114 protein-coding genes, 1 tRNA gene and 2 pseudogenes are annotated in these 112,755 nt (G+C 62.3%); 72 read left to right on the plus strand and 45 right to left on the minus strand.

Annotated elements, in window-relative coordinates; translation table 11 throughout:
• Positions 1-16: 16 nt before the first annotated feature.
• From NCT04_RS01010 to NCT04_RS01040, 7 genes are all read left to right on the plus strand, one after another.
• Entirely contained in the window at positions 17-946 is a 930-nt protein-coding gene (locus NCT04_RS01010) for a CheR family methyltransferase (protein WP_244826818.1), read from the plus strand.
• Positions 943-1,710, plus strand: a complete 768-nt coding sequence (gene cheD / locus NCT04_RS01015; RefSeq protein WP_244826819.1) for a chemoreceptor glutamine deamidase CheD — start codon at positions 943-945, stop codon at positions 1,708-1,710. The genes NCT04_RS01010 and cheD overlap by 4 nt, the downstream gene beginning before the upstream one ends.
• Positions 1,707-2,831 carry a protein-glutamate methylesterase/protein-glutamine glutaminase gene (locus NCT04_RS01020; protein ID WP_244826820.1) on the plus strand — a complete coding sequence of 375 codons (1,125 nt, stop codon included), beginning with the start codon at positions 1,707-1,709 and terminating at the stop codon, positions 2,829-2,831. Before cheD ends, NCT04_RS01020 begins: the two co-directional genes overlap by 4 nt.
• A gap of 54 nt (positions 2,832-2,885) precedes the next feature.
• Positions 2,886-3,281: a chemotaxis response regulator CheY gene (gene cheY / locus NCT04_RS01025; protein ID WP_244826821.1), complete on the plus strand. Its 396-nt coding sequence runs from the start codon at positions 2,886-2,888 to the stop codon at positions 3,279-3,281.
• A gap of 38 nt (positions 3,282-3,319) precedes the next feature.
• The gene (gene cheZ, locus NCT04_RS01030) at positions 3,320-3,991 is read left to right on the plus strand and encodes a protein phosphatase CheZ (RefSeq protein ID WP_244827944.1); all 672 of its coding nucleotides are present in this window, start codon (positions 3,320-3,322) and stop codon (positions 3,989-3,991) included.
• Positions 3,992-4,312: 321 nt separating this feature from the next.
• Complete coding sequence (locus tag NCT04_RS01035) at positions 4,313-4,822, plus strand: DUF2844 domain-containing protein (protein ID WP_502799706.1); 510 nt, start codon at positions 4,313-4,315, stop codon at positions 4,820-4,822.
• Between the two features lie 18 nt (positions 4,823-4,840).
• On the plus strand, positions 4,841-6,151 hold the full coding sequence (locus NCT04_RS01040; protein ID WP_250462714.1) for a DUF3443 domain-containing protein: 1,311 nt from the start codon (positions 4,841-4,843) through the stop codon (positions 6,149-6,151).
• A 59-nt stretch (positions 6,152-6,210) separates the two neighbouring features.
• Here NCT04_RS01040 and NCT04_RS01045 read toward each other — a convergent pair whose 3' ends face one another.
• The 4 genes from NCT04_RS01045 to argS form a co-directional block, all read right to left on the minus strand.
• Complete coding sequence (locus NCT04_RS01045; protein WP_250462717.1) at positions 6,211-6,984, minus strand: SDR family oxidoreductase; 774 nt, start codon at positions 6,982-6,984, stop codon at positions 6,211-6,213.
• A gap of 15 nt (positions 6,985-6,999) precedes the next feature.
• Positions 7,000-7,647, minus strand: coding sequence for a thiol:disulfide interchange protein DsbA/DsbL (locus NCT04_RS01050; RefSeq protein ID WP_244826825.1), 648 nt, complete (start codon positions 7,645-7,647; stop codon positions 7,000-7,002).
• Between the two features lie 103 nt (positions 7,648-7,750).
• On the minus strand, positions 7,751-8,494 hold the full coding sequence (locus NCT04_RS01055) for an SPOR domain-containing protein (RefSeq protein ID WP_244826826.1): 744 nt from the start codon (positions 8,492-8,494) through the stop codon (positions 7,751-7,753).
• Between the two features lie 133 nt (positions 8,495-8,627).
• On the minus strand, positions 8,628-10,412 hold the full coding sequence (gene argS, locus NCT04_RS01060; protein ID WP_250462720.1) for an arginine--tRNA ligase: 1,785 nt from the start codon (positions 10,410-10,412) through the stop codon (positions 8,628-8,630).
• A 254-nt stretch (positions 10,413-10,666) separates the two neighbouring features.
• On the opposite strand from argS, the gene NCT04_RS01065 reads away from it, so the two are divergent.
• Positions 10,667-10,993: a DUF1840 domain-containing protein gene (locus NCT04_RS01065; protein WP_250462723.1), complete on the plus strand. Its 327-nt coding sequence runs from the start codon at positions 10,667-10,669 to the stop codon at positions 10,991-10,993.
• Positions 10,994-11,097: 104 nt separating this feature from the next.
• On the opposite strand, the gene NCT04_RS01070 is transcribed toward NCT04_RS01065, so the two are convergent.
• The 7 genes from NCT04_RS01070 to NCT04_RS01100 all read right to left on the minus strand — a co-directional run bounded on the left by NCT04_RS01070 (position 11,098) and on the right by NCT04_RS01100 (position 18,896).
• Complete coding sequence (locus NCT04_RS01070; RefSeq protein WP_250462726.1) at positions 11,098-11,304, minus strand: hypothetical protein; 207 nt, start codon at positions 11,302-11,304, stop codon at positions 11,098-11,100.
• Between the two features lie 143 nt (positions 11,305-11,447).
• Positions 11,448-14,165, minus strand: coding sequence for a methionine synthase (gene metH, locus NCT04_RS01075; protein WP_244827945.1), 2,718 nt, complete (start codon positions 14,163-14,165; stop codon positions 11,448-11,450).
• A 41-nt stretch (positions 14,166-14,206) separates the two neighbouring features.
• Complete coding sequence (locus NCT04_RS01080) at positions 14,207-15,268, minus strand: homocysteine S-methyltransferase family protein (RefSeq protein ID WP_250462729.1); 1,062 nt, start codon at positions 15,266-15,268, stop codon at positions 14,207-14,209.
• A 213-nt stretch (positions 15,269-15,481) separates the two neighbouring features.
• The gene (locus tag NCT04_RS01085) at positions 15,482-15,739 is read right to left on the minus strand and encodes a BTH_I0359 family protein (protein ID WP_244826831.1); all 258 of its coding nucleotides are present in this window, start codon (positions 15,737-15,739) and stop codon (positions 15,482-15,484) included.
• Between the two features lie 135 nt (positions 15,740-15,874).
• On the minus strand, positions 15,875-16,666 hold the full coding sequence (locus NCT04_RS01090; RefSeq protein WP_250462732.1) for an alpha/beta fold hydrolase: 792 nt from the start codon (positions 16,664-16,666) through the stop codon (positions 15,875-15,877).
• A 154-nt stretch (positions 16,667-16,820) separates the two neighbouring features.
• Positions 16,821-17,972 carry a DUF3108 domain-containing protein gene (locus NCT04_RS01095; protein ID WP_250462736.1) on the minus strand — a complete coding sequence of 384 codons (1,152 nt, stop codon included), beginning with the start codon at positions 17,970-17,972 and terminating at the stop codon, positions 16,821-16,823.
• Positions 17,973-18,086: 114 nt separating this feature from the next.
• Positions 18,087-18,896, minus strand: a complete 810-nt coding sequence (locus NCT04_RS01100; protein ID WP_250462739.1) for an IclR family transcriptional regulator — start codon at positions 18,894-18,896, stop codon at positions 18,087-18,089.
• Between the two features lie 106 nt (positions 18,897-19,002).
• Here NCT04_RS01100 and NCT04_RS01105 point away from each other — a divergent pair.
• The 7 genes and pseudogenes from NCT04_RS01105 (at position 19,003) to rfaE2 (ending at position 26,131) form a co-directional block, all read left to right on the plus strand.
• Positions 19,003-19,987, plus strand: a pseudogene (locus tag NCT04_RS01105) (fumarylacetoacetate hydrolase family protein).
• Positions 19,988-20,113: 126 nt separating this feature from the next.
• Complete coding sequence (locus tag NCT04_RS01110) at positions 20,114-21,286, plus strand: ABC transporter substrate-binding protein (protein ID WP_250462740.1); 1,173 nt, start codon at positions 20,114-20,116, stop codon at positions 21,284-21,286.
• 18 nt (positions 21,287-21,304) lie between these two features.
• A complete protein-coding gene (locus tag NCT04_RS01115; RefSeq protein WP_244826836.1) occupies positions 21,305-22,132 on the plus strand; it encodes an enoyl-CoA hydratase/isomerase family protein in 828 nt (275 codons plus the stop codon).
• 36 nt (positions 22,133-22,168) lie between these two features.
• Complete coding sequence (locus NCT04_RS01120) at positions 22,169-22,903, plus strand: PhaM family polyhydroxyalkanoate granule multifunctional regulatory protein (RefSeq protein ID WP_250462743.1); 735 nt, start codon at positions 22,169-22,171, stop codon at positions 22,901-22,903.
• 330 nt (positions 22,904-23,233) lie between these two features.
• On the plus strand, positions 23,234-24,232 hold the full coding sequence (locus tag NCT04_RS01125) for a MerR family transcriptional regulator (protein WP_250462746.1): 999 nt from the start codon (positions 23,234-23,236) through the stop codon (positions 24,230-24,232).
• Between the two features lie 393 nt (positions 24,233-24,625).
• Positions 24,626-25,501, plus strand: coding sequence for a ferritin family protein (locus NCT04_RS01130; protein WP_244826839.1), 876 nt, complete (start codon positions 24,626-24,628; stop codon positions 25,499-25,501).
• Positions 25,502-25,648: 147 nt separating this feature from the next.
• Positions 25,649-26,131: a D-glycero-beta-D-manno-heptose 1-phosphate adenylyltransferase gene (gene rfaE2, locus NCT04_RS01135; RefSeq protein ID WP_244826840.1), complete on the plus strand. Its 483-nt coding sequence runs from the start codon at positions 25,649-25,651 to the stop codon at positions 26,129-26,131.
• 322 nt (positions 26,132-26,453) lie between these two features.
• Here rfaE2 and NCT04_RS01140 read toward each other — a convergent pair whose 3' ends face one another.
• The 6 genes and pseudogenes from NCT04_RS01140 to NCT04_RS01165 form a co-directional block, all read right to left on the minus strand.
• Positions 26,454-26,693, minus strand: coding sequence for a hypothetical protein (locus tag NCT04_RS01140; RefSeq protein ID WP_244826841.1), 240 nt, complete (start codon positions 26,691-26,693; stop codon positions 26,454-26,456).
• A 16-nt stretch (positions 26,694-26,709) separates the two neighbouring features.
• Entirely contained in the window at positions 26,710-27,537 is an 828-nt protein-coding gene (locus NCT04_RS01145) for a type III pantothenate kinase (protein WP_250462901.1), read from the minus strand.
• A 153-nt stretch (positions 27,538-27,690) separates the two neighbouring features.
• Positions 27,691-27,804 (minus strand): annotated as a pseudogene (locus tag NCT04_RS01150) (type III pantothenate kinase); the annotation flags it as partial.
• On the minus strand, positions 27,801-28,703 hold the full coding sequence (locus tag NCT04_RS01155) for a biotin--[acetyl-CoA-carboxylase] ligase (RefSeq protein ID WP_250462749.1): 903 nt from the start codon (positions 28,701-28,703) through the stop codon (positions 27,801-27,803). The pseudogene NCT04_RS01150 and the gene NCT04_RS01155, both read right to left, overlap by 4 nt.
• 49 nt (positions 28,704-28,752) lie before the next feature.
• Positions 28,753-29,070: a helix-turn-helix domain-containing protein gene (locus tag NCT04_RS01160; protein WP_502800646.1), complete on the minus strand. Its 318-nt coding sequence runs from the start codon at positions 29,068-29,070 to the stop codon at positions 28,753-28,755.
• Between the two features lie 7 nt (positions 29,071-29,077).
• On the minus strand, positions 29,078-29,425 hold the full coding sequence (locus NCT04_RS01165) for a type II toxin-antitoxin system RelE/ParE family toxin (RefSeq protein ID WP_250462754.1): 348 nt from the start codon (positions 29,423-29,425) through the stop codon (positions 29,078-29,080).
• 178 nt (positions 29,426-29,603) lie between these two features.
• Here NCT04_RS01165 and NCT04_RS01170 point away from each other — a divergent pair, with 178 nt between their 5' ends.
• From NCT04_RS01170 to NCT04_RS01215, 10 genes are all read left to right on the plus strand, one after another.
• On the plus strand, positions 29,604-30,731 hold the full coding sequence (locus tag NCT04_RS01170) for an MlaE family ABC transporter permease (RefSeq protein WP_244826845.1): 1,128 nt from the start codon (positions 29,604-29,606) through the stop codon (positions 30,729-30,731).
• A 6-nt stretch (positions 30,732-30,737) separates the two neighbouring features.
• The gene (locus NCT04_RS01175; RefSeq protein ID WP_244826846.1) at positions 30,738-31,616 is read left to right on the plus strand and encodes an ABC transporter ATP-binding protein; all 879 of its coding nucleotides are present in this window, start codon (positions 30,738-30,740) and stop codon (positions 31,614-31,616) included.
• 64 nt (positions 31,617-31,680) lie between these two features.
• Positions 31,681-32,649 carry an MlaD family protein gene (locus tag NCT04_RS01180; protein WP_250462757.1) on the plus strand — a complete coding sequence of 323 codons (969 nt, stop codon included), beginning with the start codon at positions 31,681-31,683 and terminating at the stop codon, positions 32,647-32,649.
• 19 nt (positions 32,650-32,668) lie between these two features.
• Positions 32,669-33,304 (plus strand): ABC-type transport auxiliary lipoprotein family protein, encoded by a 636-nt coding sequence (locus tag NCT04_RS01185; RefSeq protein WP_250462762.1) that lies wholly within the window; start codon positions 32,669-32,671, stop codon positions 33,302-33,304.
• 16 nt (positions 33,305-33,320) lie between these two features.
• Positions 33,321-34,481 carry a VanZ family protein gene (locus tag NCT04_RS01190; RefSeq protein WP_250462765.1) on the plus strand — a complete coding sequence of 387 codons (1,161 nt, stop codon included), beginning with the start codon at positions 33,321-33,323 and terminating at the stop codon, positions 34,479-34,481.
• A gap of 52 nt (positions 34,482-34,533) precedes the next feature.
• Positions 34,534-34,863, plus strand: a complete 330-nt coding sequence (locus NCT04_RS01195; protein ID WP_244826850.1) for a (2Fe-2S) ferredoxin domain-containing protein — start codon at positions 34,534-34,536, stop codon at positions 34,861-34,863.
• 29 nt (positions 34,864-34,892) lie between these two features.
• Positions 34,893-35,528, plus strand: coding sequence for an alpha/beta hydrolase (locus NCT04_RS01200; RefSeq protein ID WP_250462768.1), 636 nt, complete (start codon positions 34,893-34,895; stop codon positions 35,526-35,528).
• Between the two features lie 535 nt (positions 35,529-36,063).
• Entirely contained in the window at positions 36,064-37,278 is a 1,215-nt protein-coding gene (locus tag NCT04_RS01205; RefSeq protein WP_370652117.1) for a D-alanyl-D-alanine carboxypeptidase family protein, read from the plus strand.
• Between the two features lie 12 nt (positions 37,279-37,290).
• On the plus strand, positions 37,291-38,184 hold the full coding sequence (locus tag NCT04_RS01210; RefSeq protein ID WP_250462771.1) for a D-amino acid aminotransferase: 894 nt from the start codon (positions 37,291-37,293) through the stop codon (positions 38,182-38,184).
• A gap of 29 nt (positions 38,185-38,213) precedes the next feature.
• Positions 38,214-38,510: a DUF493 family protein gene (locus NCT04_RS01215; protein WP_244826853.1), complete on the plus strand. Its 297-nt coding sequence runs from the start codon at positions 38,214-38,216 to the stop codon at positions 38,508-38,510.
• Here the strand turns inward: NCT04_RS01215 and NCT04_RS01220 are convergent.
• On the minus strand, positions 38,494-39,474 hold the full coding sequence (locus NCT04_RS01220) for a transcriptional regulator GcvA (RefSeq protein ID WP_250462774.1): 981 nt from the start codon (positions 39,472-39,474) through the stop codon (positions 38,494-38,496). The genes NCT04_RS01215 and NCT04_RS01220 overlap by 17 nt on opposite strands.
• A gap of 96 nt (positions 39,475-39,570) precedes the next feature.
• Here NCT04_RS01220 and NCT04_RS01225 point away from each other — a divergent pair, with 96 nt between their 5' ends.
• The 6 genes from NCT04_RS01225 to NCT04_RS01250 all read left to right on the plus strand — a co-directional run bounded on the left by NCT04_RS01225 (position 39,571) and on the right by NCT04_RS01250 (position 46,909).
• A complete protein-coding gene (locus tag NCT04_RS01225) occupies positions 39,571-39,897 on the plus strand; it encodes a DUF2917 domain-containing protein (protein ID WP_244826854.1) in 327 nt (108 codons plus the stop codon).
• 73 nt (positions 39,898-39,970) lie between these two features.
• On the plus strand, positions 39,971-40,789 hold the full coding sequence (gene lipB / locus NCT04_RS01230; protein WP_250462777.1) for a lipoyl(octanoyl) transferase LipB: 819 nt from the start codon (positions 39,971-39,973) through the stop codon (positions 40,787-40,789).
• Positions 40,786-41,790, plus strand: coding sequence for a lipoyl synthase (lipA, locus tag NCT04_RS01235; RefSeq protein WP_244826855.1), 1,005 nt, complete (start codon positions 40,786-40,788; stop codon positions 41,788-41,790). Before lipB ends, lipA begins: the two co-directional genes overlap by 4 nt.
• A 477-nt stretch (positions 41,791-42,267) precedes the next feature.
• Positions 42,268-43,551: a dicarboxylate/amino acid:cation symporter gene (locus NCT04_RS01240; protein WP_250462779.1), complete on the plus strand. Its 1,284-nt coding sequence runs from the start codon at positions 42,268-42,270 to the stop codon at positions 43,549-43,551.
• A gap of 21 nt (positions 43,552-43,572) precedes the next feature.
• On the plus strand, positions 43,573-45,543 hold the full coding sequence (locus tag NCT04_RS01245) for a sensor histidine kinase (protein ID WP_244826857.1): 1,971 nt from the start codon (positions 43,573-43,575) through the stop codon (positions 45,541-45,543).
• Between the two features lie 37 nt (positions 45,544-45,580).
• Positions 45,581-46,909 carry a sigma-54-dependent transcriptional regulator gene (locus tag NCT04_RS01250; protein ID WP_244826858.1) on the plus strand — a complete coding sequence of 443 codons (1,329 nt, stop codon included), beginning with the start codon at positions 45,581-45,583 and terminating at the stop codon, positions 46,907-46,909.
• Positions 46,910-47,138: 229 nt separating this feature from the next.
• On the opposite strand, the gene NCT04_RS01255 is transcribed toward NCT04_RS01250, so the two are convergent.
• Positions 47,139-47,675 (minus strand): peroxiredoxin family protein, encoded by a 537-nt coding sequence (locus tag NCT04_RS01255; protein ID WP_250462782.1) that lies wholly within the window; start codon positions 47,673-47,675, stop codon positions 47,139-47,141.
• Positions 47,676-47,921: 246 nt separating this feature from the next.
• Here NCT04_RS01255 and NCT04_RS01260 point away from each other — a divergent pair, with 246 nt between their 5' ends.
• Positions 47,922-48,464, plus strand: coding sequence for a hypothetical protein (locus NCT04_RS01260; protein ID WP_250462784.1), 543 nt, complete (start codon positions 47,922-47,924; stop codon positions 48,462-48,464).
• 362 nt (positions 48,465-48,826) lie between these two features.
• Here NCT04_RS01260 and NCT04_RS01265 read toward each other — a convergent pair whose 3' ends face one another.
• Both NCT04_RS01265 and NCT04_RS01270 read right to left on the minus strand, forming a co-directional pair.
• Positions 48,827-50,377 carry a YifB family Mg chelatase-like AAA ATPase gene (locus tag NCT04_RS01265; protein WP_250462787.1) on the minus strand — a complete coding sequence of 517 codons (1,551 nt, stop codon included), beginning with the start codon at positions 50,375-50,377 and terminating at the stop codon, positions 48,827-48,829.
• Positions 50,378-50,472: 95 nt separating this feature from the next.
• A complete protein-coding gene (locus tag NCT04_RS01270; RefSeq protein WP_244826861.1) occupies positions 50,473-50,733 on the minus strand; it encodes an accessory factor UbiK family protein in 261 nt (86 codons plus the stop codon).
• Positions 50,734-51,167: 434 nt separating this feature from the next.
• Here NCT04_RS01270 and NCT04_RS01275 point away from each other — a divergent pair, with 434 nt between their 5' ends.
• The 7 genes from NCT04_RS01275 to ptsP (NCT04_RS01305) all read left to right on the plus strand — a co-directional run bounded on the left by NCT04_RS01275 (position 51,168) and on the right by ptsP (NCT04_RS01305) (position 58,748).
• Positions 51,168-51,506, plus strand: a complete 339-nt coding sequence (locus NCT04_RS01275) for a P-II family nitrogen regulator (protein ID WP_014190273.1) — start codon at positions 51,168-51,170, stop codon at positions 51,504-51,506.
• A 33-nt stretch (positions 51,507-51,539) separates the two neighbouring features.
• Positions 51,540-53,012: an ammonium transporter gene (locus NCT04_RS01280; RefSeq protein ID WP_244826862.1), complete on the plus strand. Its 1,473-nt coding sequence runs from the start codon at positions 51,540-51,542 to the stop codon at positions 53,010-53,012.
• 352 nt (positions 53,013-53,364) lie between these two features.
• Positions 53,365-54,654, plus strand: coding sequence for a glutamate--cysteine ligase (gene gshA, locus NCT04_RS01285; protein ID WP_250462790.1), 1,290 nt, complete (start codon positions 53,365-53,367; stop codon positions 54,652-54,654).
• Positions 54,655-54,719: 65 nt separating this feature from the next.
• Positions 54,720-55,676, plus strand: coding sequence for a glutathione synthase (gene gshB / locus NCT04_RS01290; protein WP_244826864.1), 957 nt, complete (start codon positions 54,720-54,722; stop codon positions 55,674-55,676).
• A gap of 306 nt (positions 55,677-55,982) precedes the next feature.
• Positions 55,983-56,471 carry a PTS sugar transporter subunit IIA gene (locus NCT04_RS01295; RefSeq protein WP_244826865.1) on the plus strand — a complete coding sequence of 163 codons (489 nt, stop codon included), beginning with the start codon at positions 55,983-55,985 and terminating at the stop codon, positions 56,469-56,471.
• Between the two features lie 35 nt (positions 56,472-56,506).
• Positions 56,507-56,776 (plus strand): HPr family phosphocarrier protein, encoded by a 270-nt coding sequence (locus tag NCT04_RS01300; RefSeq protein WP_244826866.1) that lies wholly within the window; start codon positions 56,507-56,509, stop codon positions 56,774-56,776.
• A 211-nt stretch (positions 56,777-56,987) separates the two neighbouring features.
• Positions 56,988-58,748 (plus strand): phosphoenolpyruvate--protein phosphotransferase, encoded by a 1,761-nt coding sequence (gene ptsP, locus NCT04_RS01305; protein WP_244826867.1) that lies wholly within the window; start codon positions 56,988-56,990, stop codon positions 58,746-58,748.
• Between the two features lie 3 nt (positions 58,749-58,751).
• On the opposite strand, the gene NCT04_RS01310 is transcribed toward ptsP (NCT04_RS01305), so the two are convergent.
• From NCT04_RS01310 to gpmA, 3 genes are all read right to left on the minus strand, one after another.
• Entirely contained in the window at positions 58,752-59,516 is a 765-nt protein-coding gene (locus tag NCT04_RS01310) for a HesA/MoeB/ThiF family protein (protein WP_250462793.1), read from the minus strand.
• Positions 59,517-59,664: 148 nt separating this feature from the next.
• Positions 59,665-61,245 carry a S41 family peptidase gene (locus NCT04_RS01315; protein WP_244826869.1) on the minus strand — a complete coding sequence of 527 codons (1,581 nt, stop codon included), beginning with the start codon at positions 61,243-61,245 and terminating at the stop codon, positions 59,665-59,667.
• 222 nt (positions 61,246-61,467) lie between these two features.
• The gene (gpmA, locus tag NCT04_RS01320) at positions 61,468-62,214 is read right to left on the minus strand and encodes a 2,3-diphosphoglycerate-dependent phosphoglycerate mutase (RefSeq protein ID WP_244826870.1); all 747 of its coding nucleotides are present in this window, start codon (positions 62,212-62,214) and stop codon (positions 61,468-61,470) included.
• Between the two features lie 183 nt (positions 62,215-62,397).
• Between gpmA and NCT04_RS01325 the strand changes: the two genes are divergently transcribed.
• The 4 genes from NCT04_RS01325 (at position 62,398) to NCT04_RS01340 (ending at position 64,695) form a co-directional block, all read left to right on the plus strand.
• The gene (locus NCT04_RS01325) at positions 62,398-62,823 is read left to right on the plus strand and encodes a rhodanese-like domain-containing protein (protein ID WP_244826871.1); all 426 of its coding nucleotides are present in this window, start codon (positions 62,398-62,400) and stop codon (positions 62,821-62,823) included.
• Positions 62,820-63,080, plus strand: a complete 261-nt coding sequence (grxC, locus tag NCT04_RS01330; protein ID WP_244826872.1) for a glutaredoxin 3 — start codon at positions 62,820-62,822, stop codon at positions 63,078-63,080. The genes NCT04_RS01325 and grxC overlap by 4 nt, the downstream gene beginning before the upstream one ends.
• A gap of 94 nt (positions 63,081-63,174) precedes the next feature.
• Positions 63,175-63,645, plus strand: a complete 471-nt coding sequence (gene secB, locus NCT04_RS01335) for a protein-export chaperone SecB (protein WP_244826873.1) — start codon at positions 63,175-63,177, stop codon at positions 63,643-63,645.
• A gap of 51 nt (positions 63,646-63,696) precedes the next feature.
• Positions 63,697-64,695, plus strand: coding sequence for an NAD(P)H-dependent glycerol-3-phosphate dehydrogenase (locus NCT04_RS01340; protein ID WP_250462796.1), 999 nt, complete (start codon positions 63,697-63,699; stop codon positions 64,693-64,695).
• Positions 64,696-64,739: 44 nt separating this feature from the next.
• Here NCT04_RS01340 and trmL read toward each other — a convergent pair whose 3' ends face one another.
• Positions 64,740-65,210 (minus strand): tRNA (uridine(34)/cytosine(34)/5-carboxymethylaminomethyluridine(34)-2'-O)-methyltransferase TrmL, encoded by a 471-nt coding sequence (gene trmL / locus NCT04_RS01345; protein ID WP_244826875.1) that lies wholly within the window; start codon positions 65,208-65,210, stop codon positions 64,740-64,742.
• A gap of 20 nt (positions 65,211-65,230) precedes the next feature.
• Positions 65,231-66,004 (minus strand): phosphoribosyltransferase family protein, encoded by a 774-nt coding sequence (locus tag NCT04_RS01350; RefSeq protein WP_502800645.1) that lies wholly within the window; start codon positions 66,002-66,004, stop codon positions 65,231-65,233.
• 158 nt (positions 66,005-66,162) lie between these two features.
• On the opposite strand from NCT04_RS01350, the gene NCT04_RS01355 reads away from it, so the two are divergent.
• The 8 genes from NCT04_RS01355 (at position 66,163) to NCT04_RS01390 (ending at position 73,181) form a co-directional block, all read left to right on the plus strand.
• Positions 66,163-67,146: a methyltransferase domain-containing protein gene (locus tag NCT04_RS01355; RefSeq protein ID WP_250462799.1), complete on the plus strand. Its 984-nt coding sequence runs from the start codon at positions 66,163-66,165 to the stop codon at positions 67,144-67,146.
• A gap of 233 nt (positions 67,147-67,379) precedes the next feature.
• Positions 67,380-67,856 carry a DUF2244 domain-containing protein gene (locus NCT04_RS01360; RefSeq protein ID WP_244827953.1) on the plus strand — a complete coding sequence of 159 codons (477 nt, stop codon included), beginning with the start codon at positions 67,380-67,382 and terminating at the stop codon, positions 67,854-67,856.
• Positions 67,857-67,912: 56 nt separating this feature from the next.
• A complete protein-coding gene (gene coxB, locus NCT04_RS01365; RefSeq protein WP_244826877.1) occupies positions 67,913-69,511 on the plus strand; it encodes a cytochrome c oxidase subunit II in 1,599 nt (532 codons plus the stop codon).
• A 100-nt stretch (positions 69,512-69,611) separates the two neighbouring features.
• Complete coding sequence (gene ctaD / locus NCT04_RS01370) at positions 69,612-71,225, plus strand: cytochrome c oxidase subunit I (protein WP_244826878.1); 1,614 nt, start codon at positions 69,612-69,614, stop codon at positions 71,223-71,225.
• A 66-nt stretch (positions 71,226-71,291) separates the two neighbouring features.
• Positions 71,292-71,432, plus strand: a complete 141-nt coding sequence (locus NCT04_RS01375; RefSeq protein WP_244826879.1) for a cytochrome oxidase small assembly protein — start codon at positions 71,292-71,294, stop codon at positions 71,430-71,432.
• A 9-nt stretch (positions 71,433-71,441) separates the two neighbouring features.
• Positions 71,442-72,011 (plus strand): cytochrome c oxidase assembly protein, encoded by a 570-nt coding sequence (locus NCT04_RS01380; protein ID WP_244826880.1) that lies wholly within the window; start codon positions 71,442-71,444, stop codon positions 72,009-72,011.
• Positions 72,012-72,016: 5 nt separating this feature from the next.
• Positions 72,017-72,247 carry a DUF2970 domain-containing protein gene (locus tag NCT04_RS01385; protein WP_244826881.1) on the plus strand — a complete coding sequence of 77 codons (231 nt, stop codon included), beginning with the start codon at positions 72,017-72,019 and terminating at the stop codon, positions 72,245-72,247.
• Positions 72,248-72,323: 76 nt separating this feature from the next.
• On the plus strand, positions 72,324-73,181 hold the full coding sequence (locus NCT04_RS01390) for a cytochrome c oxidase subunit 3 (RefSeq protein ID WP_244826882.1): 858 nt from the start codon (positions 72,324-72,326) through the stop codon (positions 73,179-73,181).
• Positions 73,182-73,351: 170 nt separating this feature from the next.
• On the opposite strand, the gene NCT04_RS01395 is transcribed toward NCT04_RS01390, so the two are convergent.
• Positions 73,352-73,561, minus strand: a complete 210-nt coding sequence (locus NCT04_RS01395) for a twin transmembrane helix small protein (protein ID WP_244826883.1) — start codon at positions 73,559-73,561, stop codon at positions 73,352-73,354.
• Between the two features lie 123 nt (positions 73,562-73,684).
• Between NCT04_RS01395 and NCT04_RS01400 the strand changes: the two genes are divergently transcribed.
• The 5 genes from NCT04_RS01400 to NCT04_RS01420 are packed head-to-tail and all read left to right on the plus strand — an operon-like array spanning position 73,685 to position 77,784.
• The gene (locus NCT04_RS01400) at positions 73,685-74,440 is read left to right on the plus strand and encodes an SURF1 family protein (protein ID WP_250462801.1); all 756 of its coding nucleotides are present in this window, start codon (positions 73,685-73,687) and stop codon (positions 74,438-74,440) included.
• 50 nt (positions 74,441-74,490) lie between these two features.
• Entirely contained in the window at positions 74,491-75,123 is a 633-nt protein-coding gene (locus tag NCT04_RS01405; protein WP_250462804.1) for an SCO family protein, read from the plus strand.
• Between the two features lie 37 nt (positions 75,124-75,160).
• Positions 75,161-76,270 carry a COX15/CtaA family protein gene (locus NCT04_RS01410; protein ID WP_250462807.1) on the plus strand — a complete coding sequence of 370 codons (1,110 nt, stop codon included), beginning with the start codon at positions 75,161-75,163 and terminating at the stop codon, positions 76,268-76,270.
• A gap of 9 nt (positions 76,271-76,279) precedes the next feature.
• Positions 76,280-77,185 (plus strand): heme o synthase, encoded by a 906-nt coding sequence (gene cyoE / locus NCT04_RS01415; protein ID WP_244826887.1) that lies wholly within the window; start codon positions 76,280-76,282, stop codon positions 77,183-77,185.
• On the plus strand, positions 77,182-77,784 hold the full coding sequence (locus NCT04_RS01420; RefSeq protein ID WP_250462809.1) for an SCO family protein: 603 nt from the start codon (positions 77,182-77,184) through the stop codon (positions 77,782-77,784). Before cyoE ends, NCT04_RS01420 begins: the two co-directional genes overlap by 4 nt.
• 48 nt (positions 77,785-77,832) lie before the next feature.
• On the opposite strand, the gene NCT04_RS01425 is transcribed toward NCT04_RS01420, so the two are convergent.
• Positions 77,833-78,129, minus strand: a complete 297-nt coding sequence (locus NCT04_RS01425) for a YciI family protein (protein WP_244826889.1) — start codon at positions 78,127-78,129, stop codon at positions 77,833-77,835.
• Between the two features lie 201 nt (positions 78,130-78,330).
• On the opposite strand from NCT04_RS01425, the gene NCT04_RS01430 reads away from it, so the two are divergent.
• Positions 78,331-79,143, plus strand: a complete 813-nt coding sequence (locus NCT04_RS01430) for a MetQ/NlpA family ABC transporter substrate-binding protein (RefSeq protein WP_250462812.1) — start codon at positions 78,331-78,333, stop codon at positions 79,141-79,143.
• 224 nt (positions 79,144-79,367) lie between these two features.
• Here NCT04_RS01430 and NCT04_RS01435 read toward each other — a convergent pair whose 3' ends face one another.
• Positions 79,368-80,297 carry a bifunctional helix-turn-helix transcriptional regulator/GNAT family N-acetyltransferase gene (locus tag NCT04_RS01435; RefSeq protein WP_284502947.1) on the minus strand — a complete coding sequence of 310 codons (930 nt, stop codon included), beginning with the start codon at positions 80,295-80,297 and terminating at the stop codon, positions 79,368-79,370.
• A gap of 330 nt (positions 80,298-80,627) precedes the next feature.
• On the opposite strand from NCT04_RS01435, the gene NCT04_RS01440 reads away from it, so the two are divergent.
• From NCT04_RS01440 to nagE, 5 genes are all read left to right on the plus strand, one after another.
• The gene (locus NCT04_RS01440; protein WP_250462817.1) at positions 80,628-81,362 is read left to right on the plus strand and encodes a GntR family transcriptional regulator; all 735 of its coding nucleotides are present in this window, start codon (positions 80,628-80,630) and stop codon (positions 81,360-81,362) included.
• A 157-nt stretch (positions 81,363-81,519) separates the two neighbouring features.
• Positions 81,520-82,623 (plus strand): N-acetylglucosamine-6-phosphate deacetylase, encoded by a 1,104-nt coding sequence (gene nagA, locus NCT04_RS01445; protein ID WP_250462820.1) that lies wholly within the window; start codon positions 81,520-81,522, stop codon positions 82,621-82,623.
• A complete protein-coding gene (locus NCT04_RS01450; RefSeq protein WP_244827954.1) occupies positions 82,616-83,623 on the plus strand; it encodes an SIS domain-containing protein in 1,008 nt (335 codons plus the stop codon). The genes nagA and NCT04_RS01450 overlap by 8 nt, the downstream gene beginning before the upstream one ends.
• A gap of 12 nt (positions 83,624-83,635) precedes the next feature.
• Positions 83,636-86,224 (plus strand): phosphoenolpyruvate--protein phosphotransferase, encoded by a 2,589-nt coding sequence (ptsP, locus tag NCT04_RS01455; protein ID WP_250462823.1) that lies wholly within the window; start codon positions 83,636-83,638, stop codon positions 86,222-86,224.
• A 57-nt stretch (positions 86,225-86,281) separates the two neighbouring features.
• A complete protein-coding gene (gene nagE / locus NCT04_RS01460) occupies positions 86,282-88,066 on the plus strand; it encodes an N-acetylglucosamine-specific PTS transporter subunit IIBC (RefSeq protein WP_250462825.1) in 1,785 nt (594 codons plus the stop codon).
• Positions 88,067-88,533: 467 nt separating this feature from the next.
• Here the strand turns inward: nagE and rpoH are convergent, their stop codons facing one another.
• Positions 88,534-89,469 (minus strand): RNA polymerase sigma factor RpoH, encoded by a 936-nt coding sequence (gene rpoH / locus NCT04_RS01465; protein ID WP_244827955.1) that lies wholly within the window; start codon positions 89,467-89,469, stop codon positions 88,534-88,536.
• A 353-nt stretch (positions 89,470-89,822) separates the two neighbouring features.
• Between rpoH and NCT04_RS01470 the strand changes: the two genes are divergently transcribed.
• Together NCT04_RS01470 and NCT04_RS01475 are read left to right on the plus strand one after the other, a co-directional pair.
• The gene (locus tag NCT04_RS01470; protein WP_284502949.1) at positions 89,823-90,389 is read left to right on the plus strand and encodes an acyloxyacyl hydrolase; all 567 of its coding nucleotides are present in this window, start codon (positions 89,823-89,825) and stop codon (positions 90,387-90,389) included.
• A 45-nt stretch (positions 90,390-90,434) separates the two neighbouring features.
• A complete protein-coding gene (locus NCT04_RS01475; protein WP_250462827.1) occupies positions 90,435-90,818 on the plus strand; it encodes a nuclear transport factor 2 family protein in 384 nt (127 codons plus the stop codon).
• A 23-nt stretch (positions 90,819-90,841) separates the two neighbouring features.
• Here the strand turns inward: NCT04_RS01475 and leuA are convergent, their stop codons facing one another.
• The gene (leuA, locus tag NCT04_RS01480) at positions 90,842-92,497 is read right to left on the minus strand and encodes a 2-isopropylmalate synthase (RefSeq protein ID WP_250462830.1); all 1,656 of its coding nucleotides are present in this window, start codon (positions 92,495-92,497) and stop codon (positions 90,842-90,844) included.
• 467 nt (positions 92,498-92,964) lie between these two features.
• The gene (ybiB, locus tag NCT04_RS01485) at positions 92,965-93,942 is read right to left on the minus strand and encodes a DNA-binding protein YbiB (protein ID WP_244826899.1); all 978 of its coding nucleotides are present in this window, start codon (positions 93,940-93,942) and stop codon (positions 92,965-92,967) included.
• 297 nt (positions 93,943-94,239) lie between these two features.
• Here ybiB and NCT04_RS01490 point away from each other — a divergent pair, with 297 nt between their 5' ends.
• Genes NCT04_RS01490 through NCT04_RS01500 form a run of 3 tightly spaced genes read left to right on the plus strand, consistent with a single transcriptional unit; the run spans position 94,240 to position 96,221 of the window.
• Positions 94,240-94,938, plus strand: coding sequence for a fumarylacetoacetate hydrolase family protein (locus tag NCT04_RS01490; protein ID WP_250462832.1), 699 nt, complete (start codon positions 94,240-94,242; stop codon positions 94,936-94,938).
• A gap of 9 nt (positions 94,939-94,947) precedes the next feature.
• Positions 94,948-95,592 (plus strand): maleylacetoacetate isomerase, encoded by a 645-nt coding sequence (gene maiA, locus NCT04_RS01495; protein WP_250462834.1) that lies wholly within the window; start codon positions 94,948-94,950, stop codon positions 95,590-95,592.
• Positions 95,589-96,221 (plus strand): LysE/ArgO family amino acid transporter, encoded by a 633-nt coding sequence (locus NCT04_RS01500; RefSeq protein ID WP_250462836.1) that lies wholly within the window; start codon positions 95,589-95,591, stop codon positions 96,219-96,221. The genes maiA and NCT04_RS01500 overlap by 4 nt, the downstream gene beginning before the upstream one ends.
• 31 nt (positions 96,222-96,252) lie before the next feature.
• Here the strand turns inward: NCT04_RS01500 and NCT04_RS01505 are convergent, their stop codons facing one another.
• Both NCT04_RS01505 and ftsY read right to left on the minus strand, forming a co-directional pair.
• Entirely contained in the window at positions 96,253-97,620 is a 1,368-nt protein-coding gene (locus NCT04_RS01505; RefSeq protein WP_250462839.1) for a Fic family protein, read from the minus strand.
• A 97-nt stretch (positions 97,621-97,717) separates the two neighbouring features.
• On the minus strand, positions 97,718-99,007 hold the full coding sequence (gene ftsY / locus NCT04_RS01510; protein WP_250462841.1) for a signal recognition particle-docking protein FtsY: 1,290 nt from the start codon (positions 99,005-99,007) through the stop codon (positions 97,718-97,720).
• Between the two features lie 244 nt (positions 99,008-99,251).
• Between ftsY and rsmD the strand changes: the two genes are divergently transcribed.
• From rsmD to NCT04_RS01525, 3 genes are all read left to right on the plus strand, one after another.
• Entirely contained in the window at positions 99,252-99,899 is a 648-nt protein-coding gene (rsmD, locus tag NCT04_RS01515) for a 16S rRNA (guanine(966)-N(2))-methyltransferase RsmD (protein ID WP_250462844.1), read from the plus strand.
• A gap of 103 nt (positions 99,900-100,002) precedes the next feature.
• On the plus strand, positions 100,003-100,509 hold the full coding sequence (coaD, locus tag NCT04_RS01520) for a pantetheine-phosphate adenylyltransferase (RefSeq protein ID WP_244826906.1): 507 nt from the start codon (positions 100,003-100,005) through the stop codon (positions 100,507-100,509).
• A gap of 80 nt (positions 100,510-100,589) precedes the next feature.
• The gene (locus NCT04_RS01525) at positions 100,590-100,847 is read left to right on the plus strand and encodes a YfhL family 4Fe-4S dicluster ferredoxin (protein WP_250462846.1); all 258 of its coding nucleotides are present in this window, start codon (positions 100,590-100,592) and stop codon (positions 100,845-100,847) included.
• Positions 100,848-100,864: 17 nt separating this feature from the next.
• On the opposite strand, the gene hisC is transcribed toward NCT04_RS01525, so the two are convergent.
• From hisC to NCT04_RS01565, 8 genes are all read right to left on the minus strand, one after another.
• Positions 100,865-101,935 carry a histidinol-phosphate transaminase gene (hisC, locus tag NCT04_RS01530; RefSeq protein WP_250462849.1) on the minus strand — a complete coding sequence of 357 codons (1,071 nt, stop codon included), beginning with the start codon at positions 101,933-101,935 and terminating at the stop codon, positions 100,865-100,867.
• 18 nt (positions 101,936-101,953) lie between these two features.
• Positions 101,954-102,556: an aminoacyl-tRNA hydrolase gene (gene pth, locus NCT04_RS01535; RefSeq protein WP_244826909.1), complete on the minus strand. Its 603-nt coding sequence runs from the start codon at positions 102,554-102,556 to the stop codon at positions 101,954-101,956.
• 148 nt (positions 102,557-102,704) lie between these two features.
• Positions 102,705-103,322: a 50S ribosomal protein L25/general stress protein Ctc gene (locus NCT04_RS01540; protein ID WP_244826910.1), complete on the minus strand. Its 618-nt coding sequence runs from the start codon at positions 103,320-103,322 to the stop codon at positions 102,705-102,707.
• 152 nt (positions 103,323-103,474) lie between these two features.
• Positions 103,475-104,428, minus strand: coding sequence for a ribose-phosphate pyrophosphokinase (locus NCT04_RS01545; protein WP_244826911.1), 954 nt, complete (start codon positions 104,426-104,428; stop codon positions 103,475-103,477).
• 50 nt (positions 104,429-104,478) lie between these two features.
• Positions 104,479-104,555, minus strand: a tRNA-Gln gene (locus NCT04_RS01550).
• A gap of 53 nt (positions 104,556-104,608) precedes the next feature.
• Positions 104,609-105,490, minus strand: coding sequence for a 4-(cytidine 5'-diphospho)-2-C-methyl-D-erythritol kinase (gene ispE, locus NCT04_RS01555; RefSeq protein WP_250462851.1), 882 nt, complete (start codon positions 105,488-105,490; stop codon positions 104,609-104,611).
• A gap of 16 nt (positions 105,491-105,506) precedes the next feature.
• Positions 105,507-106,142, minus strand: coding sequence for a lipoprotein insertase outer membrane protein LolB (gene lolB, locus NCT04_RS01560; protein ID WP_250462854.1), 636 nt, complete (start codon positions 106,140-106,142; stop codon positions 105,507-105,509).
• Positions 106,142-108,010, minus strand: a complete 1,869-nt coding sequence (locus tag NCT04_RS01565) for a tetratricopeptide repeat protein (protein WP_250462856.1) — start codon at positions 108,008-108,010, stop codon at positions 106,142-106,144. The genes lolB and NCT04_RS01565 overlap by 1 nt, the downstream gene beginning before the upstream one ends.
• An 86-nt stretch (positions 108,011-108,096) precedes the next feature.
• On the opposite strand from NCT04_RS01565, the gene mutM reads away from it, so the two are divergent.
• A complete protein-coding gene (mutM, locus tag NCT04_RS01570; protein ID WP_250462858.1) occupies positions 108,097-108,927 on the plus strand; it encodes a bifunctional DNA-formamidopyrimidine glycosylase/DNA-(apurinic or apyrimidinic site) lyase in 831 nt (276 codons plus the stop codon).
• 5 nt (positions 108,928-108,932) lie between these two features.
• Positions 108,933-109,994 (plus strand): A/G-specific adenine glycosylase, encoded by a 1,062-nt coding sequence (gene mutY, locus NCT04_RS01575; RefSeq protein WP_250462860.1) that lies wholly within the window; start codon positions 108,933-108,935, stop codon positions 109,992-109,994.
• A gap of 4 nt (positions 109,995-109,998) precedes the next feature.
• Here mutY and NCT04_RS01580 read toward each other — a convergent pair whose 3' ends face one another.
• The 3 genes from NCT04_RS01580 to hprK all read right to left on the minus strand — a co-directional run bounded on the left by NCT04_RS01580 (position 109,999) and on the right by hprK (position 112,612).
• A complete protein-coding gene (locus tag NCT04_RS01580; protein ID WP_244826917.1) occupies positions 109,999-110,631 on the minus strand; it encodes an LON peptidase substrate-binding domain-containing protein in 633 nt (210 codons plus the stop codon).
• Positions 110,632-110,666: 35 nt separating this feature from the next.
• The gene (rapZ, locus tag NCT04_RS01585) at positions 110,667-111,563 is read right to left on the minus strand and encodes an RNase adapter RapZ (RefSeq protein WP_250462862.1); all 897 of its coding nucleotides are present in this window, start codon (positions 111,561-111,563) and stop codon (positions 110,667-110,669) included.
• An 80-nt stretch (positions 111,564-111,643) separates the two neighbouring features.
• Entirely contained in the window at positions 111,644-112,612 is a 969-nt protein-coding gene (hprK, locus tag NCT04_RS01590) for an HPr(Ser) kinase/phosphatase (RefSeq protein WP_061172712.1), read from the minus strand.
• Between the last annotated feature and the right edge of the window lie 143 nt (positions 112,613-112,755).

Here is a 112,755-nt window from a genome sequence, read left to right on the forward strand (position 1 = left end):
GGAAGCACGAAGCATCATGACGGCAACGCGCAACGCACGCATCGACCCGGCCGCCGGCACGCGCGGCTCCGAAGTCGAACGCGACTTCGAATTCACGGCAGCGGACTTCGCTCGCATTCGCGGACTGATCCATCGCCGCGCGGGCATTTCGCTCTCCGACCACAAGCGCGACATGGCGTACAGCCGTCTCGCCCGCCGTCTGCGCGCATGCGGCATCGACACGTTCAAGCTGTATCTGGACCGGCTGGAAGCCAACGAAGACAGCAACGAATGGGAAGCCTTCGTCAATGCGCTGACCACGAACCTCACCGCGTTTTTCCGGGAATCGCATCACTTTCCGATTCTCGCGGACTTCGCCAAGCGCCGGCAGCAACCGGTGTCGGTGTGGTGCTCGGCGGCATCGACGGGTGAAGAGCCTTACTCGATCGCGATGACGCTCGTCGAAGCGCTCGGCGATCACGCCGCGCGCCAGTGCACGGTGTTCGCAAGCGATATCGACAGCCAGGTGCTCGCCAAGGCCGACGCCGGCGTGTATTCGCTCGATCAGGTGAAGACGCTGCCGGCGGACCGCCTCAAGCGTTTCTTCCTGAAGGGCACAGGCGCGCATGCGGGCCTCGTGAAGGTTCGTCCCGAGCTGCGCGCGATGGTGAACTTCGGCCGCGTGAATCTGACGGATGCGCGCTACGACATCAAGGGTCCGTTCGACGCGATCTTCTGCCGCAACGTGATGATCTACTTCGACAAGCCGACGCAATCGCACGTGCTGTCGCGCTTCGATCCGCTGATGAAGCCGGGCGGCCTGCTGTTCGCGGGACACTCGGAAAACTTCACGTACGTGTCGCAGGCGTTCCGTCTGCGCGGCCAGACCGTGTATGAACTGACGCGCGACATGAAGAACGCGGGCGCGGCGAAACAGACGAAGGCGCTGGCGGGAGAAGTGGCATGAGCGGCCTGCCGATCGCGTCGAATCTGTATTTCGACAATCACTTTCAGAAGCCGGGCGTGAAGCTCCTGCCGAACGAGTTTTACATGACGAGCGAAGACATGGTGCTCGTGACCGTGCTCGGCTCGTGCGTGGCGGCGTGCATCAACGATCGCACGGCGGGCATTGGCGGGATGAATCATTTCATGTTGCCCGACGACGGTTCGGATGCGTCGGCGGCGGCGTCCGATTCGATGCGCTACGGCGCCTATGCAATGGAAGTGCTGATCAACGAACTCATCAAGCGCGGCGGACGGCGTGAGCGTTTCGAAGCAAAGGTGTTCGGCGGCGGCGCGGTGCTCGCGGGCATGACGACCATCAATATCGGCGATCGTAATTCGGAGTTCGTGCGGCGTTATCTCGCGCTGGAAAAGATTCGTATCGTCGCCGAGGATTTGCAGGGCATGCATCCGCGCAAGGTGGCGTTCATGCCGCGCTCGGGACAAGTGATGGTCAAGAAACTGAAGGCCGCGCACGAGCCGGTGGTGGTGGAACGCGAGCAGGCGCTCGTGCAACGCACGCCGGAAGAACGCGCGGAGCGGCTCGCAAAGGCACGCTCGCGGGTCGAGTTATTCAACACGAAGCCGGGTGCGGCGGGCGCCACGGGCAAGCCGCGCGTGGAACTGTTCGGCGCATCGAGTGCGGCGGGCGCAAAGCCCCGGGCCGAGCTTTTCAGCAGCGGCCTGGCGCGTGCGCCGCGCAGCACCAGAGCGGCGGAGGAAGCATGAGTATCGTCAACGCGAACAACAAGCCGGCGACGCCGAAGATCAACGTACTGTGCGTCGACGATTCGGCGCTGGTGCGCAGCCTGATGACCGAGATCATCAACTCGCAGCCCGACATGCACGTGTGCGCGACCGCGCCCGACCCGCTCGTCGCACGTGAGCTCATCAAGCTGCATAACCCGGACGTACTGACGCTGGATGTCGAAATGCCGCGCATGGACGGCCTCGACTTCCTGGAAAAGCTGATGCGCCTGCGGCCGATGCCGGTCGTGATGGTGTCGTCGCTGACCGAGCGCGGCAACGAAATCACGTTGCGCGCGCTGGAACTCGGCGCGGTGGATTTCGTGACGAAGCCGAAAGTCGGCATCCGCGACGGCATGCTCGATTACGCGGAGAAGCTCGCCGACAAGATTCGCGCGGCCTCGCGCGCTCGCGTGCGGCAGACGACGCATGCGGCGAGCGCGCCCGCCAGCGCGGGGTCGGCTGCGGCCGTGCGGCCCGCGCCGCATTTGAACAACCCGTTGGTATCGACGGAAAAGCTGGTGATCGTCGGGGCATCGACGGGCGGAACGGAAGCGATCCGCGAAGTGCTCGTGCCGCTGCCGCCCGATGCGCCCGCCGTGCTGATCGCGCAACACATGCCGCCCGGCTTCACGAAGTCGTTCGCGCAGCGTCTGAACGGACTGTGCCGTATCACGGTGAAGGAAGCCGAACACGGCGAGCGTGTCTTGCCGGGCCACGCGTATATCGCGCCGGGCCACGCGCATCTGGTGCTCGCGCGCAGCGGAGCGAACTACGTGGCGCATCTGTCGGACGCGCCGCCGGTCAACCGGCATCGTCCCTCGGTGGATGTGCTGTTCCGCTCGGCCGCGCAGCACGCGGGCAAGAACGCGATCGGCGTGATCCTGACCGGCATGGGCCGCGACGGCGCGGCCGGCCTGCTCGACATGCAGCAGGCGGGCGCTTACACGCTTGCGCAGGATGAAGCGAGTTGCGTGGTGTTCGGCATGCCGCGCGAAGCAATTGCAATGGGCGGTGCGAGCGAAATCGCGCCGCTCAACGAAATGAGCCGGCGCGTCATGGCGCGGCTTGCCTCGATGGGCGAACGCGTGCAGCGCGTCTGATTTTTCACTTTGGATTCGCGGCGTCGCGCCGCATTGAAACAACCGGGAGTAGTGATGGACAAGAACATGAAGATCCTCGTCGTCGACGATTTTCCGACGATGCGCCGTATCGTGCGCAATCTGCTGAAAGAACTCGGCTATTCGAACGTCGATGAAGCCGAAGATGGCGCCGCCGGTCTCGCGCGACTGCGCGGCGGCGGCTTCGACTTCGTCATCTCCGACTGGAACATGCCGAACCTCGACGGCCTCGCCATGCTGCAGCAGATTCGCGCGGACGCCAACCTCTCGCATTTGCCGGTACTCATGGTGACGGCGGAATCGAAGAAGGAAAACATCATCGCGGCGGCGCAAGCCGGTGCGAATGGTTACGTCGTTAAGCCGTTCACGGCCGCCACGCTCGACGAGAAGCTCAGCAAGATTCTCGAGAAGATGGCCAAAGCGGGGAGCTGATCGTGAACGATCTGACTACTGATTTTGCCGCCCCGCTCATGCAGGCGGAGATCGAGAACGATCAGTCCACTGACCGGATTCTCGCCCGCATCGGGCAACTGACGCGCACGCTGCGCGACTCGATGCGCGAACTCGGCCTCGATAAGCAGGTGGAAGCGGCAGCCGTTGCCGTTCCGGACGCACGCGATCGCCTGAAGTACGTCGCCACGATGACCGAGCAGGCTGCCGAGCGCGCGCTCAACGCGATCGAACTCGCGAAGCCGATGCAAGAAGCGATGCAGCACGAAGCACAGGCGCTCGATGCACGCTGGGAGCAATGGTACGGCGCGCCGCTCGGACAGGGCGAAGCGGGCGAATTGCTCGCGGATACGCGCACGTTTCTGCAAAGCGTTCCGGCGAAGACGCAGGCGACCAATGCGCAACTGCTCGAAATCATGCTCGCGCAGGATTTCCAGGATTTGACCGGACAGGTCATCAACAAGATCACGGATGTCGTGTATCTCATCGAACAGCAATTGCTTGGCGTGCTGCTCGAAAACATCGCACCGGAGCGGCGCGAGCAGTTCGCGGCATCGGCGGCGGCGCTCGTCTCTTCGAGCGGCAGCCCGGAAGCCTTGCTCAACGGTCCGCAGATCAATCCGCAAGGCCGCAGCGATGTCGTGCAGGATCAGTCGCAAGTGGACGACCTGCTGGCGAGCCTGGGTTTTTAAGCTCCTGCATCGGCGGCTTTCTCGCCCGCGAATGACGCGGCGCGCACGAAGAGTGCGCGTCGCGTTTTTTCGCGCGCGTCGTAAATTCGTGTGAATGAATCGCACTGTTTCCGGTCCAATTCGCCAAAACGCAAACGGCGCGTGCTGGCGAACGTTCGGACAATTCCGAGGACTTTGGCATACTGACGGTTGTGCGGCACCCTGGCGGTGCGCAAATCGGCGGTTCTTGCGTCACCGGAACGTCATGAGCCGGCCGCTTGCGAGTGCGCCGGCGGCGTCAAACATCATGGACAGCGAATATCAGGAGGCCCAGTGAAGGCACTGAAGCAACCCCGTCTTGGGCATCTGCAAAGACACTTCGTTCTGCTAGCGGGAGCGTTCGGCATCTGCGCCGCGGCACCGGCATTGGCCGCGCTTGGCGGCGATCCGCTCACCGCGCCACCGGGCGCCACGGCGACGAATGCGGTCGTGCGCGCAGCCGTGGGCGCCTCGGGCGCGTCGTCTGCCAGCGCTTCGAGTTATACGGTCCGGTCGACCACGCTTGCGAGCGGCACCATCGTCAACGAGTATTTGTCCACGGAAGGCACGGTGTTCGGCATCGCCTGGCGCGGACCGCGTGTGCCCGACCTGGCCACGCTGCTCGGCAGCTATTTCCCGCAGTATCAGCAAGGCCTGCTCGCGCAACGCGTCGAGCGCGGCGCACGCGGTCAGGTGAGCGTGCAGGATTCGGGTCTCGTCGTGCGCTCGGGCGGACACATGGGTGCATTTGCCGGCAGCGCCTATCTGCCGCAATCCTTGCCCGCCGGCGTATCCGCCAGCGACATTCAGTAAGCGACGGGAGAACCCAGTATGCGTAGAACTACACTCGGCCTCGGCGCTTCCTCTTCTTCGAGCGCACGCAACTGCGTGCGCTGGCTCGGCGCGCTGTTCCTCGCGTTCGCGCTCGCCGCATGCGGCGGTGGCGGCGACGACAACAAATCCAGCTCGAACGGCGGTTCGAGCGGCGGTTCATCCGGCGGCTCGGTTGGCGGCGGCGGTTCCACCAGCACGGCGAACGCGCAGCCCGTTGCGGCCAACGGCACCAATGCCGTGCCGATCAGCGTCAACGCGGGTGTGGCGGGCTTCGTCAATATTCCGAACGTGTCGGTGACGGTATGCGCGCCGGGCACGAACGTATGTCAGACCATCGACAACATTCAGCTCGATACCGCTTCCTACGGCCTGCGTATCCTGAACACGGCGGCGCAGTCGGTACTGGGCAGCCTGCCTGTCACGAGCGCGGGGAACGGCGGTCAGCTCGCCGAATGCGCCGGTTTCGCGGATGGCTATACGTGGGGCACGGTGCGTCAGGCGGATGTGCGTATCGGTACCGAAGTCGCGAGCAACGTGCCGTTGCAGATCATCGGCGATCTGGCTTCGACCTCGGCGCCGTCCGGCATGAACGGCTGCCCGTCCGGCAATGACGAAGCGACGACCGCTGATATCGGCGCGAACGGCATTCTCGGCGTCGGTCCCGCGACCTACGACTGCGGCACGTCCTGCGTGAGTTCCGCGCTCAACGCGACTTACTTCTCCTGCCAGAACGGCACGAACTGCACGGGCACGGCGGTGCCGCTCGCGCAGCAGGTCGTCAACCCGGTCATGCGCTTTCCGACCGACAACAACGGCGTGATCGTGCAGTTGCCGCCCATTCCAGACAACGGCGCGGCGAGTGCCGCCGGCACGCTGGTGTTCGGCATCGGCACGCAGAGCAATAACTCGCTCTCGGGCGTCACGAAGTACGGCACGGACCAATTCGGCGATCTGACGGGCTCCTACAAGGGCACGACGTATCAGACCTTCTTCGATACCGGCTCGAACGGCAACTTCTTCCAGGACAGCTTCACGCTCTGTTCGAGCACGAGTTCGTTCTATTGCCCGAGTTCCGAGCAACAGTTGTCGGCCACGATCACCGGCAGCGAGGGCAATACCGCCACCGTGCCGTTCAGTCTCGTAAGCGCGCGCACGCTGACCTCGGGCGGCGGGAAGTACGCATTCGACAGTCTCGGCGGTCAGTTGGGCATGACGGGCTTCTTCGACTTCGGCATGCCGTTCTTCTACGGACGGCACGTGTATGTCGGCTACGATCCGCAGGGAAGCTCGCCTTACGTGGCGTTCTGATCGGCCAGTAAGTTCGAAGCAAAAAAAATCCGGCAGCGTTGAGCGCGTTGCCGGATTTTTTATTGGCCGTCGCGCGGCTTGCGTGGCGCGCGTTCGAAGATGAAGTCGTAGAGCCAGCGCGGCATGACATGCAGCAGCATGCCCGCAATGCGCATTTGCCATGGAAAGGTCGCGTAGCGCACCTTGCGCGCGATGGCGTCGGCGGCCTTGCCGGCGAAGCGGTCCGCGTCCATGAGAAAGGGCATGGAATAGGGATTGTGCGCCGTCATTTCCGAGCGCACGTAGCCCGGCGCGATGGTCACGACCGCGACGCCTTGTGGCCGCATTTCCACACGCAACGCTTCCAGATACTTCGCCGCCGCCGATTTCGACGCACTGTAGGCGCCCGATCCCGGCAGCCCGCGCACGCCTGCGACGCTCGCGATACCGACGAGCGTGCCGCTTCGCGCCGCCGTCATCGACGCGATGAACGGCTCGAACGTGGCCACCATGCCGAAGTAGTTGGTGTCCATGACGGCGCGGAAGGCTTCGAGATCGCCGTGGCCGGTGAGGGCGCCACGGCTTACGCCTGCATTGGCGATCACGATATCGGCGGGACCGTGTTCTTCGATGAAACGGCGCGCGGCATCGGCAAGCGCGTTCGCGTTGCGCACGTCGGCGGGGTAGATCGAGATGGAGGCTTGCGGATGGCGGGCGGCGAATGCCGCGAGGGAATCGACGCGACGGGCGACGAGGCCGAGTACGGCCCCGCGCTTGACATACTCTTCGGCTAAAGCGAGGCCGATGCCACTCGACGCGCCGGTCAGGAAAACCTTGAGACGAACTGCGTTCATGCCGGCCCGTGTCGATTACATTTTCTTGTCGCGAACTTGCTGAACGAGAAAGTCCATCACGTCGGTCGTGCCTTGCAGACTGTTGGTCGCGGCCGGACCCGTGACGTACTTGCCCTGCACGATGACGGTAGGCACGCCGTCGATCTTGTAGTCCTGCAGCAACTTGGCGTCGCGCTTGATGTCGCTCTGCGTCGAGAACGAGTTATACGCGTCCATGTACTTCTTCTTGTCGATGCCCTGAGTCGCAAGGAAGGTCGCCTGCGCCTCGGGCGTCAGCAGATAGTTCTTCTTCACGTGGATCTCGTTGAACACGGCCGGCGTGACCTTCTCCGCGACGCCCAGCGCGACGAGCGCGTGATACATCTTCGAGTGCGGGATGAAGTCGTCGCGGAAGGCAACCGGCACGCGCTTGAACACGACGTCCGGTCCTTGCTTCTTTTCCCACGTCTCGATGTACGGCTCGAATTCGTTGCAATGCGGGCAGCCGTACCAGAAGAATTCGATGACTTCGACCTTGCCCGCGGGCGCGCCGACCGGTTGAGGCGCCGAAAGCACCGTATAGTCCTTGCCCGAAACGGGCGCCGCCGATGCGACATTGGCCGCACTCAGCGAAAGAGCCGCGATGCCGAAAGAAAGAGCGAGGGCGCTAAGCAGTTTTTTCATGATTTGAGAGGAAGCACAGAAGGTCCATAAGTGGGACATACGACGCTTAAGCCGAGCTTAAAGTTGGCCCGCATCGCGTTGATTACGACGCGGGCCACGCCCGTCATTGCTTCGAGAACCGGATGACGGCGGTATCGACGCCTGCATCGGACAGACGCTGGCGTGCCGTGTTCATGTCCTCGAACTTCGCGAACGGGCCGACGCGCACGCGATAGTACGTCACGCCGCCCGCGTCGCGCTGCGTCACCTTCGATTCGAAACCCTGGAAGCCGAGCCGCGCGCGCTGCTGTTCCGCGTCGGCCTGAGTCTTGTACGCGCCGACCTGCAGGAAGTAACCCGTGTTGACGTCGCCAGGAGCGGGCGGCGTGGTCTTGGCCGTGCCCGTCGTCGAGCTCGGCTTGGGCGTGGCGGCGGCGGAACTCGTCGCGTTGTCGGGCGTCTTCGGATTCGCGGCGTTGCCGTTCCTCGGCGTGGACGCGGCCGAACCGGAAGGCGGCACTTCGACGATCTGCGGTTCGTCCAGCATGCCCGACGATTGCGTCTGATTGGTGCTCTGGCCCGGCGCGGTATTAGGTGGCGTGGGTTGCGCGGCTTGTGGCACGGCCTGCCCAGGCGTCTTGCCTTGCAGCGGACGATTCGGATCGTAAGGCTGCGCGGCGGGCGCGGAACTGGTGTCGGAGGGCGGCGGCGCAACCTTCGCCACGAACGGCGTGGGCGCGCGGGTGATATATAGCGCGACGATCACGGCGATCGCGAGCCCGACGATCAGGCCCAGCACGATGCCGAGAAAAGTACCCCCGGTTTGCTTCGACTGCGACTGCTTCGACGTGCGACGTGGTTTTGCCATCGTATGAATCACCTGCAAAAAGTCTTCGAGTTGGCCGACGATTATAACGGTGGCTTAAAGCCAAGTCCGCGCCAGGCAGCCGTCCGCGCGCGTCGAAAGTCGTGTTTTCGGCGCGACGGACGTCTTCTGACCATTACATCTTTTCGGGAGCCGACACGCCGATGGTCGCGAGACCGTTGGCGAGCACCTGACGCGTCGCGGCAAGCAGCGCGATGCGCGCGTCGCGTTCCTTTTGTTCGTCCACGAGCACGCGCTCCGCATTGTAGAACGAGTGAAATTCGCCAGCGAGGTCGCGCAAATAGAAAGCGACGGCATGCGGCGCCAGTTCTTCGGCGGCGTGCGCGAGCATTTCCGGATACTCGGCGAGCTTGTTGAGCAATGCCATGGCGCGCGGGCTCGACAGCGGCTCGAGATCGGCGTGCGCGGCCTGGGCCAGATCGCCGCCGTAGCGCTCCTTCCAGTCGTTGAGAATCGTGCTGATGCGCGCGTGGGCGTACTGCACGTAATAAACCGGATTTTCGTCGTTCTGCTTGAGCGCCAGGTCGATATCGAAGACGAATTCGGTATCTGCCTTGCGCGAAATGAGGAAGAAGCGCACGGCGTCGCGGCCGCGGCGGATGGTGTCTTCGTCCAGTTGATCGGGCGCGGCTTCGTTGCCGGGCGTCATGCCGCCCGACCATTCGATCAGATCGCGCACGGTCACGTAGCTTCCGGCGCGCTTGCTGATCTTGACTTCCTGGCCGTCGCGCATGACGGTGACCATCTTGTGCAGCACGTAGTCGGGGTAGCCTTTCGGAATACCAATGCCGAGCCCTTGCAGCCCAGCGCGAACCCGCGCGATGGTGCCGTGGTGGTCCGAGCCCTGCACGTTGATGACCTTGGTGAAGCCGCGCTGCCACTTGGCAACGTGATACGCCACGTCCGGCACGAAGTAGGTGTAGGTGCCGTCGGTCTTGCGCATGACGCGGTCTTTGTCGTCGCCGTCGTCGGTGGTGCGCAGCCACAATGCGCCCTCTTGCTCATAGGTCTTGCCGGCAGCCACGAGCGCCTCGACGGTCTGCTCGACGCGTCCTTCCTTGTACAGCGACGACTCCAGATAGAACTGATCGAACTTCACGCCGAACGCGGTCAGATCCATGTCCTGTTCGTGACGCAGATAAGCGACCGCGAAGCTGCGGATGGCTTCGAGATTCTCGACATCGCCCACGCCCTTGACCGGCTCGCCATCTTTCGCCGCGACGGTTGCGCCCGCCAGGTAATCACGCGCGATATCGGCAATGTATTCGCCGTTGTACGCCGCTTCCGGCCACTCGGCGTCGCCTGGCTTGAAGCCGCGCGCACGCGCTTGCGTCGAGATGGCGAGGTTGCCGATCTGCACGCCCGCGTCGTTGTAATAGAACTCGCGATGCACCGCGTAACCTTGCGTGCCGAGCAAGTTCGAGAGCGCGTCGCCGAGCGCGGCCTGACGGCCATGACCGACGTGCAGCGGTCCGGTCGGGTTCGCGGAGACGAATTCGATCAACACTTGCTTGCCTGCATCGCGCTGCGAGTCGCCGTATGCGGCGCCTTCGGACAGCACTGCCGGGATCACGGCTTGCTTCGCCGTTGCCGCGAGTCGCAGATTGATGAAGCCCGGACCCGCGACTTCCGCACCTTCCACGAGCCCCTTGGCTGCTGCGTTGCCGAGTAGCGCATCGACGATTTGTTGCGCAAGCTGACGCGGATTGGCGCGCAACGGCTTGGCGAGTTGCATCGCCACGTTCGAGGCGACATCGCCATGCGCCGCGACCTTCGGTCGTTCGAGCACGATGGTCGGCGCGACGAAGGCCGCTTCAGTCGCGCCCTGCGTGGCTTGCGCGACCTGCTTGACCGCGTCGGTGAGGAGCGTTTCTAGGGTTTCTTTGTGTGCGGGCAGCATGCTGAAAATGATCCAGTGGAGCGAGTCCGATGTGGTGTGGCGTAGGCGAGGGCGGTGCGCGCGGATGCGCGACGCGATGCTGGTCCGGCCGTAAGAGGCCTCGACAGGCCGCGGGAATCAAACTACGCGTAAAGCGGGATTTTAGCAGGTGCTAATATGTCGAATCAGGGTGCATACCGGGCAGTCGGCGCGACTCGCGGCAACATCGTGCAGCTTTCAAAGCTGCATATCAACATAAAGAAAAGGACCTAACCATGCTGATCACTTTCAAAACCAGCGCGGCTCCGGACGTCATGATGCTGCAAAACCTCGCCGAGTATCTGCTTGGCATCATTGGTAAACAGCTGAACGAACGGGGCGTCATCACTCACGACGAACTGCCTGCGGCTATCGAAAAACTCGAAGCCGCCGTGTCGACGGACAAGAAAGAGCGCGCCGAGCACGACGGCCACTTCCACGAAGGCGAGGACGGTCACGAACCGCACGAGATTCCCATCGGGCTTGCGCAACGCGCTTATCCGTTTCTCGACATGCTGCGTCTTGCGCAGAGAGAGCATACGGACATTCTCTGGGGCGTCTGAACGTTCGTTTGCATTGGCGAATAAAAAAACCCGCATCGTCGCCGATGCGGGTTTTTACTTTGCAGCGGACATAACGTCAGACGGCTGAGTCGCGATGCTGCCGCTTACTGCGACTGACCGCCTTCCGCCGGAGCAGGTTTGGCGGACGCTCTCGGCTTCTTGGGCTTCTTCGGCTTCTTCTTGTGCTCGGTAACGGGCGGCGAGTACGAAGACGCCGTGGTGGTGCTGGCCTGCGCGAACGCAGCCGAACTCGATGCTGCAAGTACGGCTGCCGCAAGCGCTACGGTTACGGCGGACGTCATCTTCTTCATGCGACTTTCTCCGTGACGAAAAGAAATGCGTGGCCGTCGTGGTGACGACCTATCGCGGCTACAAGTCTACGGAAATCAAAATTTTCCCGCCGATAGCGTGCATTTTTTTCGTTATCACAGATTGCATATGTTGTTTTGCAGCATTAGCGCTGCGGCGCGAGGGCGCGTTCCGCATCCGCGTTCGAGATCGCCATGCGTTCGGCGAAGCTCGCAAGTTGGTCGTCGCCGATCTTGCCCACCGAAAAATACGTGCTCTCCGGGTGCGCGAGATAGAAACCCGACACGCTCGCGGCCGGCAACATGGCAAGCGACTCCGTCACGCTCATGCCGATTTCGCCTGCCTGAAGTACTTCGAACATATCGCGCTTGACGAGGTGATCCGGGCACGCCGGATAACCCGGCGCCGGGCGAATGCCGGCGTACTTTTCCGCGATGAGCGATTCGTTGTCCAGCGTTTCGTTCGCCGCATAGCCCCACAGATCGCGACGCACGCGCGCGTGCAGTGCTTCGGCGAATGCTTCGGCGAAACGGTCGGCCAGCGCCTTCAGCATGATTGCGCTGTAGTCGTCGTGATCGGCTTCGAACTGCTTTTCCTTCTTGTCGACGCCAAGGCCCGCCGTCACCGCGAACATGCCGATGTAGTCGGCCACGCCGGAATCTTTCGGCGCGATGAAGTCGGCAAGCGAGCGGTTCGGCCTTTGCACGCCATCGACAATCGGACGCACGCTTTGTTGACGCAGATTGCGCCATGTCATTGCGACTTGCGAGCGTGAGTCGTCCGTGTAGATTTCGATGTCGTCGTCGTTCACGGTGTTCGCGGGCAGCAGCATGACCACGCCGTTCGCCTGAAGCCAGCGGCCCTGGATGATGCGCGAGAGCATGGACTTGCCGTCCGAGAACACGCGCCGCGCCGATTCGCCGACGATTTCATCGTTGAGAATCGCGGGGTAGGGGCCCGCGAGATCCCATGTCTGGAAGAACGGCGCCCAGTCGATATAAGTCGCCAACTCGGCTAGATCGTAATTCTTGAACACGCGCCGCCCGATGAAGCCCGGCTTCTTCGGCCGATACGCGCTCCAGTCGATCTTCGTCTTGTTGGCCCGCGCCTGGTCGTAAGTGACCATGGGCAGCGCCTTCTTGTTCGCGTGTTGCGTGCGGATGCGGTCGTAGTCGGTCTTCAGGTCGTCGAGATATTTCGCCGCACCCTCGTCCGACAGCAGGCTCGACGCCACCGAGACCGAACGCGACGCATCCGGCACATACACCACCGGCCCTTCGTAATGCGGCGCGATCTTCACGGCGGTGTGCACGCGCGAAGTCGTCGCGCCGCCGATCAGAAGCGGCGTCTGCTTGCCACGGAAGTAGTCGTCGCGCTGCATTTCGGACGCGACGTACGCCATCTCCTCGAGACTCGGCGTAATGAGTCCCGAGAGCCCGATGATATCCGCGCCTTCTTCCTTCGCCTTTTGCAGGATGGTCGCGCAGGGCACCATTACGCCCATGTTGACCACTTCGAAGTTGTTGCACTGGAGCACGACCGAGACGATGTTCTTGCCGATGTCGTGCACGTCGCCCTTCACGGTCGCGATGACGATCTTGCCCTTCGGCCGCACATCGGCGCCTGCATCGGCGAGACGCTTCTTTTCTTCTTCGATGAACGGAATGAGATGCGCAACCGCCTGCTTCATCACGCGAGCGGACTTGACCACTTGCGGCAGGAACATCTTGCCCGCGCCGAACAGGTCGCCGACGACATTCATGCCGTCCATGAGCGGCCCTTCGATCACGTTGATCGGCCGGCCGCCTGCCTTCTCGATCTTCGCGCGCACTTCTTCCGTATCTTCGACGATGAAGTTCGTGATGCCGTGCACGAGCGCATGCGACAGACGCGCCTCGACCGGCTGATTACGCCATTCGAGGTTCTCCTCCTTTTTTGCCGCGCCGGTCTTGAACTTGTCGGCGACTTCGAGCAGACGGTCGGTGCCGTCGTCGCGACGATTGAGCACGACGTCTTCCACGCGTTCGCGCAACTCGGCGTCGAGATCGGCATAAACGCCGAGCTGGCCCGCGTTGACGATGCCCATGTCCATGCCCGCCTGAATGGCGTGGTAGAGGAACACGGTATGGATGGCTTCGCGCACGGGGTCGTTGCCGCGAAACGAGAACGAAACGTTCGACACGCCGCCGCTCACCTTGGCATGCGGCAGATTTTGTTTGATCCAGCGCGTGGCGTTGATGAAATCGACCGCGTAGTTGTTGTGCTCTTCGATGCCCGTCGCGATAGCGAAGATGTTCGGATCGAAGATGATGTCCTCGGGCTCGAAGCCCACTTCGTTCACGAGGATGTCGTAGGAGCGCTTGCAGATTTGCGTCTTGCGCTCGAAGGTATCGGCTTGCCCTTGCTCGTCGAAGGCCATGACCACGGATGCCGCGCCGTAGCGACGGATCAGGTTCGCGTGATGACGGAACGCGTCCTCGCCTTCCTTGAGCGAGATCGAGTTGACGATAGCCTTGCCTTGCACGCATTTGAGACCGGCTTCGATCACCTCGAACTTCGACGAGTCGATCATGATCGGCACGCGCGCGATATCCGGCTCCGAGGCGATCAGATTCAGAAAGCGCACCATGGCGGCTTTCGAATCGAGCATGGCCTCGTCCATGTTGATGTCGATAACCTGCGCGCCGTTCTCGACCTGCTGACGCGCGACGGCGAGCGCTTCATCGAACTGGCCGTTCAGGATCATGCGCGCGAACGCCTTCGAGCCGGTCACGTTCGTGCGCTCGCCGACGTTGATGAAGAGCGAGCTGTCGGTGACGTTGAATGGCTCGAGGCCGGAGAGGCGCATGGTGTGGTCGGTCATGGTGTCTTTTATCTTGTCGTCGGTCGATGTCGGTATCGTCGTCAAGCAGCGTCGCGATACTGCGAAGGAAACGCGCGCGGCTTCACCTCGGCAAGCGCCTTCGCGATCTCCGCAATATGCTCCGGCGTCGTCCCGCAGCAACCGCCCGCAAGGTTCACGAGCCCCGCCTGCGCAAACTCCTTCAGCAAGCCCGAGGTCACATCCGGTGTCTCGTCGAAGCCCGTATCGCTCATCGGATTCGGCAGGCCCGCGTTCGGATAGCACGAAACGTAGGTATCGCAGAGCTTCGCCAATTCGGCGATATACGGACGCATCAGCGCCGCGCCCAGTGCGCAGTTGAGGCCGAAAGTCAGCGGCTTCGCATGACGCAGCGAGTTCCAGAACGCTTCGACCGTCTGTCCCGACAAGATGCGGCCCGACGCATCCGTTACCGTGCCCGAGATCATGATCGGCAGGAGTTCGTTCGTGTCCTCGAACAGCTCGTCGAGCGCGAAGAGCGCGGCTTTCGCGTTCAAGGTGTCGAAGATGGTCTCGACGAGGAACAGATCGCAGCCCGCGTCGAGCAACGCCTTCGCCTGATTGTAATAAGCCTCGCGCAATTCGTCGAAGGTCACGTTGCGCGCGCCGGGATCGTTCACGTCGGGCGAGATGCTTGCGGTCTTGGGCGTCGGTCCGATCGCGCCCGCCACGAAGCGCGGCTTGTCGGGCGTGGAGAAGGCATCGCAGGCGGCACGCGCGAGCTTCGCCGACTCGACGTTCATCTCGATAGCCAGGTCTTCCATGCCGTAGTCGGCCTGCGCCACGCGTGTCGCGCCAAACGTATTCGTCTCGATGATGTCCGCGCCCGCCGCCAGATACTTGTCGTGAATCTCGCGGATGATCTGCGGCTGCGTGATCGAAAGCAGTTCGTTGTTGCCCTTGATGTCGCGTGCGTAGTCCTTGAAGCGCTCGCCACGGTACGCGGCTTCGTCGAGCTTGTAGCGCTGGATCATCGTGCCCATCGCGCCATCCAGGATGAGGATGCGTTTCTGCAAGAGCGCGGGGAGCGCGGCGCCGCGCGTGTAGACGCGCGAGGGAGCTTTGGATGTGGCGTTCTGGTTCATGACGGACGGGCCCTGCACCAATGTGAAATAGTCTGCATTGTAGCCGCAGCGCGGCTCGATCGCCGTGTGCGGGAGCGCTCGCGGACATGGCGCCGATGCAAAAAAAGAACCCCGCCTGGTTGCCCGGACGGGGTCTTTCGTGTCGCATGCTGCCGTGATCACCGCTGCTGGAGCGGGCGCGACGCGGCACTCAACCGCGCGCGCAGTCGAGTTTCAGTGGAGCACCACCGGCTGATTCATCAAGATATCGAACTGACCGAGGAATTCATCGACGTCTTCGAGCGAGGGTTCTTCTTCGATCAGTTTCTGCACGTGCTCGCGAAACTTGGCGGCAAGCGCACCGTCGATGAAGATTTCCCGCTGCGTATTTTTGTCGACGATCTCATAGCCGCCCGACATCATCGCAAGATGATTGTCCTGCGGCGGGAACTCGACGACGCAATAGTTAGGGCTGTTGTAGATCATTTGCATGGCGACACTCCTTATTCCTGTTGCTCCTGGCAATCCTGCACCGTAATTGGAGCGCTCGGGTGGGAATTCAAGGGGTGGCCTCGACGTGATGCCGGTTTATCGAGGCTTTCTTGTGAAGCTTTTGACGCGAAAAGCTTATGACGCGGACGTGCGCAAGAAGTCATTCAACAATGCGCAAAACCGTTGCGACTCCTCGACCGGGCTTAGGTGCGCTGCGTTGAGTAGTTCGAATCGCGCGCCTGGTACGGTATCGGCAATCACCTGAGATGCAGCATGTGGCGTGCCACTGTCGTGCTCGCCGGCAATTACCAGCGTGGGTTTGTCGATGGCTGCGAGCTTGTCCCGGACGTTGAAACGGCTGATTGCTTCAGCCGCGCGGGCGAAACGTTCGACGGGCGTTTGCGCAATCGTTTCGCCAATTTGCTCGACCACTTCCGGATGCGCCTTGCGAAATTGCGGCGTCAGCCAGCGTTCGAGCGTTGCATCCACCATACTCGATACGCCGTTTTCGCGCACGGAAGCTGCCCGTTGACGAAAGGTAGGCTGCGCTTCTTCTGGAATAAACGCCAGCGCACCGACGACCGTCAGCGAATCCACTTTATCCGCATGGTTGATTGCAAACGTCTGCGCGACCATGCCTCCAATGGATAAGCCCACAAGGTGCGTGGTCTTTGCGCCGAGCTTGTCGAGCAATTCGGCCAGGTCATCGGCCAGGTCCCTGATACTGAACGCGTCCTGCGATACCGCAGTCCTTCCATGTCCGCGCAGGTCATAACGCAACACGTTGTAGCCATGACGGAAGTATCCCGCCATCTGGTCCCACACCGAGAGATCGCCTCCAAGTTGGTGGATGAAGGTGAGCGTCGGGCCGCCGCCTTCGTTATCGAAAACATACCGTGTGTCGATGCCATTGATCGTCAACTGCATATCGGCTCCGTGGAGAATGCGGTTTGCGCTGCTGTCTCCGTTTTTCGTGCGCACAGCGGTGTCAGTTCGAGGTCCGGGCCACTGCATTGCCGTGACGCGGATTCTTCATACGCATCCGGCGTGCCTGAATCGTCGTCTTAGCGCGCATCGGGAGCTATTCCAACTTGTCCGCCCACAGCATTTCGATCTGCATGCCATTCGGTTCGGTTTGCAGAATGCGCACAGGCAGCCAGCCGAGCGCGGGCGCGAGCCAGATGTCGAGCTTGCGTTTGTCCCCTTCGCGGCGCGGCAGGCGCGTGAAGTGGCGCGCTGTGGTGAATCCGCCGCGCGACTGCACGTTTTCGTCGCCGACGGTTTCGAGTGCCCAGACTTCGTTGCTGTCGTTATCGGCGACGCTGAACTGGCGCGTCACGCCCGGCTTGTATTGATCGGGCGATCCGCGCACCAGACTGGACAATTGCATGACCACGCTGAAGCGGTCCTGCGCACCATCGGCGAGCGGCTGGCTATTGGGCGTACGCGTATAGACGATCTGTCTGGTCTCGCGATTGAACACGGCGATATCGGCGGCGCGGCGGCCGCGTTGTTCGGAATACTGGTCCGGCGCGATGCCGAAGGTATCGATGTGACCTTTGCTCGAATAGACGTATGGACCGACGAAGGGCAGCGGAATGGAAACGACCATCTCGTAATGCTGTCCATCGTTCGTCCAGTGAATGGTGCCGGTCTGATTCATAACGCCGTTCACGAGCGTGTCGTAACGAAGCTCGCCGGATGGCGGCACGCTGAATTTGTCGCCGGATGCGACGGCTGGCTGCGATGCAGGCACGGCAGCTTGCGCAGATGCAGAAGCGGCAGAAGCGGCAGAAGCGGCTGCAATTGCGGCGGCTTGTGCTTGGGCGGTGTCGTCATCGGCAACGACTGGGGTGAGAGGCGGCGCGGGTGTTGTTGAAGGTGTGGGCGTTGGCGCCGGTGCGGCTGGTTTCGGCTGGGGTGTGGGCTTCGGTGGTTCGACAGCCTTCGTCGGTGCAGGTTTGACGGGCGTCTGTGCAGGCGTGGGAGGCCGTGGCGCAGGCGGCGCAACCGGTTTCTGTGTCAACAGTTCGACCTGCACGGGTGGGTTTTCCGGCGGCGGATTAACCGGCCGTTGCGCACGGCCAACCCAGCGCATCGCGCCCAAGTGCAGACACACGACGATCAGAATGACCAGCGCCCAGCGGCCCCAGCGGCGCGGCGGGTTTTCGGCATCGGATGGCTCGCCGGATGCGAAAGCAGTACTTCGACGGCGAAACGGGAAAAGTGGCATTGAACGAAGCGACGGAAAGGCGCGTGTTACGGAACACGAGGAACGTTTTCGACACATTTGAACGAAACGATGTTCCTTGAATGCGCCTCGCACGCGAAGCTTTTACAAAACGCGTCAAAGCGAGCGCTCGTCTTCCGCATAACCCAGCTCATACGACAAACCGCGCGCGCATTCACGCAGCGCGGAATCGATTTCACCGCCCCAGCGCGTGTCGAACGCGCCTTCGTGACCCAGTGCGATCAAACCCAGTGCGAGTTCGCCCGTCGAATCGAAAACCGGCGTGCAGAATGCATGAATCGATGGCAACAGCATGCCTTCCACGCGCGCCGCGCCATGTTCGCGCACATCGGCGAGAAGCGGCTCTACATCCGCGAGCGTTTTCTTCGTGGTGGCGAGTTCACGCGCGAGCATCGCCTGCGTCTTGCTGCGCGGCAGGTAAGCCGCGAACAGCAGACCAGTTGCCGACGAAAGCAGCGGCATGACATCGCCGAGCTTGAGCGATGCCTTCGCCGGATAGCTCGATTCCATCCAGTGCACGACGGTCGGCCCCTGATTGCCCCACACGGCGATGCCGACCGTCTGATCCAGCCTGTCGCGCAATTGCGCCAGCGCCAGGCGCGCGAGCTTCACGCCATCGACGCGTGCAAGGCGTGCCAGTCCCATCTGCAAGGCGAAGCCGCCGAGCTCGTAGCGCCCCGACAAAGGATCTTGCGATGCCAGCCCAAGCCGCACGAAGCTCACCAGATAGCGATGCGCCTTCGCCGGGCTCATGCCGGCCCGCTGCGCAAGATCGCGCAACATCATGGCACGCGGTTCGTTGGTGAGCACGTCGAGCAGACGAAAGCCGACTTCGATCGATTGGATGCCCGAGCGGGTTTTTTCTGAAGCGGTGTCGACGAGGTCGTCGTCCTGGGATTCATCCATTTGGAGCGCATAAAAGGGCTTATGCCGAATGGCCGACTCATCGACCGGCGATTCACCATCGTAAAATAGATTTTCCTTAACGTCATCACGGCTTACCCTTCGCTCTATGAAACTCGCCACGCTGAAAGACGGCACGCGCGACGGCCAACTCGTCGTCGTCTCGCGCGACTTGCGCACCGCGGCCATCGCCGATGGAATCGTCTCGACGCTGCAACGCGCGCTCGACGACTGGGCCTTCTATGCGCCGCAACTCATGGACGTCTACGAAGCGCTGAATCAATCGCGCGCACGCAATAGCTTCACGTTCGAACCCAAAGCCTGCATGGCGCCGCTGCCGCGCGCCTTCCAGTGGGCGGACGGCTCGGCCTACGTGAATCACGTCGAACTCGTGCGGCGCGCGCGGCGCGGAAATGCCGCCCGAGTTCTGGACCGATCCGTTGATGTATCAGGGCGGTAGCGACGATTTCATCGGGCCGACGGACGATATCGTGTGCGCGTCCGAATCGTTCGGCATCGACTTCGAAGCGGAAGTGGCGGTCATCACGTCGGATGTCCCTATGGCGCCCACGCCCGATGAAGCGTTGAAGAGCGTGCGCTTGCTGATGCTCGTCAACGATGTGTCGCTGCGCAATCTGATTCCGCCCGAACTGGCGAAAGGCTTCGGCTTCTTTCAGAGCAAGCCCGCGAGCGCGTTCGCGCCCGTGGCCGTCACGCCCGACGAACTCGGCGACGCCTGGAGCGAAGGCCGCGTGCATCGCCCGATGATCGTGCACTGGAACGGCAAGAAAGTCGGTCAGCCGGAATGCGGCGTCGATATGGTCTTTCACTTCGGCCAGTTGATCGCGCACGCGGCAAAGACGCGCAACCTGCGCGCGGGGTCCATCGTCGGCTCGGGCACCATCTCCAACAAGGACGCGCGGCGCGGCTACTGCTGTATCGCGGAGAAGCGCTGCCTCGAAGTCATCGAGCACGGCGCGGCAGAGACGGAGTTCATGAAGTTCGGCGACAGCGTGAAGATCGAGATGTTCGACGAGCGCGGCAAGTCCATTTTCGGCGCGATCGATCAGGCCGTGACGCAACTGGAGCACTAAGGCACCGAGCGCGCGGCGGGGTTTAGCCCGATGCGTCGCGAGCCTTTGCCGTCTTACACTTGCCGGGCGCTGCGGCGTGAATGAAGTTCGAACTAAAGCGCGAATAAAACAACAAGGAGACGTTCCATGCGCAAAGGCAAGTGGAGGATGGCGGTGGCGGCGCTGGCATTCGCCTCGGTGTTCATGACGACCGGGGCCATCGCGCAGACGCCGCACGTGAAGATCGGTCTCGTGCTCTCGCTGACGGGGCCGGCTGCATCGCTCGGCATTCCGGCTCGGGAAACCGTCGCGCTTCTGCCCAAGGAAATGGGCGGCCGAGCGGTCGACTACATCGTGCTCGACGACGCATCCGACACCACGCAAGCGGTGCAGACCACGAAGAAGCTGATCAGCGAAGATCAGGTCGACGCGATCATCGGTTCGTCGATCACGCCGAACTCGCTCGCCATGGTAGATGTCGTGTCGCAAGGTCAGACGCCGATGATCTCGCTCGCTTCATCGGCGAAGATCATCGAGCCCGTGGACGATAAACGGCGCTGGGTCTTCAAGACGCCGCAGACCGACGCGATGATGGCATCGGCCATTGCGGAACACGCGAGCAATCACGGCGTGAAGACGATTGCGTTCATCGGCCAGGCAGACGCGCTCGGCGAAACCTTCTACGCGGAAGTCGCGAAGTTCGCGCAGATCCACAAGATCGAAGTCGTGGCCAACGAGCGGTTCAATCGCACCGACCCGAGCGTGACCGGCCAGATTCTCAAGATTCTTGCGGCGAAGCCTGATGCCGTGGTCGTCGGCGCGGCGGGCACGCCTGCCGCCTTGCCACCCAAGACGCTCGCGCAGCGCGGCTTCAAGGGCAAGGTCTATCACAACCACGGCGTGGGTAATCGCGATTTCCTGCGCGTGTGCGGCACGGACTGCAACGGCACCTTTCTGCCTGCGAGCCCGGTGCTCGTCGCCGCCCAGTTGCCTGACGATCATCCGGCGAAGCGCCTCGCGATCGCCTACATCAAACTGTACGAAACGAAGCAGGGCGCGGGCTCGGTCTCGGCGTTCGGCTCGTATGCGTGGGATGCGGGCATGCTGCTCGATCGCGCCGTGCCCATCGCGTTGAAAGCGGGCGCGCCCGGCACGCCCGCGTTTCGCGCCGCGCTGCGCGACGCGCTCGAAAGCACGAAGCAGTTCGCCGATACCAACGGGCAGGTCAACATGACGCCCAACGATCACATCGGTCTCGATCAACGCGCGCGCGTGATGGTCGAGATTCGCGACGGCAAATGGATCTATCAGCCGCGCTGAATGCAACCTGACATCGACATGACCGACCTTGCCCTGTATTCGAATTACCGCTCGCTCGAACTGCGCCGCCATGCGGATGGCGTGCTCGAAGTCGTGATGCCCGGCGCGGGCGCGAACAAAAGCGGCCTCTCTACTGCCGATGCCAACATGCATCGCGAACTCGCGGAAATCTGGCGCGATATCGACCGCGATCCCGACACGCGCGTCGCGCTGATTCGCGGCGAAGGCAAGGGCTTTTCGGCGGGCGGCGATCTCGGGCTCGTCGAGGAAATGGCCAACGACTTCGACGTGCGCGCCCGCGTTTGGCGCGAGGCGCGCGATCTCGTGTACAACGTGATCAACTGCAGCAAGCCTATCGTTTCCGCCATGCATGGTCCGGCCGTCGGCGCGGGACTCGTCGCGGGTTTGCTCGCGGATATTTCGATCGCATCGAAGACGGCGCGCATCATCGACGGCCATACGCGCCTGGGCGTTGCAGCGGGCGATCACGCGGCCATCGTCTGGCCGCTGCTGTGCGGCATGGCCAAGGCCAAGTACTATCTGTTGCTATGCGAGCCGGTGAGCGGCGAGGAAGCGGAACGCATCGGGCTCGTGTCGCTCGCGGTCGAGGAAAGCGACTTGATGCCGAAGGCGCTCGAAGTCGCGAACCGTCTCGCGCATGGCTCGCAGACCGCGATCCGCTGGACCAAGTACGCGCTGAACAACTGGCTGCGCTCGGCGGGACCCACATTCGATACGTCCCTCGCGCTCGAATTCATGGGTTTTGCAGGACCAGACGTGCACGAAGGCATGCGCTCGTTGCGAGAGCGTCGCGCGCCGGACTTCCCCGGCGGCGCGCCGTTCTGAATCGGGGCACCCGAACACCTTGCTGAGGAGAGAACAATGACCGACAACGCCGGCGGCAACTCGCCATTCACGATGCCCGGTTTTCCCGGATTCGGCCAGGCCGACATGATGGGCAAGATGTGGGAGCTGATGCGCCTGAATCCGTTCGCCGCCGCGATGCAGGGCGGCGGTCAGGGCATGGGTCCGTCGCTTTCGGCGATGTCCGACATGATGGCGCCGCTCACCAACATCGAGGAACTCGACAAGCGCGTGACCGACATGCGCGCGGTCGAGCAGTGGCTGAAGCTCAACCTCAGCATGCTGCAATCGGCGATTCAGGCGCTAGAAGTGCAGCGGGCGACACTCGCCACGTTGCGTGCGTTCGGCGCGTACGCGCAGACGTCGATGGAAGGCAAGCAAACGCCTGCCGAGAAGCCGAAATCTGCAGCCGGCTGGCCGATGACCGGCGCGGCGAAGGAAACGCCTCCGCCACAAGCGGCGGCGCAACCGGCGGCGTCGAGCGAGGAGTCGGAAGAAGCCAATGCGGATGCCGCGCTGCCGCCCGGGTTCGACCCGAGCGGCTGGTGGAACGTGCTGCAATCGCAGTTCAACCAACTGGCGCATCTCGCCATGATGCAGCCCGGCATGACGGGAGCGCCGGGTGTACAGCCGGAATCCGGTGACGCCGCGGCGTCCTCGACATCCGACTCCGATAACGGCGACAAGGCGTCCGATACCGCCGCGAAGAAAGCGCCCGCAAGGAAAGCCGCGCCGCGCAAGAAAGCAGAGTAGTCGAGCTAGCTGCCGGGGGGCACACACATTCCTCCGGCTTATTTTTGCTTTCGGGCAAGTTCCTCGTATGCTCTGCCCGATTCTACTTTTAACGCTCGGCGTGCGTCCAAACGTCGACTCTCTCCGTATATCCAATAACGCAACAGTCCGCCCGGACGTATCGCGGGCGGTTCGTTGTATGGCAATCATTCGTTCCCCGCAATCGCAACGCGGCTGATCAGACTAGTTTTTGTCTATGATTGGATGGTTGTTCGGAAGGTTTTGTCCATCCGCGCTGCCGGGAACGCCTTGTGCGAGTGTACGTGTGTTCGCTTTCAATCCGAATTGTCCATGACAAATCAATCTGAGCAAGAATTCGAACGGGTGCCCGACCGGACGGCGTCATCCGAAAGATCGTCCTACAGCCATTCGGCTGAATTCGCGGTATCCGGCGTTGGTATTGGTGCAATCGCGCAGGAAATAGGTCTGACAAAAGACACCTTGCGCGTTTGGGAGCGCCGCTACGGCTTTCCGCAACCCATGCGTTCAGCCGGCGGCGAACGCCTGTATCCGCAAGAGCAGGTTTCCAAGCTGCGGCTTGTCAAACGTCTGCTGGATGCGGGACATCGGCCGAGCAAGGTTCTCGTGCAACCAGTCGAAGCACTGCAGGAACTGGCGCAGTCGTCGGGTGTGGGACAGGACGCGCCGGACGTCGAACTCGATCACATGGTTTCGCTGCTGCGCTCGGGCGCCTATGACGAGTTCCGGTTTCTGCTCTTGAAGCGCGCGACCCGCGACGGTTTGGAACGTTTCGTCGTGGACGTGGCGGCGCCGCTCGCGGCTCGCGTCGGCAACGCGTGGGCAGCGGGTACGCTGCAGGTGTACCACGAGCATCTCTTCAGCGAGGCGATTCAAAGCACTCTGCGCTCCCTGATTCGACCGCTCTCCGATGCGCTGCGCGGACGTGGCGGACGGCCGCGCGTGCTGCTCACCACTTTGTCCGGCGAAGGTCACGGGCTTGGCATTCTGATGGCGGAGGCCATGTTTACTCTGTCTGAATGCGACTGCATGCAGCTCGGCCTGCAGACACCGCTCACCGATATCGTCGAAGCGGTGAAGATGCATGACATCGATATCGTGGCGCTGTCGTTTTCGGCCGTGCTTCCGGCGCAGTCCATCGCCAATGGCGTAACGGACCTGCGCAACATGCTTCCACCACACGTGCGCATTTGGGTCGGCGGTAGCAGTCCTGCGTTGCGTCGCAAGTTTCAGGAAGGCGTCGACCACCTCCCTGGACTTGGACCTATCGACGAAACTGTGGCCGAGTGGCGTCAATCCGCCGTGCTATGATCGGCGAACGCCGCTGACGCAGGGCTCGGCGCAATTGCGGCGAGCCTAGACCATGTCACATGACAGTCGGCAGCGGTAGGCATCATCGGCGGAACAACGCCTCGGGCAGCACACGCGGCTGCCGATCGAACATACCTCAGGCACAGGACTCGCTCCTCACCCACGGTAGAAAAGACGCTGACAACGCAACATTGCACGTAAGTGCAGTGTTTACGCGGAGCGTAACGCGTACCGCGCGCCATTATCTGGCGCTTCATTGTCGGTTTTCGTCTTTGGCCGTCGCAATCCCGCGTAAAATTGAAAGCTTGGCTGCTTGCGTGCAGCAATTCGCGCCGCACGCTCGTGCCGAAGATCTTAGATATAACGTCGCATAAGTGGCATCAGGGGTGGACAATGAACACCATGCTTTATCCGGAACTGTACAAATCGCTGGAATCCGTCCGTTGGGACATGGAGAAGGACATTCCCTGGGACAAGTTCGACGCGTCTCTGCTCACCGACGAGCAGGCCAAGACGATCAAGATGAACGCGATCACCGAATGGTCCGCTCTTCCTGCAACCGAGATGTTCCTGCGTGACAATCACAACGACAGTGACTTCTCGGCTTTCATCAGCGTGTGGTTTTTCGAAGAACAGAAGCACTCGCTCGTCCTGATGGAATATCTGCGGCGCTTTAAACCCGAGTTCGTGCCGAGCGAAGAAGAACTGCACGAAGTGCGCTTCGAATTCGATCCCGCGCCGCCGCTCGAAACGCTCATGCTGCATTTCTGCGGCGAGATTCGCCTGAATCACTGGTATCGCCGTGCGGCCGAATGGCATACCGAGCCTGTCATCAAGCATATCTACGAAACCATTTCGCGCGACGAAGCGCGTCACGGTGGCGCGTATCTTCGCTACATGAAGAAGGCGCTCGTGCAAGCGGGCGACACCGCGCGCGCCGCCTTCGCCAAGATTGGCGTGTTAATGGCGTCGGCGCGTCGCACGGAAAAGCCGCTGCATCCCACGAATCTGCATGTGAATCAGGCGCTCTTTCCGCGTGATACGGTGCAGTCGCGTCTGCCGGACCCCGAATGGCTCGAGCGCTGGCTCGACGACCAGATCCGCTTCGACGACAGTTGGGAAAAGAAGGTCGTGGAGCGCATTCTGCACAACCTCTCGATTCTTTTCGAGCGCTCGTTCGTGACCGCGCAGGAGTTGAACCGCTATCGCAAGGAAGTGGTGCAGCGTCTGCAAGCGGCATCGGGCGGTGCGGCGGAACAGCCTGCCTGAGTTCTGGCTGGCGTCGGTCGCAATGGGTGAAACGGCTCGCCGGAGCAATCCGGCGGGCCGTTTTGCTTATGACCTCTGGAGGACGTTCGGAGGAACGTACTCGCGTGGCACAATCGCGCTTCGAGTTCTACTGCACTGAGCGCCGCCATGCCCGCCACTTTCGAACGCAAGATCACCACGCGCGATGCGCTCGCCGCGCTTCGCTTAAACCTCGCCGGACCGGTTGTTTTCACCAACGGCGTCTTCGACATCCTTCATCGCGGTCACGTTAGTTATCTCGCGGATGCGAAAGCGCTTGGCGCGACGCTCATCGTCGGCGTGAACAGCGATGCCTCCGTGCGCACGCTCGGCAAGGGCGACGATCGGCCGATCAATCGCGAAGACGATCGCATGGCGTTGCTGGCGGCGCTCGAGAGCGTGGACTGGGTGGTGAAGTTCGAAGAGACGACGCCGCTGCAACTCATCGATGCAGTGCATCCCGATGTGCTAGTGAAGGGTGGCGATTACGACATGGACAAGCTCGCGGAATCGGCGCTCGTGCGAGGTTGGGGCGGCACGGCGCTGGCCATTCCGTTCGAGCATGACCGGTCGACGACTGCGTTGCTCAGGAAGGTTCGCGCGCAGGGTTGAGTTGCTTACCGGGCATAGGCGCAAGGCACGGGAATCGCCCGTCAGGGCTGCGCGCATTCATTCGCCAAGGCACACATAAAAGTTTGCACGCCGAGCAGTACATGCACTCGACGCCGAATTGCACACCGACAAACACGAGGACACCGCCGGCGCGGATGCGAGCCCACGCATTCAATCACCGGCCGACTATCAGGCTGGGCCGCACGGTGAGGCGTTCACGAACAGCGACGAACTCACACGTTATGTGCACCCACCGGCCAAGTGAGCGCACCTGAATTCGCGACAGGCACGGAATCGAAAACGAAGCGCGCGCCGTACGCAGTCACTGGCCAAGCGGCCGCTCCTGCACATTTGCAGCAGGCGCGGGCGCGCCGACTTGCGGCTGATCCGCCGCCTCTTCGGGATGCAGCGCCCGCGTTACCAGCGTTTCCGGATGCACCTGTTCCAGCAGATGATGCGGCTCGCGCGCGCCGGCCGCGGGCAGCGGTCCGAAAGTGCTGCGCACGATCGCGAACATCAGCAGATTGGCCAGAATGAGTAGGGCGATCAGCCAGCGCAGCATGCTTGGGCTCCGTCAATCAATCAGAGAGTTTGCGAGATATCGGCGCAGTCGCGTCGCGCGCGATGAGCGCCAGGCCGGACAGCACGAGTGAATCATGGCGAGTATGCGGCACGGACAGCGCGCCCGCGATTTCATTCGCCGCGCCGCCGCCCAGCACGAGACGCACTTCGGCTTGCCATTGCGCGCGCAGATCGTGCCACGCGCGCTCGATGAGACTCGCTTGCGCGAGCAGGCAGCCGGCGGAAAGCGCGGCGGCGGTATCGGTGGCGAAGCGACTCGCGGTTCGGTCGAGCGCGGCGCGTGCCGATGCGGCATCGAGCGTCGGCAACTGCGCCGTGTTGCTGCCGAGCGATTGCATCATCAACGACCAGCCCGGCGCGATCAGGCCGCCGATGAACGTGCCATCCGCGCGCAAGGCTTCGAGCGTCGTCGCCGTGCCGAAGGTGGCAATCAGCAGATGTTCGCCGGGAAATGCTGCCCGCGCGCCGATCATGCCTGACCAGCGGTCGCTGCCGAGGCGTTCCGGTGCCGTGTAGCAATTGACGACGCCGCATTGCCGCGCTTTCGCCCGGACGACCGTTCGCCGCAGATCGGGCCAGCGTACATCCAGCATACGTTCGATGCGCGCTTGCACCGAGGCGCCCGCCACGTTGGAAATCCACACGCTCGATGGCGTGGGTAACGCGGACCAGGCGGCTTCGGTCGAAGGCGTCGCTGTCGCTGTTGCTTCGGACGTTATGGACGCGTCATCGCCGTTGGGTGCTTTATTCGCGTGCGTGTGCGCCGACGAATCGCGTGCCTCGAATGCGTCATGAAGCGGCTTCGGCGCCGGGTCAGCTTGCACGGTCGCTTGTGAGAACGCGAAGCCGCGTGCATCGGCCGCGTCATGAGGCGACTTCGGCGTTGAGTCACTTCGCGCGGGCCTTTGCGAGAGCGCGGAGCCGCGTGCATCGAGCGCACCATGAAGCGGCTTCACGACGTCGCCAAGACCCGTCTCATCACGCTCATGCTCGAACGCCCCGTTCGCCATCCACTCGCCGCGCGAATCCACGAGCGCCCATTTGATTCGGCTATTGCCCGCGTCGATCAGCAAACACGGCGCCTCGCTCACGGACGCTCCTTCGCCAGGCGCAAACTCAGTTCGCCCGTTGCGACGACGCGCGGTCCTTCGGGCGCGTCGATCAGCAGATGGCCTCCGTCATCCACACCCGCCGCAATGCCACGCGTCACTTCCAGACCCTGATCGATCAACACGACTTCGCGCCCGGCGTAGGCATGCGCGTCCATCCAGCGCTGCCGAAACGGGCGGAAGCCTTCGGCTTCGAAGCGCGGCAGCGCGGCGTCGAGCGCGTTCAATAGCGCAGCGAGCGTCTCGGTAAGGTTCGCATCGGGCCAGGCGCGCGCAAGCGCGGCGGGGGTCGCGCCCGGTGCGGCGGAGTTTGCTTGGCGGTGCACGTCGTCGACCTGAGCGGCGAGCCGTTCGACGCCATGCAAGTTGATGCCGATGCCGATCACCACCGCCGTCGCTTGCGGCGTGCTCCATGCCGTTTCGATGAGGATGCCCGCGAGCTTGCCGTCGTCGAGCAGAACGTCGTTGGGCCACTTGAGCGCCGGACGCGCGGACGGCGTGAGCGGCAGGCGCGCGAGCGCGTCGAGCACGGCGGTGCCGATGGCGAGACTCAGACCCGAAAGCCCCTCGATGGGCCGCTTCAGCACATAACCGACCGACATCAAGAGCGCGTTGCCCGGCTCCGCGAGCCACGCGCGGCCACGTCTTCCGCGTCCCGCTGTCTGCAGATAAGCGATGCGCGCAAGCGGCGCGCTTGCTTCCTCGTGCGATTTGTCGCGCGGCTGGGCGCGAAATTTCGCGAGCAGGTCGGCATTGGTGGAGCCCGTTTCATCGACGATTTCGATGGTCCACTCGCGGGCAGGCCGCTCGGCCAGCGTCGCGAGCCGGTAACGGTCGATGCGCCACGGCGCGTCCGGGGCGAAGGAAGAGGGTGGGTTCATGGCGGGTATTGTAGCGGCGCGCCCTTACGCCGGATGCCTTCACCTCACGCTAAACGAGCGAGATCTTCAGCCGCTTGCCGCAAGCCGCAGCGTACTTGCGCAAAGTCGATACCGATGGCGAATGTTTTTCGCTGGCAAGCGATGCTTCGAGCCGCGCGACGGCGGACGCGGTCGTTCCCATGCGTTCGGCGACTTGCGCTTGTGTCAGGCCTGCTGCCACGCGCGCGTCGAGAAAGGCTTCGAGCGGCGCATATTTGCTTTCGAGTGCATCGTAAGCGGCCTTGAATTCCGGGTCCGTCATCATGCGCTCAGTGTCTTCGCGCGTGTGGGGAACCGGAGCGTAGCGCTCTTCCAGTTCGCGTTGCAGCCGGGTTTTAGCCATTGCGTTTCGTCTCCATCATGCGCTTGCGGGCAATGCGTAATTCGTCGTCGGGCGTCTGCTGCGTCTTCTTGACGAAGGAGTGCAACATGACGATCCGCTGGCCGAGCAGCGTGCAATAAAACACCCGCCCGATACCTTCTTCGCCGTGCGGTCGAAGTTCGAACAGACCATCGCCGAGCGCCCGCGAATGCGGCAGCCGCAACGCGGGGCCGTGCTTCATCAGGATTCGCAGCAGTCTCAAGTAGTCTGAACGGATGCCTGTCGGCAGCGAAAAGATCTCGCGCTTCACGCGTACGTTGTAATACGCAATCGTCCAGTCGCCAGTTTCTGAGGTTAGCATATTTGATAACAAGAGGCCGGATTTCCAGTTGCCAGTTTTTCGTGACCGGCGCCTCGTGTAAATTCAGCCAGTCGGTCTAAGCCACCCCACAACCCCCCGCGCCATAACAGCGCCGCCTCATTAACCTTCGTTACAATGTCCTCTCCCCTTCACGCCGCGTTCTGACGCGCATCGCTCCTTGAACTTCGACACGCCGCCCCGCCTCAGTGTGGAAGCTGGTCAGCAAGGCAAGGTGGTTCGGCTCTCGGGCCAGTGGACCGCGCTTGCGCTCGCGCGCGACCGGGCCAAGAGCGGTGTGACGCGGCGGCTGCGCGCGGTCGGGCGCGAAGCCATCAGCCAATGGGATCTGCTGTCGGTCGAGCGGCTCGATCACGTCGGCGGACAAGCGCTCTGGCGCGTGTGGGGCCGCCGCATGCCGGCGACCATTGCGCTGTCGGACACGCAACGCGAAATCTTCGAACGCGTCGCGCTGCTCGACGCCGAACGCGAAGAGCCCGAAGTCGTCACGCGCACCAACCCGGTCACGCGACTCGGGGAACTGATCTTCGGCTTCTTCGACCATCTGCAAGGCGGCCTGTCGATGTTCGGCGGCTTCGTCCTCGATCTCTTCGGGCTCGTGCGGCGGCCGAGGCGCATTCCCTGGGTCGAAATCTCCGCGAACATCTACAGCGCCGGCGCGCAGGCGCTCGCCATCACCGCGCTGGTCGCGTTCCTGATCGGCATCGTGCTCAGTTATCTGTCGGCGCAGCAGTTGCGCGTGTTCGGCGCGAATCAGTACATCGTGAATATTCTCGGGCTCTCGGTGATCCGCGAACTCGGGCCGGTGCTCTCCGCGATTCTCGTCGCCGGACGCTCGGGTTCGGCCATCACCGCGCAGATCGGCGTCATGCGCGTGACGGAAGAACTCGATGCCATGCAGGTCATGGGCATCCCGCACGGTCTGCGGCTCGTCTTGCCGCGCGTGATCGCGCTCGGCATCGCCATGCCGCTGCTCGTCATGTGGACCAACATCATCGCGCTGACGGGCGGCGCAGTCGCGGCAAAGCTCGTGTTGTCCATCGACATCTCGTTCTTCATCCGCTCGCTGCCTTCGGTCGTGCCTATCGCCAATTTGTGGATCGGACTCGGCAAAGGCGTGGTGTTCGGCATGCTGATCGCGCTTGCCGCGTGTCACTTCGGCTTTCGCATCAAGGCGAATTCGCAGAGTCTCGGCGAAGGCACGACGACTTCCGTGGTCAGTTCCATCACCATCGTAATTCTCGCGGATGCCGTCTTCGCCATCCTGTTTCAGAACGTGGGGCTATAGGCGCATATGTCGACGACCCTCGCCACTGCCGTTCGTCATCAGCCGCCGCCCGTCATCGCCGAGCCGGTGATCGAAGTGCGCGACGTCACCAAGCGCTATGGCCGAACGGTGATTCACGAGCATCTGAATCTGGATGTGCGGCGCGGCGAGATCGTCGCGTTGCTGGGCGGCTCGGGTTCGGGCAAGACCACGCTCGTGCGGCAGATTCTCGGCCTCGAATCGCCGACTTCGGGCAGTATCCGCGTGCTCGGCGAGGAATGGGCGCACATGGACGACGAAACCGCGAAAATGATGCGCACGCGTTCCGGCATGATGTTTCAGCAAGGCGCGCTGTTCTCGTCGCTTTCCGTGTACGACAACATCGCGCAGCCGTTTCGCGAGCTCGGCAAGATTCCCGAAGACCTGATCCGCGAATTCGTCATGCTCAAGCTCGAAATGGTCGGGCTGTCGTGCAAGCACGCGAGCAAGATGCCGTCGGCGTTATCGGGCGGAATGGTGAAGCGCGTGGGCATCGCGCGGGCCATTGCGCTGGAACCGGAACTGCTGTTTCTCGACGAACCCACCGCCGGTCTCGATCCGAAGGCCTCCGATGAATTCGTCGATCTCATCGCGACCCTGCATCGCGCGCTTGGGCTGACTGTCGTGCTCGTCACACACGATCTCGATACCATGGTCGCGCTGTCCACCCGTGTCGCCGTGCTGGCGGACCGGCGCGTACTGGTCGCGGCGCCCGTGGAAGAAGCGTGCGCGGTGGATCATCCGTTCATCCGCGAATATTTTCTGGGGCGGCGGGGCCGGCGCGCATTGCAGGCGCTGCCGCCCGAACGCCGCGCAAAGCTGCCCGCCGCCGCGCTGGAGGACGCGACCATCAGCGTCAACAAATGAGCACCTCCCGCCAACGACGCGAAGGCCACCGCACGCGCGAGCCAGCAAGCAAAGGAACATGACGATGGAAAACAAATCACATGCGTTCTGGACCGGACTGTTCACCATCGTTCTCGTGCTCGCCATTGCGTTCGCGGTGTTCTTCTTCAACGTGGACCGCACGGTGCGCGTGCCTTACGACCTCATCGCCCGCACCAACGTGACCGGGCTTTTTACGGACGCCTCCGTGCGTTATCGCGGTCTCGGCGTCGGCAAGGTGCAGTCCATTCGCTTCGATAAAGCGCATCCGGGGCAGATCCGCATTCGCATTCTCGTCGACCAGAACGCGCCGATGACGCATTCCACCTTCGCCACGCTCGGCTTTCAGGGCGTGACGGGCATCGCGTTCGTGCAGCTCGACGACACGGGGAAAGACCCGAGCGCGTTGCCATCGTCGGCGCAGAACGTGGCCGAAGTGCCGATGCGTCCCGGTCTCTTCGAACAATTGCAGGAGCGCGGCGACGTCATCCTCAAGCGCTTCGAACGCCTCTCCGAAGATGCCGACAAGTTCCTCTCCGACGATGTGCGCGTCCAGTTGCTCGACACGACGAAGAGCCTGAAAAATGCCGCCGACGGCATTGCGACACTTACCAATCAGGTGTCGCCCGCGACCGAGCATTTGCCCCAGACGCTCAAGCAACTCGACCGCACGCTGGCATCGACCAATACGCTGATTCAAAACCTGAACCGGCCCGACGGCCCGTTCGTCACCAATCTGAACAAGGCAGGCAATGCGGCCGACCAGGCGGCTGCGGCGCTCACCGACATGAACGAGTCGCTGCGCAACGTGACGGCGCGCGTGGGCTTCGAAGCGTTGCCGCGCCTTTACTCGTTCACCGACGACGTCGGCAGCGCCGCGCGTTCCGTCGACCGCGCCGCCGATGCATTCAGCACCAATCCGCGCAGCGTGTTGTTCGGCGCGCCGCGGAAGTCGCCGGGGCCGGGCGAACCGGGCTTCGCGTGGCCCGCAAGCCCGACGCCGACGGCGCATTGACGTGATTCGAAGGAACGATATGCACAACGACCACCGCAACATGACGATGACCGCCGCGCTCGCGCTCGCCTGCATGACGATGCTCGCGGCGTGCGCGTCCACGCCATCGGCGATGCCGAACGTGCGCTACGACCTGGGCGTCGCGCCCGCCATCGACCAGAGCGCGAACAGCACGCCGGCTATCACGCCGCCGGTCAAGGTGCTGGCCGTTAGCGCGCCGCGCAATCTCGAAACGGACGACTTCATCTACCGGCTCAGTTATGTCGATGCACAACGCACCGGCAACTATTCGAACAGTCACTGGACGATGCCGCCCGCGCAACTCCTGACGCAACGTCTGCGCGACAGCTTGTCGGCGCGCGGTCCGGTTCTTACGGGCGCCGATCCGGTGCGCGCGGCCTTGCTCGAAGTCGAACTCACGCGCTTCGAGCAAGTCTTCGATGCGCCCGAGCGCAGCCACGGTCTGGTCGCGGTGCGCGCGACGCTCACGCAGCAGGGACGCGTCGTCGCACAACGCAGCTTCAGCACCGAATCGAGCGCGCCCACCGGCGACGCGGCGGGCGGCGCACGCGCGCTCGCCGCCGCGTCCGACGAGATGATTTCGCAACTCAGCGCGTGGCTCGACAAGCAGCCGCTCACCGCCGCCGCACAATGAGGCATTCGCGCGGCTCATGACGATCAAGCAATGGCAGCGCCGCCCGTCGGCGTTTTCCCGGCAGGCGCTCGCCGCCTACGCGACGCTCGTGGTCTATGCGTCGCTGTATCCGTTTTCGGGCTGGCGCACGCTCGGCATCGGGCCGTTTGCTTTCATCGCCGATCCCTTGCCGCAGTATCTGACCGCGTTCGATGTCATCACCAACGTGCTCGGCTACATGCCGCTCGGCGCGTTGATCGTGCTGGCGCTTTATCCGCGCTTCAGGGGATCGGTGGCGGTGTGTCTCGCGCTCTTCGGCGGCGCGCTTCTGTCGGGCGCGATGGAAGCCATCCAGACTTACTTGCCGACGCGCGTCGCCTCCAATCTCGATCTCGCCGCCAATGCGTTCGGCGCGCTCGTCGGCGGCGTGCTGATCGCGCCCGCGACGAGTGCGCTGCTCGATCGCGGCTGGCTCAGGCGCATCCGCTTCACCTGGTTCGAGCGGCACGCGGCGTATGTGATCGGATTGACGGCGCTGTGGCCGTTCGCCGGCATGTTCCCCGCGCCTTATCTGTTCGGCGGTGGCGACCTGCCGCGCGCGCTTTGGGACGGGCTCGATCCCGCGATGCAGGACGCGATCCTCGCCTGGGCGCCCGCCTCGTGGGACCTCGAAACCTGGTCGGACCGGCTCGGCGCGCTCCTGCCCGACGACGCATGGGAAGCGATCATCACGTCGTGCAATTTGTATGCGGCGCTCGTACTTGCAACCTTGCTCACGCGCGAGCGCGCGCCCCGCATCCGGCTGATGCTCGGCCTGATCGTCGCGACGTTGTTCGCCAAGGCGGCCGCGACGTTTCTGCAATCGCGCGCGGGACTTTTTTACGACTGGGCAACGGACGGTGCGCTCGAAGGCATCGCGATCGGCGCGCTGGCGGCCGTGCTGTCGGTTGCATTGCCACGCTCGTTGCGCGCCGTGCTTGCCGGCGCGGCGCTCGTCGCGGGGCTTGCGCTCGTCAATCTGCTGCCGCTGAATCCGTACTTCGACATCGTGCTGGCCGACTGGCGGCAAGGGCGCTATCTGCACTTCAACGGCCTTCTGCACTGGCTCGCGTGGGTGTGGCCTTACGCGGCGCTCGGCTGGCTCGCGTCGGCGGCGGAGCGCGCGTGGCTCGCGCGGCGGCGGGCGCGGGCCGGGTAGGCATGAACATCGCTCGCTATAATCGATCCGAACACACTAAAGGCCCCACGCCATGGACTCTTTCTACAAGTACCACGTGTTCTTCTGCCTCAATCAGCGCGATGCCGACGCCGCGCGCCCGAGCTGCGCCAATTGCAACGCGCAGCAAATGCAGGAACACGCGAAGAAGCGCGTGAAGAAACTTGGCCTCGCGGGCGAGGGCAACGTGCGCATCAACAAGGCTGGCTGTCTCGACCGATGCGAACTTGGCCCTGTGCTCGTCGTGTATCCGGAAGGCACGTGGTACACGTATATCGACGAAACCGACATCGACGAGATCGTCGATTCGCATCTTGCGAACGGCAAGATCGTTGAGCGCCTTCTGATCGATCAACCCGCGTGACCGCTTGGTGACCCAGACTCAGTAACCCGATGAACGCGCAAACCGAAAAATTCCTGATCGACGGTCCAGTGGGCAAGATCGAAGTCGCGCTCGACCGGACCGATGCCGCCGATAAAGCGCCGCGCGGAATCGCGTTCGTCGCGCATCCGCATCCGCTCTTCGGCGGCACGATGGACAACAAGGTCGCGCAGACGCTCGCGCGTACCTTCGTGCAACTCGGCTACACGACGTATCGCTCGAACTTTCGAGGCGTCGGCCAGACGGCGGGCGAGCACGACAACGGTATCGGCGAACAGGACGACTTGCTCGCGCTCATCGACCACATGCGCGCGCAGCCGGGTCAGGAAGACGTGCCGCTCGTGCTCGCGGGCTTTTCGTTCGGCACCTTCGTGCTGTCGCATGTCGCGAAGCGGCTCGTCGAAAGCGGCAAGAGCATCGAGCGCATGGTCTTTGCGGGCACCGCTGCGAGCCGCTGGGAAGTCGCGCCCGTGCCCGAAAGCACGCTCGTGATCCACGGCGAAGTGGACGAGACCGTGCCCATATCCTCCGTCTACGACTGGGCGCGCCCGCAGGAATTGCCGGTTGTCGTGATCCCGGGCGGCGAGCATTTCTTCCATCGCAAGCTGCATGTTTTGAAACGCATCATCGTCGATGCCTGGCGCTGAAAGAGCGTTTCAATCTCGTCGTCATCGAGCGTTTCGCCGCGCGAATCGGCGCTCGAATGGCTATCGGCGTATTCCCTCGAATTGCGGCGCGGCAAACGCGAAAACACGCGTCTTGTCCGTAGATTCATCGGAAACCGCACCCTCGGCGCGCGTATAATGACGCAGAATTTTTTGCTGCGAACATGAGCAAACGTCCTGCCGAATGGCCTTTCATGTTGCGTGACGCAGCGAAGACCCGGCGCCCGAGCGCGCAAGCTTTCAGGCGGGCTCACGCGATATTCGAAGACCTGCGTTTCGTGCCCATGTTGCCCGGGCGTCGGAACGCTCACGGTTTTCTCCGCGTGCGCGGCGATAGACTTCGATGGCGCGTCCGTCTGTCGAGTAAGCGCGAGTTCGCATGACCAGTCGAAGACCATTGGCTGGCAACACGAGCGACTAGCGCGACCGGTATCGACGGTCCACCTGTTCAACCCGCGTTTCGCCAACGCCGATCACACCCGGCGAAACGCCGATGCTTCTTCTTCCGACCGATCCTATGCGCTTTTTCCCTTCCGGCTTGTCTGTTTCTCCCCTTTCAGCAGTCGAGCGTCGCACGTTGCAAGCCGCTATCGTGATGCCCGCCGTGCTCGCCGCCGCGAGCGCCTTTGCACAAGTCCCGCCGCCGGACGTCACCGCGCATTCGTGGGTGCTCGTCGACGCCACCAGCAATCAGGTGCTCGCATCGGGCAATCCGGATGAGCGTGTGGAACCGGCATCGCTCACCAAGCTGATGACCGCATACCTCGTCTTCGACGCGTTGAAGTCGAAGAAGATCAACATGGACCAGACGGTGATGCCGACCGAGGCCGTGCGCCGCGTGAAGACGGACGAGTCGCGCATGTTCATCGAGGCGAACAAGCCGGTAACCGTGCATGACCTGGTCTACGGCATGATCATCCAGTCGGGCAACGACGCGGCCATCGCGCTTGCCGAACTCGTCGGCGGCAGCGAAGGCAACTTCGTCACGCTGATGAACGCCGGCGCCAAGCGCATTGGCATGAAGCACACCAATTTCGCCGATGTAAACGGCATGCCCGACCCGCAGCACTACACGACGGCGGGCGACCTGGCGGTGCTGTCCACGCGCCTCATCCGCGACTTCCCCGAGTACTACAGCATCTTCTCGGTACGCGACTTCACGTACAACAAGATCAAGCAGCCGAATCGCAATCGTCTTCTGTGGCTCGATCCTTCCGTCGACGGTCTCAAGACCGGTCACACCAAGGCGGCGGGATATTGCCTGATCGCGACGGCCAAGCGCCCGCTCGTCGGCACGCCCGACGCGAGCCGCCGTCTGGTCGCCGTGATGATGGGCGAGCCGAAGGAATCCGCGCGCGTGCAAGACAGCCTGAAGATGCTGAACTACGGTTACACGGCCTACGACGCGGTGCGTCTCTTCAAGGCGAATCAGGTGATCGAATCGCCGCGCGTGTATAAGGGCGCGTCCGACAACGTGCAGGCGGGCGTCGAGACGGACCAGTACATCACCGTGCCTAAGGGTCTCGGCGAAAAGGTCAAGCCCACGGTCACGCGTAACGATTTGCTGATCGCGCCGATCAAGAAGGGCCAGCAGATCGGCACCGTCAAGATGGTCGCGGACGGCAAGGACGTCGCGCAGTTCCCGCTGGTCGCGCTGCAGGACGTGCCGGAAGCCGGCATCTTCGGCCGCTTGTGGGATTCGGCTTTGTTGATGTGGCAAAAGCGTAAGTAAGGAGCAGGTTCGATGAGCATCGCCGAAGACTTCGACCCGACGGTCTATCTGAACGGAGAGTGGGGCCCGCTTTCCGAAGCGCGCATTCCGGTGCTGGACCGGGGCTTCATTTTCGGCGATGGCATCTACGAAGTCGTGCCGCTCTACGCGCAGGCAAACGGCGAGCGTCTGCCGTTTCGCCTGACTCAGCATCTCGCGCGACTCGAACGCAGTCTCGGCAAGATCAGCATCGCCAATCCTTTCGACGATGCCGGCTGGCGCGCGTTGATCGCCCGTGCGATCGAAGCGAACGCCGGCGCCGGCGATGCGCTCGTCTACATCCAGGTCACGCGCGGCGTGGCGAAGCGGCGCGGCCACGCCTTTCCGGCGGGCATCACGCCGACCGTGTTCGTCATGGTCGGACAACTCGTGTTTCCGAGCGTCGAGACGCGGGCTCGCGGCGCGGCCGCCGTCACCGCCGAAGACAAGCGCTGGCTGCATTGCGATATCAAATCGACCTCGCTTCTCGGCAATGTGCTCATGGCGCAGCACGCCGCCGAACACGACGCGCTGGAAACCATCCAGTTGCGCGACGGCTTGCTAACCGAAGGTTCGTCCTCAAATGTCTGGGTAGTGAAAGGCGGCACGCTCCTCGGCGCGCCGCGTGGGCCGCGCATTCTGGAAGGCATCCGTTACAGCCTCATCGAAGAGTTGGCGAAGGAAGCGGGAATCGTGTTCGAGGAACGCGACATCACCGAAGCCGAACTGCGCGCGGCCGATGAACTCATGATCAGTTCGGCGACCAAAGAGGTCATGCCGATTACGACGCTCGACGGTCAGCGCGTTGGCGACGGCCGGCCCGGCGCGGTCTATGCTGCGCTGTATGGCGCTTATCAGCGAGCCAAGACGCGCGAGTTCGGCCTGTGAGCGAACCGCGCCATGCGAAGGAGAAAGCCATGTCCGAATCCAAACCTCAAACCGCCGCAAACCCCGACATCGACGCGTTGTTCAACTTTCCGTGCGACTTTCCGATCAAGGTGATGGGCAAGACGCATCCGGAGTTTCAGGACGCGATCGTCAACGTACTGCGTGAATACGACAACGAATTTCACGACGGGCGCGTCGAAGCGCGGCCTTCGTCGGGCGGCAATTACACCGGCCTGACTTGCACCGTGCGCGCGCAGAACCGCGCGCATCTGGACGACATCTATCGCGCGCTCACCGGCCATCCCATGGTCAAGGTAGTGCTTTGAGCGTGCTTTCGGGTGCGTCGCAGACTGCGGGCGTGCGTTCGTAGAGCTGCCGGAACTGCTCGGCTTCGTCGAAAATCCAGTTGCGAAATGCCTGCACGCGCGCGGTTCGCATCGCCGCGGGCGGGCAGACGAAGAAATAGGTCCACGGGCTCGGACCATCCACGTTGAATAAACGCACAAGCCTTCCCGCGATGATTTCCTGCATCGCCAGCGACCTTCGCACCAGCGCGACTCCTTGACAGTCGATCGCCGCCTGCAGCAGATTCGACGAATCCTCATACAGAACGCCGCGCTTTGGTTCCGGCGTTTCCGTCAGGCCGGCTGCGTCGAACCACGGGCGCCACAACTCGTCGTTCGAACGCAGCAGCGGCAGGCTCGCCAGATCGGCCGGCGTGCGCGGCAGATTGCCGCCGTTGAAGCGCGGCGAACACGCAGGGAAGAACACTTCGTCGAGCAACTCTTCTGTATGCAGACCGGCGTATTTGCCGTAGCCAAAGCGAATCGCGAGGTCCACGTCGTCGCGATTGAAGTCGATGAGCGCGTTCGTCGAGTGCAGTTCCAGATCCACTTCCGGATGCTTCTCGATGAATTTGCCCACGCGCGGCGTCAGCCAGCGCGCCGAGAACGACGAAAGCATCGACACGATCAAGCGACGGTCTCGGTCGCCGGAACGAATTCGTCGTGTGGATTCGGCCAGCGAAAGGAGCGAGGCCCGCACTTCGACGGCGTACTGGCGGCCGCGATCGGTCAGGCGCACGCGCTTGCCGTCGCGCGCGAAAAGCGGCACGCCCAGTTCGGCTTCGAGTGCGCGAATCTGATGGCTCACCGCACCGTGCGTCACGAAAAGCTCGTCGGCGGCGCGCGAAAAACTCTCATGACGCGCGGCGGCTTCGAACGCTCGAAGCGCATTCAGAGCGGGCAACTGGCGCAAATCTGTATGGATAGTCTGAGGGTCGGTTGTCAATTTGGCTCACATAGCAGTGAAAATTGATCGTTTGGTTCAACGCCTTGCCACGCCTAGGATTGTAGTCATCGAAACGTTCCTTTGGCGGAGTGGATCATGCGAGAAATATCAACAAGCGTCATGTTCGAAATCAAGCCGGGCGAAACGGTGCCGATGCGCATCGTGCGTGGCACGCGGCTTTCGGTGCAAGGCAGCACGGTCTGGGCGACGCGCAGCAACGACACCGAAGACTATTGGCTCGTGCCCGGCGACCAACTCAAGTTGCGCGAACGCGAACGCCTATGGCTTTCGGTGGACGGCGACCGCCCCGCGCAAGTCGTCTTCACCATTGTGCCGCGCTGCGACGAGCGCGCGATCCACTGGGTATCGACGAGCATCGAACGTCTCGCGCAGCGGTTGCGTTCGGGCTGGCGCACGGTCTGAAGCGCAGTCCGGCGCATTATCTTCGGGTTCAGCGTCGGCGGGCATCGAGCGATTTCGGTAAACTATCGGAATCATGTCCGCCATTTCCACCGCTTTCGCGCCGGAACGCTCCACTCCCGCCGAACCGTCCAGCGTCTTCCGCTTCGGCGACCATCCGGTCACTTTGCGCTGGCGCGGCTTAGAGCCTTATCAGGAAAGCTTCGACGCGATGCGCGCCTTCACCGACGCACGCACGCCCGAGACGCAAGACGAAATCTGGCTCGTCGAGCATCCGCGCGTGTTCACGATCGGACTTGCCGGCAATCCGGCGCATCTGCTCCTGGCCGACAGCGGCATTCCGCTCATTAAGGTGGATCGCGGCGGACAAATCACCTATCACGGGCCCGGTCAGATAGTGGCCTATTTGCTGCTCGATCTGCGGCGTCGCAAGCTGATGGTGCGAGAACTCGTGCGCCGGATCGAAGAGGCCGTGATCGAAACCCTTGCATCGTATAATCTTGTCACGGATCGTAAGGTCGGCGCGCCTGGCATTTATGTCGCGAAGCCTTCCGTGCGGCACACGGAACTGGGCGCCAACGCCGGTTCGCACGCGCTGCACGAAGGCGCGAAGATCGCCGCGCTGGGACTCAAGATTCGCAACGGCTGCAGTTATCACGGCGTGAGTCTCAACGTGAGGATGGACCTGCAGCCCTTCCTCGCGATCAACCCGTGTGGCTACGCGGGACTCGAAACGGTCGACATGGCGACGCTCGGCGTCGAAGCCGACTGGCGCGACGTAGCCGCGACGCTCGCCGAACGGCTGGCGCATCAGATTGACGGCGTTCCTGCTGCCGCCACACAATTGCACGACGGCGCCGCCGTCCAAGCAGACTCAAACGGATCAAGCGAATGACTGACGCAACCGCAAATCTTGCTGGATCGACCGACGGCAACACCGCCGTTCCGCCCGCCGCCTACGACGCCACCGCGAAGCAGAAGGCGCAGGCGAAAACCGCGCGCATCCCGATCAAGATCATCCCGATCGAAAAGCTCAAGAAGCCCGAATGGATTCGCGTACGCACGGCCACCGGCAGTTCGCGTTTCAACGAGATCAAGCAGATTCTGCGCGAACACAATCTGCATACGGTTTGCGAAGAAGCGAGCTGCCCGAATATCGGCGAGTGCTTCGGCAAGGGCACGGCCACGTTCATGATCATGGGCGACAAATGCACGCGCCGTTGCCCGTTCTGCGACGTGGGCCACGGCCGTCCAGACCCGCTCGATGCGGAAGAGCCGTTGAATCTCGCGCGCACCATCGGCGCGCTGAAGCTGAAGTACGTGGTGATCACGAGCGTGGATCGCGACGATCTGCGTGACGGCGGGGCGGCGCACTTCGTCGAGTGCATTCGGCAGGTGCGCGAGCATTCGCCGGAAACGCGCATCGAAATCTTGACGCCGGACTTCCGTGGCCGGCTGGATCGCGCGATCGGCATTTTGACCGCCGCGCCTCCAGACGTGATGAACCACAATCTGGAAACCGTGCCGCGTCTCTACAAGGAAGCGCGTCCGGGCTCGGATTATCATCATTCGCTCAAGCTCTTGAAGGACTTCAAGGCGCTGCATCCGGAAGTCGCGACCAAGTCCGGGCTGATGGTCGGCCTTGGCGAAACCGAGGAAGAAATTCTTCAGGTGATGCGCGATTTGCGCGCGCACGACGTCGACATGCTGACGATCGGCCAGTACCTGCAACCGTCGGAGCATCATCTGCCGGTGCGGGCTTACGTGCATCCGGACACGTTCAAGATGTACGAGGAAGAAGCGTACAAGATGGGCTTCACGCACGCGGCAGTCGGCGCGATGGTCCGTTCGAGCTATCACGCGGATTTGCAGGCGCATGGCGCTGGCGTGGTTTAAAGCTGCTTACTACCTTTCCTGCATTTTCGCACGAAGAAGAAAACCCACGGAGACCGTGGGTTTTTTTGGCCGACAGCGCGCAGATGGCGTGAACTTCGCCCACACCAAGACGTCGTGACAGACGGCAACGAATAGTCCGAACTCCCGGACAAGCATTTTCCGGATTTCCGGAAAGCTGGATTGGCAATCGTCAAGGTCTTAAAAATATTCAGCCAAATCAGCAGGTTACGCAGCAAAAAGTCTGGCATTGCCCTTGCAATAGAAGAGTTACGGCCCGCGAAGCCGTCTATAAAAGTCAAGGAGACAAGCTGATGAATCCCTTCGCATCCATCCGTTCCTGAATCCGTCGACGTAGCGGCTCTCGCTCGAACGACGCGTTTCCGATGCTCGTCGCCAACACAACCGACACGCATCAAGCGTCAAAGCCCGCCGCTGGCTCTTTTTTCGCCAACTGCCTGACCTTTGCCTGGAACTATCGTGAAGAAACCTTTCTATAAAGTCCTGTACGTGCAGGTGCTCTTGGCCATCGCCATCGGTATCGCGCTCGGGCATTTCTATCCCGCTCTCGCCACCGACATGAAGCCGCTCGGCGATGGCTTCATCAAACTCATCAAGATGGTGATCGGACCGATCATCTTCTGTACCGTCGTGACCGGTATTGCCGGCATGGAGGACATGAAGAAGGTCGGACGCGTCGGCGGCAAGGCGCTGCTGTATTTCGAAGTCGTCTCGACCTTCGCGCTCGTCCTCGGCCTCATCGCCACGCACGTGCTCAAGCCCGGCGTCGGCTTCAACGTCGATCCCGCGACGCTCGACCACAAGGCCGTCGAGTCGTTCGCGACCAAGGCGCACGGCCAGAGCACGGTCGATTTCTTCCTGCATATCATCCCCGACACGCTGATCTCCGCGTTCGCGCAAGGTGAAATCCTGCAGATTCTATTGATCGCGCTCCTGTTCGGCTCGGTGCTCGCGCATCTCGGCGAACGCGGCCGCGTGGTGACGAACTTCATCGAAGGGCTGTCGAGCGTGCTGTTCGGCATGGTCGGCATCATCACGAAACTCGCGCCCATCGGTGCGTTCGGCGCGATGGCGTTCACCATCGGCAAGTACGGGATCGGCTCGCTGCTGCCCATGCTCAAGCTGATCGGCACGTTCTATCTGACGTCGATCGTCTTCGTGCTCGTGGTGCTCGGCACCATCGCGCGGATGGTGGGCTTCTCGATCCTGCGCTTCGTCGCTTACATCAAGGAAGAGATGCTGATCGTGCTCGGCACGAGTTCGTCCGAAGCCGCGTTGCCGCAACTGATGCTCAAGCTCGAAAAGCTCGGCTGCTCGCGCTCGGTCGTGGGTCTCGTCGTGCCGACGGGCTACTCGTTCAATCTCGACGGCACCAACATCTACATGACGATGGCGGTGCTGTTTATCGCGCAGGCAACCAACACGGACTTAAGCTGGGGCCAGCAGTTGACGCTGCTCGCGGTGACCATGCTCACGTCCAAGGGCGCAAGCGGCGTGACCGGCGCGGGCTTCATCACGCTGGCGGCAACCCTTGCAGTCGTGCCGACCATTCCGCTCGCGGGCATGGTGCTGATTCTCGGCATCGACCGCTTCATGAGCGAATGCCGCGCGCTGACGAATATCGTCGGCAACGGCGTGGCGACGGTGGTGGTGTCGGCGTGGGAGAACGAGCTCGATCGCAACAAGCTGCGCGACGCGCTCAAGCACGGCGCGGCCGAGCACGAACCCGAAACCGTCGCTTAAAGCCGCGGAAAGCAGGCAGCCATGCACGCGGCGAAGCATCAGCCAACCGGCGCTTCGCCGCGGCCTTATATCGAAGGCGCGTATGCCACAATGGCAGATACTCATTTGCGGGAATCTGCTCACGTGTCGCGCCGCATCCTCGTGTTCTTCGCGCTCGCCGCTCTGCTTGCGGCGTGTTGCGCGCTCACCTGGCAAATCGCGTGGCGGCGGGGTATCGACGAGCTTCGGCTCAATGCCGCGGTGCGCGTGGATCGCACTACGAACACGCTCAAAAGCACGCTCGACCGCTACGAATATCTGCCGTATCTGCTGTCGCGCCATCCGCTCGTGCAGAACGTGCTCGACACGCCCGACCGCAACAACGTCGATCGCGCGAACCAGTATCTCGAAGACCTCAACCAGCGCGCGCACGCCACCGCGACTTATCTGATCCGCAAGGACGGCTTCTGCGTCGCCGCTAGCAACTGGCGCGGACCGGACAGTTTTGTCGGCGTCGAATATCTTTTCAGACCTTATTTCGTCGATGCCGCGAAGGGCGGCGTCGGACGCTTTTTCGGGCTCGGCACCGTTTCGCTGGAACCGGGCTATTACATCTCGCAGCCGGTGTTCAAGGAAGGCACGCGCGAACTGATCGGCGTGGCGGTCGTGAAGCTCAATCTCGAATGGCTGCAAGGCGCGGATGCCACGGAGCCGCTACTCGTCACCGACGACCACGGCGTGATCTTTCTTTCCTCGGTGCCTTCGTGGAAATATCACACCGTGAGGCCGTTGCCGCAAAGCGTCGAGGCGTCCGTCTACCAGACGCGCCAGTACGCGCAACAGCCCATCACGCCCTTGCCGATGACCATCGCAAAGACGCTCGAAGGCGGCGCGCAGATCGTGCGCGTCGGCGGCGGGCGCAATGCGCCGAGCTTCCTGGCGACGCGGCGTTCTATCGGCGAACCCGACTGGCAGTTGATCACGATGGCGCCGCTCGATCCGGTCGAGAGCGCCGCCCAAAACGCGGTGGTCGTGACGGCCCTCGTATTCGTGTCGCTGTGTCTGCTGGCGTTTTACTGGCGCATGCGGCGCGCGCGCGTGCGCGAGATGATCCGCAGCCGCGAGATGCTGCAGACCGCGTATGCCGAACTGAATCAACGCGTCGCGGAACGCACGGCGGATCTGTCTGAGGCCAACGAGCAATTGACGAAAGAAGTCAACGAACGCACGCGCGCCGAACAGGACCTGCGCGCGGCGCACGACGAACTCATCCAGGCAAGCAAGCTCGCCGCGCTCGGGCAAATGGCGGCCGGCATCACGCATGAATTGAATCAGCCGCTTGCGGCTCTGCGCAGCTTTTCGGACAACACGCGCGTGTTGATCGAGCGCGGCGATCAGGCGGCGGCGCGCGAGAATCTCGAAGCGATTGCGTCGCTCACCGAGCGCATGGGCAAGATCACGAATCAGCTCAAGCTCTTCGTCGCGAAGGCGCGGCCGAAGAACGCGCGCACTGACGTCGCACGCGCGCTGCACAACACGCTCGCCATGCTGCGGCCGCGCATGAAGAACGTCGCGCTCGATATCGCACCGGAGATCGAAGGCGAATGCGCGTCGGTCTTCGTGCGTTGCGAGGACTTGCGGCTGGAGCAAGTGCTCATCAACCTGATCGGCAACGCGCTCGATGCCGTCGCGTCATGCGATGCCCCGCGCATCGTCATGGAACTCGACGCGCGTGAAACCGTGGTCGAGATCGTGGTGCGCGACAACGGCCCCGGCATTCCCGCCGACGTGCTCCCGCGCCTTTTCGAGCCGTTCTTCACGACGAAGGAAACGGGTCACGGGCTCGGTTTGGGACTCGCGATTTCGTCGGCGATCGCGCGAGATTATGGCGGTACGCTGATCGCGCGCAATCGCGTGGCGCCGATCGTCGCGGCCGGTCCCGAAGGCGGCACGCAAGCCGACGCCGACGGTTCCTACGGCGCCGAATTCGTACTGACGTTGCGCCGCGCCTGAAGGCCGGCGTGCATGAGGCAACATAAGGGGCAAGACCATGAGCACCGGTTCGCAGGTGATCTATATCGAAGACGACGAACTCGTGCGGCGCGCGAGCGTGCAGAGCCTGCAGCTCGCGGGCTTCGACGTGATCGGCCACGGCAGCGTCGAAGCGGCGGCGCGCGCCATCGACGCGAGTTATACGGGCGTGATCGTGAGCGATATCCGTTTGCCGGGCGCGAGCGGTCTCGACCTGCTCGCGCAATGCCGCGAGCGAGCGCCCGAAGTGCCGGTGATACTCGTCACCGGTCACGGCGACATTTCGATGGCCGTGCAGGCCATGCGCGACGGCGCGTACGACTTCATCGAAAAGCCGTTTGCCTCCGAGCGGCTGATCGAAGCGGTACGCCGCGCGCTGGAGCGACGCACGCTGGTGCTCGAGAACCAGGCGCTGCGGCGCGAACTGGCGGGGCAGAGCCGCATCATCGGGCGCAGTCCGGCTATCGAACAAGTGCGGCGGCTGATCGCCAACGTGGCGCCGACGGATGCGTCCGTGCTCATCAACGGCGATACCGGCGCGGGCAAGGAACTGATCGCGCGCAGTCTGCACGATCTTTCGGCGCGCCGCGACAAGCCGTTCATCGCGGTGAATTGCGGCGCGTTGCCGGAGCAGATGTTCGAATCGGAGATGTTCGGCTACGAGGCCGGCGCCTTCACCGGCGCGCAGAAACGGCGCATCGGCAGGCTGGAGGCGGCATCGGGCGGCACGCTGTTCCTCGATGAAATCGAGAGCATGCCGCTCTCGCTTCAAGTGAAACTGCTGCGAGTGCTGCAGGATGGCGTGCTAGAGCGGCTCGGCTCGAATCAGCCGGTACGCGCGAATCTGCGCGTGGTGGCCGCCGCGAAAGGCGACATGAACGAACACGTCGCGGACGGCACGTTTCGCCGCGACTTGCTGTACCGGCTCAACGTCGTAACCATTTCACTGCCGCCGCTCAACGAGCGTCGCGAGGACATCGTGCCGCTTTTCGAGCACTTTTTGCTCGATGCCGCCGTGCGCTACGAACGGCCTGCGCCGCTCATCACGGACCGTCAGCGCGCCGAACTCATGCAGCGCGAATGGCCTGGCAACGTGCGCGAGCTGCGCAATGCGGCGGATCGCATGGTGCTCGGTGTCATCGACGATACGGGAGCCGCGCTCGATACGTCCACGCAGCCGCTCAAGGAACGCACGGAGCAATTCGAGCGCGCGGTGATTGCACAGACGCTGGAGCAGTGCGGCGGGGCGGTGGCGGTGGCGGCTGATCGCCTGCAGCTAGGCAAGGCGACGCTCTACGAGAAGATCAAGCGGTATGGGATTGCCGTGAAGGGGGATGCTGAGCGGTAGGGTGCTGGCGCGTGTTGGCTGGCTGGTTCGGGCTGGTCTTTAAGCCGGGCGAAAGTCGAATGGCGGATGAACCGTTCAACGCCCGTTCCTTGAATCGCTTTTTGCGCCGCGTTTCTACCTAGACCCACCATCGAGCGCTGCTAGCCATCCTGAGCGCCTCGGTATGCCGCACGCTCAAGCCAGTCGTAAGTTGTTCGCCAACCCGACGCCGCTCAACGCGCTCGTTCCTTCAAGCCGCTCCAAGCGCCTTGTTGAGCAATGCATCTAGCTCGGCAAAAGTCGGTTCGCCGACATAGCGCTTGAGAATCTTGCCGTCCTTGTCGACCACGAACGTCGTCGGCGTCAGTTGGACGTTGCCGAACTGTTTGGCGGCGCTGCCGTCGTCCATGGCGACCTTGAACGGCAGATTGCGCGTCTGCGCATAGTTGCTGACGTACATCGGCGCGTCGTAATTCATGGCGACGGCCACGAATTCGAGCCCGCGACCCTTGAACTTGTTGTACGTGTCGATCATCTGGGGCATTTCCTTCATGCAGGTCTCGCAACTCGTCGCCCAGAAGTTGATGAGATAGACCTTGCCCTTGAGATCGTTCGATGTGGAAATCTTCTGCCCTGAAAGCAGCGTGAAGGTTGCATCGGGCACCTTCTGTTGTCCGCCGAACGCGAAATACCCCGTGCACGCGATCACGCCGGCGACGAGCGCCATTACAACGTAGCGCAACGGACTCTTGGCACGAGTCTGAGTATCTTGAGTGGCTTGGGACATGGCAACCTCGAACGGCTCGTAGTCGAGCGAAGCGCCTTGTAAGGCGCAACTGCAATGGGAAAGTGCTGGTTATTTTAGCGCCAAACGTGCGGCGCAGTCGTGACGCATCCGGTCGGCCGAACGAAATCCGGGTATCGCGGCGCGATAATGATGCTTTTCACGCAACGGTCAGCCATGAAGAGAGTTCTTACTGCGAATACGGCCAGTCTGCGCCGGTTTCTCGTGCGCAATGTTCCGAGTCGTTCCATGCGCGCACGTTCATTGAGCGCGATGGTGTGCGCATGTGTCGCATGCGGTGCGTTGATCGCGTGCACGCCGTCGTATGACTGGCGCACGATCATGAATAACGACGACGGCTACGAAGTCACGCTGCCCGCCAAGCCGCACGCCGAGGAGCGCAAGATTCAGATTGCCGGCCAGCCGATGACCATGCGCATGCAGACCGCCGAAGCCAATGACGCGGTTTTCGCAATCGGCACGGTTGTCCTGCCCAGCGCCGATCCCGCGTTGCAACGCGCCGCGCTCGACTTCCTCCAGCAAGGCCTCGCCCGTAACGTGAATGCCCAGCCGGCCGCGCGCGCGACGCAGATCGACCTCGCTGTCGGCGGTCGAGTGCTCGGCAGCGAGATGGAAGTCAAGGGACGAGGCGGGAATCAGCGCGAGAGCCGGACGATTCACGCGCGTTTCGTGGCGCATGGCATGCATGTCTACCAAGTCGCGATTGTCTCGGACAAAGCGCCGCCTTCTGAACAGTCCGACCAATTCTTTTCTTCCTTCAAATTGTTTTAGAGGGAAACCTCGGTTTTCTGCGACTGCTCACTTAAGAGTGCTGCTCGTGAGGTTTACAAAGCCGAAGTTCATTCACAGCTTTGACGTCTAATGCCCGGATTTGTCAGGACTTTTTTCGCTATCCACAGAGTCTGTGGATAACTTTGTGGAAAACAGTGTCGGTGAGTCGCTGGAAGCCCGCTTCATGTGGCCGGGCTTACTTTGCCTCCCTTCATGGCAAGTTAAATAGTTCAATAAAATCAATGGTCTGTGCAATGCGTTCAGTCATGTAGGTTGATAGTAGGAAAAAGAAGGGCGGATCGGCTTGGTGTGCATAAGTCAAGTCTTGACAGGCAATATTTCGCGCCCGATGACCTTGAGGCTCATGCCGCAGGAAACGCGCGACGGTATTGCACGGCTTCCGCGACATGCGCCGCGGTCGGAATGTTCGCCCCGGATAGATCGGCAATGGTCCGTGTGACTTTCAAAACGCGGTAATAGCCGCGCGCCGACCATCCGAAGCGCTCGCTCGCGGCGCGCAGGAGCGCGGCGCCTTCGGCATCAGGTCGGCAGAGCGTGTCGGCATCGCGGCCGTCGAGTTCGCGATTGGTCTTGCCTTGCCGCGCGAGCTGGACGGCGCGCGCCGCCTCGACGCGTGAAGCCACCGTTGCGCTGGATTCGCCATGCTTGGCGCCGCGCGCCGAGAGTTCAGCGGGCGAGAGCGCAGGCAACTCGATCTGAATATCGATGCGATCGAGCAGCGGTCCCGACAACTTGCGCAGATAGCGCGCGGCGACGTCGGGTGAGCATCGGCAGCGTCCACCTGGATCGCCACGCCATCCACACGGACACGGATTCATCGCGGCGACGAGCTGACACGCGGCAGGAAACTCCGCCTGTTGCGCCGCCCGGGACACGGTGATGCAACCCGCTTCGAGCGGCTCGCGCAGCGTTTCGAGTACCTTGCGATCGAATTCGGGCAACTCGTCGAGAAAAAGCACGCCCAGGTGCGCAAGCGTGATCTCGCCCGGCTGCGGCGGATTTCTACCGCCAACCAGCGCCACCGCGCTCGATGAATGATGTGGCGCGCGAAACGGCCGCCGCCTCCATTGCGCGGGCGTAAATCCGAGCGAGCTTGCCGACAGAATGGCGGCGGAGGCGAGCGCTTCGTCGTCGGTCATTGGCGGAAGCAGGCCTGGCAAGCGCGCGGCGAGCATGGATTTGCCCGCGCCGGGCGGCCCGACCATCAGCAGATGATGACCACCCGCCGCCGCAACCTCCAGCGCGCGACGCGCAGCCGGATGCCCGATGACATCCGCGAGATCGGGCGCGGCCGGCCACGATGACGCATTCAATTGCGCAAAAGCCCGCGCGGGACGAAGCCGCGCATCCGGAACGCCGTTCAGATGCGCGCAGAGCGTCGGCAAATCCGCCGCACCGAACACTTCGATGCCGGGCACCAGCGCGGCTTCGGCAGCACTTGCGAGCGGCACATAGATTTCCGGCGCACGCCCGCTCTCCGAGCCGTTCGATGCATGGTGCCGCGCCGCTCCGCACACCATTGCGAATGCTCCGCGCATGGGCCGCAGCGCGCCGGTCAGCGAAAGCTCCCCAGCGAACTCACGATTTTCGAGCGACGCAGCCGGAATCTGTCCGCTCGCTGCCAGAATGCCGAGCGCGATAGGCAAGTCGAAACGTCCCGACTCCTTTGGCAAATCTGCCGGAGCGAGATTGACGGTGATGCGGTTGACGGGGAATTCCAGTCCGCAATTCTGCAGCGCGGCGCGCACGCGCTCGCGGCTTTCGCGAACTTCGAGATCGGGTAAGCCGACGATGGAGAACGACGGCAATCCGTTTGCGAGATGAACTTCGACGACCACTTCCGGCGCGCGCCCAGGGGCGGGCGCGCGGCTCTTGACCACGGCAAGCGACATGATTTCACCTGAAACGGCGCGCGCTCGAAGGCGGCGCCGGCAATGAGACTAGGACTTCACGGCTCGCCGGCCGAGGTCGACAGTAGTTAAAGCAGTCAATCCTGCGACGAGGAGCCGCCCGGCTGGTGCTGCTCCAGTTGCGCGACGCGTTTTTCCAGCTCTTCCAGCCGGGCGCGGGTACGCACGAGCACCTGAGTCTGCGTGTCGAATTCTTCGCGGGTCACGAGATCGAGCTTCGAGAAGCCCTGCGAAAGCATGGCTTTCACATTTTTCTCGACGTCTTTAGCAGGCGAATTCTTGAAGAGCTCGCTCATCTTCTGCTGCAGGTCATTGAAAACGTCGTTGGGCTGCTTCATCGTTTCTCCCTTTGCACAAAAAAAGTGCATTCATTGTTAGGTCAGTGCCCCGGCCGGTTGCATGATCGATTTTGGTGCATTCGTCACGCACTGCCGGGCACATTCGAGGCGCCGCGATTTTAGCGCTTCCGCGCTCCCGCGTTTTCCGCCTTTGCCCCTTTTAACGGGACCTTGCGAGCACTCTAGCAACGAACCCACCCCGGCGCCAGCAGGTACGGCGCGCGTTAGCCATTCGGCAGATCCCTTGCGCGCGCCTTTCGTGAAATCGTGCAAAGCCCCGTGAGCACTCGATTGGCATACGAGTTGCATAAGTGGCGCGGACCTTTTCTGCACGCTTCTTTCAGCGGCCCGACAGGACGGACGTGGGCTTGCAACCGAGGCATCCCGCTTTAGAAGGCATCGAAGGATCAGAGGCACACCACAGCGAGGGATACATGAAGCTCATTACCGCAATCATCAAGCCGTTCAAGCTCGACGAAGCGCGCGAAGCGCTCTCGGCGATCGGCGTCTCGGGCATCACGGTGACCGAGGTAAAAGGCTTCGGCCGCCAGAAAGGTCACACCGAACTTTATCGGGGCGCGGAATACGTCGTCGATTTCCTGCCGAAGGTGAAGATCGAAGCGGCCGTGTCGGACGACATTGTCGATCAGGCGATCGAAGCGGTCGAACGCGCGGCGCGCACGGGAAAAATCGGCGACGGCAAGATTTTCGTCACGGCAATCGAACAGGTCATTCGTATTCGTACCGGTGAGACCGGCGCGGACGCGCTCTAAGAAAAGAAATCGGCGATAAGAGGAAACCGAAGAATGCGTAACTTTTTGATGTCATTGCTGGTGGCGGGCGCCCTGGTCGGCGCCAATGTCGGCACCGCACTCGCCCAGGACGCGTCCGCTCCGGCCGCTGCCTCGGCACCCGCGGCCGACGCCGCATCGGCGCCTGCAAGCGCACCGGCCAGCGCCAACACGGCGATGGCTTCGTCGGCGGAAGGCGCTTCCGCAGCGGCGGCAGCTTCCGACGCCGCTCCCGCCGCGCCGACCGAACCATTCTCGGTCGATTCGTCGAAGATCAGCTCGGGTGACACCGCGTGGATGCTCACCTCGACCGCACTCGTGCTGTTCATGACGGTTCCGGGCCTCGCGCTGTTCTACGCAGGCATGGTTCGCAAGAAGAACGTGCTGGCAACGGTAATGCAGAGCTTCGCAATCTGCTGTCTCGTCACGATCATCTGGACGGTCGTGGGCTACAGCATCGCGTTCACGCCGGGCAATTCGTTCCTGGGTGGCTTCTCGCGCGTGTTCCTGCACGGCATGAACTACATCAAGGGCGACAAGGCCACGACGCTGACCGTCAGCCATCTGGCATCGACGATTCCGGAATCGGTCTACTTCGTCTACCAGATGACGTTCGCGATCATCACCCCGGCGCTCATCACCGGCGCGTTCGCCGACCGGATGAAGTTTTCCGCGATGCTCGTGTTCATGACGCTGTGGTCGATCATCGTCTACTCGCCGATCGCGCACATGGTCTGGGAACCGACCGGCTGGCTGGCAGGCGCGGGCGTGCTCGACTTCGCGGGCGGCACGGTGGTTCACATCAACGCCGGTATCGCGGGCCTGATGTGCTGTCTGGTGCTCGGCAAGCGCGTCGGCTACGGCCGTGAAGTGATGGCGCCGCACAACCTCGTGCTCTCGCTGATCGGTGCATCGATGCTGTGGGTGGGCTGGTTCGGCTTCAACGCGGGTTCGGCAGTCGCGGCTGACGGCCGTGCCGGCTTCGCCATGCTCACGACGCAGATCGCCACCGCATTCGCCGCCTTCGGCTGGATGTTCGCGGAATGGATTTCGAAGGGTAAGCCTTCGGTGCTCGGCATCATCTCGGGCGCGGTTGCAGGTCTCGTTGCAGTGACGCCGGCTTCGGGGTTCGTGGGCGTGACGGGCGCTATCGTGATCGGCATCGTGGCGGGCGTGGTCTGCTTCTGGTCGGCGACGTGGCTCAAGCACAAGTTCGGTTACGACGATTCGCTCGATGCGTTCGGCGTGCACGGCGTGGGCGGGATCATCGGCGCTTTGCTGACGGGCGTGTTCGCAGTGAAGGACATCGGCGGCTTCGATGGCAATGTCATCGTGCAGGCGAAGGGCGTGCTGGTCACGCTGGTCTATAGCGGCGTCGTCAGCTTCGTGCTGCTCAAGATCATCGACATGGTCATGGGTCTGCGCGTGACGGAAGAAGAGGAACGCGAAGGTCTCGACGTCACGCTGCATGGCGAACACGTCGAATAAGGGATTTGAGCCGCGATCCGGCGTGCCGCGAGAGGGCACGCCGGTTCTCATCCGCTCGGCGCATGTCGCCGGGGCGACGGCAAACGAACGAGCGCAGCGACTTGGCCCGCCTTCATGGCGGGTTTTTTTTCGTCCGCGCGATACGTCGGGTTTCCGTCCAACGCGGCTCGCGCCGCAAATGGCCCGGATTGCCTGTGCAGATTGCCGCGATGGGCCGCAAAGCCTTGCTAAATGGCGGTCCATACCCAGTTAGGCAGGGCAATTGCTCTACAATCTTTCGTCCCTGTATCGGCTGGAACGATCGCCTTGGCGGTTGCCCAGTCCCACGCAAAACGCTGTCCACGAGAAATCAATGGTTCCGCACTTAGTTACGGCGTTAAGTGGCCCGCTGCTCGACCTCGAGCGGAAAATTCTCGAGGCTACGCCTTCCATCGAACGGTGGTTCCGTCTCGAATGGCAGGAGCACACGCCGCCGTTTTACTGTTCCGTCGACCTGCGTAACGCCGGTTTCAAGCTCGCGCCCGTCGACACTAATCTCTTTCCCGGCGGCTTCAACAATCTGCCGCACGAAGTGCTTCCGCTTGCCGTGCAGGCGGCGATGGCGTCCATCGAAAAAATTTGTCCGGACGCGAAGAATCTGCTCGTGATTCCAGAGCGGCATACGCGTAACGCGTTTTATCTGGAGAACGTTGCGCGGCTCGCGACCATCATGCGTCAAGCGGGACTCAACGTCCGCTTCGGCACGCTCGATGAAAACATCCACGGGCCCGTGACCATTCCGCTCGCCGATGGCCAAAAGGTCGTGCTCGAACCGCTCGAACGCACGCCGCGCCGTCTCGGCTTGAAGAATTTCGATCCGTGCTCGATCCTGCTCAACAACGATCTTTCCGCCGGCATTCCGCCCGTGCTCGAAAATCTGCACGAGCAATACATCCTGCCGCCGTTGCATGCGGGCTGGGCGGTGCGCCGCAAGTCGACGCACTTCGCCTGCTATGACGATGTCGCGAAAAAGTTCGCGAAGCTCGTCGAGATCGATCCGTGGATGGTGAACCCGTACTTCGCGCACGTCGAAGGCGTGGATTACGAGGCGCGCACGGGCGAGGAAGCGCTGGCCGAGGCAATCGACGGCGTTATCAAGAAGATCGCGAAGAAGTACCGCGAGTACGGCATCAGCGAGAAGCCGTATGTCGTCATCAAGGCCGATGCCGGCACGTACGGCAAAGGCGTGATGACCGTGCACGACGCAAGCGAGGTCGCCGCATTGACCAAGCGCGAGCGCACGCGCATGAACGACGCGAAGGAAGGCCTGCAGGTGCACGATGTGATCGTGCAGGAAGGCGTGCACACATTCGAGCGCGTGGAGAATGCGGTGGCGGAGCCGGTCGTGTATATGATCGACCGGTACGTGGTCGGCGGGTTTTATCGCGTGCACGACTCGCGCGAACGCGACCAGAACCTCAACGCGCCCGGCATGCATTTCGTGCCGCTCGGCTTCGAGCACACCGCGCTGCCGGATGCGCACGCGAAGCCCGGCGCCGCGCCGCCGAACCGCTTTTACATGTATGGCGTGGTGGCCAGGCTTGGGTTGCTGGCGGCATCGGTGGAACTCGAGAAGACCGACCCGGAAGCGATTCAGGTCTGAGTGCATAATGCCCTGCTCTCGTGGCCAATACTCATGGCCACGGTCACTAGCTCAAGCGAATACACATGGACATTCTCTTCATCGCCGATCCGCTCGATCGTTTCAAGATCTATAAAGACACGACCTACGCGATGATGGCCGAAGCCGCGCGGCGCGGTCACGTGCTGTACGCATGCGAGCCGCAGCATCTGGCGTGGACCGGCACGTCGGTCGACGCGAGCGTGCGACGCATTGCGATTGTCGGCGACGAAGCGAACAGCGACCGCTGGCCGTGGTTCGCGGCGGAACAGGCGGAGCATTTGCCGCTCACGCGTTTCGGCGCGGTGCTGATGCGCAAAGACCCGCCGTTCGACCTCGAATATGTCAACGCAACCTGGCTGCTCGAAATCGCGGAACGCGCCGGCGCGCGCGTTTTCAACAAACCGCAAGCCATTCGCGATCATTCGGAGAAGCTGGCTATTGCCGAATGGCCGCAGTACGTGGCGCCCACGCTCGTCACGCGCGATGCGGCTCGCCTGCGCGGCTTTCATGCGGAACATGGCGATGTCATTCTGAAACCGCTCGATGGCATGGGCGGCATGGGCGTGTTCCGCGTGAAAGCGGACGGCATGAACCTCGGGTCCATCATCGAGATGTTGAGCGAAGACGGCGCGCGTACGGTGATGGCGCAGAAGTTCATCCCCCAGATCACGGACGGCGACAAGCGCATTCTGGTGATCGGCGGTCAGCCGGTGCCGTATTCGCTGGCGCGTATTCCCCAGGGCAACGAGGTGCGCGGCAATCTGGCGGCGGGCGGTCTTGGCCGTGCGCAACCGCTGTCGGCGCGCGATCGCGAGATTGCCGAAACGCTCGGGCCAATTCTCGAAGCACGCGGGCTTTTGCTGGCCGGCCTCGATGCCATCGGCGATTACCTGACCGAAGTCAACGTGACGAGCCCGACATGCTTCCGCGAAATCATGGATCAGACAGGCTTCGACGTTGCTGGAATGTTCATCGACGCGCTCGAACGCGCGGTCGGCTAAACGGCCTTTCGAGCGCTAGCCAACGCTCGAATTGGCGCACTGCAAAAACATAATCGCCGACGCTGTTACAATTATTTCCCGGTTGCTTGCAGGTTTTAGGGTTGGAACGTGCTTTTTCCGGTCTTAAACTGTGTTTAAGAGTGCAAGCGTAAGCTGTGGTAATGGTGGAACGGTGTCTGGCGTAAGGCGGTTGATTTTCGGCCCGCGTGCGACCATATAGGCATCGATCCCGCGCCGCTCGCGCGTTTTCGAGCGATCTCTAGACGCCGGCAACCCTGGCGTCGTTACAGAGGCAGCATTCCTGACATGGCTGGCATTCTGATCATCGCGCATGCTCCGTTCGCTACCGCGCTACGCGAGTGTGTCGCGCACATTTACGGCGGCTTGCCCGCACGCATCGGCGTTGTCGACGTAACGCCCGACTGCGATCCCGTCGAAGTTCGCGCGTTCGCGCGCTCGGAACTCGACCGTCTGCGAGAAGACAATGGCGCCATCGTGCTCACCGACGTCTTCGGCGCGACGCCCGCGAACATCGCGGCGAGTCTCGCGGAAACGGACGTGCGCGTGCTCGCAGGCGTCAATTTGCCGATGCTCGTGCGCGCCGTGTGTTATCGCGCGACTCCCATCGACACGCTTACCGAAAAAATTCTGCAAGGCGGCTCGAAAGGCATCCAGGAACTGGATTCGTCCACGCCGCTGAATCCTTGCGCGCTCGCGACGAAGGCTGCCGGTTCGCAAGATCCGGCGTGCTCCGCGAGTGCCGATCTCGTCGCCGCGAAAGCCGCGAGTCACTGACGCCGCTCAATTCATCCACTAGCGCCCGGAGCATCATGCTGCAACAGGAAACAACGATCGTAAACAAGCTGGGACTCCACGCGCGGGCATCGGCGAAGCTCACGCAACTGGCCGGTAGCTATCAGTCGGAAATCTGGATGAGCCGCAACGGTCGCCGGATCAACGCCAAGAGCATCATGGGCGTGATGATGCTGGCAGCGGGTATCGGCAGCACGGTGACCATCGAAACCGAAGGCGCCGACGAAGCCGATGCGATGAAAGCGATCCTCGCGCTTATCGCCGACAAGTTCGGGGAAGGGCAGTAAGCGCTTCATCCCGTATCGGAAGTAGCCAACAAAAAGCCGCGCTTTGAGCGCGGCTTTTTTGCGTCCGCGTTCTTTGCAGGACAAACGGCCGCGCCTCGCTGCGACGGCCGTTCGGCGACCGCAGCCTCATTCGAACTTATAATGCTAGCGCGGTCCTAAGCGCCTGCCGCAGGCCCCGAGAGACCGCGCAGAAACTACAGAGGAGGTGCGCGTGTCCTTCACGCTGCATGGAATTCCCGTCTCACGAGGCATCGCCATTGGGCGAGCGTATCTGATCGCGCCTGCGGCGCTCGATGTCGCTCACTATCTCATCGATCCCGACCAGATCGACGCTGAAATCGCGCGGTTTTATGCCGCGCAAGCGGGCGTGCTCGCCGAACTCGAAACGCTTCGCAACGACCTGGCAGCGGACGCGCCTGGCGAAATGACAGCGTTCATCAACGTTCACATGATGATCCTGAACGACGCCATGCTCGTGCAGGAAGTCATCGATCTGATTCGCACGCGGCGCTACAACGTCGAATGGGCGCTCACCGAACAACTCGAAATCCTGAGCCGCTATTTCGACGAAATCGAAGACGAGTATCTGCGCGAACGGAAGGCGGATATCGAGCAAGTGGTGGAACGGCTGCTCAAGGCGCTTGCAGGCGCGCCGACCACTGCATCGATGGTGGCGCATACGGTTGCGAGCAACGGCCACAACGAGATGATCGTCGTCGCGCACGACATCGCGCCGGCCGACATGCTGCAGTTCAAGACGCAAGCATTCAAAGGTTTTGTCACCGATCTCGGCGGCCGCACGTCGCATACGGCGATCGTCGCGCGTAGTCTCGGCATTCCCGCGTCGGTCGGGGTGCAGCAGGCGAGCGTGCTGATTCGTCAGAACGATCTCATCATCGTGGACGGCGATCACGGCATTGTCATCGTCGATCCCGCGCCGATCGTGCTCGAAGAGTATTCGTACCGGCAAAGCGAAAAGGTGCTGGAGCAGCGCAAGCTGCAGCGCCTCAAGTTTTCGCCGACGCAAACCTTATGCGGCACGAAGATCGAGCTGTGCGCGAACATCGAACTGCCCGAGGATGCGAAGGTCGCGGTGGAAGCGGGCGCGATGGGCGTCGGCCTCTTTCGCACCGAATTTCTCTTCATGAACCATAAGAACCAGTTGCCGGAGGAAGAGGAGCAGTTCGAGGCCTACAAGCGCGCGATCGAACTGATGAACGGCAAGCCGGTGACCATTCGCACGATCGATGTCGGCGCGGACAAGCCACTCGATTCGATGAGCGCCGGCGACGGCTACGAAGTCGCGCCGAACCCGGCGCTCGGGCTGCGCGCCATTCGCTGGAGTCTGTCCGAGCCGCAAATGTTCATGACGCAACTGCGCGCCATCTTGCGCGCATCCGCGTTCGGTCCGACCAAGATTCTGATTCCAATGCTCGCGCACGCGCAGGAGATCGATCAGACGCTCGATCTGATCCGCGAGGCGAAGCGTCAACTCGACGACGCGGGCATCGCCTACGACCGCCAGATTCAGGTCGGCGCGATGATCGAGATTCCCGCCGCCGCCATCGCCGTGCGGCTCTTCCTGAGCCGGCTGGATTTTCTGTCGATCGGCACCAACGATCTGATCCAATACACGCTCGCCATCGACCGCGCGGATAACGCGGTCGCGCATCTGTACGATCCGCTGCATCCGGCCGTGCTGAATCTGATCGCGTTCACGCTGCGCGAAGCGAAGCGCGCCGGCGTACCGGTGTCGGTATGCGGTGAGATGGCGGGCGACCCGACGGTCACGCGCTTGTTGCTCGGGCTCGGTCTGACCGAGTTTTCGATGCATCCGAGCCAGTTGCTTGTCGTGAAGCAGGAAATCTTGCGCTCGAATCTCAAGGCATTCGATAAGCCCGTAGCGGACGTGCTCGCGGCTTACGAGCCGGATGAATTGCAAGCAGCGTTGGCGCGGCTTCAGAAGATTTAAGGCTTACGAAGCACGCGCATGCCGCTCGCCGCAGACCACGCAATTGGCCTGGCGCGCGATCTTCATCGTGTTCCACTCCATGCGCAGTGAATCCAGCATCATCAGCCGGCCGGCGAGCGTTTCGCCGAAGCCGCCGATCACGCGTAGCGCCTCCGCCGCTTGCATTGCGCCAATGATGCCCACGGTCGGCGAGAACACGCCCATCGTCGAACACGCGACTTCCTCGAACGCCTGATCCGGCGGAAACACGCACGCATAACACGGCGATTGCTCCGAGCGGAAATCGAACGTGCTGATCTGCCCGTCGAAACGCAAGGCCGCGCCCGACACGAGCGGGACGCCATGCGCGACACACGCGGCGTTGATTGCGTGACGCGTGGCGAAGTTGTCGCTGCAATCCAGCACGATCGACGCGCCCGGCACGTTGGCATCGAGCCAGGCCGCGTCGGCACACGCGTTGACCGCTTCGATCTCGACATCCGGATTCAGCGCGTTGAGCGTCGCGCGCGCGGATTCCACTTTGGCCTCTCCGACCGAACGCGTTGCGTGCACGATCTGCCGTTGCAGATTCGTGAGGTCGACGGTATCGGCGTCGACGAGGGTCAGCTTGCCGATTCCCGCTGCCGTGAGATACATCGCGGCAGGCGCGCCTAGGCCGCCCGCGCCGACGATGATCGCGTGAGCATCGAGAAAGCGCTGCTGCGCTTCGATGCCGATTTCATCGACGAGAATATGGCGGGAATAGCGGAGAAGTTGGTCGTCGTTCATCGAGCGGGCGCGTGGCAACGCGCTGTCTGTGCTGCGAAGGGAACGCCATGGAAGCGGCGCGCTTGAGGCGGATATTTTAAGCGCGCGCGGGAGGAAAGGCTTCGCGGCGCGTGACCGCGAAGCCGTACTGCTGATGTTGCACTGCCTCTTACTTCGACTGAGCCGTGGGCGACGAAGCCGGTTCCGCACCCGATGCCGGCGCCGAACCCGGCGTGGCCGGCAGCGCGGGCGCCGCAACCACCGGCGCCGAAGCCGAACGTCCCGGCTTGTTCTGCGCGAGCTTGCGTTCGCTGTACGACTTCGATTCGACGACCGTCTTGCCTTCCAGCTTGTTCAACGCCTGCGCAAGCATGAAGTCGTCCGAACTGCCGAACTCCACCGGCTTGCGTTCGCGATCCTTGCGGCGCTGCTCCGGCGTTTTCTTGTCGTTCTGCTCTTCGAGAATGCGCAGTTGTTCCAGGCGGTCCTGCTCGCGCTGTTCGGATTCCTTCTTCTCGTTCGGGTCTTGCGTGTTGGCGAGGTGATTCGAATAATCGACTTCGCGCGTGACGAGCGCGTCGTCGGGGTCGCCATCCGCGTATTGATCCACCGGCACATCGGGGCGCACGCCCTGGTTCTGGATCGACTTGCCGCTCGGCGTGTAGTAGTACGCCGTTGTCAGACGCAGCGCGGTGTCCGCGGTCATCGGGCGAACCGTCTGCACCGAGCCCTTGCCGAAGGTCGTCTTACCGACGATCAGCGCGCGGTGATGATCCTGCAACGCGCCCGCCACGATTTCCGATGCCGACGCCGAGTAGGCGTTGGTCAGCACGACCATCGGCACCTTCTTGAAGATGTCCGGCACGCTCTTCAGCGGATCGGAATCGAAGGAGGGCAAACGATAGTTGTCGTAGGTGTCGCGGAAAGTCTGCTTCGCGTCCGCGATCTGGCCGTTGGTCGACACGACCACCGAGTTGTCCGGCAGGAACGCGCCCGCCACGCCGACCGCGCTCTGCAACAGACCGCCGCCGTTATTGCGCAGGTCGAGCACGAGGCCCTTCAGGTTCGGTTGTTGACGCGCGAGATCCTGCAGCTTGGCCGCGAGGTCCGGCACCGTGCGCTCCTGGAAGCTCGTGATGCGGATATAGCCATAGCCCGGCTCAGGCACCTTCATCTTGACCGACTGCACGCGGATGAGCGCACGCGTGACGGTGAGCGGGAACGTGCGGTCGTCGCTCTTGCGGAAGATGGTGAGCGTGACCTTGGTGCCCGGTTCGCCGCGCATTTGCTTGACGGCCTTGTCGAGCGTCATGCCGCGCACCGGCTTGTCGTTGATGCGCGTGATGAGGTCGCCCGGACGAATGCCGGCACGGAACGCAGGCGTGTCTTCGATAGGCGAGATGACCTTGATGAGACCGTCTTCCGAGGAAATCTCGATGCCGAGGCCCGCGAAACGGCCCTTGGTCTGTTCCTGAAGCTCTTCGTAATCGGTCTTGTCGAGATACGACGAGTGCGGATCGAGGCTCGACACCATGCCCTTGATGGCGGCGGTGAGGAGCTTCTTGTCATCGACGGGTTCGACGTATTCGTGCTTGATCTGCCCGAAGACTTCGGCGAAGAGCCGCAATTGATCGAGCGGCAGCGGCGATGAGGCCGCTTGCTGGGCGGACGCGGAAATCTGCAGAGTTGCAAGTGCGCCGGCAGCAACGCCCGCGGCTATGAGACCGAAGTTTTTCAGGTTCTTTCGCATAGAGGAGTGCGTTTGGAAAACGAATGGGCTGCATCGTGGGTGACGGGCCAGTATACCCGCTCACCTTCAATGACGACTTAAACGCAACTTAAATGCCCGGGCACGCAGCGCTTGAAACAGCGGGCCCTGCGACGAATGTGTCGGGCGCGACGGAAGACTGTCAGCGAGCGGACATCGGCGCGCGGACCGCCGTGGTCCGCGCATGCAAAGCGCTTGTCGTGCTTATCCCGCCTTGCCCTGCTTGGCGACAGCCGCCTGCGCCGCCGCGATGGCGTCCGGATCGCCCAGGTAGTAATGCTGGATGGGCTTCAGGTTCTCGTCCAGTTCATATACGAGCGGGACGCCGTTCGGGATGTTCAGTCCGACGATGTCGTCGTCCGAAATATTGTCCAGATACTTCACGAGCGCACGGATGGAATTGCCATGCGCCGAGATCACGACCTGCTTGCCCGACTTGATGGCCGGCGCAATGGACTCGTTCCACATGGGCAGCACGCGCGCGACCGTGTCTTTCAGGCACTCGGTAAGCGGCAGTTGTTCACGCGGCACGCGGGCATAGCGCGGGTCGTTGAAGGAAGCGCGTTCGTCGTCCGGATTCAGCGCGGGCGGCGGCGTGTCGTAGCTGCGGCGCCAGACGAGCACCTGGTCGTCGCCGTACTTCTTCGCGGTCTCGGCCTTGTTCAGCCCGGCAAGCGCGCCATAGTGACGCTCGTTCAGACGCCACGAATGAACGACCGGAATGTACATCTGGTCCATTTCGTCCTGCACGTGCCAGAGCGTGCGGATGGCGCGCTTGAGCACGGAGGTATAAGCGATGTCGAAGGTATAGCCCGCTTCCTTCAGCAGCACGCCTGCCTGGCGTGCCTCGCGATTGCCCTGCTCGGTCAGGTCGACATCCACCCAGCCGGTGAAGCGGTTTTCCTTGTTCCACGTCGATTCGCCGTGGCGGATGAGCACTAGCTTGTACATGTTTGTAGGTCGGTCAGTTAGGAAGCGGTGCGCCGATCGCACCCCCGATATCCTGCCCACGCGCGCGGGGTGCCGCCATCGGCCGGATGGACAAGGCCATCGCGGTAGACGGTTATTTTATAATGTTCGGATTGCCCTCATTTCCCTTTCTTCCTTCATTACTACCTTTCGGCGGCCCTCGACGTGAAGTTTTTCACTGATTACACGAATCTCGCACTCATCGCGATTGCGCTCATCTCCGGCGCGCTGCTGCTTTGGCCTGTCCTCATGCGGCGCGGCCGTGGCGGCATTTCGGCCGCTGAAGCCGTTACGCTCATCAACCGGCGCAACGCGGTGGTTGTCGATTTGCGGCCCGCGTCCGAGTTCGCGCAGGGCCACTTGCCGTCGGCCCGCAATATCGAGCAGACGGAGCTCCAAGCAAAAATTGGCCAGATCGCCAAAAATAAAGGCAATCCGGTCGTGCTCGTGTGCCAGACCGGTCAACAATCGCAGCGTGCCAGCCGCGCCGTCTCGGAGGCTGGCTACGCTGAGGTCCATGTTTTGCAAGGCGGTGTGGATGCCTGGCAAAAGGCCGGAATGCCGGTCGTGAAACAAGGAGCAGTCAAGTGAACAAAGTCCTCATGTACAGCACCCAAGTGTGCCCGTATTGCCAGATGGCCGAACGTCTTTTAAAGTCCCGCGGGGTCGAAAACATCGAGAAGGTGCTGATCGACCGTGAGCCGGGCCGTCGCGAGGAAATGATGACGCGCACCGGCCGCCGGACCGTGCCGCAGGTTTATATCGGCGACACGCACGTCGGCGGTTATGACGATCTTTCGGCGCTGGACCGCAAGGGCGGTCTCGTGCCGCTTCTCGAGTCGGCCTGACACCACCGCGCGCCGCTCGCGCATTGCGCCGGCGGCGAAGGCGCGCACGCCGAGAGACAGGCGCGCCGAACTTCGAATCATCTAGGAAACCATTATGTCCGACGAGAATAATCAACCGTTTTTCAACATCCAGCGCATTTATCTGAAGGATATGTCGCTCGAGCAGCCGAACTCGCCCGCCATCTTCCTCGAACAGGACATGCCCGCGGTTGAGGTCGAAGTCGATGTCAAGGCCGACCGTCTGGCTGAAAGTGTCTTCGAAGTGCTGGTAACAGGCACGGTTACGGCCAAAGTCACGGACAAGGTGGCATTCCTGATCGAAGCAAAGCAGGCAGGTATCTTCGATATTCGCAATATTCCGGCTGAACAGATCGACCCGCTCGTCGGCATTGCGTGCCCGACCATCCTGTTCCCGTACCTGCGCTCGAATATCGCCGATGCGATCACCCGCGCCGGTTTCCCGCCGATCCACCTCGCCGAAATCAACTTCCAGGCCTTGTACGAGCAGCGCCTGTCGCAGCTCGCGGGCTCGCAGGAAGGCGCGGCGAACGGCGCGACGCACTGACGCTTAACGTATCAACCAGTCTGGTCTCACTCTGCCTAACCGGAGCCGAGCATGAAAGTAGCCGTCCTCGGCGCCGGCGCGTGGGGCACCGCATTAGCGGGCCACCTCGCGGCACGGCACGACACGTTGCTCTGGGCGCGCGATGGCGCGCTCATCGAATCGCTTACCCAAACGCATGAAAACGCGCGTTATCTCGCGGGCGTAGGCCTGCCAGAAGCGCTGGCGTATTCCGCCGATTTCAACGCGGCCCTCGCGCACGCCGCCGCTGACGACGCGTTGTGCGTCGTCGCGACGCCCGTCGCGGGCCTGCGCGCCATGTGCCGCTCGATGCGCCAGGCGGGCATCGTTCCCGCGCATATTCTCTGGCTATGCAAGGGCTTCGAAGCGGATACGCAGTGCCTTCCGAACGAGGTCGTCGCGGCCGAATTGCCTGACCATGTCAGTAACGGCACGCTGTCGGGTCCGAGTTTCGCGCGCGAAGTCGGGCGTGGTTTGCCAGTTGCGCTGACGGTCGCGAGCGCATCGGCGACCTTGGGCACGCGCACGGTGACCGCGTTTCATCATGGCGCCATGCGCATCTATACCGGCGACGATATCGTCGGCGTCGAAGTGGGCGGCGCGGTGAAGAACGTGCTCGCCATCGCGACCGGCATCTCCGATGGCCTCGGCCTCGGCCTCAACGCGCGCGCGGCGCTCATCACGCGCGGTCTCGCGGAAATGTCGCGGCTCGGCGTCGCATTGGGCGGGCGCGCGGAGACTTTCACCGGTCTCACGGGCCTCGGCGACCTGATTCTTACCGCAACCGGCGACCTTTCGCGCAACCGCACGGTCGGCGTGCAACTGGCGAGCGGCCGCACGCTCGACGAGATTCTCGCGGCGCTCGGGCATGTAGCTGAGGGCGTGCGCTGCGCGCGCGCGGTTCTTTCGCTTGCGCAGTCGCGTGGCATCGACATGCCGATCACACAGGCGGTATGCCGCGTACTTTTCGATAACGTCACGCCGCGCCACGCGGTGCAGGCGCTGCTCAGCCGTGACGCGAAGGCCGAATAGCTTTTAGTCTGCGTCGCGACGCGGACCGAAGCGGTTCACGACGCTCACTCGCCGCCGTCGAATCCTGCCTGACGCCACGCCTCGAACGTGACGATTGCCACTGTGTTCGACAAATTCAGGCTGCGGTTGCCCGGACGCATGGGCAGGCGCACGCGTTGTTGCGTCGGAAAACCATCCAGCAAGTCGGCCGCAAGACCGCGTGTTTCCGCGCCGAACACAAACCAGTCGCCGGGCTGGAACGCGTGATCGAAAAAGGGCGTCGAGCCGCGCGTGGTAAAGGCAAACATGCGCGCTGGGTCGGGCGTTTCCTTCGCGAGGAAGGCGCTCCAGTTGGCGTGCACGTTCATCTCCGCGTACTCGTGATAATCGAGACCAGCGCGGCGCATTTTGGCGTCGTCGAGCGGAAAGCCGAGCGGCTCGATCAGATGCAAACGCGCGCCCGTGTTGGCGCACAGGCGGATCACATTGCCGGTGTTCGGCGGAATTTCGGGCTCGACGAGTACGACGTTGAACATGGATTGCAGTGGTGGATTGGTTAATCTTTGGGGGTGCGCAGCGCCACGAAATTGCTGACGCGCCGCGCGCCCGCCAGCTTCAACGTGCGCGCGAGGGCATCGAGCGTGGCGCCGGAGGTCATCACGTCATCGACCACGCCGACATGCTTGCCGCGCACGTCGCCCTTTACCTCGAACGCGGATGCAACGTTGCGGCGGCGCGTATCGAGATCGAGCTTGGATTGCTGCGCAGTCTCGATTCTTCGCACGACGAGCGCGGCGTCACCGTGAACGCGCATGCGACGCGCGAGCGGATGCGCAATCGCCCACGCCTGGTTGTAGCCGCGCGCGGCAAGGCGCTGGCGCGATAGTGGCGGCACGATCACGTCGGGTAAAGGCAGATCGCTGTCATCGAACAACGCAGCGAGATGCCGCGCGAATGTCGCGCCTGTCGCCAGCCGCGCGCGAAACTTCAGCTCGACGGCCAGTGTGTCGAGTGGCGCGCGATAGTCGGCAAGCGCGATCGTGTCATTGAACGCAGGCGGATTGTCAAGGCACGCCGCACAGTGCATCCGCGTATCTTCGCGTTCTCGGTCCAGCGCAAACGCCGCCAGCGGAAGCGCGCAGGTCGCGCATCTCAGGCGCGACTCGTTCCAGTACTGGCCGTCACAATCGCTGCACACTACGTCTTGCGACAAATTGCCGCATAACGCGCATTGGCTGGGCAGCGCGGCATCGAGCAGCCGTTTCCCAAGTCCGCGCGCGGTCATCGCGACGCGTGCGGATGACGGGAAGAAATTGCTGAAGACATTCATGGCGGCGCGGACGAATGGTAGGCAACAGGCAACGAACTCGGACGAGCGCATGCACGTGCGGAGAAACAATCGGAACGGTTATGCCCCGTATCGGCCCTAAGCACGGGCTGATTTCAAGACGACCGAGTATACTTCGCACTCTTCGCGAATAGATCGTCATGTCCCAAACGCCCCCTCAAACTAGCCGACCGGCCTATGATTCGCGCCGTTTGCGCGCGATCTTCGACCGTCGCGCCGCGACTTTCGACGAAGTCGCGTTCCTGCCTCGCGAAATTGCCGGCCGGATGCGCGAGCGCCTCGAATACATCAAGGTCGCGCCGACGCGCGTGCTGGATGCGGCGTGCGGCATGGGCGCGGATCTGCCCGCGCTGCGCGAGCGCTTTGCGGAGGCATCGGTATTGGGTGTCGATATTTCTTCCGCGATGCTCGCGCGCGCCCGCGATGCGGAATCGGCGGAAACCGAAGCCGGCGCGGGCTGGCGGCGGTTCCTGCCGGCCACGCTCGCCAAGGCCTTCGGCGCGCGCGGACCGCAACTCGCGCAGGCGGATTTCTCCGAGCTGCCGTTCGCATCGGGCGCGTTCGAGATGCTCTGGTCGAACCTCGCGCTGCACTGGCATTCGCGGCCCGACCTCGTTTTCCCTGAGTGGCAACGCGTGCTGAAGGTCAACGGCCTTCTCATGTTCAGCACCTTCGGCCCAGACACGCTGCGTGAGCTCGCCGCGGCGTATCGCGAGGCCGAGCGCATGCTGGGCTTGCCGCCGCAGCCGCATACGATCGATTTCGTCGACATGCACGACTTGGGCGACATGCTGGTGGAAAGCGGCTTCGAGATTCCCGTGATGGATCAGGAGGTGCTCACCATCACTTACCGTTCGCCGGAATCCTTGCTTGCCGATGTCACGCGCTGGGGTGCTTATCCGTTCGAACGAAGCGCGGCCGCAGACTCGCAAATCGACGTGAAAGCCAGACGCAGCGCGGTTCACAGCGCGCTCGAAGCTTTGCGTCGCGACGACGGAACGATCCCGCTCACGTTCGAAGTGATCTACGGTCACGCATGGAAAGCGGTGCCGCGCACGACCGCCGAAGGTCACGGAATCATTCGGCTGGAAGATATAGGACGAGGCCCAAAACGGAATCGATGACGGGGTAAAGAGGGCGTCAGTTATGTCTGAAATTTGCGGGCAAAAGCAGCGCCAAGAGGTGCGTCAAAAGGGCGCAGAAGCTTGTGGCGCTTGGGTTTCAGACGTTACGACCCTTGCTTGTGGATACTACCCGACGCGCCTATAATGCGTCAGTTTGTCGCCCGGGCTGTGACAAATTTGGGCGAAATCCGAGCAAAAGTATGTGATTGCATGCGGATGGGAAGGAGGCGGCGATGCAAGCAAGCCACGCGCTGACAGACGACGAGCCAGTCATCAAAGACTGGCTGATGAAACGGAACTGCTCCGCTTCGCCGCGTCAGTTCGTGGTCTTTTATCTGTCGCTGGCGCTGTTTTCCTTTCTCATCGCAACGCTCTTGTTTCTGAACGGCGCCTGGCTGGTGCTGCCGTTCACCGGGATCGAGCTGACCGTGGTCGGTGTCGCGTTTCTTATCTACGCGCGGCACGCAGTCGACTACGAACGAATCCGGTTGTTTGAAAACCGCTTGTTGATCGAGCAGATGAACGCCGAGGAACTGACGCAGTTCGAATTCAATCCGCGCTGGGTGCGGGTCGAAACGGGCGCGACGCCGAGAGAGCCGCTCACGATCGTGTCGCGCGGTCAATCGGTAAAAATCGGACAACACCTTGCACAGCATCGTCGCAAACAATTTGCTGCCGAGTTGCGAGCGTCGCTGAGACGCTCTGCTTAAGAGGCATGATGTGGCCTGACGGCTCGGCGCGATGCCCACGGGGGTCGAGGGTTTGAATGGAAATTTTGGGTAAGGATGCTATGAAAACAATCAAGCGAGCCCTCTCGGGCGTGCTGGCGGCAGGCGCACTGCTGAACGCCGGCGTAGCCCTGGCGGTCAACGACAGTCCTGGCGGCCCAGCTGTAAACGAGCTGAACTTTCAGCCGCCAGTGACGAAGATCGCCGAGGAGCTCTACGGCCTCCATACGTTCATGCTCATCATCTGTCTCGTCATTTTTCTTGGCGTGTTCGGGGTGATGTTCTATTCGCTCATTGCGCACCGCAAGTCCAAAGGCCACAAGCCCGCTAATTTCCACGAAAGCACCACGGTCGAAATCATCTGGACGATCGTGCCGTTCGTCATCGTCGTGTTGATGGCGCTGCCGGCCACCAAGGCCGTCGTCGCAATGAAGGACACCAGCAACGCCGACCTCACCGTCAAAGTCACCGGCTACCAATGGAAATGGGGCTACGACTACGTGAAGGGTCCGGGCGAGGGCATCAGCTTCCTCTCCACGCTCACCACGCCGCGTAGCGAAGTGAACGGCCAGAAGCCGATTTCCGAGCTGTACCTGCAGGAAGTGGACAATCCGCTCGTCGTGCCGGTCGACAAGAAAATTCGCATCATCACCACCGCGAACGACGTCGTTCACTCGTGGTACGTGCCGGCCTTCGGCGTGAAGCAGGACGCCATTCCCGGCTTCGTGCGCGACACCTGGTTCAAGGCCGAGAAAATCGGCACTTTCCGTGGCTTCTGTACCGAACTCTGCGGCAAGGAACACGCGTACATGCCGGTGGTCGTCGAAGTGCTTTCCGCCGACGACTACGCGAAGTGGGTCGACACGCAAAAGAAGAAACTGGCCGCATCCGCCGACGATCCCAACAAGACCTACACGATGGACGAGCTGAAGACGCGCGGCGCGGCAGTCTACGCGTCGAACTGCGCGGTTTGCCACCAGCCGACCGGCAAGGGCGGCGGTCCGTTCCCTGCGCTCGACGGCAGCAAGGTTGCCAACGGCCCGATCGCGGACCACGTGAGCATCGTGCTGCACGGCAAGGGCGCCATGCCGCCGTGGCAGAGTACGCTCAACGATGTCGAGATCGCATCGGTCATCACTTACGAGCGCAATACCTGGGGCAACCATACGGGCGACATTCTGCAGCCGAAGCAAGTTGCCGACGCGCGCAATGGCAAGATGCCCGAAGGCGGCGGTCAGAAGACAGCGGCTGCGGCAACGCCCGAAGCCGCAAGCGCGGCGCCGGCTGCGGCGGCGTCCGGTGCCGAGGCAACGGCGAGCGCCAATCTGCCCGCGAGCATCTATTTCGAAACGGGCAAGAGCACGCTGCCCGCGGAAGCCAACGACGCGGTTCAGGCCGCAGCGGCCTATGCCAAGGCGCATCCCGAAGCGAAGCTCGCTATTTCCGGCTTCACGGATGCCTCCGGCGGCGCAGACCTGAACGCGGAACTCGCCAAGCAACGCGCGCAGGCCGTGCGCGACGCGTTGAAGGCAGCAGGTGTATCGGAAGATCGTATCGTGTTGAAAAAGCCCGAATCCGTTACGGGCGGCACGGATGCGAAGGAAGCCCGTCGCGTAGAAATCAGTCCGGCTGCTTGACCTGACGAGCGCACCTTTCCCTCATCGCAACACTGCGAGCCACGGAAAGGTCCGCGTCATAGCCAAGTGCCCCGAGTATTTGCTTTAGGAGATGATTGTCATGTCTAGCATCGGACACGATGTAGCCGCGGGTCACGACCACGCGCACGACGACCATGCGCACGAGTTGCCGCATGGCTGGCGCCGGTGGCTTTTCGCCACCAACCACAAGGACATCGGGACGCTGTACCTGTTGTTCTCCTTCATCATGTTCCTCTCCGGAGGCGTGATGGCGCTTGGCATTCGTGCCGAGCTGTTCGAGCCGGGACTGCAGATCATGCGTCCCGAGTTCTTCAACCAGTTGACCACCATGCACGGCCTCATCATGGTGTTCGGCGCGATCATGCCGGCGTTCGTCGGCTTCGCGAACTGGATGGTGCCGCTGCAGATCGGCGCGTCGGACATGGCGTTCGCGCGCATGAACAACTTCAGCTTCTGGCTCCTGCCGGTCGCCGCGGTTCTGCTGGTCGGCTCGTTCTTCGTGCCGGGCGGCGCGACCGCAGCGGGCTGGACGCTTTACGCGCCGCTTTCCACGCAGATGGGCCCGGGCATGGACTTCGCCATCTTCGCGGTCCACATCATGGGTGCGTCGTCGATCATGGGCGGTATCAACATCGTCGTGACGATCCTGAACATGCGCGCGCCCGGCATGACGCTCATGAAGATGCCGATGTTCGCGTGGACGTGGCTTATCACCGCGTACCTGCTGATCGCCGTGATGCCGGTTCTGGCAGGCGCCATCACCATGGTGCTGTTCGACCGTCACTTCGGCACGTCGTTCTTCAATGCGGCGGGCGGCGGCGATCCGGTCATGTACCAGCATATCTTCTGGTTCTTCGGACACCCCGAGGTCTACATCATGATCTTGCCGGCGTTCGGGATCGTCTCGCAGGTGATTCCGGCGTTCTCGCGCAAGCCGCTTTTCGGCTATAGCTCGATGGTGTACGCCACTTCGTCGATCGCGATTCTCTCGTTCATGGTCTGGGCGCACCACATGTTCGCCACGGGCATGCCGGTGACGGGCCAGCTGTTCTTCATGTACGCAACCATGCTGATCGCCGTTCCGACGGGCGTGAAGGTGTTCAACTGGGTCGCGACGATGTGGCGCGGCGCGCTGACCTTCGAGACGCCGATGCTCTTTGCAATCGGCTTCCTGTTCGTGTTCACGATGGGCGGCTTCACGGGCCTGATCCTCTCCATGGCCCCGCTCGACATCCAGATGCACGGCACTTACTACGTGGTGGCGCACTTCCACTACGTGCTGGTGGCGGGTTCGCTTTTCGCGCTGTTCGCGGGCTGGTACTACTGGGCGCCTAAGTGGACTGGCTGGATGTATAACGAGATGCGCGGCAAGATCCACTTCTGGGCGTCGCTGATCTTCTTCAACATCACCTTCTTCCCGATGCACTTCCTGGGTCTCGCGGGCATGCCGCGTCGCTATGCGGATTACCCGGCGCAGTTCACGGACTTCAACCAGGTTGCGACCATCGGTGCGTTCGGATTCGGTCTCGCGCAGGTGTACTTCCTGTTCGCGGTCGCGCTGCCGACGTATCGCGGCGGTGGTGAGCTGGAAAAGGCAGGCGACAAGCCGTGGGATGGCGCGGAAGGACTGGAATGGACCGTGCCGAGCCCGGCGCCGTTCCATACCTTCGAGCAACCGCCGACGGTCGAATAATAGTCTGGTTTCGAAGGCTGCAAGGCTTCGCTCCGAAGCCTTGCAGTCACAAAGATCAAAGGAAGCATGGCCCCGAATCCACAAAAAAGACGTTCGCCCGAAGAAATCCGCGCGGGCAACAAGCGGCTCGGTTTGATCATGATGTTGATTGCCGCCGTCTTCTTTCTGGGTATCGTCGTCAGGCAATACCTGTTGTCGCGAGGGTAGGAAAGCCAAGTGTCCACTCAGGATGATTCTCAAGTCGACCGGTCGTTCAATCGGTCGATGCTGGTGAAGCTCTTCGTCGTGGCCGCGATGATGTTCGGCTTCGGCTTCGCCCTGGTGCCGATGTACAAGGCAATTTGCCAGATCACCGGCATCAACAATCTCGTGCAGCGCGATGCGAGCGCGCGCGAGGCGAAGAACACGCAGGTCGACGCGAGCCGTACGATTTCCATCGAGTTCGATGCGAACGCGCGCGGTCCGCTGCAGTTCAAGCCGGAGCAGAACAGTCTCGACATTCACCCCGGCGAAGTGATGACGGTGATGTACCAGGTGACCAACGAGCAAGGCCGCACGGTGAAGGCGCAGGCCATTCCGAGCTATGCGCCGAAGCAGGCCACCGAGTACTTCAAGAAGATCGAATGCTTCTGCTTCACGCAGCAGACGCTCGGGCCCAATGAGACGAAGCGCATGCCGGTGGTCTTCGTCGTGGACCCGAAGCTGCCGAAGGACGTCAAGACGATCACGCTGTCGTACACGTTCTTCGAACTCGACACACCGAAACCCGCGGCCAAGGGAACGTGATGATCATGAACCCAGAAGCACGAAATGGACGCAATGGACGTGACGGACGCAATGGCGGCGGTTTCCTGAAGCTCGTGAAGGCGGTGTTCTGGTCGTTCTTCGGCGTGCGCCGCCGGGCGGATCTGGAAAACGACGCCGCGCAGTTGAAGCCGCTGCATTTGATCGCGGCGGGGGTGATCGGCGCGGTGGTGTTCATCGTCGTGTTGCTGCTGGTGGTGCGCGCGGTAGTCGGATAGACGAAACGTCGGGCGAGCGGTCGAACGCGCGGCGATACAAGAAAACTCAAGCAACTGGATCGAAGTGGAGAATCAAATGAGCGGTCAAAACGAGAGCCCGTACTATTTCGTGCCGCATCCGTCACGCCATCCGATCATGGCTGCGTGCGGTTTGCTGGTGATGCTGTCCTCGCTGGCGGCGTGGGTGAACGGTCATTCGTGGGCGCCTGCCACCACGTTCGTCGGCCTGCTGTTTCTGCTGTTCGTGCTGTGGCATTGGTTCGGCGACGCCATCTCCGAATCCGAAGGCGGCATGTACGGCAAGAACGTCGACGTGTCGTATCGCTGGAGCATGAGCTGGTTCATCTTCTCCGAAGTCATGTTCTTCGCGGCGTTTTTCGGCGCGCTGTTCTACGCGCGCGCCATTGCCATGCACGAACTCGGCAGCCTCGATTACAAGCTGATCTGGCCGGACTTCACCGCCGTGTGGCCGAACAACGGCCCCGCCGCGCTGGTGCCGCATTTCCGCTCGATGGTGCCTTGGCCGCTGCCGACCATCAACACGGCGCTCTTGCTTTCCTCGGGCGCGACGCTCACGGTGGCTCACCATGCGCTGCGTGAAGATCATCGCCGAAAGGCCATCATCTGGCTGGCTGCGACAGTGGCGCTGGGCGTGATCTTCCTGTTTTGCCAGGGCTACGAATACTTCCACGCCTACAACGAACTGAACCTGACGCTTTCGTCTGGTGTGTACGGCTCGACGTTTTTCCTCCTCACCGGCTTCCACGGTTTTCACGTGTTCCTTGGCGGCACCATGCTCGCGGTCGTATGCGTGCGCCTGATTCGCGGCCACTTCACCGCGGAACATCACTTCGCCTTCGAGGGCGCCGCGTGGTACTGGCACTTCGTCGACGTCGTGTGGCTCGGGCTGTACGTCGTCGTCTACTGGCTGTAAGCGTTTGCTTCGAGCGAGGACGCGCCAATTCGGCGCGCACGCTGTCACGCAAGACATGCCACGCCGCCCTCGACCTTCGCGGGCGGCGTTTTGTTTTGGGAAGTGAGTGAATGCGCGCGATTGTGTCGCGCCGCGACAATCGGTCCCGCGTGGGAAACCTTCGAGACGCGTTATCGTCCGAGCGGAATGCCGGTCGATTGAATCCAGCCCATCCAGTGCGCAAACAGGATGAACAGGAAGAGCGAAATGGACAGCCCGACGCGCGTTGCGAGCGACCACACCATGCGCTTCGTCTGACCTTTATCGGTCATCATGAAGTACAGGGCCGAGCCCAGGCTGCCAATGATGAGGATGAATGCAATAGCAACGATGATGTGCATGAAACCAGCCTGCGATAGTTGCATCGACCGCTCGCGAAACGCCGTGAGCAATATGAAAACGAGTCGTCTCATTATCGCACTCGATGAATCGGTGCGTGCGACGTCGGTTCCGGAGCGTGCGGCATGAAAATCCGCCTCTGGCCCACGGTGCTGATCCTGATCGTCGTCGCAATCACTCTGCGGCTCGGCTTCTGGCAGCGCGACCGCGCGCATCAGAAGGAAGCGCTGAACGCGCAGATCGTCGCGTTCGAGAATGCGCCCGCACGACGCGTGAGTGTCGATCCGTTGCCGCTCAAGTCGATCGAATTCCATCGCGTCGAGGCGCGCGGCGAGTTCATGCCGGAGCGCGTCGTCTATTTGGACAATCGTCCGTATAACGACCAGCCGGGCTTTTATGTCGTGATGCCGCTTAAACTCGAGGGCGGCGGCTACGTGCTCGTGAATCGTGGCTGGCTGCCGCGCAACATGGCGGACCGTACGGGCATCGAGCCCTATGAGACGCCGAAAGGCATCGTGGACGTGAAGGGCATCGCTCGCTCGAATGCATCGGAGGCGTTCGAGCTCGGCAGCGGCGGCTCCGCTGCGCGTCAGCAGATCCGGCAAAACCTGAACGTCGCCTCGTATGCCGCGGAAACCGGGCTCGCGTTTCAGCCGTTCGTGATTCAACAGACGAGCGCCACCGCCGACAAGCTCGTGCGCGACTGGCCGGCGGTCACGCTTGGCGTCGATCGCAACTACGGCTACATGTTCCAGTGGTGGGGCATGGCGGCAGCGGCCATCGCCTTCGGCTTGTATGCCGCACGGCGCGCCGCGAGGAAAGACAGCGACCCGGCCGCCGCCGACGAAGCCGCCGACGACGAGGCCGCGAAAGAAGCATGAACCCATGATGCCGCGTCCGATGAACGTGGCATCGACCGAATAGAGAATCCATGCAAGCTCAACGCACCACTACAACCCGACCGCCCGCGAAAAAAGGCTCCTGGATCAGCGGCCGGTGGATGCTGGTACTGCTCGCGCTGGTCTGCGCGGCGCCGGTGATCGCCTCGTATCTGATGTACTACGTCGTCAAGCCCGCGGGCGGCACGACGAGCTACGGCACGTTGATCGAACCGCAACGGCCGATTCCGGAACAGATCGTCGTCACCGATGAAAAAGGTCAGCCGGTGCCACTCAAGTCGCTCGAAGGCAAGTGGCTGATGATCACCGTCAACGGCAGCGATTGCGACGAAGTCTGCGTGAAGCGCCTCTATTTCATGCGCCAGGTGCGCGCGCTACAGTCGGGCGAGCGCGAGCGCGTGCTGAACGTCTGGCTGCGCACGGACGACAAGCCCGTCGCGAATGTCATCAAGACCGCGTATCCGCAACCGGACACACGCATGCTCGTGACGAACGAACAAGCCCTCTCGGGTTGGCTGCCGGTGGACGCCGGCACGAAGCTTTCGGATCACATTTATCTCGTCGATCCGAACGGCAACCTGATGATGCGCTTCCCGAAGGACCCCGATCCCAAGAAGATCAACACGGACGTGGCGAAGCTATTGAAGTGGTCGCGCATCGGCTGATACGCCGGGACGCCACGACCAAAACGAAGGTGAAAGTATGTTTGTATTAGAACTCGGTCTGATCGGCCTATGCATTGCGCTGCTGCCGCTCTCGTTCGTCTGGGTCAAGGCCGATGACAACAAGTTCAGGAAGCTCGTCTGGCTAACCACTTTTCTGACGCTCGATCTGATCATGTTCGGTGGCTTCACGCGCCTGACCGATTCCGGCCTTGGCTGTCCCGACTGGCCGGGCTGTTATGGCACGGCGTCGCCGTTCATCGCGCACGCGCAGATCGCGGCCGCGCATCAGGCCATGCCCACCGGTCCGGTCAGCCCGATGAAGGCGTGGATCGAAATGCTGCATCGCTACTTTGCGATGGCGATCGGCGTGCTGATCATCGCGCAGGTCGTCATTGCGTGGACCGCGCGCATCAGACGAAAGGCGCTGCATGTTTCGCCGTGGTGGCCGACGGGCATCCTCGCGCTCATTCTGCTGCAAGGCGCTTTTGGCGCGTGGACCGTCACGCTCAAGTTGCAGCCGGTCATCGTCACGACGCATCTCTTGCTCGGGCTTGCGTTGCTGGCCGCGCTCGGCTGGCTCGCCGCGCGGCAAACGCCGATTCCCTCGCTCGACCCGGCCGCCGCGCGATGGATGCCGGCCGCGATCGTCGGCATCGTGTTGCTCGTCGTGCAGATTGCGCTGGGTGGCTGGGTCAGCACGAATTACGCGGTGCTCGCCTGCACGGACTTTCCACTCTGCAATGGCCAATGGATTCCGCCGATGAACTTTGAACACGGTTTCCACTTGTGGCGCGCGCTCGGCATGACCGGCGACGGCGACGTCATCTCGCAGGACGCGCTGGTGGCAATCCATTGGACGCATCGCACGTTTGCGGTCGTGGTCGTGCTTTATCTGCTCTGGCTCGCCGCGATGCTGCGCCGTTTCGAGTCCCTACGCACGCCCGCTACCGCCGTGCTCGTCGTCATCCTGATTCAATTTATTACAGGTTTGTCCAATATCGTGTTGCAGTGGCCGCTGCCTATCGCAGTGGCGCACAATGGCGGGGCTGCCATCCTGTTGCTACTACTCGTTATGCTAAACTTTCGAATCTCTTCCAGCCGTCCCGGCCGCGCCGCAGTTCCCGCGCGCGACGTCGTTTCAGCGTGACTCCACATCATGGATAGCACGACACTTCACTCCCCGCTTGGCAGCCGCGTATCGCAATACATTGCGCTGACCAAGCCGCGCGTCACGCAGCTTGCCGTGTTCTGCGCCGTCATCGGCATGTTCCTCGCCACGCCCGGCATGGTGCCGTGGACCGTTTTGATTGGTGGCGCGGTCGGCATCTGGCTGCTGGCGGGCGCTGCATTCGCCATCAACTGCCTCGTCGAACAGAAGATCGATGCCAAGATGCGTCGCACCGCGTGGCGTCCTTCGGCGCGCGGGCAAATCACGAGCGCGCAGATTCTCACGTTCTCGGCGGTGCTCGGCGGTATCGGCATGTGGACGCTTTATACGTTCACCAATCCGCTCACGATGTGGCTGACGGTTGCCACGTTCGTGGGATACGCCGTCATCTACACGTTGCTGCTCAAGCCTTATACGCCGCAGAACATCGTCATTGGTGGCGCTTCGGGTGCCATGCCGCCGGCGCTCGGTTGGGCGGCCGTTACGGGTGCGGTTCCCGGCGACGCGTGGATTCTCGTGCTCATCATCTTCGTCTGGACGCCGCCGCATTTCTGGGCGCTCGCGCTGTATCGCAAGAAGGATTACGAAAACGCCGGTCTGCCCATGCTGCCTATTACGCATGGCGAGCAGTACACGCGTCTGCATATCTTCCTGTACACGGTCATCCTGTTCGCGGTCACGCTGATGCCGTTCATCTCGGGCATGAGCGGCGTGATCTATCTGGCGAGCGCGGTTGCGCTGGGCGCGGTGTTTCTCGGCTACGCGTGGAAGATTTATCGCGATTACTCGGACGCGCTGGCGCGCAAGACCTTCCGTTATTCGATCGTGTATCTGTCGCTCTTGTTCGGCGCGCTTCTGGTCGATCATTACGTTCGCACGGTGATCGGTGCATGAGGGCTTTCTTTCGCAAGATCCTCGCTCCGCTTTTGCTCGCGCTGGCGAGCATGGCGTTGCTCTCTGCATGCGAGAAGGCGCCCGATTTCAAGAACCTCGACATCACGGGCAACAAGCAGTTTGGCAGCGACTTCTCGTTGCCCGACACCAGCGGCAAGACACGCACGCTCGGTGACTTCAAAGGCAAGGCCGTGGTTTTGTTTTTCGGCTATACGCATTGCCCGGATGTCTGCCCGACCACACTCGCCGAACTCTCGCAAGCATTGCAGCAACTCGGCGGTAAAGCGAAGGACGTGCAGGTGCTCATGGTCACGGTCGATCCCGCGCGCGACACGCCCGATCTTCTCGGGCAATACGTGACGGCGTTCAACCCGACGTATGTCGGCTTGCGGCCGGCAAACGACGCCGAGCTTGCCAAAATCGCGAAGGATTTCCGCGTGTACTACGCGAAGTCCAACGGCAAGACGGCGGACGACTACACGATGGATCACACCGCCGCGAGCTATGTGTTCGACAAGGACGGCAAACTGCGTCTTTTCGCGCGCGACGGTCAGGGCGTCGAGGCGTGGGTGCATGACTTGAAGCTGCTGATCGACTGAGATCGGCGCATCGTTGGTTTGGAGAAAGCGGCCTGCGGGCCGCTTTCTTCATTCCGCGGCAGGCTCCGGCAACTTCAGTCCGGGCGCAAGACGTGTCGCCTTGAACTCGGTGACATCGTAGTGAGCCAAGTTCTGCTGCGCGAACGGATCTTCCGCGATGATCGCGTCGAGCCGCTCACGCTCGATAGCCGACGCCAGAATGATGCCGCCTTCGCGCGGCACTTTCGGACCCGCGATCACGAAGACACCAGCGGCGAAGTAGCGCTGCAGATACTCGCGATGGGCTTCGAGCGCATCGTCGATCTCCGCAAGAGCGCCGGTATAACGCAGATTGATCATGTACATGATGGTGTCTCAGAAATCGGTCTGTAGCGATTCTAGACGTCAAAGCGCGAGCCGGATATCGACATGAACATTCTGTCTTTTCCGTCGCACCAAAGCCGTGCGAACATTCGTTTCCCGGTTGGCATCGACCGAGGGCGATGAATCCATCGCGGGCACTCAAGCGGCAATTTTGCAGCAACCTCGCATTGAACCAGGAACACCATGCAGCGCAGAAATTTGCTTAAAGCTCTTACCGTCGTCGCGGCGTCTGCCGCTTATCTCATTAGCGTCACCGCGCATGCCGATGACAAGGTCATCAAGGTCGGCACCATCAGCGGACCCGACGCGCAAATCTGGCAAGTCGTGCAGAAGGTCGCGAAGCGAGAAGGCCTCAACGTCAAGGTGATCGAGTTCAACGATTACGTTCAGCCGAACGCCGCACTCGATGCTGGCGACCTCGACGCCAACAGCTTCCAGCATCAGCCGTATCTCGACAGTCAGGTGAAGCAGCGCGGCTACAAGATCGTGAATGCGGGACTGACCTATATCTCGCCGCTTGGCGTGTATTCGAAGAAGCTGAAGTCGCTGAAGGATCTGCCGCAAGGCGCGAAGGTCGCGGTGCCGAACGATCCGTCGAACGAAAACCGAGCGCTACTTTTGCTGCAAGCGCAGGGCGTGATCAAGCTCAAGGCCGGCGCTGGCGTGAACGGAAACAGCGCGACGCCGCTAGATGTCGCCGAGAACCCGAAGAAAGTCAAGCTACTCGAACTCGACGCCGCGCAACTGCCGCGCACGCTCGCAGACGTCGATGCCGCCGCCATTAATACGAACTTCGCGCTGGCGGCGGGCTTGCAGCCGACCAAGGACGCTATCGCGCTAGAGGACGTGCACAGCCCTTACGCGAACTTGATTGCCGTGCGCGCCAAGGACAAAGACCAGCCGTGGGTGAAGAAGCTGGTCGCGGCGTATCAGTCCGAAGACGTGCGCCAGTTCATGAAGAGCGAGTTCAAAGGCTCGGTTGTACCTTCGTTCTGATCGAGAACGCACGGTTTGCCAACGGCGTCCCTTGGGACGCCGTTTTGCTGTCCGACGCCTTTGGGACCGAGGGCTAAGTCAGCACTCGGTCCACGCAAACATCTCGAAGCATTACCACGCCGATCACGTGCGTATCGCCTTCTTTCACATGGCGCGACGTGACTGAATGCTCGCTGCCGTCTCTCTTCATCTGAAGCGACACGACGAGCGAGCGAAATCAGCACTCAGTCCGCATAAACACGCCGAAGCTCGCGATGCCAGATCACACCCGAATCGCCATCCTGCTTCGCCGTGAAGCCAGTGCGTTTGAATAGCGCGCACAGGTCCTCATGCACCATTGGCATCCGGCAGATCACGTTATCGTAGCCCGCGCCATGCGCGAAGTTCGTACAGGCGGATACGAGTTGCACGCCCAAGCCCCGCCGACGCGCGCCCGGTTCGACGAACAACAACTCGATGCGCGCCTCTTTCTCCGACTGCGCGCTTAAGAGCGCCGCGCCGACGCGCGCGGCGCCTTCACGTTCCGCCACCCAGCAAGCGATGCGTGGCGTTCCACTCTGCACGGCGCCGAGAAAACGCGCGACGACTTTCGCCGAATAGGCTTCGTTGGAATGGGCCGCACGGTCGGATGATTCCAGATGCGCGTGACGCTCGACGATCCAGCCGAAGTCGCCACGGCGAGGGCTGCGCAAACGCGTGTTGTGGCCTTCGCCATGATGAGGACTGAGCAGCCGCTCGATGTCGATCATTGCATTGGATAACTGCTCGATCTCGCCGGCTGTGAGCCGACTGAGCAGAGTGGCCGCTTCGGCCGAGACATGCAGGTCGATCTCGTCGACCTTGGCTCGCGCGTCCGCTGTAATGGTGAGCAAATGCGCGCGGCCGTCGGATTCGTTCCTGCCGCGCACAATAAGCCCGAGCTTCTGGAAGTTGGTGAGCAGCCTGCTCAGGTAGCCTGTGTCCAGGCCCAGATTGCGCGATAAGTCGGCTGCGGTGCGTGCGCGATCGTGCGCAAGTTCGTGGAGGATGCGCACCTCCGTTAGGGAAAAGTGGCTTTTGTGAAGCCGCTCGTGCAAGGCGCCCGCATGGCGAGCGAAGAAGCGATTAAAGCGTCTGACGACGTCTACCGCTCGACTCGGATCTGAAGAGCCCATCGACTTTTATCTCTCTCAATAATCAGTTTTATTATTTAATTAGTTGCGATTCCGAACCAATTGCACCATTGTGCCAAAGAAAGAACGATCGTGCTATTGCCAATTGGCCTGATTTTAAGCGCCCGTCGATATGTAGACCATTTTGTAGTTTTGGGCTTGACATGAGGGTAAATCCCGATGGCTGTCGTCTCCAAGTTGTTCAAGTTATTGTTGTTATAAACCATTGATTTTGCGATGTTATTGCCTGTTGGCATCAAGTGACGCAGAAGGTTTGACTGGTATTATGTTGGTTATATAATGGGCTCCAATTCGAGCCCTGCAGAGACCTCCATGAATGGACGCTTGCGGGAGTTAGCGCCCGACGCGTCGAGTCCCACGCCGCTGTATCTGCAGCTCGCCACGCGTCTTGCTGCAGCTATTCAGCGCGGCGCCTGGAATGCAGGTGAGGCGTTGCCAGCCGAGCGCATGTTGTCGGAAGCGGTCGGGGTTTCGCGTATCACCGCGCGCAAGGCGTTGGCTTTGCTAGTCGAGCGCGGGCTCATTCGGCGAGTACGCGGCGCAGGCAGTTTCATCACGCCGCGCACGCAGGATCCACTGTCGGTGCTGACGGGCTTCACGAAGAAGATGGAACAGCGCGGTTTCGCACCTGACTCGGTGTGGCTCCAGCGCGACGTGCGCGTAGCGAGTCGCGATGAAACCGTCCGTCTCGGGCTCGCGCCGGGCGCATCGGTCGCGAGTCTCGGCAGACTTCGCCGCGCGAACGGCATCGTCATGGCGGTCGAACATTCGGCGTTACCGGTGTCCGTCGTTCCGGAGCCGTTCGAGATCGGCGCGTCGCTGTATTGCTATCTCGAAGCGCGCGGGCAGTCGGTGGTGCGCGCGTTGCAGCACTTTCGCGCGGTCAACGCCGGAGCCGAGATTGCGCGGCTGATGGGCATTGCGCCACGCGCGGCGCTGCTCGTGATCACCCGTATCGGCTACTCGGCGGAGCAGCGCGCCATCGAACTGACGGACACGTATTGCCGCGACGACTACTACGACTTCGTCGCGGAATTGCATCGATAAAAAGCGGGAAAGCAGAAGCAGCAAGATCAGAACGAGAGGACCCGAAAGCCGCCACCGCACGTTCGCCGGTCACACGGGGCCAGCGAACAGGCCTGCTCGCAGCAAGGCGCGGATGGCACTGAACCTCATCATGCATAGCGCACTTCCAGAGAACTTCATGCTGAAAGGAAACATACTCACGACCGATGGCTGGATCAACGGTTCGCTTCGCTTCGAAAACGGTCGGGTGACGGCGCTGGAAGGTCATATCGCCGATCCCTCCACGAACGACGCGCCGTATATCCTGCCCGGCTTCATCGACCTGCACGTGCATGGCGGCGGCGGGCGCGACATCATGGAAGGCGGCGACGCAGCCGATACCGTCGCGCGGCAACACGCTCAACACGGCACCACGGGCCTGCTCGCCACCACGATGACCGCGCCGCGCGACGAACTCCTGCAAGTTCTCGCGGGCTTGGGCGAGCAGGCGAAGCGCCGTGCCGCAAGCGGCGCGCGCGTGCTCGGCGTGCATCTCGAAGGGCCGTATATCAATCCCGGCAAGCTCGGCGCGCAGCCGGACGCCGCGGCCGTCGCGGTGCACGATGAAGTGCTCGAATATCTGTCGCTCGCGCCCATTCGCGTCGTGACCATCGCGCCGGAAATCTCCGGGCATCTAGAGATCATTTCCGAACTCGCCTCGCGCGGCGTGCGCGTGCAGCTCGGTCATTCGCTCGGCACTTACGATGACGCCGTCAATGCGCTCAAGCACGGCGCGCGCGGTTTCACGCATCTCTTCAACGCGATGTCGCCGCTGCATCATCGCGATCCGGGCATGGTCGGCGCCGCGCTCGCGCACGCCGAGTACGCGGAACTGATCCCGGATTTGCTGCACGTTCATCCGGGCGCGATTCGCGCCGCGATGCGCGCAATTCCGCGCCTTTACATCGTTACCGACAGCACCTCGGCGGCCGGCATGCCGGACGGCGAATACCGCCTTGGCAGCCAGCACGTCACCAAGTGCATGGGCGGCGTGCGTCTCGCGGACGGCACGCTCGCCGGCAGCACGCTGACCATGGATCAGGCGCTGCGCAATCTCGTCTCGCTGGGCATTCCGCTCGCGGACGTCTCGAACCGTTTGTCACGCTTTCCCGCCGATTACCTCGGACTCGAAGATCGCGGCCGCATCGCGCGTGGCGCATGGGCCGATCTCGTCGTGCTCGACCGGGAACTCGCGCTGAGCGCCACGTATGTCGAAGGAGAATCAATTGTCGAATATGCTTAACGAGGCCCTGGAGTCCGCCGACGTCGTCGCGGCCCAGCTCGCCGATACCTCGCGCATCGAAGCGCTCGCGGTCAAGCTCGCCGAGCAGCCGCGCCATGTCGCGCTCACCGTTGCGCGCGGCAGTTCCGACCACGCCGCCAGTTATTTCGCAAGCCTGACGATGAGCCGCATCGGCGTGCCGGTTGCTTCGCTGCCCATGTCCGTGGCGACGCTTCAACAAGCACCGCTGCGCGTGTCGGGCCAGCTCGCGGTCGCGTTCTCGCAGTCGGGCAAGAGCCCCGATCTCGTCGGCACGATGCAGGCGTTGCGCGATGCGGGCGCGTTCACCGTTGCTGCCGTCAATGTCGCGAACTCCCCGCTGGAAAAGGCGTGCGAGTGGTACCTGCCGCTTTTCGCCGGGCCGGAATTGTCGGTGGCGGCGACCAAGAGCTATATCGCCATGCTGTCGCTCTCGGCCATCGTCGTCGCGCATGTTCAACGCGATACCGAACTGCTCGACGCGCTCGAGTCGTTGCCGGACGCCTTGCGCGCGGCGGGCAAGCTCGACTGGACGCGTGCCGTGAACGAACTCACGAACGTCGATCGCATGATCGTGATCGGCCGTGGTCTCGGTCTCGCTATCGCGCAGGAAGCGGCGCTCAAGCTCAAGGAAACCTCCGGCATTCAGGCGGAAGCGTTCTCCAGCGCCGAAGTGCGTCATGGTCCGATGGAGATCATCGACAAGGACTATCCGCTGCTCGTGTTCGCCCCGCGCGGGCCGGAGCAGGCAGGCTTGATTCAACTGGCGGCCGACATGCGCGCACGCGGCGCACGCGTGCTGCTCGCGGCGCCTGCCGACGTGCCCGGCGCGGAATTGCCGCTCGTCGCCACTAATCACCCGGCGCTCGATCCGATCGCCGCAATCCTTTCGTTCTATGTGATGGCCGCGGGTCTGGCCGCCGCGCGCGGGCGCAATCCCGACGCGCCGCGCCACCTGAACAAGGTCACCGAAACCCACTAAGCGAGTAAGCCGATGCGTCGCGCCGAGGAGTCACTGTTGAATCATCCCATCGATAACCCGAACGACGTCGTGTTGCTCGCGCCGTTCACCGGCCCCGTCGTCCCGCTCGCCGACGTGCCGGACCCTGTGTTCGCGGAAGGCATGTTCGGCGACGGCATCGGCATCGATCCGCTCGATGGCGTGCTCGTCGCGCCTTGCGACGGGACGGTGACGCATCTGGCGCGCACGCATCACGCGGTCACGTTGCGCACGCCGCACGGGGCGGAAATTCTCGTGCATATCGGCATCGATACGGTCGAATTGGGCGGCCAGGGCTTCGCGCCGATGATCGAGCAGGGCGCAACCGTGCGCGCGGGTCAGCCGCTCATCGAGTTCAATGCGGATTTCGTCGCGCAGCACGCGCCGAGTCTCGTCTCCGTTATTGCCGTCGCCAATGGCGATGCCTTCGAAGTCATCGAGCGTGCCGGTCTCGGCATGTTGAAGGCTGGCGCACGCATGCTCGTGCTGCGCGCGAAAGACGGCGCCAGGGCCGAAAGCGCGCGTTCGAGCGCGAACGTGACGGAAGAAGCGCGCCGCACGTTGACGCTCGGTCACGCGGGCGGTTTGCATGCGCGTCCGGCGGCGCGCGCGCGCGAAGCCGCACGCGGTTTCGATGCAAAGGTCGAGATCCGTTATCAAGGCCGCAAGGCGCCGGTGGAAAGCGTCGTCGGGTTGCTGGGTCTCGGCGCGGGCGAAGGCGCGACCGTCGAGCTGCTGGGTATCGGCGCGCAGGCGAAGGAAGCCGTCGAAGCCGTCGCGGCGGAGTTGCTGCGCGCGGGTCAGGGCGAAGTCGAAGAGTCACCGGCACGCGCGAAATCGCCCGCGCCGGTTGTCGCTGCGAGCGCGGTCGCGCAACCGCTCGCGCCGAACACGCTTGCGGGCGTGTGCGCGGCGCCGGGCATCGCGGTCGGCGCACTGGTGCGCTGGGACGACAAGGAAATCGTGCCGCCCGAAGCGGCCACGCAATCGTCGGCGGCGGAAAGCCGTGCACTCGACCGCGCCATCTCGCAAGTCGATGCCGAACTCGACGAAACCGTACGCACCGCATCGCAACGCGGCGCGGTCGGCGAGGCGGGAATCTTCGCGGTGCATCGCGTGTTGCTGGAAGACCCGACGCTCGTCGATGCCGCGCGCGATCTCATCAGCCTCGGCAAGAGCGCGGGCTTCGCGTGGCGCGAGGCGATCCGCGCGCAAATCGCGCTCTTGAACAACGTGAAGGACGAACTGCTCGCCGAACGCGCCGCCGATCTGCGCGATATCGAGAAACGCGTGCTGCGCGCGCTCGGCCACACGAACACCGCCGCGCGCGAAATGCCCGCTGAAGCCGTGCTCGCGGCTGTCGAATTCACGCCTTCCGATTTGTCTTCGCTCGACCGCACGCGCGTGACAGCGCTCGTGATGTCGCGCGGCGGCGCCACGTCGCATGCGGCGATCATCGCGCGACAGGTGGGCATTCCGGCGCTCGTCGCCATCGGCGATGCACTGCACGCGATTCCCGAAGGCACGCAAGTGGTCGTGGACGCGTCGGCGGGACGTATCGAACATGCGCCGACCGAACTCGATGTCGAACGCGCGCGCAACGAACGCGATCGTCTTTTGAACGTGCGCGAGGCGAATCGCAAGATGTCGGGACAGGCCGCGACGACCCGCGACGGTCACGCCGTCGAAATCGCCGCGAACATCGCCACGCTCGAAGACGCGCAAGCCGCTGTCGAAAATGGCGCGGACGCGGTCGGCCTCCTGCGTACCGAATTGCTGTTCATTCATCGTCAGTCGGCGCCCACGCCCGGCGAACATGCGTCGAGCTATCAGGGAATCGTGGATGCGCTGCAGGGCCGCACCGCGATCATTCGCACGCTGGATGTCGGCGCGGATAAGGAAGTCGATTATCTGACGCTGCCGCCCGAGGAAAATCCGGCGCTCGGTCTGCGCGGCATTCGCCTCGCACAAGTGCGGCCCGATCTGCTCAACGATCAACTGCGTGGTCTGCTTGCCGTGAAGCCGCTTGGCGCGGTGCGCATTCTTCTGCCGATGGTCACCGACTCCGGCGAACTGCAACGCCTGCGGGTACGGATCGACGAACTGGCGCGCGAAGCGGGCCGCACGGAACCGATCGAAGTGGGCGTGATGATCGAAGTGCCGTCAGCGGCGCTGCTTGCCGATCAGCTCGCGAAATACGCGGATTTTCTGTCCATCGGCACCAACGACCTCACGCAGTACACGCTCGCGATGGACCGTTGCCAGCCCGATCTCGCCGCGCAGTCCGACGGCCTGCATCCGGCCGTGCTGCGGCTCATCAAGACGGCCGTGCAAGGCGCGCAAAAGCACGGCAAGTGGGTCGGCGTGTGCGGTGCGCTCGGTGGCGATCCGCTCGCGGTGCCGTTGCTGATCGGCCTCGGCGTGACGGAATTGTCGGTCGATCCGGTGGCGGTGCCGGGCATCAAGGCGCGCGTGCGTAATCTCGATTACCAGCTTTGCCGGCAGCGCGCGGAAGACGTGCTCGCGCTCGAATCCGCGCAGGCAGTAAGAGCGGCCAGCCTTGAAATCTGGCCGCAAGACTGACGAACGCAGTAATCCCCAAGCAGCAAAGACAAGACCTATATCTTTTGGAGAACCCCGATGGACGCTAACCCGTTTGCAAAGATGCAGCGCCTGGGCCGAGCCCTGATGCTGCCGATTGCCGTACTACCGGTAGCCGGCCTGCTATTGCGTCTAGGCCAGCCCGATGTCTTCAACATCAAGATGATCGCCGACGCGGGCGACGCCATCTTCACGAACCTGCCGCTTCTGTTCGCCATCGGCGTGGCGGTCGGTTTCGCGAAGGACAACAACGGCACGGCGGGTCTTGCCGGTGCCATCGGCTATCTCATCGAGATCGCCGTAATGAAGGACATCAACGACAAGCTCAACATGGGCGTGTTGTCGGGGATCGTCGCGGGCGTGGTCGCGGGCTATCTGTATAACCGCTACAAGGACATCAAGCTGCCGGAATATCTGGCGTTCTTCGGCGGCAAGCGTTTCGTGCCCATCGTCACGGGGGTCGCGTGTCTCGCGCTCGGCATCTTATTCGGCTACATCTGGCAGCCGGTGCAGGCGGCTATCGACCTGGCCGGAACGTGGCTCACGACGGCGGGCGCGCTCGGCACTTTCGTCTTCGGCGTGCTGAACCGCATTCTGCTGGTGACGGGTCTGCATCACATCATCAACTCGCTCGCGTGGTTCGTGTTCGGCTCGTTTACGCCGCCGGATGGTGGCGCGGTCGTTCATGGCGATCTGCACCGCTTCTTTGCCGGCGATAAAACCGCGGGCGGCTTCATGACGGGCTTCTTCCCGATCATGATGTTCGGCCTTCCGGCCGCGTGTCTGGCGATGTTCCACGAAGCGCCGAAAGAGCGCCGCGCGGTCGTCGGCGGCCTGCTGTTCTCGATGGCGCTCACCGCGTTCCTGACGGGCGTGACCGAGCCGATCGAATACAGCTTCATGTTCCTGGCTCCGGTGCTTTACGCGATCCATGCGGTACTTACCGGCGTGTCGCTCGCGATCTGCTCGGCGCTCGGCATTCATCTGGGCTTCACGTTCTCGGCGGGTGCGATCGACTACGTGCTGAACTACGGTCTGTCGCAACGCGGCTGGATGGCGATTCCGCTCGGGCTCGTCTACGGCGTGATCTATTACGGCCTGTTCCGCTTCTTCATCCGCAAGTTCAATATGGCGACGCCGGGCCGCGAGCCGGCCACGACCGATGCCGAAACGTCCGCCACGCCGGTTGCAGGCGGCTACGGCACGCCGCTGCCGGGTGCAGCGAACACGCGCGCCGCGAAGTACATTGCGGCGCTGGGCGGCGCGTCGAACCTGACGCTCGTCGATGCCTGCACGACGCGTCTGCGTTTGTCGGTGGCGGATACGGAGAAGGTGTCGGAAGCGCAGTTGAAGAGCATCGGCGCGCGTGGCGTGCTCAAGCGGGGCGCGACGAACGTGCAGGTGATCATCGGACCGGAGGCGGACATCATCGCCGATGAAATTCGCGGTGAACTCGAACATTCGTCGACGCGCGGAGCGACGCCGGCTTCGTCCGCTCCGGCGGCTGCTTCGGTGGCTTCTGCGAACGTTGGCGCCTTCGATCAGACTGCCGGCCCGCTCGATCCCGATCCGCTGCGCTGGCTGGCGGTGTTCGGCGGCGCGACCAATGTCGTCACGCTCGATGCCGTCGCGCAAACGCGACTGCGCGTGGTCGTGCGCGATCCTTCGGCGGTGGATCGTCAGCGCCTGTCGACGCTGGATGTCGCGTGGGTGTCGGCGGATACGTTCCACATTGTCGTGGGCGCGGCCGCGCAGCGTTACGCGGCACAACTCGCGACGCGCGTGCCGGGAAGTGGCGGCGGGGCATCGCCGTTGCCGGCTTGATGCGAGATTCGGTCTGGTTTGATGAACGGCGCTTTCGGGCGCCGTTTTTTTATGCCTGGCAAGTTTTGCGTGACAGGCGGAGTTCTTTGTTCGGGAGATTGAGCGGCTGAGTCACCGAGAGCCAAGAACCACGAAGCACGAAGCACGAAGCACGAAGCACGAAGCACGAAGCACGAAGCACGAAGCACGAAGCACGAAGCACGAAGCACGAAGCCAAGAAGCCAAGAAGCCAAGAGGCCAAGAGGCCAAGAAGCCAACGCCCAAGCCGATTCACTTGTACTTCAAGTCCTGCCGCACAGCCCTTTGCGCCGATGCCAACAAGCGTCATGGACAGAAAAAAACGCCAAGCACTACATTGCTCCGCGCGCCGCCATCGATAGACGAAAACAAAAACCCGCTGTCCTTTCGGAACAGCGGGCTTCGAACTTACTTCAGCACCGAACTACGGTCATCGAGCTACCGCGATATCACGCGTACTCGGCCAGCGCGGAACGCATCTTCTTCATCGCGCTCGCTTCGATCTGACGGATACGCTCAGCCGATACGCCGAATTCGTCCGCCAATTCGTGAAGCGTCATCCCGCCCGAGCCGTCGTCCTGCACTTCGAGCCAGCGCGCTTCGACGATACGGCGGCTACGCGCATCCAGCGATTCCAGCGCGGAAGCCAGACCGTCGCTTTGCAACTTGTCGAACTGACGCGCGGCGATGACATTCGTCGGCTCGCTATGCGAGTCAGCCAGATAGGCGATCGGCGCATAGGCCTCCTCGCCATCTTCGACTTGGCCTTCGAGCGCGATATCTCCGCCCGACAGACGCGTTTCCATCTCGGCGACTTCCTCGCGCTTCACGTTCAACTGGCTTGCCAGACCTTCGATTTCCTCCGGTGTGAACGCCGAAGTGCCGGTCTTGTGGCTGCGCAGGTTGAAGAACAGCTTGCGTTGCGCCTTGGTCGTCGCGACCTTCACCATGCGCCAGTTGCGCAGGATGTACTCGTGAATCTCCGCCTTGATCCAGTGCATGGCGTACGACACGAGGCGTACGTTTTGTTCGGGATCGAAGCGCTTGACGGCCTTCATCAGACCGATATTGCCTTCTTGGATCAGGTCCGCGTGCGGCAGACCATAACCCAGGTAATTCCGGGCGATGGACACGACAAGGCGCAGGTGCGAAAGCACCAGTTGCCGCGCCGCATTCAGGTTGCCCTGTTCGCGAAACTCGGTGGCGTACTGACGCTCCTCTGCTTGCGAAAGCATTGGAATGCGGTTCACCGCTTGTATGTATGAATCGATGTTGCCGATCTGGCCGGTCAACATGGACGATTGTGCGTACGTCAGCGCGCCTGCCGAAGTTGCCTTGGCAGGTGCCGAGCTAAGAACATTCGGAAGGGTCATCGCATTGGACACGCTCATAAGCTCCTTATCAACAAATGCCTGTTGCCGCAAAGGCGCGGCAAGTCAGACATGATATTAGCACTCCGCTTCAACGAGTGCTAAGTGTTAGAGGGGAAACGAATGTGAGAGTTCCCACAAAGCTATCAACTTTGTGGATTCATAGCCGAGCACTGTATTCGAATCGTACCATTATTACCGATTCGTCACGTGCGATAGAATTAGTTACCTTACTTTGACGTAAGGAAGACAGGATATTCAAGCAAATAGGCTAATGGCAATCATTCGTGCAATTATGAGACGATGAATCTACAATGCGCGAAGCCCGCTTGGCGGCTCGACTCGTCAATCCCACAGATGGGGTGTCCATGCAGAAAAATAAAGGCCCTTGGCGTCATCTGTTGTCCCATGGCGCAATTGCCCTGTTGCTAGGAGTCACGTCGGCGGCAGCGCATGCCGACCGCTTTGGTTTGCAAATCGCGGGCGGCGTGGCCGATCGCGACATCAAAAAGGCGGATCTCGGCTTCGTATGGGACCCGAATCTGACCTGGTGGGAAATCGGCGGCTTCCACTTCACCTTGCTCGGCGAAGGTCACGTCGCCTACTGGCACTCGCAGGAAAGCAACGCAGTGCACCCGAACATCTGGGAATTCGGTGTGACGCCGGTTCTGCGCTTCGTGAAGAGTTCGGGATATATCCGGCCGTTTATTGAAGCGGGCGTCGGCGTGCGGCTTCTGTCGCATACGCGAATCACGACGGATTTCACGGTGTCGTCCGCGTTCCAGTTCGCGGATATGGTCGGCGTCGGTGCGATCTTCGGCGAGAAGCAGAACTATCAGGCGGGCTTCCGGTTTCAGCATCTGTCGAACGCCAGTATCAAAGAGCCGAATCCTGGTATAAATTTCAGCCAGCTATATCTGCAATACAACTTCTGACGGGGCGCCGGCGCATCGGTTTCTCGACACAAGGGGAACCGACAGATGCCGGCAAAATCCATGGAGGCCATTCGAGGCCTCCAGCGCGATCGCTTCCGGGCGATGGTCGACAGCGACGGCCCGGCTCTGGATGCGCTTCTGGCCGAGAACGTCAGCTACGTTCACACGAACGGCAAGCGCGAGACGAAGCGCCAGTTCATCGACGCGATCACCGCTGGTCGACGCCGCTATCGGCAGATCGAGATCCAGTCGCAGGACGTGATCGTCGCCGGCAAGGACACGTGCCTGGTCTCGGGACGGGCGCTGATCGAGATGGAATCGAAAAACGGCGCGCTGCTGTTTCCCATTGCCTACACCGCGGTTCACGTTCAGACCGACGGACAATGGCTGCTGCTAGCCTTGCAGGCGACGCGCGTGGCGCTGGAGTAGCCGCCGCGCGCGACGTCGAGGCATCAAGCCTCGACCGCTTCGTCCTGCCGCTCTGCCTGACGGCCCAATGGTTTCGACCGATTCACCGCACTGACGACCGCATCCACGACAGCCAACGCCGGATTCGCGTGCACCGCGACGCCAAAGCGCAACGGCTCGTCGCCGACGCGGCAGCCTACGAAGACGGCCGTATCGCCGCTCGCCGTTACCGCCGTTTCGAACCAGCTCACGTTTGCCGATACATCGAAACACGCCGCCACGGCTTGCGCGTAGACATCGCCGCTCGTCGCGCCTGATGCCGGCGGCAACGCGACGTTGCGCCCGAACACGGAGAGCGTCGCCGCATCGACGCGCGCGACCACGCCGCCCGCGTCGAAATATTCCTGCTTGAAGAGTGTGCAGATTGCGTCACCGGTGACTTCCTCGCCTGAGGTGTCCGCGAGTCTTTGCACGGCGTGGCTGAACTCGATCTGCACGCGGCGCGGCGGCGTGAAGCCGAGCCCGCGTTCGAGCAGATAAGTCGCGCCACCCTTGCCGGACTGGCTGTTCACGCGGATCACGGCGTCGTAGCTGCGGCCGAGATCGGCGGGATCGACCGGCAAATACGGCACTTCCCAGACCGTGCCCGGCTGACGCTGCGCAAAACCCTTGCGGATGGCGTCCTGATGCGAGCCCGAAAACGCCGTAAAAACGAGATCGCCCGCATACGGATGACGCGGATGCACCGGCAACTGATTGCAGCGCTCGACGACGCGACGCACCGAGTCGATATCGGAGAAATCGAGGCCCGGATCGACGCCCTGCGTGTAGAGATTGAGCGCAAGCGTGACGAGATCGACGTTGCCCGTGCGCTCGCCGTTGCCGAAAAGACAACCTTCGACGCGTTCCGCGCCCGCGAGCACCGCGAGCTCCGCGGCCGCGACCGCCGTCCCGCGATCGTTATGCGGATGCACCGAAAGCACGATGCTGTCGCGATAACCGAGATTGCGGTCCATCCATTCGACCTGATCGGCGAATACGTTCGGCGTCGCGGCTTCCACCGTGGCCGGCAAATTGACGATCATCTTGTGATCGGGCGTCGGACGCCACATTTGCGCGACGGCGTCGCAGACTTCACGCGCGAACGGCAACTCCGTCATGCTGAAGGTCTCGGGCGAGTACTGGTAGGTCCAGCGCGTCTGCGGCCGTGCATCGGCGCATTCCTTGATGATGCGCGTGCCTTCCACCGCCAGCGCCTTAACTTCTTCCTGCGACTGATTGAACACGATGCGCCGGAACGATGGCGCGATCGCGTTGTACAAGTGCACGATCACCTTGCTCGCGCCCTCCGCTGCCTCGAACGTGCGCTCGATCAATTCGCGGCGCGATTGCACCAGCACTTCGATCGTCACGTCGTCCGGGATGCGCTTCTCGTCGATCAGCTTGCGCACGAAATCGAAATCCGTCTGCGATGCCGACGGAAACCCCACCTCGATTTCCTTGAAGCCCGTTGCCACCAGCATCTCGAAGAATTCGAGCTTTGCGGCGATGCTCATCGGCTCGATGAGCGACTGGTTGCCGTCGCGCAGATCGGTGCTCATCCAGATGGGCGCTTTTTCGATCGTGCGGTTCGGCCAGCGGCGGCCATTCAGGCGGACTTGCGGAAACGGGCGGTATTTCTCGGCGGGGTTCGGCATCATGATCGTCGATCTCTCTTCGGACAGTTTGCGTAGCGTCTGCAAGAGATGCCTTCACCGGCGGCTGGCCGGCAATGGCGCGATGCACGTGAGACAGCGCCTGGCGAGCGTACACGTTGCGTCCCGGCGATGGTGACGCCTGCGACCAACGTGAACGTGCGCGAAGCAGCGTGCATTTGACCCTCGCGTTTTCAGTTCGCAGGATGAGCGAGCCGAAAAGCTGACGACTACAAGTGGTAAGGAAGGAACTACGAGAACTACTGGCAGGACCGCGCGCCTTGACGACGCGAGGCGCTACGCCTGGCGATTTACGCTAGACGTAGCGATAGGGGCCGCGCTAGGCGGCCCGAAATAATTCGGAGGGAGGAAGACTGGGTGAGACGCATATTTGCACTCTAAACCACTGCTTAAGATCGTGTCAAATACGTGCTGAATCTTTTTGCAATCGGCACAAGCCGAATCCGGGGCACTCAGACCGGCTTTCGAACGATCCCGGCGATGACTTCCACCTGACGCGCGATGGCGGGCGGCACGGGCACGTCGCCGCGCATCACGCTTTCGATCCAGCGCGCGGTGATCGCGGCATCGAGCGACTCGGGCAAATCGATGGGCGGCGCATCCGGTTGCGAATGTTCGGGCGAAATCAGCGTTTCCGCGTGGCCGTCGTGGAACCAGTCGACCTGGACTTGCCGGCGCGTGTCTGCCACCGCTTCGCCTTCCGTGCCGCGCGCGAGCAGCGCACCACCGGCAGCGGCGTCCGGATGCTCGGTGAAAAGCCCGGTCAGGCTTTCGCGATATTCCGGATGCGTGTAGTTCACGAGCCGCAAGCCCGGATCGGCGAACGGCTGAAGAATCTTCACGAGCGTATGCGTCGAATTGCGCACGCCCATCACGCGGCGCAGTTTCAAAAGCCGCGCGAGCTTCGGCGCGAGCGAGGCGATCGGCGCGAACGCGAGCCGGCGGGACGCGAGACTATCCTCGATTTCGTCGCGGGAAGCTGCGTGCGGAATGCCGAGTTCGCCGAAAATCGCGGCGCTCGTCACGCGGCCGGGATCGTCGACGACACCGTGCACCAGCACCGGCACGCCTTCGCGCGCGAGCAAAAGCGACAGGAGCGGCGTGAGATTGGGCTGCTTGCGCGCGCCGTTGTAGCTTGGAATCGACACGGGCCGCGCATGCTCGCGGCCTTCCTGCACGTGCAGCGGCTCGAACGAGCGATGCGCGGCGGCAAGCATAGCGGCGAGTTCGGCCGATGTCTCGCCCTTCACGCGATAAGCGAGCAGCACGGCGCCGAGTTCGATATCGGACACGCGGCCGTCGAGCATGGCTTCGTAGAGCGCGTAGGTGTCGTCGCGGGACAATGCGCGCGCGCCGTTCGGCCCGCGGCCGATTTCCTTGATGTAGCGTGCGCAGGCAAAGTGGTTGGCGGGGGTTTCTGTCTCTGTCATTGGCGGCTTGCGCGGGCCGCAGGCTCGATGTTCAAGTTCGTGAGCGATGCGGCACGCGAGTTCGAAGGAGCGGGATAGACCTTCAGTATCGCATTTAAGCGATGCTGGCAAGTTGCCAACGCCGAATCCGTTCGCGCCGGTAAGCCCGCTGTCGGCTCGGCGAAAGCACGCGAATGCCCGCGAAAGCCCGCCAGGCAAGCGCCGCCACGATTCGGCCTCGCGCGTTACACTCGCTCTCTCGCCCCGCGTTCCCACCGAACGAGGCGGCAACCCAGAAAACAGCAAAAGGAGAGCGGAATGAGTTACGTGTTTCCTCCGGCGCCCGCAGCGGCGGTGCCAGTCGACGGTTCGAGCGAGCAATTCCCGGTGCGCCGCATTTACTGCGTCGGCCGCAATTACGAAGCGCACGCGCGTGAAATGGGCCACGATCCCGACCGCGAACCGCCGTTCTTCTTCAGCAAGCCTGCCGATGCCGTGCTGTATGTCGCGCCGGGAGCCACGGGCGAGTTTCCGTATCCGTCGCAGACGAAAAACCTGCACTTCGAGATGGAACTCGTCGCCGCTATCGGCAAGCAGGGCAAGGACATTCCCGCCGACGAGGCGCTCGATTACGTCTACGGTTACGCGCTCGGCCTCGACATGACGCGTCGCGACTTGCAAGCCGAAGCGAAGAAAATGGGTCGCCCGTGGGATACCGCGAAGGGTTTCGACCGCTCCGCGCCCATCGGTCCGATTCATCCGGTATCGAAAGTCGGGCATCTGGAAAAAAGCGCGATCTGGCTGACCGTCAACGGCGAGGAAAAGCAGCGCTCCGACATCTCGCAGCTGATCTGGTCGGTCGGCGAGACGGTGGCTTACCTTTCCACGCTTTTCGAACTCTTCCCTGGCGATCTCATTTTCACCGGCACGCCCGAAGGCGTCGGCGCGGTGGTGAAGGGCGATCTGCTCAAGGGCGGCGTGGAAGGTATCGGCGATTTCTCCGTGCGCGTGGTTTGAGGCTCGCCCGTGAAGCTCTATAGCTACTTTCGCAGCTCGGCGGCGTATCGGGTGCGTATCGCGTTGAATCTGAAGGGGCTCGGCTACGAGTACGAGGGCGTTCATCTGCTGCGCGAAGGCGGTCAGCAACTGAAGCCCGAATACCGCGCGCTCAATCCGGACGGCATCGTGCCGACGCTCGTCGATGGCGCTGACGTGCTCACGCAGTCGCTCGCGATCATCGAGTATCTGGAGGAGACGCATCCGCAGCCGCCGCTGTTGCCCGAGCGCCCGGTGGATCGCGCGTTCGTGCGTTCGGTCGCGCTGCAGGTCGCGTGCGAGATTCATCCGCTCGACAATCTGCGCGTGCTCAAATACCTCAAGCACGAAGTGAAGACGCCTGATGACGTGAAGGACGCCTGGTACCGGCACTGGGTGGAGGCGGGGTTCGAATCGCTTGAGAAGCGGCTGGCGCGCGACGAGCGCGTCGGCGCGCTCACTTTCGGCGATACCCCGACCGTCGCCGATTTGTGCATCGTGCCGCAGGTGTTCAATGCGCGACGCTTCGGTATCGATCTGAATGCGTATCCGACGATCACGCGCATTGCCGATTACGCCGGCCAGATCGACGCGTTCGCGCGCGCCGCGCCTGGCCAGCAACCGGACGCCGAATGACGGCAGTGATTCCGGCGGGTGCGCTGTCGAGTTATCTGTCGGGCGCGGGTTTGGGCGCGAGTCTGATCGTCGCGATCGGCGCGCAGAACGCGTTCGTGTTGCGGCAGGGTCTGAAACGCCAGCACGTGGGGATCGTCGTGGCGATCTGCGCGGCTATCGACGTCATGTTGATCGGGCTTGGCATTGGCGGAATGGGCGCGCTGATCGAGCGTGCACCGGTTCTACTCGACGTGATCCGCTGGGCGGGCGCGGCTTTCGTCTTTCTCTACGGCGTGCGGGCGTTTCTCGCGGCGTGGCGCGGGCCGGGACATTTGAATGCCTCGGAGCGCGATTCGCAGACGGCGGCTGGCGCGGCGGCAACGGTTTTTGCGTTGTCACTGCTCAATCCGCATGTTTATCTGGATACCGTGGTGCTGCTGGGCGGAATCGGGGCGCGCTATGCGTGGCCGGGAAACGCGTGGTTCGCGGCGGGCGCGATGTGTTCGTCGGTCGTCTGGTTCACGGCGCTGGGGTACGGCGCGCGGTTGCTAAAACCGTGGTTCGAGAAAGACGTGTCGTGGCGCGTGCTGGATGTGATCGTCGGCTGCGTGATGTGGTGGATTGCGGGGACGTTGGTGGTGGCGCGGTGAAGAGTCCAGCGCGCCATGAAGCAAGCCGACGCTAGAAGCGGCGTCCTTTGTCTATCCATTCCTGTGTCTTGATCATCGGGAGACGATATCTTGCACAGTTGAACGCTTCGAGGTGCTCGAGTTCTGTCCTGAGCATTCCGTTGAAAGCGGCCATATCGGTTTCGGATAAGCCTGCGCCTTCGACTGCCTGATTCAAGGTAGAACCGAAAAACACGATCTGTCGAATCGCTTCACCAAGCTGCTCACGATAGCGGGCTCTCAACGGGTCTGGGCCGCCCATGGACTCGACGATGACCTGATATTTATCGATCGAGCGGCGGTAGGTCCACTCGAACAAATCGATTGCCAAAGTGACGTCGAGTCGCTCGTAGACGCCTATCATCGCCAGCGCGTAATCGCTTTGCTCGACGTCGAGGAAGGACAGGGGTGCGCAATTCGACAACATGAGCGGCATGTTTGCGCTCAGGCGACTAGTGCGCTTGTTCCCGTCGACGAAAGGCTGCAGATACGCGAGATTCACCCAAACGAAAAACGCTGCTTCCACAGGATTATGGATTCGAGTCGCTTTATCGATGATTTGCAAAAGCATCTCTTCGAGCAGCTTCGGCACCTGACTGGGCATGTACACCGACCCATGAATGCTAACGATCTTGCTTCGGATAGCACCGAGATCGGCTGCATCCGGCAGAAGATCGCGCATGAGCAGACTCTGCAAATTTCGAACGACAGGCACCGTCATGCCTTCGGTGGGAACCGCATCGACCATGAATTCGATCGCTTCCTTGTGATTCAAAAGCATGGTCGCGTCGCGGTCATCGGTTTCCGTTCGTCCCCTTTCGAACAGTTCTCGCGTATCTAGCAGGGTCTTCTGATTGCCTTCGAGTCGCGATGACGACCATGACAAGTCGATGAGCAGTTGTTCCAAAACTTTTCGCGCATATGTTCCGGCAGGCTGTTGATCCTGCGACTTGCCTTTTGAATACAGATCTTCGGCTAGAGCGGCGGGCAATAGACCGCCGAAATTCGGTCGATAAGCATCGACAAATGAGCGTTGATAAGAGACAGGTTGTCGCATTCCCAGCGGAGCCGACAGCGCGGCAATCAGTTTCCGCGCTTCGTCATCCAACGCACGATAGCGTGTACCGGCAGGCCCGCGGAGCTCCTCTTGCACCTCGACCAACGACGAAGAATTGGTCGTTCGATAGATGGTCGACCTTCCCGCGCCTTGTCGCTCCAGTGAGCCTTGCGCGACCAGCCGGGCCAGAGCGCGGTTGACTGTCGGTCTGGACCACGGCCCGATGCTTGCCTCGATGACGCCAGCAGATACACCGGGATCACCCGCCTCGATGCGTTGCGCTACGCACTGGACGATGGCTAGAAGAAGGGACTGGTCGATCATAAAGGCGCCGATGATAAGAATAGCTTAATCTTATCATCGGCCTGATAAGATTGATAAGATTAACGCCGATCTTATCGAATCTCATCAGCGCCCCACCTCACCCCAACAACGCGTCCGCGAACTCTTCCGCGTTGAACGGCTGCAAATCCTCGACTTTTTCTCCAACGCCGATGAAATACACCGGAATCGGCCGCTGACGCGCGATAGCCGCGAGAATGCCGCCTTTCGCCGTGCCGTCCAGCTTGGTCACGATAAGACCCGTCAAGCCGAGCGCGTCGTCGAAAGCCTTCACTTGCGCGAGAGCGTTCTGTCCCGTGTTGGCATCGATCACGAGCAGCACTTCGTGGGGCGCGTCGGGCATCGCCTTGGCGATCACGCGGCGCACCTTGCGCAGTTCTTCCATCAAATGCAACTGCGTCGGCAGGCGGCCGGCGGTGTCGGCCATCATCACGTCGATCTTGCGCGCGCGGGCAGCGCCCACGGCGTCGAAGATGACGGCGGCCGCGTCGCCGCTATCCTGCGCGATCACCATCACGTTGTTGCGCTCGCCCCAGACCGTGAGTTGTTCGCGCGCGGCGGCGCGGAACGTGTCCCCGGCGGCGAGCAGCACCGACTGATTGAAATGCTGCAGATGCTTCGCCAGCTTGCCGATGCTCGTCGTCTTGCCGACGCCGTTTACACCCGCGATCATCATCACGAGCGGTTGGGCGCGGCCGAGCATCAGCGACTTTTCGAGCGGACGCAGCAAGTCGATCAAGAGCACGCGCAGTGCGGCCTTCACTTGCGTGGCGTCCGTCAAACGCTCGGCGCGCACTTTTTCGCGCAAGGATTCAAGCAGATATTCGGTGGCATCGACGCCCGCGTCGGACATCAGAAGCGCGGTTTCGAGCTCCTCGTAGAGATCTTCGTCGATCTTCGCGCCGACGAAGATTCCCGTGAGGCTCGTGCTCGTCTTCGATAACCCATTGCGCAGACGCGCGAGCCAGGACTTGCGCGCGGCGGGATCGGGCTCGGGCGGCGGCATGATTTCCTCGCTCGCCCGATCGGTCTCGGGCGCGCGCAGCCATTGAGATTCGGTGCGGCCTTGCCAGTATTGCGTAGGCTCGGCGGCCGAAGGCGCCGGTGCTCGATGTGATGAAGTGTTTGCAGCTTCAGCCTGATGCGGCTTCGCGTTGCCGCCATGAACATGCTCGTCAGACGCCGCCGCGTCGCCGCGAATAGCTTGCGTGTTCGAGGCCGCCGCATCTTCACCATGAACATGCTCGCCCGACGCCTCGTCCTCTAATGCAACCGAGGAACCGTCGTCGTCCGCTTCGAGGTTGTCCTCTTCCGGCGTGTCGAGCGGCTCGTCAGCCGGCTTTTTGAATCGTTTGAAGAAGCTGAACATGGTATGTGAGGAGAGCGCGCGTGCTTGCCGGTTCGCGTCTGCGCGCCGATGCGCTCGCGTGTGCGCGGCTCGCGCTGAGATGTGTAAGCCGCGTATTTTATCAGGCGCGGCCCGACGCGCCTGTGCGCCTCCCGGCACGACGCCGCGCTGTGGTAACGTGGGCGCTCACGGCCCGCGCCAGTCGCCGGGAACAGTCAAAACGCCCATCGGCCGGGCCGCGCGCCAGTCTCACTCAATCTCTTTTATGTCCCGTTCGTCCGACACTCGTCCGCATATTCCGGCCCGTTCCTCGGCCTCTTCGAGCCGCGCGTCATCCCGCAGCGGCAAGCCGCACACCATTCGCATCATCGGCGGAAACTGGAAGCGCACGCCGCTGCCCGTCCTCGATCTCGACGGTCTGAGGCCCACGCCCGACCGTGTTCGCGAAACGCTCTTCAACTGGCTAGGCCAGGACCTGGATGGCCAGCGCTGTCTCGACCTGTTCGCCGGCAGCGGCGCGCTCGGTTTCGAAGCCGCGTCGCGCGGCGCGGCACGCGTGCTCATGGTCGAGCGTAGCGGCCGCGCGGTCGCGCAACTCAAAGCGAATCAGGCGCGGCTGGATGCGCGCAACATCGAGATCGCCGAAGCCGACGCGCTGCGTCTGGCTCGCAGTCTCGCGCCAGGCTCGTTCGATGTCGTGTTCCTCGATCCCCCTTTCGGCGATCAGGCTTTGCTCTTGCGCGCGCTTGAGATCGCCGCACCGCTCGTCGCCGCGGATGGCGCGCTCTATGTCGAATGCGGCGATCCGCTGGAACCGTCGAGCATCGACGCTCTGGCGGGCTGGGAAATCACGCGCGAGGGGAAAGCGGGCATGGTTCGCTATCATTTGCTGCGCCGCCAAAATGATGAATAATGCGCGTTCCCCGATCTGGCGCGCCCGGCGCGTTCGGACGGGGGCGGGGAAAATGGGCCATCGCTGTCACGCGGTCCAAGGTAAATAAAAGAGGAGAAAGCTCATGGTTGTCGCCGTGTACCCGGGAACGTTCGACCCGCTGACGCGCGGGCATGAAGACATCGTCCGGCGCGCATCGAGCATTTTCGATACGCTGGTAGTCGGCGTGGCCGACAGTCGCGCGAAAAAGCCGTTTTTTTCGCTGCAGGAACGGCTGGATATCGCCCACGACGTGCTCGGGCATTATCCGAACGTCCAGGTAAGCAGTTTCACCGGGCTACTAAAAGATTTCGTGCGCAAGAACAACGCGCGCGTGATCGTGAGGGGCCTGCGCGCCGTATCGGATTTCGAGTACGAGTTTCAGATGGCCGGCATGAATCGCTATCTTTTGCCCGACGTCGAAACCATGTTCATGACGCCGTCGGACCAGTACCAGTTCATTTCGGGCACCATCGTGCGCGAGATCGCCCAGCTTGGCGGCGATGTGAGCAAGTTCGTGTTTCCATCGGTGGAGAAGCGGCTGACCGACAAGGTCGGCGTGGCCGCCCAGAAAGATCCTTCGGCGCCTTGAGCGCCGGGTCCGCGTATCAGCGCTCGCGCGATGCGCGGACTCCATGCCGGAACATCGCCGGCGCAAGAGAGTGAAGCATCATGTCTTTGATCATTACCGACGAGTGCATCAACTGCGACGTGTGCGAGCCCGAGTGCCCGAACGACGCCATTTCGATGGGTACGGAGATCTACGTGATCGATCCGAACAAGTGCACGGAATGCGTGGGCCACTTCGATGAGCCGCAGTGTCAACAGGTGTGCCCCGTCGAATGCATTCCGCGCGACCCGGCGCACGTCGAGTCGCCGGAGCAGTTGATGGACAAATACCGCGCGTTGATGGCGGCGAAAGGCGAGTAACCGCCTTATCTCTGTTCTTACGCGCTGGCGAGTTCGGTCAGTGCAGCGACGAGCGCATCGCATTCGTCTGGCGTGCCGACCGTTATCCGCAAATGCTGGTCGATGCGCGGCAGCTTGAAATGCCGCACGAAGATTTCCTTCGTTCGAAGCGCGGTGGCGAGCGCGAGCGCGTCGTGCGCGGGGTGTTTCGCGAAGACGAAATTCGCCGCCGACGGCACCACTTCAAATCCCAGCGCGCTCAATTGCGCTGTCAACTTGTCGCGACTCGCGACGACTTTGCCGCAACTCTCCTCGAACCACGCGCGGTCTTCATACGAAGCGAGCGCCGCTACTTGCGCGAGCCGGTCGAGCGGATACGAGTTGAAGCTGTCCTTCACGCGCGTTAGCGCTTCGATCAGGCTTGCATCGCCGAATGCGAAACCCACGCGCATGCCCGCAAGCGAACGCGCCTTCGAAGTCGTGTGCACGACGAGCAGATTGGGATACGCATCGACCAGATTCACGGCCGATTCCGCGCCGAAATCCACGTACGCTTCGTCGATGATGACTGGCGCATCCGGATTCGCCTTCAGCAGCACCTCGATTTCGGAGAGCGGCAGGGCGCGGCCCGTCGGCGCATTCGGATTCGGCAACAGCACGCCGCCGCCTGGCGCGCGGTAATCGTCGGTATCGATACCGAAATCCGCGTTCAGCGGGATCGCCTCGTATTCCACACCGTACAACTGGGCATAAACCGGATAGAAGCTGTACGTGATGTCGGGAAAACGAATCGGCCTGTCGTGTTTCAAGAGCGCCTGAAACGCGTGCGCGAGCACTTCGTCCGAACCGTTCCCCGCGAACACCTGCTCCACGCGCAAACCGTGATGCTTCGCCACCGCCTCACGCAACGCGCGCGCGGTCGGATCTGGGTACTTGCGCAGCGACGCGCCGTCCTTGCCGAGTTCGCGCGTAATCGCCTCGACCACGCGCGGCGACGGCGGATACGGATTCTCGTTGGTGTTGAGCTTGATGGGATGTGCCAGCGCGGGCTGTTCGCCCGGCACATAAGGCGTCAGTCGATGGACGATATCGCTCCAGAAACGGCTCACGGTCTGCTCCAGTGGAAGTCAGGGATTGCGATGCAGGTTCATCATCGCGCGTTCGTTTTCGCCCGCGACGACGAAGGGCATGACGGCGAGCGCGCGCTCGATCGACTGATCGATCACGTCCTGCTCTTCGCGGCGCGGCGGCTTCAGCACGAAATTGGCGACGTCCGGCTTCGCGCCCGCACGCGCGCCTTCGGGAATCAGATCACGCGGATGCCCGATGCCAATGCGCAGCCGCCAATATTGCTGCGACGACAGATGTGCGGAAATATCCTTGAGCCCGTTGTGGCCTCCGCTGCCGCCGCCGAGCTTCATCTTGACGGTGCCGGGCGGAAGATCGAGTTCGTCGTGTGCGACGAGAATCTCATCGGGAAGAATCTTGAAGAACTGCGCGACCGCAACCACCGATTGTCCCGAGCGGTTCATGAACGTCTGCGGTTCCAGCAAATGGATTTCATGCCCGTTCAGACGTCCGCGGCCATAGTGACCGTGAAAGCGGCGCTCGTCGCGCAGACTCGCGCCGGCGTCGCGCGCCAATTGGTCGACTAGCCAGAAGCCCGCGTTATGGCGCGTCGCGGTGTATTCGGCGCCCGGATTTCCCAGGCCAACGATCAGCTTGATCATGTCGAATCATCGCAGGCTAAGAAGCCTGCTCGTATCGTTTGGTGTTGATGCGAAAAAAAACCCGCCGAGGCTTGCGCGCCGGCGGGTCACGTCGACCGTCCTTGCGAACGGATCGAGAGGATAGCGATACTTCGCTAGCTGATGCGTTTTACTCAGCAGCCGGCGTTTCACCCGTGGCTTCGTCCGTCGAATCCGACACGACAGCAGCCGGAATGGTCGCCGATGCAACCACCGGGTTTTCCGCTTCGATCGCGATCGTCAGGCTCACGCCCTTCGGCAGCGGGATGTCCTTTGCGTGCATCGTCTGGCCGGCTTCGATGGTCGCCAGATCGATTTCCAGGAACTCGGGCAGGTCTGCCGGCAGGCATTCCACTTCCAGTTCCGTCACGACGTGCGAGATCACCGCGCCCGCGAGCTTCACGGCCGGGTTGGTCTCTTGATTCATGAAGTGCAACGGCACCTTGGTGTGCAGCTTCTTGTTCGCGTCGACACGCTGGAAATCCACGTGCAGCACCAGTTGCTTGAACGGGTGATATTGCACGTCGCGCAGCAGAACTTGTTGCGAACCGCCAGCGACTTCCAGTTCCAAAATCGACGAATGGAACACTTCCTTCTTCAGCGCGTGCCACAGGGCGTTGTGGTCCAGTTCGACCAGTTGAACGTCCTTGTCCGCACCGTACACAATAGCCGGGGTCTTGCCCGAATTGCGCAGGCGGCGGCTCGCACCCGTACCTTGCTTGCTACGCTCGAAAGCGACGACTTTCATTTGAAACTCCTATATCTGCCCGCGACCAGGCAGTGAAAATCGGGATCAACGAAAATGCGCTGATCCCACAACAACGGCAAGAACCTTCGTTCGTTCCTGCCGATCATGCAAAAACGCGAAGCTCGTGCTCCGCGTTCCTTGCTAATTCTTGCTCAACCTTCTGCGAAAAGCGACATGACCGAGTCGCCGCGCCGAATTCGGGAGAACGTCTCGGCGAGCAGACCCGCGCTCGACAGCGGACGAATCTTCGGGCACGCGAGCGACTCCGCCGACAACGGAATGGTGTCCGTCACCACGAGTTCGTCCAATTGCGACGCCGCGATACGCTCCGCCGCGCCACCCGACAGCACCGGATGCGTGGCATATGCGAAAACCTGCGTCGCGCCGCGATCTTTCAGCACTTGCGCTGCCTTGCAGAGCGTGCCGGCGGTGTCGACCATGTCGTCCATGATAACGCAGGTACGGCCTTCCACTTCGCCGATCACGTTCATCACTTCGGCGACATTCGCTTTCGGACGACGCTTGTCGATGATCGCGAGATCCGTATTCAACTGCTTGGCGAGTGCACGTGCGCGCACCACGCCGCCGACGTCCGGCGATACAACCAGCAGATGATCGTGATTTTGCTTACGCAGATCGCCGAGCAAAACGGGCGTGGCGTAAATGTTGTCGACGGGGATGTCGAAGAAACCTTGAATCTGGTCGGCGTGAAGGTCCATGGTGATCACGCGATCGACGCCGGCAATTTCCAGCATGTTCGCGACGACCTTCGCCGAGATGGCCACTCGCGCGGAACGCGGACGGCGGTCCTGACGCGCATAGCCGAAGTAGGGGATGGCTGCGGTGATCCGGCCTGCTGATGCGCGCTTGAGCGCATCGACCATGATCATGAGTTCCATCAGGGTGTCGTTCGTCGGTGCGCAGGTAGACTGCAGAACGAATACGTCTTTACCTCGAACGTTTTCCTGAATCTCGACCATGATTTCGCCGTCGGAGAAACGGCTGACCATCGCTTTACCGAGAGGAATTCCAAGGATCTTGACGACTTCCTGTGCAAGCGCGGGATTTGCGTTGCCAGTAAATACCATCAGGCCGTCACTGCTCATCGTGCACCTGTCTGCGGCTGGAGGCGAGAGGAAAAACGCGAGAAAAGGAATGGCAGGGGAGGAAGGACTCGAACCCTCGCATGCCGGAATCAAAATCCGGTGCCTTGACCAACTTGGCGACTCCCCTACACAACTTTGAGTCTCGCCGGGAAGTGTAGGACATACCCGGCAAAACGAAACCTATGACGCGAAAGCAAAGAGAGGATGACGTTCCAGACTGCTTGCCACCACGCTCTTCCAGCTTGCCGGGAGTTTGGCTTGCGCCATCTCTGCTTCGGCTCGGCTCGGGAAAGCGGCGAACACGCTTGCTCCAGATCCGGTCATTCGCGCGGGTGCGAGATTGGAAAACCACTCGAGCACCTGTGCAACTTCCGCGTACTTTCTTGCGACTACAGCCTGCATGTCATTTCGACCGAAGCTGTCTGGCCAGTTAGTGTCTGACTTTTGCGCTGCAAGAAAGTCCGTCATTGTGGCGACCTTCGTATCCCTTGTCAAGGCCTTTTCCGAAAAAATCGCCGCGGTCGGGACGTGAACTGAAGGAGTAACTACCAGGAAAAAACGCTTGGGCAGAACGACTGTCTGCAGCGCTTCGCCAACACCTTCTGCAAAAGCATTTTGCCCGAAGACAAAAAACGGCACGTCCGCGCCGAGTTGCAGGGCGAGATTCTGCAGAATCTCACGCGAAAGATCAACACCCCAGAGACGATTCAACGCTAAAAGAGTCGTTGCCGCGTCGGAACTTCCTCCGCCCAGCCCCGCGCCCATCGGCAGACGCTTGTCGATCTCGATCTCGACGCCAAAACGACTGCCGGTGTGCTTCTGCAGCAGGCGCGCCGCGCGCACGACGAGATCGTCCGCTTCGGGTACGCCCGGCACGAGCGTCTTGCGCGTAACGATGCCGTCATCGCGTCGCTTGAAGTGCAGCATGTCGCCCCAGTCGAGCAACTGGAAGACAGTCTGCAGCGAGTGATAGCCATCCGGACGACGGCCCGTGATGTGCAGAAAGAGGTTCAGCTTGGCGGGCGCGAGGCAGTTGCGAAGCGAGTCGTGAGTCGATGACATTTCTGATGCGAAGGCGTTATTGATCGAGCACCAGCTTGATATCGAGCGGCGGTTCCGAGCGGACCAGGTTCACGCGCTTGACGCCCGTCGCGGGCGCGTCGGCATAGGCGAGATAGTCGATGGTCCAGCCGTCCTGTCTGATCTCTTTGGGGCGGCCGTTGTTGGCTTCGGGATCGAGCGTGGTCTGCGCGCGCGAGGTTGGCGCCGCGGACGGCTGCAGCCAGTAGCGCAAGCCCTCGACCGGCAGCGCGAAGCCAAGCGTGTTCTGCATCAGCTCCGACACGTTCTCGGCGTTCACTGGCGGCCGGTTCGGCAGTTCGAGCGTCGCGAGCGACGGCGACGAAGTGACGATCGCCATGGTCTGGCCGAGCGGGTTGCGCAACTGGAGCGTCACGGTGTCCCCGGTTTCCTGCCAGTCGAAGTTGCCGTAGGCGTTGCGCGTCGTGCCGTTCTGGTCGTTGTACTGCACGGCGAAGCGTCCGTGATACGCGCGGCTCGTCTGCGTGGTGAGCGAAGTCGTCTTATCCGATGTGGTCGGCAAACGCGGCTGCAATGCGCAACCGGCAAGCATCAACACGGTCGCGGCCGTGAAACCGAGCGCGCCTTTGCGCATGAAACCGCGCGACGCGCCGGCAATGAAATCGAAAGCCATCAAAGATCGTTTACCTGAAGTCGTTTGAGCGTTTTGACGAGCGTGTCGTTGTCGGGTTCGAGCTTCTGCGCCTGACGCCACGTGGCGCGCGCCTGATCCTGCTCCCCGGACTTCCACTGCACCTCGCCGAGATGCGCGCCGATCTCCGCGTTCGGCTGAATCTTGTAGGCGTCCGAGAGAATTTTTTCGGCTTCGGCCGCGTTGCCCTGGCGAAAGCGCGCCCAGCCGAGGCTGTCCATGATGAAGGCGTCGTTCGGCGCGAGCGACACCGCCTTCTCGATCAGCTTCACCGCTTCGTCGACGCGCTGGTTGCGATCCACGAGCGAGTAGCCGAGCGCGTTATATGCCTGCGGATTGCTCGGGTCCACGCGCATGAGCTTGCGCAACTGCGTTTCCATTACGTCGTAGTGACCGTTCTTTTCGGCGGCCATGGCGTAGTCGTAGGCGAGATCCGGATCGTCCGGGAACGCGGCCACGGCCTTCGCGAGATTCGCTTCCGCTTCGTCGTAGCGATGCGCCTCGAAAAGAATCGCCGAGTCGGTGCGCGCGAGCAGTGCGAGGTCGCGCGGATCGGAACTTTGCAGGCCATTGAGAAGCGATCGCGCTTCATCCACCTTGCCTTGCTTCGCGAGCAGTTGCGCGCGCGTGATCCGCGCGGGCAAATATTGCTGGCTCGTGCGCGGAATCTTGTCGAGCCACTGGCTTGCTTGCGCCTCGTCCTTCTGTTCGAGCGACAGTTGTGCGAGGTAGATGTAAGCCTGTCCCGGATCGCCGTTGGGCGACGCCTCCGCAGCCTGCGCGTACTGCTTGAGCAGGTCCTGCGCCTTGTCGAACTGCTTCTTCTGAATGTCGATGAGCGCGAGCGCCATGAGCGGCGTCAGATCTTTCGAGTCGTTCTTGCGCATGATCTCGAACTGCTTCTGCGCGTCGTCGAGCCGGTCCGACGACAGATACAACTGCGCCAGCGCGAGCCGCGCGTCATGCGACTTCGGATTCTTGTCGAGATACTTCTCGAACGAAGCGATGCCTTCCTTGCGCTCTTCCGGGCCCATGCGCGCGAGCGTGAGCGCTGCGGGCAAGTAATCCGGGCGCAGCTTCAACGCCTTTTCCAGCGATGCCTTCGCGCCCGGCTGGTCGTCCGCGAGCAACTGCTGACGGGCAAGCGCGAGTTGCGTTTCGGGCAGATCCAAGTCGTTCGCGGAGAGATCCTTCAGGACATTCAGGCCGCCTACGCGATTCGGTCCGCGAGCAAGCAGCGTCTGCAACGAAAGAATGGCTTCGCCGCGTTGCTCGGCCGGAACCTTGGCGAGTTCGTTTTGCAGCGTGGGCTTCGCGTCGTCGGGCTTGCCGGACACGATCAACAACGAAGCGCTCAACTGCGCGGCGCGCTCGGAATGCGGCGCAAATTGCTGCCAAAGCTGCGCGGAGGTCATTGCGTCGGTGGGGCTCTGCGCGGCAATGGCGATTTCCGTGGCGCGCTGAGCGAAGCGTGGATCATGCGTGTCACGCGCGAGCGAGAGGTAAGTCTGGTAGGCGGGCGCGGCCTGGCCGCGCTGCAAGGCGACTTCCGCCGCCAGAACCTGAAAGACGATCTGGCTGGATGCCGCCACGTTCGGCAAATCCTGCGACTCCGCGTTATTGACAGGCGCGGTCAGAAGATCAGACGCGTTTTGCGCCGCGGCCTGATCGTCGGTGCTCGGCACGGGTGTCGCGTTCGGTACCTGAGCGTGCGCGGGCGTGAAGGCGATCGCGGACAATGCAACTGCAATCGCGCCGGCCATGCGCGTGAACCGCGCCCTTGACCGTGCACGCGATCGGATGAGGCCGGCCTGACGCAACGTATTCAGTTTGATTTCGAACGGGTTCATGGAAATCCAGACGATGTTTCGGTCGATTGTAACGCGGTGGCTAAAATACCGGCACACTCGTCCCAGCAAGACGCTCTCCAGGAAATATGCCAGAACTGCCGGAAGTAGAAGTCACCCGTCGCGGAATCGAACCGTATGTCGCCGGAAGGCGCGTCGAGCATGTCGATGTGCGTACGCCCGCGCTGCGCTGGCCCATTCCGGCGCATCTCGCGAAGACGCTCGCGCGCCTGAAAATAGAGAAGGTCGAAAGGCGCGGCAAATATCTGCTGTTCGAGACGGCCGAAGGCTGGCTCATCGTGCATCTCGGCATGACAGGCACGTTGCGCGTCTTGCGTAACGTGCCGCGCCCACCGGATGCCGCCAAGCACGATCACGTCGATATCGTGTTCGATGACTTCATCCTGCGCTTTCGCGATCCGCGTCGCTTCGGCGCGATTCTGTGGCAAGCACGCGCCGATGGCAACGTGCTCGCTCATCCCTTGCTCGCGAGTCTCGGCGTCGAACCGTTCTCGCCCGAATTCTCGGGCGCGCTGCTGTTTCGCGCGACGCGCGGGCGCAAGGTGTCGGTGAAGCAGGCGCTGCTTGCGGGTGGAATCGTCGTGGGCGTGGGCAATATCTACGCGTCGGAGAGCTTGTTTCGCGCGGGCATTCGTCCGACGACTGCCGCCGGGCGCATCTCGCTCGTGCGCTACGATCTGCTCGCCGATGCCGTGCGCGTGACGCTCGCGGCGGCGATCGAAAAGGGCGGCAGCACGCTGCGCGACTTTGTCGGCAGCAATGGCGAATCGGGCTACTTCCAGCTCGACTATTTCGTCTATGATCGCGCCGGATTGCCCTGCCATGTTTGCGGCACCGCCATCAAGCAAATCGTCCAGGGGCAACGCTCGACGTACTTCTGCCCGCGCTGCCAACGTTGAACTCAATGCTCGCTCTTACAGACTTTTCCGCGCGCCTGATCGCGTGGCAACGCATTCACGGCCGTCACGACCTGCCGTGGCAGAACACGCGCGATGCTTACCGCATCTGGCTCTCGGAGATCATGCTGCAGCAGACGCAGGTCAGCACGGTCATTCCGTACTACGCGCGTTTTCTCGAACGTTTCCCGACCGTGACTGCGCTCGCGGACGCCCCGATCGACGACGTGATGGCGCTCTGGGCCGGGCTCGGCTATTACTCGCGCGCGCGCAATCTGCATCGCTGCGCGCAGGTCGTGGCGTTCGAACACGGCGGCGCGTTTCCGCGGACAGTCGAAGCGCTCGCGGAATTGCCGGGCATCGGCCGATCGACGGCGGCGGCGATTGCATCGTTCGCGTTCGCCGCACGCGCGACGATCCTCGATGGCAACGTGAAGCGTGTGCTTGCGCGCGTGTTCGGCGTCGAAGGTTTTCCAGGCGAAAAACGTGTGGAGAACGCAATGTGGACGCTCGCCGAATCGCTCTTGCCCGATGCCGCCAACAAGGATGAAGTCACCGCCTACACGCAAGGCCTGATGGACCTCGGCGCGACGCTGTGCGTGCGCGGCAAGCCCGATTGCGCGCGCTGTCCGTTCGCGCCGGATTGTGTGGCGAACGTGGAAGGACGTCAGAGCGAGTTGCCGGCGGCGCGTCCGAAAAAAGCGGTGCCGACGCGCAAGACGTGGATGCTGGTGCTGAAAGACGGCGATTCGATCCTGCTAGAAAAGCGTCCGCCGACGGGAATCTGGGGCGGTCTCTGGAGCTTGCCCGAAGCCGCCGACGAAGCCGCGCTCGCGGCCGTGGCGCACAGTTTTGGCGGCGACGCGCAGTTGCAGCGGCTTGCGCCGCTTTCGCATACGTTCACGCATTTCAAGCTGGAAATCGAGCCGCGTCTCGGCGAAACCCGTGGCACGCCGCGCGAACTGAACGACGCGCAAACCGTCTGGGCGCCGCTTTCCCGGCTCGATGCGTTCGGCGTTCCCGCGCCCGTTCGCAAGCTGCTCGACGGGCTCACCGGCTCGCTCATCTGAAGCGCTAAAGCAGTTGATGATGCTGCATGTAGTGATGCACGACGTCGATACGCGCGCCGGCATCCATCAGTTCCATGAGCTTCTGGCGCGCGCGCATGGGAATCGGCAGGATTTCGGCAAGACGGTTCGACACCCAAGTGGGGTCGTCGAAGAGATAGGGCTCGACGAACGGAAGGTTCTGCGGCTCGCGCGTTTTGATGGTCTCGATGATGCGCTCCAGCACCTCCGCGCACGCGCCGAACTTGGCGAGCGTTTCGGCGCCATGCAGCGGCTGATCCTCGCCCAGCACTTCCGCCGTTCCAACCAGCAGATTGCTCGGGTCGACGCGATGCGTCACGAGCCGAAAGCGTTCCGTTCCGCGCGCCTGCACGAGCAGGAGGCCGAAGGTATCGACATCGCATTCCGTGATTTCGGCAAGACAGCCGATGCTTTCCGGCACCGACGGATCTCCCGGCGACGCGATCTCGTGACCGCTCTTTAACAGGCACACGCCGAACGGCGACTTCTCGCGCAGACACGAACGCGCCATGTCGAGATAACGCGCCTCGAAAATCTTGAGCGGCAGCAGGCCGCCGGGAAAGAGGACGGTGTGAAGCGGAAACAGCGGCAAGTCGGCTAGAACGGGGTTCGAGGACATTGCGCGCCTCCAGTTTGCGACCGCCGACGCGGCGATCAGGTTCGCGTGTGGATTGCGCTGTCATCCACGGGGATGGGCGCGTCACGATGCCGCACGATCACATTGGCGTCGCCGCGAAAGCGCGCGGCCAGCGCCTGTGCGATGTACACCGAGCGATGTTGCCCGCCTGTGCAGCCGATCGCAACCGTGAGATAGCTGCGGTTATCGTCGCGAAAGCGCGGCAGCCATTTGCCGACGAATTCGCCAATGTCGTCGATCATCTCGCCGACCATGGGCTGCGCCGAAAGATAGTCGATGATCGGCTGATCGAGGCCCGTGAACGGGCGCAACTCGCGGTCGTAATAAGGATTCGGCAGTGTGCGCACGTCGAAAACAAGATCGGCGTCGAGCGGCACGCCGCGCTTGAAGCCGAACGATTCGAACATGAGGGTGAGGTCGGCGGCATCGGTTTCGACGAAGCGCTTGACCCACGCGCGCAGGACGTTTGCGCGCAGATTGCTGGTGTCGATCTGATGGCCGTACTCGGCCAGGTCGGCCACGAGTTCGCGTTCCCGCTCGATGGCTTCCGCGAGCGAGTTGAGCACGCCGACATCGGCCTCGTGCATGGGTGAACCGGAAAGCGGGTGACGGCGACGCGTCTCGGAGAAGCGCTGAATGAGCGACTGCGTGCTTGCGTTGAGGAACAACACGCGCAGGTCGTACTTGCTAGACAGTGTGTGGATGATGCCGGGGACATCGTCCAGGGAATGGCTCGAACGCGCGTCGATGGCGACGGCGAGACGCTGCTGTCCTTCGCTCGACAGGTAATCGGCCAGTTCGGGCAAGAAGCGCGGCGGCAGATTGTCGACGCAGTAGTAGCCGCCGTCCGCGAGAGCGTTCAGCGCAACCGATTTGCCAGAGCCGGAGATGCCGGTGATCAGGATGATACGCATGGGCTTCGCTTCAATTGCCTTATCTTAGCACTGGCTTCGGGTCCGTTTTTCGCGCTTCGAGCGTGAACTCGGGCGGGAAATCAGATCAGTTTGCCGGGGAACTGGCTATCCGGGTCCTGCATGGCGAGCCGCTGACGGTCCATGAAGTCCCGCAACGTGTCGATACCGCGCAATTGCAGGATCGTATTGCGTACCGCCGCTTCTACCAGCACAGCAAGGTTTCGGCCCGCAGCGACTTGAATCGTCACTTTGCTGATCGGCAGACCGAGAACATCCACGGTCTGACTTTCCAGCGGAAGCCGTTGAAACTCGCCATCCGGCCGACGGACCAGTTGCACGATCAGCTTGAGTTTCATTTTGCGGCGCACGGCGGTCTCGCCGAAAATCGTCTTGATGTCCAGCAGACCGAGACCGCGCACTTCGAGCAGATTTTGCAGCAGGGGCGGGCAGCGCCCTTCGACGAAATCAGGACCAAGGCGCACGAAATCCACGGCGTCGTCGGCCACCAGACCGTGACCACGGCTGATCAACTCCAGCCCGAGTTCGCTTTTGCCGAGGCCGGAGTCGCCGGTCAGAAGCACTCCCATACCCAGAATGTCGATGAACACGCCATGCAGCGTGGCGCGTGGCGCGAGAATGCGTGACATGTAAGCGCGCAGACTGTCGATGACAGCGGCCGCGGACATGCGCGTCGTGAAAAGCGGTGTGGACGATCGCGTGCAGCGCAGCACGAGTTCCGGCGGCGCGCCGACTTCGCCGGCCACCACGAGAAACGGCGGTTCCAGTGCGATCAGTTCGGCCATGTGGCGCGAACGGTCTTCGTCGGACTGGCGCTGGTAGTAGTTGATCTCGGCGTCGCCGAGCACCTGGATACGGTTGGGGTGAATCAGATTCAGGTGGCCGACCAAGTCCGCGCTGGAGGTCGCGTTGGCAACGGTTTCACTCGAAAACCCGCGTTCCCAGCCTTCGTGCCCAGTCAGCCAACTGAGCTTCAAAGTGGCGGCGTTGTCGTCGAAAATGCTTTGGGCGTTGATGCTGGACGTATCCATGAGGCCGGAACTCCGTTGGAAGCCGGGAGCAGCCAACGCGCGCCGAAGCGAATTGCTTCAATCAGCCGCATGGTGCTGCATTTCACTGCGTTTGACCCGCGTTCAGACCGCGTTTGAAACGATTGTGCCGCAGAAGCACCGCA

Origin of the sequence: Caballeronia sp. GAFFF2, assembly GCF_023631485.1 — a bacterium.
Lineage (GTDB): Bacteria > Pseudomonadota > Gammaproteobacteria > Burkholderiales > Burkholderiaceae > Caballeronia.

Coding starts and splice junctions, on each gene's coding strand:
- NCT04_RS01205 (WP_370652117.1), top strand. CDS start 36,064: ATGCGCTTTTTCCCTTCCGGCTTGTCTGTTTCTCCCCTTTCAGCAGTC.
- hprK (WP_061172712.1), bottom strand. CDS start 112,612: ATGGATACGTCCAGCATCAACGCCCAAAGCATTTTCGACGACAACGCC.
- rfaE2 (WP_244826840.1), top strand. CDS start 25,649: ATGCCCGCCACTTTCGAACGCAAGATCACCACGCGCGATGCGCTCGCC.
- mutY (WP_250462860.1), top strand. CDS start 108,933: ATGCTCGCTCTTACAGACTTTTCCGCGCGCCTGATCGCGTGGCAACGC.
- metH (WP_244827945.1), bottom strand. CDS start 14,165: ATGACCGACCACACCATGCGCCTCTCCGGCCTCGAGCCATTCAACGTC.
- NCT04_RS01355 (WP_250462799.1), top strand. CDS start 66,163: ATGTCCCAAACGCCCCCTCAAACTAGCCGACCGGCCTATGATTCGCGC.
- NCT04_RS01565 (WP_250462856.1), bottom strand. CDS start 108,010: ATGAACCCGTTCGAAATCAAACTGAATACGTTGCGTCAGGCCGGCCTC.
- NCT04_RS01470 (WP_284502949.1), top strand. CDS start 89,823: ATGCAGAAAAATAAAGGCCCTTGGCGTCATCTGTTGTCCCATGGCGCA.
- NCT04_RS01435 (WP_284502947.1), bottom strand. CDS start 80,297: ATGGGCTCTTCAGATCCGAGTCGAGCGGTAGACGTCGTCAGACGCTTT.
- NCT04_RS01250 (WP_244826858.1), top strand. CDS start 45,581: ATGAGCACCGGTTCGCAGGTGATCTATATCGAAGACGACGAACTCGTG.
- rsmD (WP_250462844.1), top strand. CDS start 99,252: ATGTCCCGTTCGTCCGACACTCGTCCGCATATTCCGGCCCGTTCCTCG.
- NCT04_RS01100 (WP_250462739.1), bottom strand. CDS start 18,896: ATGGATGAATCCCAGGACGACGACCTCGTCGACACCGCTTCAGAAAAA.
- NCT04_RS01295 (WP_244826865.1), top strand. CDS start 55,983: ATGGCTGGCATTCTGATCATCGCGCATGCTCCGTTCGCTACCGCGCTA.
- lipA (WP_244826855.1), top strand. CDS start 40,786: ATGACTGACGCAACCGCAAATCTTGCTGGATCGACCGACGGCAACACC.
- NCT04_RS01010 (WP_244826818.1), top strand. CDS start 17: ATGACGGCAACGCGCAACGCACGCATCGACCCGGCCGCCGGCACGCGC.
- NCT04_RS01045 (WP_250462717.1), bottom strand. CDS start 6,984: ATGAACGCAGTTCGTCTCAAGGTTTTCCTGACCGGCGCGTCGAGTGGC.
- NCT04_RS01215 (WP_244826853.1), top strand. CDS start 38,214: ATGTCCGAATCCAAACCTCAAACCGCCGCAAACCCCGACATCGACGCG.
- cheD (WP_244826819.1), top strand. CDS start 943: ATGAGCGGCCTGCCGATCGCGTCGAATCTGTATTTCGACAATCACTTT.
- rapZ (WP_250462862.1), bottom strand. CDS start 111,563: ATGCGTATCATCCTGATCACCGGCATCTCCGGCTCTGGCAAATCGGTT.
- gshA (WP_250462790.1), top strand. CDS start 53,365: ATGGTTCCGCACTTAGTTACGGCGTTAAGTGGCCCGCTGCTCGACCTC.
- NCT04_RS01195 (WP_244826850.1), top strand. CDS start 34,534: ATGGACTCTTTCTACAAGTACCACGTGTTCTTCTGCCTCAATCAGCGC.
- NCT04_RS01270 (WP_244826861.1), bottom strand. CDS start 50,733: ATGAAGCAGCCCAACGACGTTTTCAATGACCTGCAGCAGAAGATGAGC.
- NCT04_RS01440 (WP_250462817.1), top strand. CDS start 80,628: ATGAATGGACGCTTGCGGGAGTTAGCGCCCGACGCGTCGAGTCCCACG.
- NCT04_RS01275 (WP_014190273.1), top strand. CDS start 51,168: ATGAAGCTCATTACCGCAATCATCAAGCCGTTCAAGCTCGACGAAGCG.
- NCT04_RS01525 (WP_250462846.1), top strand. CDS start 100,590: ATGTCTTTGATCATTACCGACGAGTGCATCAACTGCGACGTGTGCGAG.
- ctaD (WP_244826878.1), top strand. CDS start 69,612: ATGTCTAGCATCGGACACGATGTAGCCGCGGGTCACGACCACGCGCAC.
- NCT04_RS01255 (WP_250462782.1), bottom strand. CDS start 47,675: ATGTCCCAAGCCACTCAAGATACTCAGACTCGTGCCAAGAGTCCGTTG.
- NCT04_RS01265 (WP_250462787.1), bottom strand. CDS start 50,377: ATGTCGCTTGCCGTGGTCAAGAGCCGCGCGCCCGCCCCTGGGCGCGCG.
- NCT04_RS01040 (WP_250462714.1), top strand. CDS start 4,841: ATGCGTAGAACTACACTCGGCCTCGGCGCTTCCTCTTCTTCGAGCGCA.
- NCT04_RS01070 (WP_250462726.1), bottom strand. CDS start 11,304: ATGAAGAAGATGACGTCCGCCGTAACCGTAGCGCTTGCGGCAGCCGTA.
- NCT04_RS01155 (WP_250462749.1), bottom strand. CDS start 28,703: ATGAACCCACCCTCTTCCTTCGCCCCGGACGCGCCGTGGCGCATCGAC.
- coxB (WP_244826877.1), top strand. CDS start 67,913: ATGGAAATTTTGGGTAAGGATGCTATGAAAACAATCAAGCGAGCCCTC.
- cheY (WP_244826821.1), top strand. CDS start 2,886: ATGGACAAGAACATGAAGATCCTCGTCGTCGACGATTTTCCGACGATG.
- NCT04_RS01090 (WP_250462732.1), bottom strand. CDS start 16,666: ATGCAGTTGACGATCAATGGCATCGACACACGGTATGTTTTCGATAAC.
- NCT04_RS01315 (WP_244826869.1), bottom strand. CDS start 61,245: ATGCGAAAGAACCTGAAAAACTTCGGTCTCATAGCCGCGGGCGTTGCT.
- NCT04_RS01115 (WP_244826836.1), top strand. CDS start 21,305: ATGACCGACCTTGCCCTGTATTCGAATTACCGCTCGCTCGAACTGCGC.
- NCT04_RS01540 (WP_244826910.1), bottom strand. CDS start 103,322: ATGAAAGTCGTCGCTTTCGAGCGTAGCAAGCAAGGTACGGGTGCGAGC.
- pth (WP_244826909.1), bottom strand. CDS start 102,556: ATGATCAAGCTGATCGTTGGCCTGGGAAATCCGGGCGCCGAATACACC.
- NCT04_RS01280 (WP_244826862.1), top strand. CDS start 51,540: ATGCGTAACTTTTTGATGTCATTGCTGGTGGCGGGCGCCCTGGTCGGC.
- NCT04_RS01180 (WP_250462757.1), top strand. CDS start 31,681: ATGGAAAACAAATCACATGCGTTCTGGACCGGACTGTTCACCATCGTT.
- NCT04_RS01580 (WP_244826917.1), bottom strand. CDS start 110,631: ATGTCCTCGAACCCCGTTCTAGCCGACTTGCCGCTGTTTCCGCTTCAC.
- NCT04_RS01450 (WP_244827954.1), top strand. CDS start 82,616: ATGCTTAACGAGGCCCTGGAGTCCGCCGACGTCGTCGCGGCCCAGCTC.
- NCT04_RS01065 (WP_250462723.1), top strand. CDS start 10,667: ATGCTGATCACTTTCAAAACCAGCGCGGCTCCGGACGTCATGATGCTG.
- argS (WP_250462720.1), bottom strand. CDS start 10,412: ATGCTGCCCGCACACAAAGAAACCCTAGAAACGCTCCTCACCGACGCG.
- NCT04_RS01225 (WP_244826854.1), top strand. CDS start 39,571: ATGCGAGAAATATCAACAAGCGTCATGTTCGAAATCAAGCCGGGCGAA.
- NCT04_RS01020 (WP_244826820.1), top strand. CDS start 1,707: ATGAGTATCGTCAACGCGAACAACAAGCCGGCGACGCCGAAGATCAAC.
- ftsY (WP_250462841.1), bottom strand. CDS start 99,007: ATGTTCAGCTTCTTCAAACGATTCAAAAAGCCGGCTGACGAGCCGCTC.
- NCT04_RS01420 (WP_250462809.1), top strand. CDS start 77,182: ATGAGGGCTTTCTTTCGCAAGATCCTCGCTCCGCTTTTGCTCGCGCTG.
- NCT04_RS01260 (WP_250462784.1), top strand. CDS start 47,922: ATGCGCGCACGTTCATTGAGCGCGATGGTGTGCGCATGTGTCGCATGC.
- ybiB (WP_244826899.1), bottom strand. CDS start 93,942: ATGACAGAGACAGAAACCCCCGCCAACCACTTTGCCTGCGCACGCTAC.
- gpmA (WP_244826870.1), bottom strand. CDS start 62,214: ATGTACAAGCTAGTGCTCATCCGCCACGGCGAATCGACGTGGAACAAG.
- leuA (WP_250462830.1), bottom strand. CDS start 92,497: ATGATGCCGAACCCCGCCGAGAAATACCGCCCGTTTCCGCAAGTCCGC.
- NCT04_RS01130 (WP_244826839.1), top strand. CDS start 24,626: ATGAACACCATGCTTTATCCGGAACTGTACAAATCGCTGGAATCCGTC.
- NCT04_RS01375 (WP_244826879.1), top strand. CDS start 71,292: ATGGCCCCGAATCCACAAAAAAGACGTTCGCCCGAAGAAATCCGCGCG.
- secB (WP_244826873.1), top strand. CDS start 63,175: ATGTCCGACGAGAATAATCAACCGTTTTTCAACATCCAGCGCATTTAT.
- NCT04_RS01095 (WP_250462736.1), bottom strand. CDS start 17,972: ATGCCACTTTTCCCGTTTCGCCGTCGAAGTACTGCTTTCGCATCCGGC.
- NCT04_RS01425 (WP_244826889.1), bottom strand. CDS start 78,129: ATGTACATGATCAATCTGCGTTATACCGGCGCTCTTGCGGAGATCGAC.
- NCT04_RS01175 (WP_244826846.1), top strand. CDS start 30,738: ATGTCGACGACCCTCGCCACTGCCGTTCGTCATCAGCCGCCGCCCGTC.
- cyoE (WP_244826887.1), top strand. CDS start 76,280: ATGGATAGCACGACACTTCACTCCCCGCTTGGCAGCCGCGTATCGCAA.
- NCT04_RS01185 (WP_250462762.1), top strand. CDS start 32,669: ATGCACAACGACCACCGCAACATGACGATGACCGCCGCGCTCGCGCTC.
- NCT04_RS01080 (WP_250462729.1), bottom strand. CDS start 15,268: ATGAACCAGAACGCCACATCCAAAGCTCCCTCGCGCGTCTACACGCGC.
- NCT04_RS01300 (WP_244826866.1), top strand. CDS start 56,507: ATGCTGCAACAGGAAACAACGATCGTAAACAAGCTGGGACTCCACGCG.
- ptsP (WP_250462823.1), top strand. CDS start 83,636: ATGCGTCGCGCCGAGGAGTCACTGTTGAATCATCCCATCGATAACCCG.
- trmL (WP_244826875.1), bottom strand. CDS start 65,210: ATGTTCAACGTCGTACTCGTCGAGCCCGAAATTCCGCCGAACACCGGC.
- NCT04_RS01085 (WP_244826831.1), bottom strand. CDS start 15,739: ATGCAAATGATCTACAACAGCCCTAACTATTGCGTCGTCGAGTTCCCG.
- NCT04_RS01545 (WP_244826911.1), bottom strand. CDS start 104,428: ATGAGCAGTGACGGCCTGATGGTATTTACTGGCAACGCAAATCCCGCG.
- NCT04_RS01505 (WP_250462839.1), bottom strand. CDS start 97,620: ATGATCGACCAGTCCCTTCTTCTAGCCATCGTCCAGTGCGTAGCGCAA.
- NCT04_RS01385 (WP_244826881.1), top strand. CDS start 72,017: ATGAACCCAGAAGCACGAAATGGACGCAATGGACGTGACGGACGCAAT.
- NCT04_RS01405 (WP_250462804.1), top strand. CDS start 74,491: ATGCAAGCTCAACGCACCACTACAACCCGACCGCCCGCGAAAAAAGGC.
- NCT04_RS01475 (WP_250462827.1), top strand. CDS start 90,435: ATGCCGGCAAAATCCATGGAGGCCATTCGAGGCCTCCAGCGCGATCGC.
- gshB (WP_244826864.1), top strand. CDS start 54,720: ATGGACATTCTCTTCATCGCCGATCCGCTCGATCGTTTCAAGATCTAT.
- NCT04_RS01200 (WP_250462768.1), top strand. CDS start 34,893: ATGAACGCGCAAACCGAAAAATTCCTGATCGACGGTCCAGTGGGCAAG.
- NCT04_RS01165 (WP_250462754.1), bottom strand. CDS start 29,425: ATGCTAACCTCAGAAACTGGCGACTGGACGATTGCGTATTACAACGTA.
- nagA (WP_250462820.1), top strand. CDS start 81,520: ATGCTGAAAGGAAACATACTCACGACCGATGGCTGGATCAACGGTTCG.
- NCT04_RS01055 (WP_244826826.1), bottom strand. CDS start 8,494: ATGGCAAAACCACGTCGCACGTCGAAGCAGTCGCAGTCGAAGCAAACC.
- NCT04_RS01210 (WP_250462771.1), top strand. CDS start 37,291: ATGAGCATCGCCGAAGACTTCGACCCGACGGTCTATCTGAACGGAGAG.
- NCT04_RS01500 (WP_250462836.1), top strand. CDS start 95,589: ATGACGGCAGTGATTCCGGCGGGTGCGCTGTCGAGTTATCTGTCGGGC.
- mutM (WP_250462858.1), top strand. CDS start 108,097: ATGCCAGAACTGCCGGAAGTAGAAGTCACCCGTCGCGGAATCGAACCG.
- NCT04_RS01190 (WP_250462765.1), top strand. CDS start 33,321: ATGACGATCAAGCAATGGCAGCGCCGCCCGTCGGCGTTTTCCCGGCAG.
- cheZ (WP_244827944.1), top strand. CDS start 3,320: ATGCAGGCGGAGATCGAGAACGATCAGTCCACTGACCGGATTCTCGCC.
- NCT04_RS01110 (WP_250462740.1), top strand. CDS start 20,114: ATGCGCAAAGGCAAGTGGAGGATGGCGGTGGCGGCGCTGGCATTCGCC.
- NCT04_RS01340 (WP_250462796.1), top strand. CDS start 63,697: ATGAAAGTAGCCGTCCTCGGCGCCGGCGCGTGGGGCACCGCATTAGCG.
- nagE (WP_250462825.1), top strand. CDS start 86,282: ATGGACGCTAACCCGTTTGCAAAGATGCAGCGCCTGGGCCGAGCCCTG.
- ispE (WP_250462851.1), bottom strand. CDS start 105,490: ATGTCATCGACTCACGACTCGCTTCGCAACTGCCTCGCGCCCGCCAAG.
- NCT04_RS01395 (WP_244826883.1), bottom strand. CDS start 73,561: ATGCACATCATCGTTGCTATTGCATTCATCCTCATCATTGGCAGCCTG.
- NCT04_RS01245 (WP_244826857.1), top strand. CDS start 43,573: ATGCACGCGGCGAAGCATCAGCCAACCGGCGCTTCGCCGCGGCCTTAT.
- NCT04_RS01390 (WP_244826882.1), top strand. CDS start 72,324: ATGAGCGGTCAAAACGAGAGCCCGTACTATTTCGTGCCGCATCCGTCA.
- lolB (WP_250462854.1), bottom strand. CDS start 106,142: ATGGCTTTCGATTTCATTGCCGGCGCGTCGCGCGGTTTCATGCGCAAA.
- NCT04_RS01350 (WP_502800645.1), bottom strand. CDS start 66,004: ATGAATGTCTTCAGCAATTTCTTCCCGTCATCCGCACGCGTCGCGATG.
- NCT04_RS01310 (WP_250462793.1), bottom strand. CDS start 59,516: ATGAACGACGACCAACTTCTCCGCTATTCCCGCCATATTCTCGTCGAT.
- NCT04_RS01490 (WP_250462832.1), top strand. CDS start 94,240: ATGAGTTACGTGTTTCCTCCGGCGCCCGCAGCGGCGGTGCCAGTCGAC.
- NCT04_RS01360 (WP_244827953.1), top strand. CDS start 67,380: ATGCAAGCAAGCCACGCGCTGACAGACGACGAGCCAGTCATCAAAGAC.
- NCT04_RS01125 (WP_250462746.1), top strand. CDS start 23,234: ATGACAAATCAATCTGAGCAAGAATTCGAACGGGTGCCCGACCGGACG.
- NCT04_RS01400 (WP_250462801.1), top strand. CDS start 73,685: ATGAAAATCCGCCTCTGGCCCACGGTGCTGATCCTGATCGTCGTCGCA.
- NCT04_RS01050 (WP_244826825.1), bottom strand. CDS start 7,647: ATGAAAAAACTGCTTAGCGCCCTCGCTCTTTCTTTCGGCATCGCGGCT.
- NCT04_RS01410 (WP_250462807.1), top strand. CDS start 75,161: ATGTTTGTATTAGAACTCGGTCTGATCGGCCTATGCATTGCGCTGCTG.
- NCT04_RS01140 (WP_244826841.1), bottom strand. CDS start 26,693: ATGCTGCGCTGGCTGATCGCCCTACTCATTCTGGCCAATCTGCTGATG.
- coaD (WP_244826906.1), top strand. CDS start 100,003: ATGGTTGTCGCCGTGTACCCGGGAACGTTCGACCCGCTGACGCGCGGG.
- NCT04_RS01120 (WP_250462743.1), top strand. CDS start 22,169: ATGACCGACAACGCCGGCGGCAACTCGCCATTCACGATGCCCGGTTTT.
- lipB (WP_250462777.1), top strand. CDS start 39,971: ATGTCCGCCATTTCCACCGCTTTCGCGCCGGAACGCTCCACTCCCGCC.
- NCT04_RS01430 (WP_250462812.1), top strand. CDS start 78,331: ATGCAGCGCAGAAATTTGCTTAAAGCTCTTACCGTCGTCGCGGCGTCT.